Consider the following 110,316-nt stretch of genomic DNA (forward strand, 5'->3'; position numbering starts at 1 on the left):
CCCTCACCGCCGCGGAGAACCGGGCCAACCGCTCCAACGAGCGCGTCGACCTGGGCAACGTCCCGCCGGCCTCCTCGCTCGCCGCCGCCGCCCTCGCCGCGGCCAAGACCAGGCTCAACCTGCCGTACGTCTACGGCGCGTCCGGCCCGAGCTCCTTCGACTGTTCCGGCCTCACCTCCTGGGCCTACGCCCAGGCCGGCGCACACATACCGCGGCCTTCCCAGTTGCAGGCCAACGCGGGCACGCGCCTGTCGATGAGCCAGCTCGCGCCCGGCGACCTCGTCCTCTTCTACGGCGACCTGCACCACGTCGGCCTCTACGCGGGCAACGGCATGGTCCTGCACGCGCCGCGCACCGGCACGCTCGTGCGCTACGAGTCCATCAACAACATGCCGTTCCAGTTCGGTGTCCGCATCTGAGCGCCGTGCGCCGAGCGCTGAGGGCGCGGGCCGGGAAATCGGTCGCGTCCCGTGAGGTGAGCCGTTAGCTTCGCCTGTGCGCAACGACGGAACGCGACCGCGGAGGGAGCCGGACACATGGCGACAGAGGGCGCACGGACCGGCCGACTGGGCTTGCTGCTCGACCAGTTCGACCACGCCCGGGAGATGGCCCAGGTACGGCTCGAGGGGCTCGGTGACGAGGAGTACCTGTGGGAACCGGTGCCCGGTTGCTGGTCGATCCGTCGGCGGGAAGAGGCGACGACGCCCAGGGCGTTCGGTCCGGGGGAGTGGGTGCTCGACCTGGGCGCCCCGGACATCCCGGCGAGCGAGTACGCGGAGGTGGCCCGGCAGGCCGCGGGCGGTATGACCGTCGACAAGATCGCCGAGGACTGGAGCGTGAGCGTCGAACGGGTCGCGCAGGTCCTGGCCCACACCGGCCCGCCGGAACCCGACCGAGTACCGTTCACGACCATCGCGTGGCGCCTGGGGCACCTGCACTTCTGTTTCGCGGGCGGATGGGAGTGGACCTTCGGCGAACGGCGGCACGAGCCCAAGCTGCTCGTCGACTTCACGCCCTCCGCAGCCGTGGCGCTCCAGCGGTTCTGGGCGGTGATCGACCGCTGGCGCGAGAGCGTCGCCACCGTCACCGATGAGCAGCTCGACACGATCGGTTTCTCGCAGTACCCGTACGGCTCCGACCCCGACGAGCCGTTCGTCGCCGTGCTCGCGGGCGGCAATCTGGAACTCATCCACCACATGGCCGAGATCGCCCTGCTCCGCGACCTCTGGCAGGCGAAGGGTGCCTCCGGGGCCCTTACCAGTTGATCTTCGCCATCAGGAAGGGCTCGTTCTCCGGGGCTCCGGGACGTGGTCATCGCTCGCCCTCCCTGCGTCAGACGGCGGTCTTGTCGCCCACGAGGCTGCCCCGCATGAGCCACGTCGGGCCTTCGGCGTAGGCGCCGGCTTCGGCGAAGAACGCCGCGAAGTACGGACCGGTGGCGTGGGTGTTGAACGCGTCCACGTCCGCGTAGACCTCGTTGAGGTAGAAGACGTCCGGGTTCTCCTCGTCGGCGATGACCTCGAACCGGTGGGAGCCGGGCTCGTTCGCGAGGGAGTCCCGTGCGGTCCTCCGGGCCGCCCGCACGAAGTCGTCGCGGTGATCCGGCTGGACGGTGAAGGAGACGAGGAACTGGTACATGCGGCATGCTCCCGAGTTCAATGCGGTCAGTTCAGTGACTGAACTGCTCTCGGATCCACCGTAGCACCGATCAGTTCAGTGAGTGAACCGCTCCTGGTAGGATGGTGGGCATGACCCTGCCCAACACCTACGCCGACGGGAACTGCCCCCTCGCGCGGACGCTGGAAGTCGTCGGAGAGCGATGGACGCTCCTGATCGTCCGCGACGCGTTCTACGGGGTGCGGAGGTTCGGGGACTTCGCCACGCAGCTCGGGATCCCGCGGGCCGTTCTCACCGGCAGGCTGAAGACGCTGGTGCAGGAAGGCGTGCTCACGCGCGACGACGACGCGGCGGGCGGCGTCGAGTACGGGCTCACGGCCAAGGGCATCGCCTTGTGGCCGGCCGTGCACGCTCTGATGAACTGGGGGGAGTCCTTCTACTCCCCGAACGGAACCAAGCGCCTCATCCGCCATGACCTCGACGGGGGCCTCCTCGACCCCGACGGACGCTGCCAGGAATGCGGTGCGGCCGTCCCGGTCCCGGAAATCCGCATGGAACCCGGACCGGGCTTCCAGCCTCAGGGGACCGACGACGATCCCGTCTCCAGCGCGATCAACACCCCGCGGCGGCTGCTCGAGCCCATCGTGACGGCGCGCACCCCGGCGCGGGGGCGGGGGCGCGACCAGAGCGTGTGACGGCTGGGCCCCCGGGCGCCGTCGAATGGCCCGTGGCGGAGCACCCTCCGCCACGGGCCGTGGCACGTCCGACGATCAACTCACCTGTGGGCAGTACCCGTTGCCGCTGTGCGCGGCCCCGCAGCGTGGCGGGTCACTTGCCGCGCTCGCGCGCGGCGCGGCGCACGCTGTGGCGTTCGGCGGGGGGCTGCTCGGCGCGGATGTCGGCGAGGAGCGCGGTGATGGCGGTCATGATGTCCTCCGTGGCGTCCTTCAGAACGCCCGGCGTGAGCTCCTTGCCGTGGTGGCGGCTGAGGTCGACCGGGGGTCCGGCCACGACGTGCACGGTCTGGCGGGGCACCAGCCACACCCGGCGGTTGCCGCGTCCCCCGCGCGCGTAAGGCGGTGCGATCCGGTGCGCGCCCCACTGGGCGACCGGGATGACGGGCGCGCCGGTCGTCAGCGCGATGCGTGCCGCACCGGTCTTGGCGGCCATCGGCCACAGCTGCGGGTCGCGGGTGACGGTGCCCTCCGGGTAGACCGCGACGCACTCTCCCTTGTTGACGGCGGCGATCGCGTCCCGGAGCGCCAGCGCGGCGTCGGCCGTTCCGCGGTGGACGGGGATCTGGCCGGTCTTGCGCAGCACCGTGCCGACGAAGGGGATGGTGAAGAGGGACGCCTTGGCCAGAAGCCGGGGCGGCCGACCGCTGTTGTACTGGAAGTGCCCGTAGGTGAGCGGGTCGAAGTACGAGATGTGGTTGACGGCGGTGATGAAACCGCCCTCGGCGGGTATGTGTTCGTGCCCGCGCCACCGGTGCCTGACGAGGACGAACAGCACGGGTTTCGCGATGGCCGCGGCCAGCCGGTACCAGAAGCCGTAGGGGTTGTGTGATCTGCCGGACACCCCGGTTCCTCCCTCACATGCGCGGCGCTGACCGGCCGCTCGTTCCTGTTTTCCCCGGTGCGTGGCAGACCGGTGGCGTGTCAGGCGTCCTCGTCGGCTCACCGTTCGCCGGGAGCGCCTGCACGTCCGACAATTTACTTGATCAGGCAAGAGCCTAATGGGTGTGTGGTGCAACGATCAACTTGCCTCCCGGCCGCCGCTCCCGGCCGTGGGCCGCCGCCTGCCGCCTGGATCGCGGCGTCAGCCGCCCGGAAGGCCGACGGCGTCCGGTGTGCGGCCGGCGAGCCAGGCGGCGATCCGCTCCTTGAACTCGCGGATGACGTAGGGGCTGTCGTCGAGCACGATCCACTCCAGGTGCCGCAGGACGTTCTCCGAGCGGTCCGGGTGGCGCACCGTGAGCACGTCGACGGCGACCTCGCCCGTCGAGGCACGGAGGTACACGCTGCCGTCGAGCGCCATCATGGCGAAGCCGGGGTGGCCCGTGTGGACGCCGAGGAACGCCGATGCCGCGCCCCGTCCCATGACGTCCCAGCGTTCCAGGAGCCGGACCCGGGCCCAGACCGCCGGCGCGACGTGGCTGCCGCTGTGCCGGTTCCGCAGGGCGGCCTGGTGCGTTCGGGCGCCCTGCGGAAGCTGGACGAGGAATTCGCGGCGATGGTCGAAGAGTCCCGAGGCGACGGCGAGGTCGTACCAGTCCTCGTTGAGCCGCTCGACGAGCCGTGGGGTGTCGTACGGGTGGCGGAAGCTGCCGTCCACGTCCTCGGTCGCGTATCCGTGGACGAACGGCATCGTGCCGTCCGGCACGGCGTTCGGGATCACCTCGAGGCCGGCCCGCCGCAGCGGCCGGTACACCTTGCGGTCGCGCTCCCGGATGCCCATCGGCGCCTGTTCTACCAGGCCCGCGGCGCTCCGTCACCCGACTCACCGGAGCTGACGGGCGGAGGCGGCCGGCCGGGCGGCCGGTCCACGCACGCCGGCAACGGCCGCCTGATCTTCTGCCGTGACGAGGGCAGTGTGAACCGCTGGAACTACTGACTGCAGGGCCGGCGGCGAATGATGCGCGTCCGCCCACAGCAGGACCGCGTTCTCGGTGTCACGGCCCACCCGTGTGATGACATGCAGGCATGGCCTTCCTCGGTGTCGACGTCGGCACATCCAGCAGCAAGGGCGTCCTGGTCGACGCATCGGGCACGGTGATCGCGACCGCCGTGCGCACGCACACCGTCTCCCGCCCGAGACCAGGACACGTCGAGATGGACCCCGATGTGTGGTGGCGGGAGTTCTGCGACATCACCCGCGACCTCCTGTCCGGCGGTATGCGCGTGGATGCGGTCGGCGTCAGCGGCATGGGCCCGTGCGTCGCTCTGGCCGACGCCGCGAACCGGCCGCTGCGTCCGGCCGTCCTGTACGGCGTGGACACGCGGGCCGTCGCGCAGATCGCCCGGCTCGACGCCGAACTCGGCCGCGGGGCCGTCCTCGACCGGTGCGGCAGCGTGCTGTCCACACAGGCGGTGGGGCCGAAGGTGGCCTGGGTGGCCGAGCACGAGCCCGAGGTGTTCCGCGCGGCACGGCGGCTGTTCATGCCGGCCTCCTTCCTCGCCCACCGGCTCACCGACGCCTACGTGCTCGACCACCACTCGGCAAGCCAGTCGGTCCCCTTCTACGACACCCGGGCGCAGGAGTGGTACCGCCCCTGGGTGGACGCGGTGTGGCCGCACGCGGAACTGCCCGAGCTGCGCTGGCCCGGTGACCAGGCCGGCACGGTGACGGCCGGGGCGGCAGCGGCAACCGGGCTCCTGCCGGGGACACCCGTCCTGACCGGGACGATCGACGCCTGGGCCGAGGCCGTCAGCGTCGACGCGACCCGACCGGGCGACCTGATGCTCATGTACGGCACGACGATGTTCCTCATCGCCACCGTCACCGCGCAGCTGCGCGAGCCCGAACTGTGGAGCACCGTCGGCGCCTTCCCGGGCACGCGCTCACTCGCCGCCGGGATGGCCACCTCCGGTGCGGTCACCGAGTGGCTGCGCGGCCTGTTCGGCTCACCCGGCCGCGCGGACCTGCTGGCGGAGGCCGCGGCCAGCGGCGTCGGCGCGCGCGGGCTCGCGATACTCCCGTACTTCGCCGGTGAGCGGACGCCGATCGCCGACCCCGACGCTCGCGGGGTGATCGCCGGTCTGACCGTCGAGCACACCCGCGGCGACCTGTACCGGGCCGCGCTGGAGGCCACCGCTCACGGCGTGCGCCACAACGTCGAGGCCATGCGCCGGGCGGGCGCCGACATCGAGCGGGTCGTCGCGGTCGGCGGGGGCACGCAGGGCAGGCTCTGGACGCAGATCGTCTCCGACGTCACCGGGCTGCCCCAGGACATCCCCACCGTCACCGTCGGAGCCGCCTACGGGGCCGCCCGGCTCGCCGCCCGATGGGAGGGTGGAACGACGGCCACCGCGACGTGGAACCCCGTCCGCGAGCAGTGCGTACCGGATCCGGCCACCGAGGCCGCGTACGACAGGCTGCACGACCTCTACCGGGACCTGTACCCGGCGACCCGCGACACGGTCCACGCCCTCGCCCGCCTCCAGCGTGACGCCGCGGGAATCCCGGACGCCGGGCCCGACCCCTCGGCACCCTGACGAGCCCTCACGTCCCCCTGCGGTCAGCCACGGGCGTAGGGGTCGCCGCCGAGCCAGGTCGTGCCGTCGATCAGTTCGCGGGCGGCGTCCAAGTGACCGCTGTGGCAGGCGACCTCGGTGAGCACGTGGATCAGGATGTGGCGCACATCGGGCAGCCGCCAGTCGGGCCAGATCTCCTTGGGCCAGGCGGCGGGCGGCTGTTCGAGTGCCGTGGAGGCCAGGACGGCGTCCGCGCGCTCGACGGCCGCCCGGTAGTCGGCGAAGACCTCCTCGGCAGCCATCGTCCCGGGCACGGACCAGTGCGCCTGCGCCCCCGCCGTGAGCTGTGGGGCCACAGCCGGCTCGCCCCCGATGACGCCGGAGAACCAGAAACGTTCGACGTCCAGGGTCAGATGGCGCACCAGCGCCAGACAGCTCCAGCCGCTGGGCAGCACCGGCCGGCGCAGGTCGTCCTCACAGAGGCCGGCGAGGATCCCGAGGACATGCTCGCGCTGCCGGTCCAGGCCGCCTTTGAGGGCGTCGAATTCGGCTTGCCCCGTCGTGCTCGTCACCACGCGCCTCCGTCAGCCGCACACCGCAACCCCGACTCCAGGCGGATGCTACGCCGGGGGTACGACAACGCGGGCCCAGGACCTACGAGCGCCGCCCGGTCAGGTCAGCTCCTCGGGCACGGGGACGCCGAGATGACGCAGGAGGACTCCGACCTTGCGGTCCAGCTCGCGCCCCACGTCGGTGATCTCGGGCCGCCCGAGCGCGGCGACCGTGTCGCTGGGGCGATCGATCGCGAACAGCACCTCCCCGGAGGGGGATTCGTGGATCGTGGTGCGCAGGGGGGCGTACATGAGGGCTCCGGCATCGTGCCGGTACATGCGCTCGGCGATGATGTGATTGCCCATCAGGTACTCGGTGCAGCGTGCCTGGTTCCCGGCGACGCCGAACAGGGGCTGCGCGTCGAACTTCCAGTAGATCATGAACCCCAGTGGAGCGTTCCCGTCCACCAGATCGCGCACGGCGCTCCACGTCGCCCGGGCGGCGACCAGTTCGAAGGTGCGCTGGTAGTCGAGCGGCGGAACGGCCTGTTCGTAGCGGGCGCGGAAGTCCTCGTAATCCTCTCCGACCGGGATCTCCAGTCGCGTGACGGAGCGGGGGAGTGCGCGGGTCGCGGGGTGGCTCGTCGTGGCGTTGCCGGCCATGACCTGCTCCCTTCTGGCCTGCCCTACAACAGTCAGCCTAGGGCGGTGGAGCGGTTCCGGCAGGGTTGCCGCCAGGCGCGAAGCGGTTTAGCCTCTATGGTGCAAATTGCGACAATCAAGACTTATTACTTTCTGTTTCGAGTGGGAGTTCCACCTTCCGGCCCGACCGGCCAGGGGAGTGATCGTGTACGCACGTTTCGCGGAGAAGGTCATCCTGATCACCGGGGCCACCTCGGGCATGGGCTGGGCGACGGCGGAGCGTGTCGCGGGCGAGGGCGCGAAGCTCGTCCTCGCGGCACGCGGCCGGGAGGTCGGTGAGGCGCTGGCGGCCGACATCCGGGCCGCCGGAGGCGAGGCGACCTTCGTACCCACCGACGTGACCGTGGAGGACGATGTGGAGGAGGTGGTCGGGCAGGCGCTGAGCCGGTACGGCAGGCTCGACGGCGCGTTCAACAACGCGGGCGCCCCCACCGCCGACGGCAGGGTCACCGAGGTCGACAGCGGGGCCTGGCACGCGGACCTGGAGCTGAACCTCACCAGCGTCTTCTACGCCCTGAAGTACGAGATACCCGCGCTCCAGGCGAGCGGCGGGGGCGCGATCCTGAACAACGCCTCCGTCTGCGGCATCGCCGCGTACCCGCACATGGCCCCCTACAACGCGGCCAAGCACGGCGTCATCGGGCTCACCCAGTCGGCGGCGCTGGACGCGGCCGCGGCCGGCGTCCGGGTCAACGCCCTGGTCACCGGCGGTGTCGACACGCCCTTGTCGCGCGCTCTCGCGCGGGCAGACCCGGACCTGACGCCGGAGGACTCCTGGCGCTCGGCCGAAGCGATGCATCCGCTCGGGCGGATGGCCCGGGCGGAGGAGATCGCCGCGTTCGCGGCGTTCCTGCTGAGCGACGAGACCGGGTTCATCACCGGAGCCGCGCTCGCGATAGACGGCGGGATGACCGCCCGCCTGTAGACGGTCAGTCCCCGGCCGCCGGACGCCGCCGCCGGGGCGTCGTGGCCTCGTCGAAGCGCTCGGTCTGGAGTGCGGTGATCCGCCGGAACGCGTCCTTGAAGCGTGCGTACTCCTGCTTGCCGATTTCCTCGGCGTGGCGCTCCTCGATGGCGGCCATGATGGCGTCGGACTTGCGCATCTGGTCGCGTCCCAGGGCGGTGGGCACGATCAGTTTCGCGCGCCTGTCGCTGGGGTCCGGGCGGCGCTCCACGTAGTCCAGGGCTTCGAGTTCGTCGATCAGATTGCCGATCACCTGTTTGTGGGCCCCGGACAGCCGGGACAGTTCCGTCGCCCGGCTGCCCTCTTCGTCGATGTACCCCAGCACCGCGCCGTGCTGGGGGCGCAACTCGGGATGGCCCTGCTCGGCGAGCTTCTCGAAGAGTTCCTTCTGGACCGAGAAGAGCAGGCGTGCGGACATGATCCCGATGTCGGGATCCGTCACCTTCCGTTCACTGCGCCGCACGGCCGGCCACCCCTCTGCGTCTGGAGCCCCTCACTACGGTCGATCGTAGTGTGGCGGCCTCGCCGGGTGCCCGCCGTGCATCCGGGGCGCACCGCCCGTGTGTTCACCGCGGTGGATGCACATGACGCCCGGCCTCCGCTCTCGCTTGCAGCCGTCCCCGCGGACACCTAAGGTTAAATAGTCAAGATAAGTGACTATCAAGTTTGCTCACTAATTGTGTTCCGTGCATCACCCGTCAGGAGCTGAGGATGTCTGTGATCGAGCTGACGACGTTCGTCGTCGCACCGGACAGGACGTCGGACATGCTGTCGGCGCGCTCCGGCATGCTGTCGGCGTTCCGCAAGGACCGCAGGGGCTTCATCGGCGCACGCCTGGTGCGCGTCGCCGACGACACCTGGCTGGACGTCGTCGAATGGGCGGACGCGCTGGCCTTCGACGAGTCACGCGCGAAGGGGGGCAACCTCCCCGAGATCGCCGCGTTCTTCGCCACGATCGACCGGCTCGTCAGCGCCGACAGCGGGATGCGCTACGACGACGCGGCCGATGGCTCCCGCGCGGTACGGACCGTCGCCTACGGACCCGAGCCGTCCCAGGTCGGAGAGCTCTACCTCCCCGAGGGTGAGGGGCCCTTCCCGGTCGTGGTCCTGGTGCACGGCGGATGGTGGACGGCCATGTTCGACCGCCGGCAGGTCGTACCGCTGGCCGAGGACCTCGTGGCACGCGGCTACGCCGTCTGGAACGTGGAGTACCGCAGGATCGGCGAACCCGGCGGCGGGTGGCCGGGGACGTTCGACGACATGGCGGCGGCCGTGGACGCCGTCGCCCACCTCGATCCGGCGGCCGACGCGGGCCGCGTTCTGGTGGTCGGACACTCGGCGGGCGGGCACCTGGCCACATGGGTCGCGCACCGCTCCGCCCTGCCGGACGGCGTTCCCGGCGCGCATCCCCGGGTCAAGCCCGTCGCAGTGGTGTCGCTGGCCGGCGTGCTGGACCTGGTCCACGCCGACTCCGTGGCACTCGGCAACGGCATGACGGACTCCGATGCCGACGTCCCGCCCAACGCGCCGCCGCCGTCCCACGCCGACGTGTGGCCTGCGGTGGCCGCTCAGGCCGGGGACGGCATCGCCCGGCTGCTGCTCGGAGGGAGCGTTGCGGAACACGCCGACCGGTACGCGGTCGCTTCCCCCGTCGAACTCGCCGACGGCGGGGTCCCGGTCCTGGTCGTCCACGGCTCGGCCGACGAAGTGATCCCGCCGGCCTACGCGCAGACCTACGCGCAAGCCGCCACGGCCAAGGGAGCGGACGTCACGCTCGTGATCTCACCCGGAGCGGACCACTTCGACGTGATCGACCCGGACGGGCACGCCTGGGGCGTGGCCCGTACCTGGCTGGACGAGCGGCTGCGGCAGCAGACCGGCGAGTAGCCGAGGCGACATGCGTCATCCCGGAGCCGGGGCCGATGGCGGTCCCGGCACCGGGACAAGACGCGCGGCACTACGTGCCGTACGCGGCGAGGTGTCGTAGCCCTCTGAGGCGGCCGCGATGGCGGGCAGCGTCGCGCACACCTCCGATGAGATGCCCGAGAAGATGAGCTTGCCGCGTCTGGTGGACGTGATGCGCTCACCTGATTTCCCCCAGGATGCCCCGGCCATCAGGCCAGGGAGGAATGGGTCCTTGAGTCGGAGCCGCGAAGCGGCGGAGCTCTCTGCAGGTCTGCCCTGACCTGCACTCTCCTTCGTTGTCAGTGGGGGCTGTTAGGTTCCGGAGCGTGACGACGACAGCGTTGACCGAGCGGCGGTGCGGGCATGCCCGGTACACCTATCGGCTGCGGGTGTCGTCGGCGGCGGGTGCCGGTCTGGAGGCGGAGTGGGCGCGTTGCCGGTGGGTGTGGAACGAGTGTGTGGCGGTGTCCCGCAGGGTCCACGGCCTGAACAGGAGCGCCGGGCAGAAGGTCACGTGCGGCCCGGCGCAGCTCGACAGGATGCTGACCGAGGCGAGGCGGTCGATGGCATGGCTGCGGGAGGGCAGTTCGGTGCCGCAACAGCAGGTCATCCGGGATTTCGCCAAGTCCCGGACCAAGGCGTTGAAGGACATCGCGGCGCGGCTGCCGATGAGGCAGCGGGCCGGGATGCCCCGCATCAAGCGCAAGCGCGAGGCCGCCCCGTCGCTGAACTGCACCACCCGCGGTTTTAGGCTCAAGGACGGACGCCTGCACCTGGCCGGCGGCATCGTGCTCACGGTGGTGTGGTCCCGCGACCTGCCCGCAGTCCCCACATCGGTACGCGTGTAGCGGGACAGCCTCGGCCACTGGTACGCCTCGTTCGTCGTGGCCACCGCCCCGGAGCCGCTGCCCGCCACCGGCGCAGTGATTGGTATCGACTGGGGCGTCCGTGAGACCGCGACCACCACCAGTGACGCCCACGACCTGCCGCACGCCCAGCACGGGAGGAATGCTGCGGCGAAACTGGCCCGCTACCAGAAGATGATGGCCCGCCGTCGTACCCCGAAGAACAAGCCTCACACCGGCGGCTACCGCAAGGCCCGCCGGGCTGCCGCGAAGGTGTCCAAGAAGATCGCTCGCCGGCGGCAGGACACCGCCCGCAAGTGGGCCAAGCGCGTGGTGACCGACCACGACGTCGTCGCCGTCGAGGACTTCCGGCCGAAGTTCCTCAGCCGCACCACCATGGCGCGTAAGGCGGCGGACGCGGCGATCGGCGCCACGAAGACGGCTCTGATCGAGATGGGCCGCAAGCACGGGCGGGACGTCCGCCTGGTGCATCCCGCGCACACCACCATGGACTGCGCGTTGTGCGGAGCGAGAACCAAGCACGCACTGCCACTCTCGGAACGTACCTACACCTGCACCGCGTGCGGAGCCGTGTCCCCCAGGGACAAGAACTCCGCCCGCGTGATGCTGGTCCGGGCTGGTCTCAACCCGGCTGGTGCCGATCGTGTAAGCGCTGGCGGACCGCCGGTCCCCAGCCCACGTGAGCCAGGAATCCCCGCCCCCTACTAGGGCGGGGAGGATGTCAAGTACCCGGTCGTCGTGCCCCCCCCGTTGACCGTGCTGCGGTCGATGACCTTGGCCCCGGCGGGCAGCACTTCGGCCAGTTCGCCGATCAGCGGACCCCACAGGCTGTCCGCGGAGGTGGTGGTGACGACGGTCGGGACCCCGAGCACTTGCGCCGCCTTCGCCAAGGCCACCACGTTGTGCTTGAGCTCCAGCAGACCGGTGTCCCGCACGCCGCTGTAGAGGCCCACCTGGTGGTCGACCAGGACGAGGGCGCTGTTGTCGGGGGTCAGGAACTCGTGGAACTTGTTGTCCGGCATGGTGCACGCTCCTGCAGCCGGAGAGATGGACGAACCTCGATAGTCAACATAAGTGACTATATTCGACGCTAACTCGCGCCCCGGCCGTGTGCAAGCGGCCGGGCCACGGGCTCAGACGGCCGGGCCGCCCAGTGCCGCATCGCGCGTGTCGGCGCCGCCCAGCTCCTCGGTGATGGCGGCGGCCGTCCGCAGGAGCGCCGACTCCATCTCCGTCGCGTGCTCCGGCAACGAGGACGTGGTACCCACCAAGGCCACCGTGGCCGCGACGTCGTGTTCGTCGAAGACGGCCGCGGCCAGCACCACGCCGTCGATCGAGGGCACCCGGATCCGGCTGAGGCCGCGGGACCGGCACGGCTCCAGCGTGCCCTCGAGCGCCGTCCGCGCCTCGTCCGGAATCCGGGCCAGGTACCTCTTCACCCTCTCCTCGTCCTTGGACAGCGCGACGAAAAGCCGGGTCTGCGCCGAGTCGGGACCCAGGGTCGAGCCGATCCGCACGGTGATCAGGATCGGATGGGTGCCGGCCTCCGAGACGAGCGAGACCACGGGACCGGACGCGCCCCACAAGGACAGCACCACCGACCGGCCGGTCTCGACCGACAGTGCGTCCATGTGGCGAGGGGCGATGTCCAGCACCCGCCGCTGGCCCTGGGCGACGGCGCCGAGCTGCAGCAACAGGCGCCCGGGCATGTACGCCGACGCGTCGTCCGGCGCGCGTTCGAGGATCTCGTCGAGGACCATCGAGGTGAAGTAGCGGTGCACGGTGGTCCGGTTGAGGCCGATCTGTGCGGCGGCCTCGGCGACGGTGACCTTCGGCTTGTTGAGGGTGAACAGCCGCAGGATTTCCGCGACGCGGTGCACCGCCTGGATGTCGCCGGTGCCGCCCCCGCTGGTCAAGCCCGCTCCTCACGTCGCTCGCACGTCGTGCGGACTCTACCGAGCCACCGGCGCGGGGTTCAAATGGACAGCAGCTGAGCGGCGTTTCCTCCCGTCATCGACCTGATGTCGGCGGGTGCCACGCCCTGGTCCAGCAGCACCCGGACCATCCTGCGGTACGCGGTGACCGGCAGGGGATTGCCCTTCTGCCCGAGGTCGGAGGAGAGGATCGTCCGGCCGGGACCGGCCGCCCGGTAGAACTCGGCGATCCGGTCGAACGGCTCGGCCTTCGGCTCCCGGCCGACCAGCATCGCCAGGCAGTGCTCCACGAAGGCGCCCTTGCGGCACCAGTCGCCGATGCTCGAGGGTGAGGCGCCGAGGACGAAGTCGGGGTGGCTGACCACGATCCGCGTCACGCCTGCCTCGAGCGCGCCAGGGATCAGCACGTCGATCTCGTCGGCCGGCAGGTGCCCGCAGTTGAGGATGGCGGACTCGGCCGCGATCACGTCGAGGACGTCGCGGGTGGCGGCGTTGAGCCTGCCGGACCCGTCGAGCACGCTGATCGGCTCGTTCTCCCGCAGTGGTACGCCCGCGACCGGGAAGCCGCTGTGGTGGTGCGCGTGGAACTCCAGATGCGCCCGGGAGGCGATGGTCGGGAACCACACGACCTTTCCGCCCATGCGCAGGGCCAGTTCGACGGCGTAGGGGTTGAGCCCGCCGACCGTGTGGTTGAGCGCGACGCCCCCGTAGACCTTGACCGGGATGTCCTGCAGCCCGGCCTGTTCCAGCGCGAGGATGTCGGTCTGCATGCTGTGGTGGTGCGACTTGGCCACCAGGGCGCGGAACCCGAGGGAGGCGGCGTCGGTGGCCGCGTCGACGATGGACATCCGGCGGGGGAACGGGCTGGGGCCGGGGTGGGTGTGCAGGTCGACGGCGCCGGTGAGCAACTCGTCCACCTCGGGGTCGGCCCGCAGCCGGTCGGCGTCCAGCGCCGGGTCCCACAGTGCGTTCACGGTCTGCGTCATGCGTGCGTCCTTGTCTGTGTTCGGGTCAGGGCTACTTGACGGCCAGCGCGTTGGGCGGTGATCCGACCCCTCCCAGCAGGTTGAGCGGCTTGGCCGTCAGCAGGAACTCGTAGACCCCGTCCGCGGCGCAGTCCTCGGCCAGTTCGTCGAGCTTCCACAGCTCGCCGATGATCAGACCGAGCAGCGCGATCAGCGGGCGGTGCATCATGCCGTTGTGGGAGGGCCCGCGCAGGGGCGGCGGTTCGTCCGGGTCCACCCAGCCGGAGCCCGGATCGACCGGGAACGACTCCAGCCCGCCGTTGTCCGACGCTGCGACGGAGATCCGGTGGTCCCACAGCCACGCGAGCATCTCCTGCGACTGGTGCAGGCCCGGGCTGCCGGTGCGCGCCGCGCGCTCTTCCGGTGTGGAGTTCAGCCAGTGCCGGGCCCATCCGGTGTGGAGCAGCAGGATGTCGCCCGGGCGGAACTCGACCCCGAAGTGCAGGGCCATGGCGTCCAGGTCGGACGGTGTGATGCCCCGCGGTGCGTCGGGCGCGAGCGGTTCGCCGATGCTGTCGAACCAGCGCACGGCGTCGAGCAGGACGCCCCGGCCGACGATGCCCTTCTCGGCGAGGAGCTGGATGCCCAGCGAGGGGGTCCCCACGTCAATGTCGGAGTCCTCGACGCCCCCGTAGAAGCCGTGCCGGGGGTGGCGGATGTGCCGCAGCCCGTCCACCTGGGAGGTGGACTGCAGGTAGAACGAGTCCAGCCAGTCGTCCCGGTGGTGGGGGTTGTTGGCGAAGATGTGGTGCGCGGTCGGCGGCCGCGTGCCGGCCGGGCTCGGCACGAACGTGTTCAGCGGGTGGTCCAGGTTGAACACCCGGCCGCGCCGGACGAGCGCCGCGCCGTCGAGCGCCGTCTGCGGGGTGAGGAAGTTCAGCGTGCCGAGCTGGTCGCCCGGGCCGAACACGTGCCACGACGACCCCGGCGGGGCGTCGGTGCGGCGCAGCAGCTCCTCATAGCGCGGAACGGTCAGGGTGCCGGACTTCATCGGTTCTCCAGGGTCGGGGTCGGGGGGTGCGCATCCACGGCAGCAGGAACGGCACCGCCACCGCGTTGAGCACGAACAACGTGAGGTACGCGAGGACGTAGTCCTGCGTGGTCGAGTAGATCTGGCCGAGGACCAGGGGTCCGGCCGCGGAACCCAGGCTGGTCCACGTCTGGAACTGGGCGAACTTCCGGGCGAAGTCGTCGATCCCGAACAGCTCCACGATCACCTGCGACCGGATCAGGATGGTGATGCCCAGGCTCTGCCCGATCAGCAGGGCCCCGAGGAACAGGACCCACCCGTACGGCGCCACCCCGACCAGGGCGACCCCGACGGCCTGGGCGCAGAAGCTGCTCACCGTCCAGCGGTGCAGGCCCAGCCGCCGGATGCCGGCGCTGCCGATCCACCGCGAGGCGACGGCCGCCGCGGTCGCGACCGAGACCGCCAGGCGCGCGCCGGTGAAGTCCCGGGACAGCCCGGTCGCCACGATGTAGGAGGTCGCGCCCAGTTGCGAGGCGCTGACCAGGCTGAACGCCACGACCAACGGCCAGTGCCGGAGCAGCGGGACCGGACTGGCCGGGACGACGGGCGCACGCACCGGCGAAGGCCGTGCCGTCGCCCAGGAGCCGAGCGCCAGCGCGCCGCAGCTGATCACCAGGAATCCCGCCGCGATCGCCAGGAACGACCGGGTGAGGGCCGCCTGGGTGGTCAGCAGCAGTGCCAGCACCGGTGAGACCAGGATGCCGCCCGCCGAGGAGCCGGAGGTCGCCAGTGCCATCCCGGCCGTGGGTCTGCCGTCGAAGACCCGCACCAGCACGATCGTCCCCACCACGACGAGTCCGCCGCTGAAGATGGCGCCCAGCGTCGAGAACGCGGCGATGACGACGATCCCGGTGGGACGGACGGCCATCGCCGTGATGGCCGCCGTCCCGCCCAGTACCGCGCCCAGCATCACCAGGTTCGGCCTGCGCTGCCCGAGCCGCGCGAACAGCGGCCCGGTCAGCGCGCCCACCACGAAGAACCCGGTACTCGCCAGGGACAGCCCGGCCGCGCTCACCGTGCCCGAGCGGAGGAACGCCGCGATGTAGACCGGGATGCCGTACACCGCCACGCCGCTGCCCGCGGTCTGCAGGACGAAGACGGCTACGGCGACGGGCGTGGCTTTCCTGTCCGGGCGCATACCTGGCCTTCGTGGTGAGTGTCATGCCGTGGCGCCGGCTCGTTCGCCCACCGTGTTCAGGTCGACCCCGCGGGTCTCCGGCCCGGCCATGACGGCCGTCAGGATGATCAGTCCGCCGAACGCTGAGAGGATTCCCGCGGTGTAGTGGAAGGGCACGAGATGGGCCAGCCACAGCTGGTAGTAGGAGAAGAACGCGGGGATGACGACCGCGGTGCTGTACGCGACTCCCCAGCCCGACGACCGGACCGCGGTGGCGAAGCGCTCGTTGATGTAGGCCGGCAGCACGCCCAGCGAGCCGACGATGAACACGTTCGTCAGCGAGGCCAGGGCGGTCAGCCCGAGCCAGCCGTGCACGTTCCCGCTGCCCATCAGGGTGAGCGTGACCGGCGTCAGCAGGACCGTGGTCGTCGCGGCGATGTAGAGCGCCCGCTTGCGGCCGATCCGGTCGCTCAGCCAGCCGTAGAAGAGGTAGGTCGCCATGCCCGGCCACGCGTTGACCAGCTGGGTGTGCGCGAGGTCGGACGCGGTGTAGCCCTCGTTGGACAGCAGCAGCTGCGGCATGACGCTGCCGAGCATGTTCACCGCGAAGAAGACGCCCGTCATGATGAGGTAGGACTGCAGGAACGCCCGGCCGGACGAGCCCTTGAGCATGTCGCGCAAGGGCGACTTGGACCGTGCCGTCTCCTTGTAGACGTCCGAGTCCTCGACCCGCCGGCGCAGGAACCAGGCGACCCCCCAGGACAGCAGGGCGCCGATGAAGAACGGGATCCGCCAGCCCCACTGGACGTACGGCGAGTGCAACCCGGCGTTCGGCGCGAACAGCAGGACGATCGAGGTGAGCGTGGCCACGAAGAACGGGCCGCCGCTGGCCGAGCACTGGATCAGCGCGCCGGTGAATCCCCGGCGCCCCTGGGGCGCGTACTCCAGGGCCATCGGCGTGGCGGCGGTGTACTCCCCGCCGAGGAAGATGCCCTCGATGAAACGCAGCCCGATCAGCAGCGTCGTGGCCAGCGTGGGGCCGACCACCTCGGCGCCCGGCAGCAGCGCGATGAGCAGGGAGATCGTGCCGAACCCGTAGATGGTGATCGACCCGACCTTGCGCCGGCCGATCCGGTCCGCGAAGTGACCGAACAGCAGGGCGCCGATCGGCCGGCCGATCAGGGTCGCGGCGAAGGTCATGCCGACGAACACCGAGAGCTGGCTGGGGGAGAGGTTCGACTGGAAGTAGACCATGGCGGGCAGCAGGGCCGTGGACGCCACGTAGATGGAGTAGGAGTCGACGGCGAAGCCGGCCCAGGCGCTGGTGATCGCCCGCCGTCTGCGGGCCCGTAGGTCGGAGTCGGTCGATCTGGCCTTGACTTCGGTGGTGGAGGACATGGCAAGGGGTCCCTTCGGCGCTGAAGGCACGGTGTCTGGTGGGCTGATGTCAGGTGACCGTGGTCAGTTGACCGGGGCGGGGTACTCGTCGGCGTTGAGCACCCAGCCGGGCTGTGCGGAGAAGTCGTGGCGCGGGCCGGCGAAGATGTCGATCAGGTGGTTGACGCCGGAGCCGATGGCCTGTGAGGTGTGCACGGTGGGCGGCGGGATGATGGCGACCGAGGGGCTGCCGACGCGGGCGTGGTCCTCCGGCCGCCAGGCCGTGGCGTCGGGGCCCCACGGTGTCTGGATGTGGTGGACGTAGGTGCCGGCGACGACCAGGCTGCACTGTTCGAAGTCGTCGTGGGTGTGCGGCGAGAGCCGGTGCGGATCACGGGGACCGTTGCCCGGCTTGAAGAAGCCGACCATGAAGGCGCGGGTGCGGAAGAGCCGGCCGAATCGCTCGGGGTCCTCCGGCACGTCGGCCATCAGGTAGGTGCGCCAGCGGTAGCCGCCGACCGGCTCCGGCCACGGTTCCAGCGGCGCGACCCGCGGGTGCGGCTCGGCGTACCGGTCGGCGTTGGCCGCCCGTTTCGCCCACTCGGCCTCGTCGGACTGGATCAGTTGCACGATCGGCCCGGTGCCCGTGCTGACGATCTCACTGGAACCGGGCGGGACGACGACCAGGGCCGGACCGTCGACCGCGTGCTCCTCGCCCGATCCGGAGCCGCGCAGCGAGCTGTTCCCGTCGATCAGCAGCACGACCTGTTCCGACGCCAGCTCGGCCGAGAAGATCGTGTCGCCGGGCTCGGGCTGGGTGTGGATCAGTACGAAGTTCTGGCCCCGGACGATCCACTGCCGGCTGCCCGCCTCGGTGACGGTGTCGGGGGCGGTGACGGAGAAGTCGAGGAACTGCGGCGCGGCGATCGGCTCGCCGGACCTCTGGGGTGTCCTCGCGGACAGTGCGGAGCGCGGATCGTCCTTGGTGTAGGTCACGGGTTCTCCTCGAGGTGCAGGTGCTCGAAGCGCAGGTGCAGGCGTCCTTCCTGGTCGAGCCCCCGGCTGAGCCGCACGGGCGTGCCGACGCGCAGCGAGTCCGGGTCGGCGTCCAGGTGGGACAGGACACGAGGGCCTTCCGTCAGTTCGACGTAGGCGATGACGAAGGGGTCCTTTCCGGCGTGGTCGCCCTGACCGCGGTGGTTGACGGTGTAGGAGTGGACGGTGCCGGTGCCGGACAACGCCTCCCAGGCGAGGCCGTCCGACATGCAGTGCGGGCAGCGGGCGCGCGGGTACCAGACGAGCGTGCCGCAGTCGGTGCAGCGGGGGAGTTCCAGCCGGCCCTCGGCCAGCCCTTCCTCCAGGCGGGAGAGGACCGGGTCGTGCGGGGTCATGCGTCCTCCGATCCGAGCAACAGGGTGGCCGCCGCGGTGCGGAAGCCGAGATTGCCGCCGTGGCCCTGGACCAGGGCGATCCGGCAGTCCGGCACCTGGACCTCCGGTGCCGCCTCGCCGCGCAACTGGCGGACGGCCTCGATGGTGCGGATCATGCCGCCGCGGGAATCCGGATGGTTGTTGCACAGGCCGCCGCCGTCGGTGTTGAACGGCAGCCGGCCGTCGGCGCGCAGGGTGCCGCCGGTGACGAAGGCGCCCCCCTTGCCCTTCTCGCAGAAGCCGAGGTCCTCCAGGCTCATCAGCACGGTGATGGTGAAGGAGTCGTAGATCGAGACGTAGTCGACGTCCTGCGGCGTCAGCCGTGCCTCGGCGAAGGCGCGTGGCCCGGACACCGCGGCGCCGGTGTGGGTGAGGTCGATCCGGCCGATCGCGCTGTGCTTCACCGTCTCGCCGTGTCCCAGGACCTTCACCGTGCGGTGGGGGAGCGTGCGGGCGACCTCCTCGGACACGACGACCAGTGCGCCGCCGCCGTCGGTGGTCACGCAGCAGTCCAGCCGGCGCAACGGGTCCGAGATCATCGGGGAGTCGACCACCTCCTCGATCGTGACCGGCTTGCGCAGCAGCGCATGCGGGTTGTGCTGCGCGTGGTGCGCGGCCGCCACCTTGATCTCCGCGAGCTGTTCGGAGGTGGTGCCGTACTCGTGCATGTGCCGGCGTGCCGCCAGGGCGTACCCGGCAGGCACGGTGATGCCGTAACCCGCCTCATAGGGGTGCTCGGGACCGCGGGCACCGCCGGTGGTGCCGCCACCGCTCAGCGGGAGCCCGGCCATGGCGACCAGGGCCACATGGCACTTGCCGCTCGCCACGGCGGCCGCGGCGTGTCCGACGTGCATGGGGTAGGACGCGCCGCCGGCCTCGGTGACGTCCACATAGGACAGGTCCGTCAGTCCGAGGTGGTCGGCCATCGCGATCGAGCCGAGCCCGGGGACCTCCGAGCAGAAGAAGCCGTCGACGTCCGCCAGGCCGAGCCCGGCGTCGGCGAGCGCGCCGTAGGCGACCTCCGCGATCACCTGTGGCACGGTGCGGTCGGGGATCTTGCGCAGGGGATGCTCGAAGGCACCGGCTATGCGTGCGGACACCTGCCTGGTCATACGGGTTGGCCCCCTCGCAGATCGACGGTGTGGGTCGCCTCGGTGGTTGCGGCGACGTGGTCCGGGGTGATGCCGGGGGCGCACTCGCGCAGCGTCAGGATGCCGTCGACGAACTCGAACACGGCCAGGTCGGTGTAGACGCGGTCGACCACCCCCGGCCCGGTGAGCGGGAAGCTGCACCGCTTGCGCAGCTTGGGTTCTCCGTGCTTGTCGAGATGGGTCATCATCACCCAGACGCGACGGGCGCCGGCCACCAGATCCATTGCGCCGCCCACCCCGGGGTTGCCGCCGGGGACCAGCCAGTTCGCCAGGTCGCCGTTCTCACCGACCTGCAGCGCACCGAGCACGCACAGGTCCAGCCGGCCGCCTCTGGCGATGGCGAAGGACAGCGACGAGTCGAAGGAGGCCGCACCCTCGAGCAGCGTGACGGGGTTCTTGCCCGCGTCGGTGACATCGGGGTCCGGCGCGCCCTGCGGTGCCGGGCCGACGCCCAGTAGTCCGTGTTCGCTGTGGTAGACGATCTCCCTTCCGGGCGTCGCCTGTTCCGGCAGGAGCAGCGGCGCACCGATGCCCACGTTCACGCACCAGCCGTCCACCAGGTCGTCGGCCACGCGGCGGGCCAGTTCCGCCCTGGTCAGGCCCTGCTGAGTGGTGGTCATCGCACCGGCTCCCTTGTGCTTTCCACGACGTGGTCCACGAAGGGGCCCGGCAGGTGGATGTCGTCGGGCGGCAGGGATCCGCCGCGTTCGACGTGGTCGGCCTGCACGATCGTGGTGCGGGCGGCCATCGCGGCCAGCGGGTTGAAGTTCCGGGCACCGAGCCGGAACCGGAGGTTGCCGTACCGGTCCGCCACGTGCGCCTTCACCAGGGCGAAATCCGGGCGCAACGGCGACTCGAGCACGTAGGTGCGGCCGTCGATCACCCGGCTCTCCTTCTCCGTCAGCGTCTCCCGGGCCGTGCCGCCTTCGCCGTAACGGACCACGAAACCGCCCTCGGCGAGCATCGTCCCGGCCGCGGTCGGGGTGTAGAACCCGCCGAGGCCCGAACCTCCGGCACGCAGCCGTTCGGCGAGGGTGCCCTGCGGTACGAGTTCGATCTCGACGTCGCCGGCGAAGTACCGCCGGAAGAAGTCGGGGTTGACCGGGAAGGAGCAGGAGAGCCTGCGGACCCGGTTCTCCTTGAGCAGCCTGCCGATCCCGCGCTCGCCGGGCAGTCCCCGGCCGCCGTTGTTGGCGATGACGTGCAACTCGCGCACATCGCGGTCGCAGAGCGCGTCGATCAGGTCGACGGGCACGCCGGTCTGGCCGAACCCGCCGATGGCGACGGACGCTCCGCTGCGTATGCGGGTCAGGGAGTCCGCGGCACTGGGCCGGATCTTGTCGATCATCGGACGGCCACCGGCAGGGCGTCCCGCGCCTGTGACAGCGTCCGCCGGGCGGCTCCGGAGATCATCCCGGTGTCGTTGCCGACCAGGATGAACCGGCAGCCCTGTTCGGCCCGCAGGCGGATCTGCTCCTCGCCCTGGGCCACGGTGCCGACCGGGACGCCGGCGCGGACCGCGGCCTGGATCGACCTGGTGACGGCGTCGTGCACGGCCGGCGAGCCGCCGGGCACCCCCAGGCTGAGCGACAGGTCACCGGGCCCGATGAACACGGCGTCCACGCCGGGCGCGGTGAGGATCGCCTCGATGTCCTCGACCGCCTCCCGCTCCTCGACCATCGCGATCCGTGCCACGTCCTCTTGACCCGCGCGCACGTACTCGGCCGCCCCGCCGCTGATGCTGCCCCACAATCCGGCCCGGGCCGCCATTCCCATCCCCCGCGTACCGGCGGGAGGGAACAGGAACTGCTTCATCGTCGTCTCCGCCTGCGCGGCGTTGGAGACGTGGGGGACCAGGATCCCGGCCGCTCCCGCGTCGAGGTAGCGCTGGGCGTCGCCGTATCCGTGGTCGGTGATCCGGACCAGTGGCGCGACGTCCATCCGGGAGTAGAGCACCACCAGGGAGTACACGTCGCGGACCGAGAGCAGGGCGTGCTCCGTGTCGATCACGACGAAGTCGAACCCCGCCGCGCCGATGATCTCGGCGATCTCCAGTGAGGGGATCTTGACGAACGTGCCGACCACGGGCGGGCCGGCTGACTTCAACAGCTGCTGGAACATGATCACGATCTCCGTCGATGAGCGGTGCCAGAGCGAGTTCATATTGCGAACACCCTGTTCGCGATACGCAGCATGGCACCGATGGCCCGACCGGGCAAGGGAGAGGACGGGATCGAAGAATTGCCGGCGCGCGACGGCCGCATCCGGGTCAGGCCACGGCCGTCCACGGGCCGAACGGCACGTCAAGTCCGCTCGCGCCGCAGACGGCGAGCGGGACCCGGCCGTCGGCGGGAGCCGGCCCGGGCGTGGATGACAGCACGTCGGCAGAACCTCGCTCGCGGTGCGTGCCGGTGATGACGGCGGTCAGTGGTCGCGCCGGTCCGTCTGCGCGACCTGTCGCAGTCTGCGGTGCCGAGGTCAGCTACCCGACGGTGCGACAGACACGGACAGGCGCGGGCGCCGGACGTGTGGACTGCGGCCGCCGGGAAGCTGTGCCGCTACCGGGGCGGGCGTTCGTCGAGGAGCCGGGCGACGGACTCGGCGTCCTCGGCTTCGACCTTGGCCGCCTCCTGGAACACCCGCTCCAAGCTGGCCTGAGGGATGACCACGGCTCCCGCCGCGTCGGCGAAGACGTAGTCACCGGGAGTGATGCACACCCCCGCTACTTCGACGGCGACGCCGGCCGCGTACGGCATGACGACGTCGCCGCCCCAGCGCGTCGCCTCGCCCCGGCACCACGACGCGAAGCCGTGGTCGCGCAGTTGGGCGAAGTCCCGCAGCCTGCCGTCCGCCAGCACACCGGCGAGCTGGTGACGCTTGACCCGGGACAGTTTCGTACCGCCCCCGTGCGAGACGTCCGGGTACCCGCCGCTGGACAGCACGAGGACCTTCCCGGCCGGGTCGTCGCCGACCGCCTGGTCGAAGAGTTCACCGAAGCCGGTCTCGGCCTGCGGCAGATCGTCGCGGTAGGGCAGGTACGCGATGGTGACGGCCGGACCGAACAGCGTCCTGGAGGGAACGGGGCTCGACAGGGCGAGGATGTGCGCGCGATGGCTGTGGACGCGGCCCATCGCGTCCACTAGCGTGGCGCAGCCCAGCCGTGCCGCCCTGGCCGCGTAATCCGCGTCGTCATGGCTGCTCATGCTTCTCCTCCGAGCGTGCCGCGGCGGTGCCGACCGCAACCGACGTCCTAGCTCGACGGATCGTCGACCTTGATCGCATCCCCCGTGTTGCCGATGAAGACGACCAGCAACTGCGCGGGCTCCGTTCGGCTGGCGTTCTCCGAGAGCACGTGGTGGGCGCCCGGCGGCTCGACCCAGTGCTCACCCTTGCGGTAGGTGTGAACCGGCTCTCCGGCGAGCTGGCTGCGCACCGTGCCCTTGAGGACGTAGGCGTAGACGAAGGCATCCCCGTGCCGATGCGGGGGCGTGCTCCCATCGGGCGGGTAGTCGACGACCGCCGAGGTGAACGTCTTGCCCTTGACGTTCGGGAGTGCCTGCTCGAGCAGGACGGACAGCTTGTCGGTCGGCCGCATGGAGGTTGCCGGAGCGACGACGGCGGCCGGCGCCTCGCCGGTGCCGTCCTTCGCCGCGGGGGCGCATGCGGCGACAGCCGCCATGGTGAGGCCGAAAGCGAGAATGCCACGACGGAACGCCATCGGGGTCATGGCGGCTCTCCTATTCCTGTTCGAATTCTGCGATGTGCGGCGCGCAATACGAAGGGCTCCGGAATGCGAATCCACTGCGGCAGCCGGCCCATCGAGGATCCTAAAGCGGAATCGGCTCCTCCGCCTGGTCTGCTGTCGAATGACGATCGGGTGGAATCCGGCCCGCGCGAAATGGCTCAAGCCCCCGGGAGCGGCCCCGGGGGCTTGAGCGCGGTCATCCTCGCTGTCCGGCGTCAGACGGTGCTGACCACCTCGTCGTAGGCCAGTCGCGGGCTGCGCGCGAACCACGCGTCCGTGCCCGGGTTGCCGATGTTGACGACGGCGAGGACGGAGTGGTCGCCGTCGGGGAAGAACTCCTTGTTGATCGCGTCGGCGTCGAAACCGGTCATCGGGCCGGCGGCGAGACCGGCGGCGCGGACGCCGACGATGAAGTAGCCCACCTGCAGGGCGGCGTTCAGGGCGGCCGACCGCTCGCGGACCGCGCGCTCGGCGAAGAACACGTCCTTGGCCTGCGGGAAGTGCGGGAAGACGGCGGGCAGTTCCTGGTGGAACTCGTTGTCGGCGGCGAGCAGGGCGACCAGCGGCGCGGTCGCGGTCTTCTTCTTGTTGCCCTCGGCCAGGTGCTGCACAAGGCGTGCGCGGGCGTCCTCGGAGCGGACCAGGACCACCCGCAGCGGCTGCTGGTTCATGGAGGTCGGGCCGTACTTGACCAGGTCGTAGATGTCCTGGACCTGCTGGTCGGTGACCGGGGCGTCGGTGAAGGTGTTGGCGGTGCGGGCCTCACGGAAGAGCAGGTCCTGTGCGGCGGGGTCGAGTACGAGCGTCATGGCGGTTCCTCGGGTCGGTACGGTCGGTACGGTCGGTCCGGGTGACGGGGGTGAGGGGCGCCGTACGGTCCTGGCCCACCAGAACTGGGCGCCCGCGCCGAGCAGGTACACGCCGGTGGCGGTGGCCCCCACCAGGCCCCACAGCAGGGGGCCGGACAGGACGTGCGCCAGCAGTGCGCTGAGCACGGCGCCGAGGGCGACCGTGGGCAGGTGCAGTGCGGCCCAGACGGGGCCGGCCGGTGGTGCCGTGCGCGCCAGGGGACGCCCGGGGCCGCCGTGGGCGGCGGCCCCCACCGCGACGTAGGTGAGCGTGGCGCCGGTGAGCAGCGTCAGCACCTCCGCGGCGGAGGGTGCGTCCCGTGCGGACGCGGTCACGGCGGTGGCCGTCCACAGGGCCAGGGTGTAGCCGTGGGGTGCCGCGCCGGCCGCCACGATGCCCTGGAGAGAGCCGCGGTATCCGCGCGCGGTCGTCATGGTCCCTCACTCCCGGAACTGAGTGGGGCGGCCACCGGACCGGAGGCCTGCCCCGCCACCAGCATCGGGAGGAGGGCCATGGGCGGGCATCGCCCATTCAAGGGATCTTGTCGGCCCGCGCGGTGAGGCCGCGATCAGGCCGCGGTCAGGCGGCGGTCAGGTCCGGTCGGCGCCCGCGCCGGTCCGTTCCACCGCCAACCGGGTCAGTTCCACACGGGTGTTGATGCCGAGCTTGGTGAAGACGTGCTTCAGGTGGGTGTTGACCGTGTGGACGGACAGGTAGAGGCGGTCGGCGATGGCCCGGTTCGTGAGTCCCTCCGCGACGAGGGGCACCACCTTCAGCTCGGACTCGGTCAGGCTGTCCCAGCCGGAGGTGGCGGCCGCGCGACGGGACATACCGGAGGCGCGTACGCCGAGGTCCCGCAGGAGGCGGCGGACGCGCTCGCTGTCGTGGAGGGCCCCGGTCGCGGCGGCGAGCCGCGCGGCCTCCTCCAGCGACGCGACCGCCGCATCGGTACGGCCGTGCGCGGCCAGGAGGGTGCCCAGGTCCTCGTGGGCCGCGGCCAACGCCGGGAGGCGGCCCGCGAGACGGTCTTCTGCGACGGCTGCCTGCAGTGCCGCGGCGTCGTCGAGAAGGAGCCCGTCGATGTGGTCCCGTACGGCCAGGACGACGTCCTGACCGCCGTTCTCCTCGGCCACGGCGCGCACGACCGTGGCCACCGCCTCGGCCGTCGCCCGGTCGCCACCGCGCAGTGCCGTACGCGCCAGGGCCGGCCAGTGACCGGGGGGCAGACAGAGCAGCCAGGCCGTACGGTCACCCGCGTGGAAGAAGGCGCCGAGTGCCTCGGCCGCCGCCGTGCCATGGCCCTGGGCCTGCAGGAGGCGGGCGTGGGCGAGCGCCGTCCACGGGCCGTACGGGGTGCCGTCGGGCGCGGCCGCGGTCGCGGCCCGCAGATGCGCACCGGCCTGGGCGAGGTCACCGCGCGCGGTGTCGACCAGGGCCAGGACGGCGCGGACCAGGGGCACCGCGCGGGCCGTCTCCAGCTCCGCGGCTACGGTGAGGCAGGCTTCGGCCTCCACGGCCGCGTCGTCCAGGGCGCCGCCTTCCAGCAGGGCGATGGCCCGGCAGGCGTGCCAGTGGGGCAGTGACCAGCCCAGGCCGAGGGATTCGGCGGAGCGCTGGCCCTCGCGCAGTACCCGCGGGGCGTCCTCCAGCCGGTCGGTGGACAGCATGACGATGGCCAGCCACAGGGCCGGGATGCGGGGCGGCCGCAACCGCAGGCCGTCGGCGGTCGTGGCGGCCCGTCCGGAGGCGTTCTCGGCGAGTTCGAGGGCGCGGTCCAGGTGGCCGCGGTAGAAGGCGGTCTGCGACTGGAAGACCATGGCGCTGACGACGACGGCCGGGTCGGCGCTGCGGTACGCCGCCTCGACCAGCCCGGTGTCCGTCTCCTCCGCGGCCGCGATCTCGCGGCGGTGGATGTGGGCGGTCGCCTTGGCCTTGAGCAGCCGGACGCGCAGGTCCTGCGGGAGGTCGGGCAGCTCCAGGGCCCGCCGCAGATGGCTCATCGCGGCCGCGTCGTCGCCCGCCGCCTGGTGGATCTCGCCGCCGACCAGCCGGAGCGCGGCCTCCTGGGCGGGTTGCAGCCCGTCGGAGATGGTGGCGTCGACCAGTTCGAGGGCCTCGTTGACCCGCCGGGTCCAGCCGAGCAGTTCGGCCGCGTGGGTGAGCAGTTCGACGCGCCGCGGGTCGTGGGCCGGCAGCAGGTCCGCCGCCTGGCGTGCGAGGTCGGCGGCGGATCCGGGGACGGTCCGCGACAGCTCCCGGACGGCGGTGGTCAGGGTGTGCACGGACGCGTCGTCGATGGTGCCGCCGGCGAGGACGAGGTGCCAGGCGATCTCCGCCCGGTCGCCGCCGCCGTCGCGCAGGGCGTCGGCGGCCTCCCGGTGCAGGGCCACGCGCACGGGCAGCGGGAGGTCGTCGTGGACGGCCTGCCGGATCAGGTCGTGCCGGAAGGCGAACCGGCGGCCCGCGCTGACCAGCAGTTGTGCGCCCAGGACGCTGTCCACGGCGGACAGCAGCCCGCCGACGGGCCTGCCGAGCATCCGGGCGACGACGCCGAGGTCGAACGCGCGGCCCAGCACCGAGCCGATCTGCAGCAGATGCCGTGCGTCCTCGGGCAGCCGGTCCAGCCGCTCCCGGACGCTGCGCCGGAATCCGGCGGGCATCTCCTGGGTCAGGGGGGCCGCGGTGCCGCCGTGGATGCCGACGGCGTCGGCGTCGCGCAGCGAGCGCAGGAGTTCGATCGCCAGGAAGGGGTTGCCCGCGCTGCCGTCCAGCAGCCGGGACAGGGCGGGGGTGGGCGCCGCCCCGAGGACGTCCGCCGCCAGCTGCCGCAGCGCCGCGGGCGGGAGCGGCCCGAGGGCCAGCCCGCGCGCCCCCCGGTCGCGCAGCGTACGGCTCATCCGGGTGACGTCGGACCGCTCGGTGCCGGAACGTACGGCGATCACCCACAGGACCCGGGAGGCCGCCAGCCGCCCGGGCAGCGTCCGCAGGGCGAACAAGGTGGCCGGGTCCGCCCATTGCGCGTCGTCGACGAGGACCGCCACCGGGGCGCGCTGGGCGCGGTCCTCCAGGGCGTCGGTGATGCCGTCCAGCAGCCACAGCCGCCGGTCGCCGGTGGCCTCGGGGGCCCGGCCGGCGCCGGCGGCGGGGCCGTGCACCGCGGCGTGCAGCGCGGCCAGCGGGGCGTACTGGTCGAGCTCGTCGGCCCGTACCCACAGGACGTCGAACCCGGCCGCGCCCGCCAGCTCTCCCAGACGGGTCAGCAGTCCGCTCTTGCCGGTGCCGGACGCGCCCTCCACGAGGACGCACGCGCCCTCCCCGCGGAGCACCCCGTCAAGGGCCGCGCGCAGGGCGGCGATCTCGTCGTCGCGGCCCCTCAGGCGGGGGGAGTGCGTCGTCCGGGAGACCGCATCGTGCATGCCGCAATCGTGCCGCACGGCACCGGGCCTCCTCAATGCCGGAGGGCCTGTGACCGGCGGTTTCACCCGGGGTGATGTGCCGCGGCGGGGCGCGCTCTCACCCCGTTGGGGCGCAGGCTGCGTTCCGTCCAGATCCCGTGTCCCGGAAAGGAGCACGACGTGCGTACAGGCAAGGAATACCTGGCGGCACTCGACGACGGCCGGAAGGTGTGGGTGGGCGACGAGCTCGTCGACAACGTCGCCACGCACCCGAAGACCAGGGCGTACGCCCGGCGGATCGCCGAGTTCTACGACCTGCACCACCGCCCGGACTTCCAGGACGTCATGACGTTCGTGGACGAGGACGGGGTCCGCCGGTCCATGACGTGGTTCCAGCACCGCAGCAAGGACGACCTGAAGCGCAAGCGGCGCTACATCGAGACCGTGCTGCACGAGCTGGGCGGCGGCGCCACCCCGCGCACCCCCGACGTCAACAACTACGTCCTGCTGACCTACGTCGACGACCCCGAGCCCTGGAGCAGCCAGGCGGTGGGGACCGACGGCCGGGACCTCACCGCGGGGATCCTCGACTTCTGGCGGCAGGCGCGGGACGGCGACCTCAACACGACGCCGGCGTTCGTGGACCCGCAGACCGACCGTTCCCGGGAGTCCGCGCAGGCGGAATCGCCCGCGCTGAAGGTCGTGGCCACCTCCGACGAGGGCATCACCGTGCGGGGCGTCAAGGCCATCGGCACGGGCGCGGCCTTCGGCGACTGGATCCACATCGGCGTGTTCTACCGCCCGGGCATCCAGCCGGAGCAGGTCATCTTCGGCGCGGTCCCGCCCAACGCGCCCGGCGTCACCATCATCTGCCGGGAGAGCAACGTCCGCGACGGCGAGGACGTCGAGCACCCGCTCGCCTCGCAGGGCGACGAGCTCGACAGCGTCATCCTCTTCGAGGACGTGCTGATCCCCTGGGATCGGGTGTTCCACATCGGCAACCCCCAGCACGCCGCGCTGTACCCGCAGCGCGTCTTCGACTGGCTGCACTACCAGGCGCTCGTGCGGCAGATGGTGCGCGCCGAGCTGATGCTCGGACTGACCCTGCTGATCACCGAGCACATCGGCACCTACCAACTGCCCCCGGTGCAGGCGCGCATCTCGCAGTTCGCCGGGTTCCACCAGACGCTGAAGGCCCATGTGCTCGCCTGCGAGGACGAGGGCTTCACCACCCCGGGCGGCCTGTACAAGCCGAACGTCCTGATGTTCGACTACGGCAGGGCGTACTACCTGGAGAACATCGCCCGCATGGTCAACGAGGTGATCGACCTGGCCGGGCGCGCCTCGCTGATCTTCCCCACCGAGGGGCAGTGGCAGCGTCCGGAGCTGCGGCCCTGGCTGGAGGCACTGCAGACCGGCCCGGTCGGCAGGCCGCACGACCGGCTGAAGATCAGCCGGGTGATCCGCGACCTGTTCCTGTCCGACTGGGGCGACCGCATCAGCACCTTCGAGAACTTCAACGGCACGCCGCTGCTGGCGATCCGCACGCTCACCATGAAGCGCGCCGAGCTGTCCCCGAGCGGGCCCATCGCCGACCTCGCCCGGAAGGTGTGCGGCATCGACGGTCCCGCCGAGGAGAAGGACACCGCGTACACGGCCCAGGCGGACTACGCCCGCCGGCAGGACGCCTCGTAGGAGGTGCCGGGCCCGGGATGCAGCACGCCGCACTCCCGGGCCCGGGCCACCGCGCCGCTGCGGCTGTGCGCGTCGAGCTTCCGGAACAGGGAACTGACCTGGGTCTTCACGGTGTTGCGGGACACGTGCAGCTCGGCGGCGATCTCCCGCAGCGTCAGCGGACCGCACAAGGCGCGCAGGATCCGGCGTTCCCCGGGGGACAGGTCCTGCGCTCGCGGCACTGCACCTGCACCTGCTGCTGCGGGCCCGGGCCGTGCCGTGCCAAGGCGCGCGAGCAGACCGCCCAGCACCTCAGGAACGGCACCGCCCTCCTCGGGCACGGACACGGGGACGGCGCCGCGAACGCCGCGCGGCAGACCCGACGCGACGACACCGGCCAGCGCCCACAAGTGCGGCTCGCCGCCGTGGACGGTCGCCGTCATCGCCCGCGCCGCGCCGGACAGGGCCTCGGCGGCGTCGGTACGGGCGAGGTCCTCCACCAGCAGTCCCGCATGGCACAGATGGGCGGGCGCCGCGGCGAAGTGACCGGTCAGACCCTCGGCACGGGCCGTGTCCAGCGCCTGCTCCACCAAGGTGCGCGCCCGTTCCCGGTTCCCGTCCAGATACGCGCACAGGGCCCGCGAGCCCAGGGCGCGGACCAGGACCAGCGAGTGCCGGGCGCCGTGCGCGTCGCGGACCGCCTCGGCCAGGTGGGCGTCCGCCTCCTGCGTACGCCCCTGCCACAGCAGCGCGGTGCCCTGGGCGACGCAGGCCAGCGCCCGCCAGGCGGTCAGCGCGGCGGGACGGCGGACATCCGCCCCGTCGAGCCGGACCTGGGCGGCGCTCTCCCCCCGCAGACAGCGGACGAGAGCCCGGGCAACGGCCGCCGCCTGCGCCACCGTGCCCCCTTCCCCCACGGTGCCCGGCCCGCACGGCCGGGCCTTCGCCACGTCGAGCCACCGCTCCGCCGCCTCGGGATCGCCCTCGCACAGCGCCGTCATCGCCGCCACGACACACAGCCGGGCGTCGGCGCGGACCGCGCGGGCCGGCAGCATGCGCAGCCACCGTGCGACGTCCGCGGTCCGGCCCGCGGCCAGGGTCTCCTCCCAGGCCTGAAGGACGGCCGTCAGCGCGCCCGGGATGTCGCCGGCCTCCACGAAGTGCCGTACGGCGGGCGTCGTCCGACGCCGCTCGCCGTACCAGTGCCCGGCCGCGTGGTGCAGCGCCGCGGCCCCACCTGGCTGCTCGGTGGCCAGGACCGCGGCCAGCAGCGCGCGCAACGCCGGGTGGTGCCGGTAGGCCCCCGGAGCCGTACCTGAGGGCACGAGCAGTTGCACGGTCCGCGCGAGGTCGCGCAGCAGCACTCCGGCGCGGTCGCTGCCCGTGACGGCACGACAGGACTCCGGGCTCAGTTCGTCCAGGACGCTGGTGCGCAGCAGGAAGGCGCGCTGCTCGGTGGTGAGCCGGTCCAGGACCTCGGTGCCGAGGTAGTCGGCGACCGCGCGGGCGCCGTCGACGGCAGGCCCGCCGGGACGGGCACCGGCCGCGTCCCCGGCGCGCGTGCGCCCCAGCATGCACAGGCCCGCCGCCCATCCCTCGGTCAGGTGGTACAGCTCGCGCACCCTCCGCTCGTCCACCGGGCCGCCGGAGAGGCACGCCAGCAGGGCGGCCGCCTCGTCAGGGGTGAAACGCAGCTCGTCCGCCGCGAGGTCGGCGGCGAGCCCCCGGGCGCGCAGCGCCGGCACCGGCGCCCCGGGGAGGTGGCGGGTGGCCAGCACGGCCCGCATGCCCGCGGGAAGCGCGGTCAGGAAGTCCCCCAGGCAGCGCAGGGCCGCCTGGTCGGTGAGCCAATCCACCCCGTCCAGCACCAGGGTGAGCGGCGATCCGCCCGCCGGCGCCGCCAGGATGCGGGGCAGCAGGTCCTCGACCCAGGCCTCCAGCGTCCATGCCCCGGCGGGCGGGGGAGTGGGCAGCCCCGGCCGGAACGGGCGCAGCGCCGCGAGGACCCCGGCCCACAGCCGCGCCGGGGTGTTGTCGTACGCGTCCAGCTCCAGCCACGCCACCTGGCGGTCACGGGCCTCGAGGGTGCGGGCCCAGTCGGCGAGCAGCACGCTCTTCCCGGCGCCCGGCGGCGCCGAGACGACGACCACGGGCTCCACCGCGGCGTCCAGACGACGCAGCAGCCGCGGCCGCGGCACGAACTGCCGTGGCCGCGCGGGCGGGTGGAGCTTGTACTCGGCAATGGTGTTCACCAGGTTCCTCCGAGGATGCCCCGTCCTGCGGACCGGCGAGGCATCGGTCCCCTGCGGAGCAGGGCAGGAAACGAGGTTTCGCGCTCAGGGCGAAAGACCGGCGGGTAGTGCGTGTGTCGTGCTGAGCGAGAACCAAGCCAGCGCGACGGCGCGTTGCGAGAACCAAGCACGAGCCACCTCAGCTTTGGCATGCACAACCGGGCAGGTTCCGTCCCGGCTGGTGTTGAGGGAGTAAGACCTTGCGGGTCGCTGACCTGCGGGGCTTCCTGAGCCAGGAATCCGCTTGCCTCAGCACGGGGAGGGTTCAAGGAGCCTCCCACCGGGCCGTAGGGGCCCCGGTGCCCGGCGGGCACGACACGGCACCGGGCACCGGGGGGACTGTGACGACAGGGCCTTAGCTCAGGACGCCGAAGCCGCCCGCGAAGTACAGCAGCGGACGGGCCTGCGCCTTGTGCTCGAAGTGCCGGACGTCGCCGACGAAGATGGTGTGGTCGCCGCCGGGCAGCGCCTGGGAGACGTCGCAGACCATCGTGGCGATCGCGTCCTTGAGCACCGGCACACCGTGGTCCTCGTCGACGCTCACACCCGCGAAGCGGTCCTTCAACGGAGCGGAGAAGGTGCGGGCCAGGTGCTCGCATTCCTCGCCCAGGACGTTGACGGCGAAACGGCCGTGCTCGGCGATCGCGGTGCGGGTGAACAGGTGGTTGCCGATGCACACGATCAGCTGCAGCGGGTCCAGCGACAGTGCGGAGACCGCACTGGCCGTCATGCCCACGGGGGCGCTTGCGGTCCGGGTGGTGATGACGCTGACCCCGGTGGCCAGGCGTCCCATCGTGGCGCGGAAGGCGACGGTCATGTCGAGGGTTTCAGTCATGGGAGACCTCCGGGAAGGAGTGTGCCGAGCCCTGGTGGACGTGGTGAACTGTGCGCCGCCGCCTGTTAATAGGAGGGAAACCGCACTGTGGCCGGGGGTTCACGGCTCATCGGCGCAGCCGCTCGACCAGGCGTCTCATCTCTTCCGACGGGCGCACGCCGAGATCGGCCATGGCCCGCAGGTAACCCCGGTACAGCTCGATGAGTTCGTCGTCGTCCCCTGCCGCCTCGGCGCCGGCCAGCGCCAGCCGCCAGGCCTGCTCGCGGTACGGATCACGTTCCAGCGCCGCTCCCGCCAGCTCCCGTGTCTCACGGATCCGGCCCAGGCGCAGGGCGACGGCGCCGGCGTCGACCTGCGCCTGGATGAGCGCGGCCGCCAGTTCCTCGCGCCGGGCGTCCAGCCACGGCGTGGACACGCCCTCGAAGTACGGGCCGCGCCCCGCGGTCCGCAGTGCCTGCAGGAGGGTGTGGAGCCGGTGCTCGCCGTCCTGCCTGCCGGCCTCGGCCAGCAGCCGCCGGAAGGCTCCCGAGGAGCCCGTCGCGGACGCCTCGGGCGTCAGCCGGTAGACGTCGCCGTCCTGCAGGAGCGCCAGCCCTTCCGGCAGCACCTCCCGCAGCCGGTACACCGCCTGCCGCAGGTAACTGCGCCCCGCGGCGTCGCTCCGGCCGGGGAACAGGGCGCTCAGCAAGATAGGGCGCCGCGCGGTCGCGGCGGGCCTGGCCAGGAGGAACGCCAGCAGTTCGGTGCTCTTGGCCAGACGCGGCTGTACCTCCCGCCCGTCCGCGGACAGCCGGACCGCCCCGAACTCCTCGAGGACCAGACGCGGTGCGACGGGAGCACTGAGCGCCGGGCCGGAGGACCGCGCCGCCACCAACTCGTGCCAGGGCGAGGAGTGCGAGGGCTCGGCGTCGGCCCTGCGCACGGCGACCGCCGGCATGTCGTCCAGCGCCTGCAGCAGCAGATGACGGCCGCCCTGGGCGGCGGACACCCCCAGGGCCAGGTCGGCCGCGGCGTCCGCGGCCTCCACGTCGCCGGCGCGCCACATCGCCTCGCTCAAGTAGACGGCCGCGGTCGGCAGTTCCAGCAGCCGGTCGCCCGCGGTCATGGCGGCGACGGCGTCGGCCAGCGGGCGGACCGCCTCCTGGTCCCGGCCCGCCAGGAGCAGTTGCAGGCCGCGCCACGTGCCGGACAGTTCCCCGGTGAAGGCGTAGCGGGCGCTGCCCCGAAGTCCGGCCGCGGTCAGCGCCCGGGCGGCCCGTGCCAGGTCGCGGTCGAGCCGCAGCGCCAGTTTGGCCTCCAGCAGCAGGCTGAGGATCTCGTACACGCGTGAGCCGGTCGCGGCGATGGCCGGGCGTCCGGCCGCCAGCGCTGCCCAGGCCTCCTCGCGCCGTCCGAGGTCGGCCGTCAGCTCCACGTCGTCGATGGCGGTCAGCCACACCGGCCGGGGTCCGTCCCCGAGGGACGCGTACATCTCGCCGGCCTGGGAGATGCGGCCGGTCGCGCGGAGCGCGGCGACGGTCCACGGGGCGCCGGTCGCCCGGCGCCAGGCACCGGGCGGGGCGGGATCGTCCTGGAGCTCGGCGAGCCGTCCGCCCATGTAGGCGATCCGCATCAGCATGACCTCGACCGGGCCCGCGGCGTCGGCCCGCAGGTCCGGGAGCGGGGTGAGGGGGCCGCCGTCCGCCAGCGACATCAGCGCGGCGGCGATGTCGTGGTGGCGGCCGGGGGGCATCACCTGCAGCATCCTCCGGGCCTCGTCGAGCCTGCCCGCGTGCCAGAAGCACCACACCAGCAGCGCCAGGTCCTCGCTGCCGCCGGGCTGGTCGGGCAGTCGGCACCACCAGGACCGTCCGTGGTGGTCGGCCAGCCGCAGCCCGCGCCAGCACTGCTCACGGCCGAACGCGACGCGCAGCGCGGCGGACGCGATCCCCGGGGCGGGCGGCCCGGGCACCGGCCGCATCCGGTCGAGCCAGCTCTCCGCCGTGGCCAGGTCCAGCCGCTCCAGGATGCCGGGCAGGACCTGTTCTGCGGCGCGCCGGGCCGCCGCCGACTCCCCGGCCATCAGGAGCTCGGTGACGGCGTCCTCGTGACGGCCCGCCGTCTCCAGCAACGCGGCGTGCCGGCGTCTCAGCTCGCGCCGGGCGCCCTCCTCCATGGCGTCGGCGCGTTTGCGCAGGTACTGACGGAACCGTGGCAGCGCCCGCATGCAGGTGCCGTCGCGGGACCAGGTCAGCGGCAGCCGGCGGTGGCGCAGGGAGGCCATGACCCGGTCCGGCCCGTACAACCCCAGCGCGTTGGCGGACTCGGCGGTCACCTCGTCCAGCACGCTGGTGGCCACGAGCAGCGCCGTCTCGTCCTCGGTGAGTTGCCGCAGCAGGTCGGCGGAGAGCAGGTCGAGCCTGCCCGCCGCGGCCGCGGGGTCCGTGGCCCACCAGTCGTGCAGGACCCCGGTGACCCAGCCCCCGGTGGCCCGCACCCGCAATTGCGCCTGGCCGTCCTGCCCGGTGGGTCGCAGGGCGCGGGCCGCCTCGGAGACGTCGAAGGCGAGGTCGGTGTCGTCGAGGAACGCCACGCGATGGACGTCTGCGAGCCCTCCGATGCCCTGGGGCGGCTCCGTGCGCGTGACGAGCACCAGCCGCAGCCCCCGCGGCGGTTCCACGACGAGCGCGGTGAGCGCCTCCTCGGCCGTGGCCCGCCCTGCGACGTGCTCCAGCCCGTCGACCACGAGCAAGGGCGGCCCCGCGCCGCCGGCGGACACGGCCTCCGTCAGACGGCCGCGGAGGACCTCACCGGCGCCGTCCCCGGTGGGGAGGCCGCCCAGGGGTATCCAGGCGGCCGGGCCCGGCAGGGCCCGTGCCGCCTGGAGCACCGCGGTGGTCTTGCCCGACCCGGCGGAGGCCGCGACGACCAGCACCGGATGACCCGCCAGCGCTTGAAGGACACGGCGGGTCACCCGAGGCCGGGGCACGACGTGCGCCGGCAGGTCCGGCAGGGCCGGGCGCCGCCCGTCAGGAAGGCCGGGGGTCATGAGCCGACCGTCCCGGCTCGAGCACGAAGGTGTGACGGAGCAGGGTGTACGGCTGGTCGGTCCGCGTGCCGTACGGACCGGTGCCGGCCGGGTGGTTCGCGTACTGCGTCACCAGCGACTGCTTGACGCCGAAGACCGGGTCCTGGTCGAGGTACAGGTCGTCGGAGGGGAACAGCATCGTGGTCACGCGCTGGAACCCCTCGGCGGCGATCATGACGTGCAGATGCGCCGGCCGCATCACGGACCGGCCGGTGGCCCGCATCATCTCGCCCACCGGACCGTCGTCGGGGATGGGGTAGCTCGACGGGCGGATCGAGCGGAAGCGGAAGCGCCCCTCGCCGTCGGTGCGCAGCAGGGCCCGCAGGGCCGGGTCGGACAGGCCGGGGACGTCCACGTCGTAGTGGCCGTCCGCGTCGCTGTGCCAGACGTCGATCCCGGCGTTCGCGACCGGCGCGCCGTGGTCGTCGGTCACCACCCCCTCGAAGAACAAGGGCGTGCCCGGCAGCCCCTCGGAGATGTCGGCGCCGTCGGCCGCCTGAGGGCGGTCGTCGCGGAAGAAGGGACCGAGGACACTGTTCTGCGTCGATCCCTCCGCCCGCCGGTTGCCGAGCGCGTCGACCAGCATCGTGATCCCCAGCACGTCGGACAGCAGGATGAACTCCTGCCGCGTGGGGGTGCACTTCTGCCCCGTACGCGTGAGGAAGTCCACGCCGCGCGCCCACTCCTGTTCGGTCAGACCGGTCTCACGGACGAAGTCGTGCGCGTGCCTGACCAGGCACTCGAGGATCTCGGCGAGGCGGTCGTCCTTCGCGTCGCGGACCGTGGCGACGACGGCCTCGGTGATGGTGGAATCGGTGAGGTCACGCATGGCGGGCTCCCGTCGGGTCGGAGGAATGGTCGTCGGCGGCCCGGTGGGGCGGTTCGCCCGCCCAGGCCCGTTGCAGGAGGTCGCGTACGGCGTCCCGCCGTACCGGGCGCGGGTTCCAGTAGCCGTCCCGGACGATCAGGTCGGCGGCCTCTCCGATGCCCGACTCGGGCATGCCGAGGTCACGCAGCGCCCGGGGCGCGCCGATGCCGCCCGCGAAGTCGAAGACCGCCGTCGCGGGATCGAGGTCGGCGCCGGGAAGCGCCCGGCCGATCCGGGCCATGGCCGCCTCGGCCGCCGGGGCGTTGTACGCGATGACGTGGGGCAGCACGACGGCGTGGGTCTCCGCGTGCGGCAGACCGAAGGAGCCGCCCAGGACATGGCACACCTTGTGGTGCAGGGCCATCCCGACGGTGCCCAGACAGGTCCCTGCCAGCCACGCCCCGTACAGCGCGGCGGCGCGCGCATCGGTGTCCGCGGGATCCCGAAGGATCGCCGGCAGGGCTGTGGCCAGGGCGTCCAGGGCCTCACCGGCGGTGAGGAAGGCGAGCGGGTCGCCGTCCTGGGCGTACAGCGCCTCCACGGCGTGTGCCATGGCGTTGAGCCCGCTGACCGCGGCGACGTGCGGGGGCAGGGTCATGGTGAGGTCGACGTCGTACACGACCGTGTCGAGCAGGATCTCCGGCAGCCGCCGGGTGGTCTTCACACCGCCCTGGGTCTCGCCCAGGATCGGGGTCATCTCCGAACCCGCGTAGGTGGTGGGAAGGGCGAGCTGCGGCAGCCCGGTGCGCAGCGCGACGGCCTTGCCGAGGCCGATGGTCGAGCCGCCGCCCACGGCGAGCAGGCAGTCCGCGCCGGCCGCGCGGGCCGCGTCGACCGCCTTCTCGGTGACGGGCACGGGCGTGTGCGCGGCCGCCTGGTCGAACACCCCGGCGGCGAGCGGGCCGAGGAGCTCGCTCACCTCCCGGGCCTGGTCGGTCTGCCCGGGGGTGCACAGCACGAGGGCCCGGCCGCGCCCCAGCGCCCTGACCTCGTCGGCGAGCCCCTTGCGCGTTCCGCTGCCGAAGACCACTTTCGTGATCTGTCCTCTATGCACGAACGACTTCATAGTTGCCCCTTGCACATTCTTTACCGGAAATGGAGTCTCATCGGCCGCGCGGTGATGCGTCAATGAATGTTTCGCGCGATCGCGCGCGCACGGCGCCGATTACCCCATTCACGCGACGAACGGCCGGCTCCCTGGATCCGGGGACCGGAGCGGATATCACCCATACTGGTGATGCGCGCGGCGTGGGGGCCGCCCACGAAGGAGGGCAGCGGAAACACCACCGTGGGTACGGGCGACGGAAAGGCCCCGGCTCCGACGGCGGCCCCAACGGGCCCTCGTTCCCGCTCCCTTGCGCGCCTCGGCTGCGGACGGGGCGCCTACGGGGTGTGTGCCGTGTTCCGCATGCGGGCGGCGTCCCGGCTCGGGGGAGCGCCGAACTGGCGGCGGTACTCGCGGCTGAACTGCGAGAGGTTGTCGTATCCGACGCGTTGGCCGACTCCGGTGACGTCGCCCGGGTGTGTGGCGAGCAGCAACCGTGCCTCCTGCAGCCGGATCTGCTTCTGGAACTGGATCGGGCTCATCGCGGTCACCGCCTGGAAGTTGCGGTAGAAGGCCGAGACGCTCATCCCGGAGCGACGCGCCACGTCCTCGACCCGGAACGGCTCGGCATAGTGCTCGCGAATCCAGCGCACCGCCCGGGAGACGTGGCTGAGGCCGCTGTCGGCCAGGCCGAGTTGGCGCACCGTCGCACCTTGCTCGCCGGCGATCAGACGCCACAGGATCTCGCGCTTGACCAGCGGGGCCAGCACGGAGCGGTCACGGGGTTCGTCGAGCAGGCGCAACAGTCGCACCACCGCGTCCAGCAGCGCCGCCGGGGCGTCGCTGACGGCGATCCCCGACGGGGCGCCCCCGCCGGCCCGGGGGATGTCGCCCGGGCCGGCCTGCAACAGCAACTCCGCGATGGCCGACGGTTCCAGCGTGAGCCCGAAGCCCAACGCGGGCCGGTCGGGGACCGCCTGGGTGAACTGCCCGGTCACGGGCAGGTCGACGGATGCGACCAGGTACTGCCCGGGGCCGTACTCGTAGACCCGGTCGCCGAGCGCGAGGCGTTTGGCGCCCTGGGCGATGACCGCGAGCACCGTGCCGGACGTCGAGGGCGCCGGCGGATCCGGCCGGTCCACCCTCGAGACCAGGACGCCGTCGATGTCCGTGGTCGAGTCTGGGCGGGCGTGCCGGGCCAGCAGGGTGCGGAGCTCTTCGAAGGGCATGTGCCCATTGCAGCACCCTTGCGTGCGACAGCTCTCCCGCATGAGAGGAACGTGCAAGGACGAGCGAGCATCGTTCTAACGTTTCCGCAGGTCAGCTCGGTTGAATGGAGTCACCCCACTCCATCACCGGGAAGAAGGAATCGATGATTGCGCAGTACGGCTTCAACGCCACCCTCACCGCCAGGCCCGGAACGGGCGACCGGCTGGTGGACCTGCTGCTGACCGGGTTGAACGAGGGCAGCCCCGGCGCGAGCGAACACTGCCTGGTCTACCTCGTCTCCCGATCCGCGTCCGATCCCGACGTCGTCCACGTCACCGAGGGATGGACCAGCGAGGAGGACCACCACCGGATCTTCGCCGGCGAGGCCGCCCAGGCCATCGTGGCGCAGATCGACGGACTGCTGGCCGAAGAGCCCGCGTACACCGACTACGTCCCGGTCCGCGGTAAGGCCGCCTTCTGAACCGGGACGCCGCTGCCCGGGTGACCCCGTCCCCGACCTGCCGTCCGTCACCACCTCACGAAAGGCCCACGACCATGAGCGCGAGCATGCCCGCGACCCCGCCCACGACCACGCCGCGACCCGCCCTGGACCCCGAACTGCGTGATCTCCTGGCCGACATGCCGCTGATGTCCCGGCTCAGCGCGGAGGTGCTCGCGCAACTGCGCCGGATGCCGTCGCCGCCCGTCGACTCCCTCCTCGCCCACCGCCCGATCGACCGGCGCGAGTTCACCGTGCCGGCCGAGGACGGTACGCCCCTGCCCATGTCGGTGTTCAGCCCCGCGGGCGCAGATCGCAGCACGGCCGCACCCTGCATCTACTGGATGCACGGCGGTGGGATGGTCATGGGCGACCGGTTCGCACAGATCGACATCCCGCTGGAGTGGCTCGACACCTTCGGCGCGGTCGTCGCCTCCGTGGACTACCGGCTCGCCCCGGAGGCCACCGGCACCACCCTCGTCGAGGACTGCTACCAGGGCCTGCTCTGGATCTGCGCACACGCAGAGGAACTGGGCATCGACCCCGCCCGGATCGTCGTCGCCGGCGCCAGCGCGGGCGGCGGACTCGCGGCCGGAGTCACCCTGCTGACCCGTGACCTGGGCACCCCCGCCATCGCCGCCCAGATGCTGATCTGCCCCATGCTCGACCACCGCAACACCACCGCCTCCAGCCGCCAGTACTCCGGAGGCCCCGGCGTCTGGACCCGGGAGATGAACGCGTTCGGATGGCGCGCGGTCCTCGGTGACCGCACCGGCGACGAGGTGTCCCCGTACGTCTCGCCCGCGCTGGCCGACGACCTCCGGGGCCTGCCGGCCACCTACGTCGACACCGGCTCCGCCGAAGTCTTCCGCGACGAGGACACCGACTACGCCACCCGCATCTGGGCGGCCGGCGGCCAAGCCGAACTCCACGTCTGGGCAGGCGGTTTCCACGGCTTCGACGCCCTGTACCCGCAGGCGCGCATCTCGGCCACGGCCCGCCGGACCCGCACCGACTGGCTCGCCCGGCTCCTGACCCCGCACGGCGCCGCGTGACGCCGAGATGCGTGAGGGGGTGCGCCGGAATCCCGGCGCACCCCCTCTCCGTCACGGCAGGATCTCGACGTACCCGTCGGTTCCGTGCACGCGGATCCGCTGCCCGTCCCGGATCAGCCGGGTGGCCTGCTCCACGCCCACGACGGCCGGCAAGCCGTACTCCCGGGCGATCACCGCGCCGTGGGTCATCAGACCGCCCACCTCCGTCACCAGGCCTGCGATGCCGACGAACAACGGCGACCAGCTGGGGTCGGTGAAGGTCGTGACCAGGATGTCGCCCGCCTCGAGTTCGGCCTCCGCGATGTCGAGGATGACGCGGGCCCTCCCCTCGATGGTCCCGGCGGAGACCGGTACGCCGACCAGGGCGCCGGGCGGCACGTCGTCGCGCCGGTACGCCCCGGTGAGGGCCTCGCCGTCCGACGTGAGGACCCGGGGCGGTGTGAGCGCGTGGTAAGACCGGAACGCGTCCTTGCGCTGCCGGATGAGCCGGGCGTCCACCTGGTGCGAGCGCACGACGTCGTGGAGTTCCTGGAAGGTGAGGAAGAAGACGTCCTCCTTCTCGGGAAGCACCTCGGCCTGCACGAGGCGTTCGGCCTCCTCCAGCAGGGCCCGCTTGTAGACGAAGTAGCGGCTGACGATGCCGTACTTCGGGTACTCCCGGTACCCGATGAAGGTCCGGACCCGGTCGATCATCCGCTTGGTCTCGTCGGCCTTCCGGTCCCCGTCCGGCAGGGCCCGCAGGCGCGACAGCACGTCCCGTTCCTTCTCCTGCGCCTTCCTCCGGCCGTCCTCGAAGCGCCGCTGGGCGGCGCCCGGCTCGAAGTTCCTGACGTTGTCGAGGATCACGGGCACGAGCGTGGTGGGGCGCTCCCGCCAACGCGGCCTCGTGATGTCGATCTCGGCGACGCAGCGCATGCCATACCGGTCGAGGTAGCCCTCGATGGCGTCGCGTGCCTCGGTGCCCCCGGCGAGCTTCGGCAGCTCGTCCAGGAAGTCCTCGTCCTGGACGTCCTGGAGGAACGCCACCACCTCGGGGTGCGGGCGGATCACGTCCGCGACGTCGAGCAGCGCCAGTCCCATCTCCGACGTGATGTTGTCGGGGGCGGACAGCGTGAGCGTGTCAGCCGCGTTCTTCTCGCCCAGCCACTCCTGCAGCTTGTCGTTGAGCCACCAGGTGGCCTCCATCCCCGCCATGATCGCCTGCATGTTCAGCGGATCACCGAGGACCCGCTTGTGCTCCTCGAAGGCCTCCAGCAGGAAGGCGAACAGCGCCGGCCCGGTCTTCGCCTGGATGTCGCGCTCCAGGGCGGCGATGGACACCTGGCTGCGCTCGATCAGCTCGGTGACGATGGCCGGATCGGTCTCGATCGTGGCGGGCGCAGCGCCGAACGGGGGCTTGCCGGGAGGTGCGTCCGGGAGCGACGGGACGAAGTCGTCGCGGTCGAGGACGGTCTCCAGGGCGTCCCTGACCAGCGGATCGCCCTTCCCCATGACGTCCAGGAGGGCGGCGCGGCTCGCGGGCGAGGCCAGGCGCCGGGTGGCGTCGACGAACAGCCTCCCGCCGGCCGCGTGCATCGGCGCCATGGCCGTCAGCTGCCACATGGACAGCCCCAGGGGCTTCATGGGGTCGGTCATCATCTGCTGATGGCCGACGGAGACGTAGACGTGGTTCTCCTCGTCCCCGGCCTCGGGGATGGGGAACAGCGTCGTGATCGGCCGGCTCTGGACGATCTGGAAGGCGTCGTCGACCAGGCACCATTCGATGTCCTGCGGGCGGCCGAAGTGCGCTTCGATCCGCCGCCCGAGCTGCACGAGCCGCACGACCTGCGCATCCGTCAGCGCCGGCTCCTCCTGCCGCTGCGCGTCGATCGCCACCTCCTGCGTGCCGCCGGCCCGCAGGGCGTGAACGGCACGCTGTTTGGCGGCGATCGCCTTGGTGACGACTTCGCCGTCCCGCACCGTGTAGACGTCCGGGTTCACCAGGCCGGAGACCAGGGCCTCGCCGAGGCCGAAGCCGGCGTCCACGGTGGCGACCTTCCGGTTGCCCGTGACGGGGTCGGCCGTGAACAGGATGCCGGCCGCGTGCGGGAAGACCATCTGCTGCACGACCACGGCCATGTGGACCGTACGGTGGTCGATGCCGTTGCGCTGGCGGTAGGTCACGGCCCGCTCGGTGAACAGCGAGGCCCAGCACCGGCTGACGTGCCGGAGGATCGCCGTCGGCCCCACGACGTTCAGGTAGGTGTCCTGCTGACCGGCGAAGGAGGCCGTCGGCAGGTCCTCCGCCGTCGCGCTGGACCGGACGGCGTACGCGGCCTGCTCGCCGAGCTGGGTGAGCGGGCGGGTGATCGCTGCCGCGAGATCGCCAGGGATGACGATCCCTTCGATGGTCCGGCGGATCTGTGCGCTGAGCGTGCGGATCGCCTCGCGGTCATCCTGGTCCAGGCGCGACAGCTCATCGAGCCGCTCACCGATCGACGGCGCCTGCGCCATGATCCGCCGGAAGGCGTCCGTCGTCACGCAGAAGCCGGCCGGCACGCGGATGCCTTCGATCCGCGACAGCCCGCCCAGGTGCGCGCCCTTGCCGCCGACAACCGTGACCTGCGTTTCGTCGACCTCTGGCAGATCGATCACGTACTGCACGTCGTGCCCTCATTTCCGCAGGTTGTGGCCTCGGCCGACGATTGTGCGCCACCCCCGGGGCCTTGCCGCAAGCCCCCCGGTGCGCTATACCTTGAGAGTGGCAAGGAGAGACATCTCCTTGCCTTTGCCATTTCACCGTCCGCGGGAACCGGCGAGTGGACGTCCCACAGGTCTGCGGATGCGGCCGCGGAACCAGGAATGCGAAACGGCCCGCCGGAGGAACCGGCGGGCCGTCACGAAGACCGTGGCTAGGGGATGCGTATCGTCACGGACTTGCCGGGCTCGAGGGTGAGCTGCTTGCGGAAGTCGCCGGCGCGCAGCTCGGTGGCGGTCCCGCCGGTGCTGCGGACGGTCGCCTCGGTCACCTTGCCGTAGCGCCAGGACAGGTCCACCTCGAAGCCGCCGCGGGCGCCCACTCCGGTCACGGAACCCTTGGCCGCCCAGGCCTGGGGGAGTGCGGGCAGCAGCTCGATGATGCCCGGCCGGGAGTAGAGGATCATCTCCAGCGCGGCGGTGGCACCGCCCAGGTTCGCGTCGATCTGGAAGATCGTGTAGCTGCCCTGGCTGTACATGTCGAACCAGTTGGCCGAGGTGCCGTTGCCGTTGGTGATGGACGGCCGCAGCACCGTCAGGTACAGCTGGTAGGCCTTCTCCGCGTCCTTCAGCCGGGACCAGCACAACGACCGCCACGCGCACCCCCAGCCGAAACTGTCCATGCCGCGGGCGGTGAGCAGCGCACGGACCCCTTCGAGCAGCTCCGCCGGGCTGGTGTCGGCGGCGATCCGGTCGCCCGGGTAGAAGCCGATCAGCGGCGACAGGTGCCGGTGCGTGACCTCGCCGAGGTTGTCGGGGGTCATCCATTCCTCCAGCCAGCCGGTCTTCGGGCTGACCCGGGGCAGGTAGAGCTTGGCCTGCATCGCGCTGAGCTCGGCAGCCAGTTCGGTGTCCCGGTGGAGCACGCGGGAGGCGGTCTTGAACTCCTCGAAGAGCTCCCACGCCAGTTCCTGCCCGTAGGTGTTGCCCTTCCCGTCCGGACCGTGCTCCGGCGACCAGGAGGTGTCGTCGATCAGGACCTGTTGGGACGTGCCGTCCGTCCCGGTGACCGTGGTGCTGATCAGGCGCGCCTGCCAGAACTCCGCCGCCCCCTTCAGGACGGGGTAGATCAGCCCCAGGTAGGCGCGGTCCTGGCTGTACTCGTAGTGCCGCCACAGGGAGTTGCACAGCCAGGCGTTGCCGGAGGGGTGCCAGGCCCAGCCGCTGCCGCCGTGGATGTTGGTGGAGAACGCGACCGCCCACCCGGCGATCTTCCCCGTGCTGTTGCGGAACCGGTTGCGTCCGTCGTTGAACAGCCGCTTGGTGACGTCGGTCCAGACCGGCAGCTGGGACACGCAGTACCGGGCGAGGGCGTACGCGTTCTCGCCCAGGCCGGCCGGGTCGGCCAGCCAGTAGTTCATCTGGACGTTGATGTCGGTGTGGTAATCGGCGTACCAGTCCGGGTTGTTGTTGTGCACCCAGATGCCCTGCAGGTTCATCGGCAGCCAGTCGCGGGAGCCGGTGATGGTGAGGTAGCGGCCGTACTGGACGTAGGCGGCCTCCAGTTCCGGGTCCGGCGTGGTCGCGTCGGTGTACCTCACGGCGATGCGGGACCAGGAGTCCAGGGACCGCTGCAGCGCCGAGGACTCGCCCAGGTCGATGCTGAACCGGTTGTAGAGCCGGTGGTAGTCGGACACATGGGTCTTGAGCAGCTCGTTGCCGGACACCTTCGCCGCGGCGGCGATCTTGGCGCGGGCCACCGCGAGGGGGTCGGTGCCCGGCTCGCGGAACTTCTTCGCGGCGTCGGGGGAGTAGTCGGTGCCGCCGCACACCACGATCAGCAGCTCCCGGCACCCGGCGAAGGACAGCTTGTCGCCCTCCACACTGACCCGGCCCGACGCACTGACCGCGGTCACCGCCGCCGCGTAGCGCAGACCGTTCTTCAGCGTCCCGGCGAACGACACGTGCCCGGTGCCGCCCGCGGTGGTCTCGCCGTGCGTGCCGGCCAGCGAGACCGTACCGGTGTGCGGCCCGCCGCTGAGCCGGACGACGACCACGTCGTCCGGATGGCTGGCGTACACCTCGCGGCGGTGGAGGTTGCCCTCGTGCAGGTACTCCGCGCAGACCACGCCGTTGCTCAGGTCGAGCCGGCGACGGTACTTGCTCACCGCCTTGCCGGAGTGGCCGGGCAGTGCGATCCGGAGCTTGGCCAGGAGGCCGAAGCTGCCGAAGTCGTCCGGACCGTACGGCAACTGGCCGTCGTCGGTCAGGGTGTCGTTGGTGCCGCCGGTCCAGAACGCGCCGTCGGTCAGGTAGAGGAAGTCGTCCGCCGGATCACCACCGACCAGCGCGCCCAGCCGGCCGTTGCCGACCGGCAGTGCCTCCTGGATGATGCGCGCCTCGTTGGCGGGCGTGCGGTACCAAAGCGACGTGGCCTTCCCCTCCGGGACGATGTCCACGCTGGTCGGACGGGCGGGAGCGGCATGTGCGGCGAACGGGTAGAGGCCGCTCGACAGGGCGAGGGCACCACTGGTGGCGCCGGCCAGGCGGAGGAAGTCACGTCGGGAAGAAGCGGACACGGCAAGGGTTCCCTTCCAGGGTCACAGCAGCCCACGAAAAGTATTCATAAATAATCAACTTGTTTCGCCCATGTCAACGGCCGATGCCAAATTAACCCGACCTTTTCCCTTGCCGCTGTTGATCTTATGGAGTTTTAGTCCGTGATTTCCCCATCTTCGGCTCGAACTCCACGGTCCATGATGAGAGGAGGTCGGATGTCTGTGCGGCGGCGGCGAAGATGTTCTGACGGATCGTCGGGTGTCAGTGCACGCACGCGCATCGACGGCGACGCGTGATGTGGTGTCGAACGGCCGTCAGGGGGCAGGCGCGGCCGCACCGTGGGTAGGGACAGCACTGTGGACCCTGCCGAAGTGACGAACGCCGACGCCTGGACCGCCTACGGAGCCCACCACGGGGCCAGGGGCACCGACGTTCCCGACGCGGACGACATCTCCTGGGGCTTCTGGCCGGACGAACACGGCGTGGAGGCCCTGGGCGACGTGCGAGGCCGGCGGGTCGCGGACCTCGGATCGGGCCTGGGCAGGCATGCCGCCCACCTGGTCCGTGCGCACGGTGCCGACGTCGACGCCGTCGAAGCCTCGCCCACCCAGTACGAGCGCGCCGCCGCGCGCTACTCGGCCGTGCCGGGGCTGCGCCTGATCCTGGCCGACGCGGTCGAGCATCTGCGGCGGGCGGATCCGTACGAGGTGATCTACTCCGTCCACGGTTTCGCGTACGTCGACCCGCGACGGCTGCTGCCCGCCGTCGCGGACGCGCTGGCACCGGGCGGCAGGCTGGTGTTCTCGGTCCTGCACACCGACTCCGACGGCCAGGGCCCCTCGGTCACCGTCACGGCCCGCCCGCAGATCCTGCCCCTGGCGGGCGGCGGGCAGCTGACCGTGCAGATGTGGGTCCTGGCACCGCAGTTGTGGCGGGACCTGCTGGAGGAACACGGCTTCGTCGTCGAGGGGATCGAGGTCCTGGACGCGCCGGAAGAGGGTGTCCCGACATCCTGCCGGCTGTTCCGCGTACGTCGGCGCACCCGGGTCACCAGCCGCCCCCGCACCACCAGCCCGCCGCCGCCGAACACCGCCCTCGGCGTCGGGGCGATCCTGCACGGCCCCCGCGGTCTTCTGCTGGGCCGGCATCGCCGGGGTACGTGGGAGCTGCCCGGGGGTTCGGTGGAAAGAGGGGAGTCCCTGGCCGGTACCGCCGCCCGTGAGGTGAAGGAGGAAACCGGCTGCACCGTACGCGAGGAGGACGTCGAGCTGCTCGGCCTGCTCCTGGACGAGGCCCAGGGCATGCTGCGGGCGACCGTGGCCGCGGTGATCACCGCATGGGACGGCGAACCGGCCGACCAACCCGGCGAGCGCGTGGGCGACTGGCGGTGGTGGCCGCTCGACCGGCTCCCGAACGGCCTGTTCGTCCCCAGCGCTCAGTGCCTGACCACCTGGCGCCCCGACCTGCCGATCGAGCACCCGCCCGCCCGGCTCCATCCCCTGCAGGCCCGCAGCGAACATGCGTGAGTCCAGGGAGCTCCTGGTCGTGTGAGGCGGCGAGCGGGGAGTGGACGCGGGTGCCCGTCGGGGTGTCAGGTCGGCTGCGGGCGGAGTCAGAAGGGAGGTGTGTCGTCCGCCGCGAGGGTCCATGACGGTCCGGCCGGGCGCGGGACGGGTTGTTGCAGGCGCGCTATGGCGTCCTTGACGCGGCCGAGGTCCATGAGGTGCCGGGCCACGATGGCGCGGTCCTCGGGAGCATGCTGTTCGAGGAAGGCGAGGGTTTCCTGGATACGTCCGGCGTCGGCGAGCAGGCCGGCGGTGGTCCGGGCAGGGAACCTGTTGCGGCTCTCGGGGTGTGCCAGGGCCTGTTCGAGGGCTTGCTCATGCCGGCCTTGTGCGGCCATGAGCGTCAGCCGGCATCGGAAGACCTCCCATTCCTCCGTGCCGCCGTGGCGTTCCTTGAGGGTGTCGAGGTAGGCCAGGCCGTCCTCGGGGCGGCCCAGATCGGCGTACTGGGTGGACAGCATGTCGATGATCCAGTCCTCCGGGCCGAGCGTGTCGGCAAGGGTGCGGAGCACCTCGAGCGCCTCGTGGCCCCGCCCGTGCCGTGACAGGAGCCCCGCCAGGTGCACGGGCCGGTGCACCTGGTGGCCCGGGGAGTCGCCCGGCTGCCGGTACACCGCGATCGCGCCCTCCAGGTCGCCCCGCTCCTGGAGCAGTTCCGCCAGCCGCTTGGCGGCGTGCCCGTGGGGTTCGGTCGCCGCGTAGGTGCGCAGTTCCTCCATGCGGGCGTGCCGGGCCGCAGGTCGGCCAGTTGGTCGCGGTTGTTGACCGAGGTGATGTCACGGGTGTGCAGGAGTGCCACGGCCTCGTCGACGCGGCCCTGGCGTTCGCGGATCGCGGCGAGGAGGCCGACGGCGTTGGAAGGCCTGAGGGCGCGGTCGGGGCACGTCGGGTCGCCGCAGTGGTGTCCGGCCTCGATGCGGGCGGTCAGCAGTGCGGCGGCGTCCTCGTCCCGGCCGGCGCCTTCGGCGACGTCGACCAGGACGTCGGCGAGGAACCAGTCCGTGATGTGCGGGAGCAGCAGGGCGAACGCCTCACCGGCCCGGCCGTGCCGCGCGAGCAGGCGCGCGAAGAACGCCAGCGCCAGTCGGTCTCCGCGCTCGGCATGCGGCCGGGCCAGGGCGATCGCCTCTTCGGTCCTGCCCCACCCTTCCAGGAGCCCGGCGGCGGTTTCGGCGGCGTTCCACCAGCCGGTCGCGACGTAGGGCGCGAGGACCTCCCGTGCTCGTGCCTGCTGTCCTTGCTCGGCGAGCAGCCGGGCCTGCTCGCGGGCGCAGAACCACTCGCCTCGGCCGGCCTGGAACGCCACCTCGTCGGCATGGCCGAGCTCGAAGAGGCGGGTGACCAGGTGCGGGGGGATGCACCCGGTCCGCGTCCGCGTACGGTGGTCAAGATCAGCCGCGTCCATGGATAACGCGTGCCGCCGACAGCCGTGCCCATCAAGCGCCCGGTGGCTCCCTCGTCAGGCCGCGTCGGCTGCCTCGGCCAGGATCCGGGCCAGTTCGGCGGGCTGGGTGATCATGGGCCAGTGGCCCGAGTCGATGTCGGCGAAGTCGACGTGCTTGGCCCGGGCGAGCTCCGGGACGTCGCCGGCGTTGATCCACTCCTGCGCCTGCGTGGGCGTGAACTCGGGGCATACGACCACGACCGGGACGTCGAACCTCCGTTCGTCCGTCAGTCGCACCACCGCCTTGGACACGCCTGCGGGTACCGGGATCGCGGCGGCCGCCAGCTCCCGCCTGGCGCCGTCGTCGAGGTCGGCGGCGTCCGGTCCCTCGAAGGGGCCCCAGCCGGGGAAGGGCATGACGCCGCCCGTCACCTCGAAGAAGTCGGCGTACGGCTGACCGCCGGCGGTCGGGAAACCACCGATGAGGGCGACCTTGGCGACCCGCCCCGGCCGCCGGTCGGCAGCCAGCCAGGCCAGCGTGGAGGCGGCGGAATGCCCCACCACCAGGGGCTTGCCGGGTGCGGCGTCCACCGCGGCGAGCACCGTCGCCAACTGGTCGTCGAGCGTGGCGGACACGGAGCCGTCCCCCTGGCCCGGCAGGGTGAGCGGCACGGGGCGGTGGCCGAGCGATTCCAGCGCGGACGCGACGCGGCCCCACACGGATCCGTTCAGCCACAGGCCGCCGATGAGCAGGATGTCCATGGTCGGTTTCCCTTCTCCAACTTCGTGGACGCCACCGTAGGAGGAGATCCGGACGATCCACTGCCGGTTCATCCGGATTAACCTGCTCCCGTGCCGAACGACCTCAGCCCCACCGCGCGGGCGCTGCGCGCCCTGGAGATCCTCCAGACCCGCCCCGGTACGACGGCCGGCGAACTCGCCGTGCGGCTGGGCGTCACCGAGCGCGCCGCGCGCCGGTACGTCGGGATCCTCCGGGAGGCCGGCATCCCCGTGGAGTCGGCCCGGGGGCCGTATGGCGGGTACCGGCTGGGGCGCGGGACGAGGCTGCCCCCGGTGCACTTCACGCAGTCCGAGGCCCTCGGCCTGGTGATGGCGGTGCTCAGCGCCCAGCCGGCAGCGGCCGGCACCGACGACCTGGTCGGCGCAGCCCTGGGCAAGGTCGTCAAGGCGCTTCCGGAGAGCGTCGGCCAACAGGCCGCGCTGCTGCGGGAGTACGCGTCGGCCGCGGCGGACCCGTACGCGGCGCGCCCCGATCCGGCCATCACCAGCGAAATCGTCGACGCCGTCGCGGCCCGGCGGCGCGTGTCGGTCACGTACCGCAGCGAGGCCGGCAACGAGTGGGAGGCGGAGGTGGACCCCTGGTCCGTCGTCGTCCGCTACGGGCGCTGGTACGTGCTGTGCCACTCCCATCGTGCGGACGCGATCCGCACCTACCGGCTCGACCGGATCCGTGCGGTCCGGCCGACCGGGCACGGCTTCGAGCCGCCCGAGGGCCTCGACCCGGTGGCGGCGCTCGAGGAGAACCTCGGCCTGGGGTGGGAGTTCTCCACCCGCGTGGTGTTCGACGCGCCCCTGGTCGAGGTGGCCCCGTGGATCCGGCCGCCCATGGGGCGGCTGGAGCCCTCGGGGGAGGGATGCGTGCTGGTCGGCAGTACCCGCAATCCGGACATGTACGTGCAGGAATGGCTGGCGAGGGTGCCGTTCGCCTTCCGCGTCGAGGGCGGGGAGGAGCTGCGTGCCGCGGTTGCGGCGCTCGTGGCGCGTTTCACCGCCGCCGTGGCGGACCGGTCCTGACCACGGCCTCGACGCGGAAGGCGTGCGGGGTCGGCGTGGCGTCGCTGCTTGAGCCGGTCATCGGCAAGGATGTCCCGTCAATGCGGTGATCTCCCGTGGGGGCGGGAAAGGGGATGGCGCATTTGGGGCATGTGTGCGGTCATGGGAACTTTCATGGGTCCTGGCGGAGTGTCACGGCGCAGGCTGCTCGGTGCCGTGGCCGCCCTGACGCCCGTCGTTGCCGTTCCGGCCGTGCCCTCGGCCGGTGCGGCCGCCGTGGCGCCCGAGCCGTATGCGGACCTGGGGGAGGAGGCCGTCGCCTCGTTCCGCAGGGCGTGGGACGCCTACCGGCGGCTGGCCTGGGGCCGTGACGAGCTGCGGCCGCTGCGTGGCTGCGGTGCGGACTTCTTCGTCCGGGGTCACACGTTCGGCCTGACGATCGTCGAGGCGCTCGACACGCTGTACCTGATGGAGCTGGACGAGGACCTGGCCGCGGCCGTCCATTGGGTGCGCGACGAACTCGTCCTCGACCAGGACGTGTCGGTCCAGGTCTTCGAGTCGATCATCCGGCTGGTCGGCGGGCTGCTGTCGGGGTACCTGGCGACCAGGGAACCCGTGCTGCTGGATCTGGCCCGCGACCTCGCGGACCGGCTGATGCCCGCCTTCGTCAAGTCACCCACGGGCGCCCCCTACCGCTACGTCAACCTCTCCACGGGCGCGGTGGGCGGCCGGGTCAACTACCTCGCCGAGATCGGCACCTGCATCACCGAGTTCGGGGAGCTGTCCCGGCTCACCGGCGACCGCTCCTACTACGGTGCGGCCAAGCGGGCGCTGCGCGCGGTCTGCGAACGTCGCTCGCGGCTGGACCTGGTGGGCACCAGCATGAACGTCGAGACCGGGGAGTGGACCGGCACTACCGCCACCCTCGATCCGCCCGTCGACTCCTTCTACGAGAGCCTGTGGCACGGCTGGGCGCTGTACGGCGACGAGGAGCTGCACACCTGGTACACCACCCTGACCGCCGGGATCTTCCGGTACCTCGCCGACCGGGACACCGGGCGGCTGTGGTTCCGGCAGGCGCGGATGACCACGGGCCGCGCTGCCGGCCACGTCGAGTCCGGGCTGACCGCCTTCTACGCCGGCCTGCTCGCCCAGAGCGGCCGCCTCGCCGGCGGTGAGAGCTACCTCGACAGCTGGACGGCCGTGCTCGACACCTTCCGCCTGCCGCCGGACCTCTTCGACTACCGGACCCTGCGCGCGATCGACCCGTCCTACCCGCTGCGCCCGGAGTACGCCAATTCCTGCCTGCTCCTGTGGCTCACCACCGGGAAGGAGCTGTACCGCGCCCGCGCCCGCGAGATGTTCGGCCGTCAGGAGCGCTACTGCAAGGTCCGCAACGGCTACACGGTCGTCCGGGACGTGACGGCGTCCCCGGTGGAGCTGGGGGACCTGACCCCGGCGTACTGGTTCAGCGAGAACGCCAAGTACTACTTCCTGCTGTTCGCCCGGGCGCGCCGCTTCGACTACCGCTCCAGCTATCTGACGACGGAGGGCAACGTCCTGCGCGGGCTGCTGGAGCCTGGTGCCGCGTCCGGCACCGTCGGCCCTGCCGGGAAGTGACGCCGGGCCGCCCGGCCGCCCCCGTGGTCACCCGTCATCGCCCGCGTGGGCGAGCAGTTCCTCGGGCGACCAGGCCAGGCGCCCGTCCGCGAAATCGGTCAGCACGCCCCGGACCCACGCCAGCTCCGCCGCCGTCATCGTGCGCACGTAACCGAGCTCCAGCGTCGCGATCCGCGGCAGCCCGCTGTCCGCCTCCCGGGCGAGGTCCGCGTCGTGCTTCGCGAGGGCCGTCTCCAGGGCCTCGGCGCGGCGGCCGAGCGCATCCCGCAGTGCCTCCGGCGTCAGCATCATGATGAGCGACAGCGCGGCGGGAAACTCGGGGAACTCCTGCTTCGGCGTGGAGAGCATCTCGTCGAGCCAGCGGTGCGCCGCCTCGCTGCCCGCCTCGGTGACCTCGTACACGGTGCGCTCTGGGTACTGCGCGTCCCGGCCCGTCTCGCGGACGGCGATCAGCCCGGCGGCGAGCAGGCGCTCCATGGTCCGGTACAGGCCGGCCCGCTGACCGACGTTGACGACCTGGTCCTTGCCCCATTCCTTGAGCAGCCGCTGGATGCCGTAGGGATGCAGAGGCTTGTAGTGCAGCAGGGCCAGGACGGTCAGGGCGAGGGGGGAACTCCGGGGCGCAGTGCTCATGACCCGATGCTACCCACGGTCAAACTAGTTGACTAGAGACTAGTTGCAGTGCAACTATCACGTCATGACGAACTCGACTGGCACCACGAACGGCAAGGTCCGCTCCGCACTGGTCATCGGCGGCGGCATCGCCGGTCCCGTCACCGCGATGGCGCTCCGGCAAGCGGGCATCGAGGCGACGGTCTTCGAGGCGTACGACGGCCCGGCCGACGAGGTCGGCGGCGGCATGGGACTGGCGCCGAACGGATTCCAGGCGTTCGACGCGATCGGCGTGGGCGACGCGGTCCGCGCGGTCAGCGCCGAGATGAACGGCATGGTGCTGCAGAGCTGGAACGGCAAGAAGCTGGCCGAGTTCGGCACGCTGCCCGGTATCGATCCGACGCGCTTCGTGTTCCGCGCGGAGCTGTTCCGGACCTTGCGCGAGGCCGCCGAGGAGCGGGGCGTGGCCACCGTCTACGGCAGACGCATCGTCGACGCGAGCGAGGACGCCGAGGGTGTCACCGCGCGCTTCGAGAACGGCAGCACGGCGACGGCGGACGTGCTCATCGGCGCGGACGGACTGCGCTCCACGGTCCGCGGCCTGATCGAACCGACCGCCTCCGCACCGCAGTTCGCGGGCACGGCCGGGTTCGGCGCCATGGTCGCCGACTCCGGCGTCGCGCCCACCGACGGCATGATGCACATGACCTTCGGCAAGCGCTGCTTCTTCGCCTGGCAGGTCTTCGCGGACGGCACGGGCCTGTGGTTCGTCAACCTGCCCGTGGCGCAGCCGCTCTCGGTCAACGAGCAGCGCGAGCGCGGCGGCGCCTATTGGCTGGAACACCTGGCGGAGGTCTGTGAAGGCGACGCCACCCCGGCCGGGCGGATGCTGGCGGCCACCGACCCGAAGACCATGCTCTTCGCCGGCAGCACCGAGAGCATGCCGCAGCCGGTGCGCTGGAGCCGCGGCCGGATGGTCCTCACCGGGGACGCCGCCCATGCGCCCTCCTCCAGTTCCGGCCAGGGCGCCTCGCTCGCCGCGGAGAGCTCCGTCGAACTCGCCCGCTGTCTGCGCGACCTGCCCCTGCCTCAGGCGCTGGCCCGCTACGAGGAACTGCGCCGGCCCCGGGTGGAGCGGATCATCAAGGAGACCGCCCGCACCAACGCCCGCAAGGCCGCGGGCCCGGTCGCGCGGGTGATCCGCGACGCGCTGCTGCCGACGATGTTCAAGCTGATGAAGCCCGAGAAGAACGCCTGGCAGTTCCGGTACCCGATCGACTTCGACGCCCCGGTGGCGTGACGACCGGAACCGGCTGAGCTGCGAGGAGTCACCCGGTCGGCTACTGAATGTGCACGTCTTGCAACGCAAGGTGATCCTTGCTGTGGGCTCGCTGCTGTCCATGCCAGCTTCCTCTCCGGGCGGCGTCTGCCGCGCGCTGTGAGCCCCTTCCTGGAGGTGACGTGTTGTCCCGAATAGCCCTGCCTCAGGCGTCCGTAAGGCGACGCCGAGGTGGTCTGCGGATGTGGACGATGGCCGCGACCGTGGCCCTGGCGTCCAGTGCTCTGACAGGTGCCGCGCACGCGGAGAGCGCCGGCGGCGGTCGGGCTGACGCCGTGAAACCCGGCGCCACGACCGCTCTCGCCGACCCGTGCTTCCTCTTCCCCTACTTCCCCGGGTACTGCCCGAGCCGCCCCGGCTACCACGGCTACCCCGGATACCCGGGCCGTCCGTGGCATCCCGGCCGACCGGGCATCCCCGGGCCTCCTGGCCCGCAGGGCCCGCCCGGACCGCCTGGAACTCCCGGAGCGCAGGGTCCGGCCGGTCCGGCCGGCCCGCAGGGTGACCCCGGGGCCCAGGGTCCGCCCGGAACGCAGGGACCGGCCGGGCCCGCCGGCCCGCAGGGTGACCCCGGAACGCAGGGTCCGCAGGGCCCGGCAGGACCGCCCGGACCCGCCGCCGCCCCCCACGACCTGGTGGACTTCAGGGTCGGCGCCGGAACGTTCACCCCGCCCGACGGGGTCACCAAGGTCTTCGTCCAGGTGTGGGGTGCCGGCGGGGGTGGCGGTGGAGTAGGGCTCCTCCCCGCTCTCCCTCTCGGCGGCGGCGGTGGGGCCGGCGGCTTCGCCTGGTGCCCCGTAGTTGTGGCACCCGGGACGACCTACAACGTGACCGTCGGTCAAGGAGGGAGCGGTGCCAACCTCGTCGGCGCCAGCGGTGCCAATGGCGGGGACACCATCCTGTCCGGCCCTGGCGGCATTCTTGCGAGGGGCTTTGGTGGCACCGGAGGAACCGCCGGCCTGCTGACTCCCAGTCCCGGCGGAGGCGGCTCCTGCGCGGTCGGCGGTACGACCCGTCAGGGTGCCGCGGGCCAGCCTCCCGTCGTGGCCCAAGGGTTGGCAGGCGACGGCGGCCAGCCGGCGGTGAGCGGCATCGTCGAGCCTGCCCCGCAGGGTGCGGGCACGGGCGGCGACGGTACCGTGGCCGGCGCGGTACCCGCCTCCAACGGTGGTGACGGATACGCCGTCATCTGGTGGTAGCCGAGGACACGCATCAGGCCCGGCGCACCTTCCGGTGCGCCGGGACCTGAGGTCTTCGCGCCATGACCGGCCCGGTTCTGTTTGACGCAGCAGACGGCAGGCTCAGGTGCAGCGTCCGCAGCCGATCCGGTACCTTCGGTGCATGCCGGATGTGAGCGTGGACTACACCGAAGCCGAGCTGCGGCAGTTGCAAGTCGCCGCCGCAGCCGCGGGGATGTCCGTCGAGGACTACATCCACGCCACGACCGTCCTCGAAGGGCGCCGTCGGGTCTTCGTCTCCACGGCGCTCGACTTCCACGACGCCCATGCGGCCGCCTTCGACGAGGCCTTCCCCGACGACGCACCCCGCCGTGGAGCGGGTGCCGCCGCCTGATGGAAGTCTTCGTCGACGTCCGCTGGCTCCTGGAGATCCAAGAGGCCCGCATGACGGACCTGGCGGTGCGCGACTACTCCGCACTGGTCGCAGCTGTCGCGCGGCATCGCGTGAACACCCCCGCCTTCGGCGCCGAGTACGACGAGGCCTGGCGGGCAGCCGCCCTGATGCACACCATCATCCAGCTCCGCCCCCTCCCGGCGCGCAACGCCTTGTTCGGCGCGATGGCCGCGGTGGCCTACATGACGGCCAGCGGCCACACCCTCAACGCGCCCTACGCCCCGGTGGAGCTCGCCCGCGACATCGTCAGCGGCAAGGCCGACGTGTACACCGCCGCCGAACGCATCCGCTCCTGGCGAGCGTGAAACGCAGGGCTGGCCGGGAACTCTGTTGCCGTTGATGTCTGAGGGCCCGCGGAGCACAGTGTGCCGGTTGCAGCCGCGAGTGGGCACAGATTGACGCTCACCGCTGCGGTAGCCAAGCTGGTGAGGGGGCTGGTGGAAGGGACCGCGGCCGTGAGTGCTGGAAAGAGTGGACTTCCCCGGCTGCTGACGGCCGCAGAGACAGCGGCGCCGGCAGATGCCGTCGACGTGGTCGCGGAGGATCTGCGGCGGCGTTTTCAGGCTACGAAGGTCTCTTTCCTCATCGTGGACCTGACGGGGAAGGCGGTGGCGCGGCTGTCCACCGCCGGGGCAGTGGGGGGCGAGCGGGAAACGGAACGGATCCCCCTGTTCGGCAGCGTATACGAGCAGGTGATCCGTACCCAGCGGCTGTATCAGGCGGCGACGAGCCGCGGACAGCGAATGATCGTACCGGTCACCAACCGGGGGGACGCCATTGGACTGCTGGAGCTGCTCCTGCCGACCGAATGCGGCGAAGACGTCCTTGATGCCGTCGGGGAAGCCGCCCATGCGCTGGCCTATGTCGTGATCGCCAACGGGCGCTTCACCGACTTCTACACCTGGGGCAAACGCTCCAGGCCCCCCACCCTGGCAGCGGAGATCCAGTACCAGCTGCTGCCCGCGTCGCTGTCCTGCGAGGCCGCGCAGTTCACCCTGTGCGGGAGCCTGGAGCCCTCCGAAGACCTCAGTGGCGACACCTTCGACTACACCGTGGACCGGGACACCCTGCACCTCTCGGTGACCGACCCCATGGGGCACGACATCGACGCCGCCCTGGCCGCCACGGTCCTGGTGGGCGCTCTGCGCGGCGCGCGCCGTGTGGGAGCCGGCCTGGCCGAGCAGGCCCGCCGGGCCGACCAGGCCCTGGCCGAGCACGGGCAAGGTCACGCCACCGGGCAGCTCCTGCGCATCAACCTCCACACCGGGCAGGCCCAGCTCGTCAACGCCGGTCACCCCTGGCCACTGCGCGTACGCAAGGGGGTCGCGGAGGTGATCACCTGCGAGGTGGACCATCCCTTCGGGCTCTCCGCGTACGCGCCGCACCCTCACCGGGTCCAGGACATCGATCTGCGCCCCGGCGACCGTCTGCTCATGCTGACCGACGGCATGCTCGAGCGCCATGGGCAGCAGGTCGACCTGCTCGACATGCTGGAGCACACCCGGGACCTGCATCCGCGCGAGACCGCGCTGACCCTGACGTCCGCAGTCCGTGACGCCGCCGGCGGCCGGCTCGAAGACGACGCCACCGTGATGTGCCTGGACTGGCACGGCCCCCAGGAGACCCAGCGGCACGTCAGCTCCGGCGCGGACATCGAGCAAGCCTCAGCCGGCCGCGGGAAGCAGCAGCCGTGATCAGTGAGGTCTCCTGGACGGTGCCGGCGCCGGGGCTCTGACGACGGGGACTGGTCGGTCACCAGGGTGCACCGGCAGGGACGGCGGCTCGACGTCCCGGCATTGTCGTGCGGTCCGCCGAGCGCATGTGGGTGGCGCAGGTACATGGGCCAACAGCGGGGCCGGCCGAACGGTCTGACGACCGAGAGAAAGGGTCTGGGCCGGGGATGGCGGTGTCGGTAGTGTGCCGAGCGGGGTGCCGTCGCAACCGGCGACCGGAGGTTGTACTCAGGTCAGGGGAGGGGAGACCTATGGTCCGCTGGTGGAGGAAGGTTCGGAAGCCGACGACAGCCGAATCGGCCGCCGAGCGAGAGAGCCTTTCCACGGGGCCGGTGCACGGGACGTTACCGGGGCAGCTCGAGGGCGCTGACGGACTGAGGGTGGTGACACTGTCCGTTCTCGATGGTGGTCTCGCGCTGGCCGAGGGTGACGGCGACACGGGGCACGGTGCCGCTGCCCAACGGGTGTATCCCTGGGGTGAGGTCGCCCACCTCTGGTCCGCCAACGACCTGGAGGTGGATCCCGCTGAGGACGACACAGTGGTCACCCGGTGGGTTTGGGTGCAGCGGCTGGCGTTCACCGACGGCACCGTCGTGGCCTTGCGGCTGGCAGACCCGCCGGTCGTCACACCGAAGGCCGTCTTCGTCACGGGCGCGATCGCCGACCATCCCGATTCCTCCATCTGGCCGCTTCTGGCGCGCATACGCGACCATGTCACCGAACTGCATTTGGCCGCGGCCAAAGCCACCCTGGCGGCAGGCGGCCGTGTGGACTTCGGTCCTCTGACCGCCACCTCGGACGGCCTGCTCCACGACGGCACGCACGTGCCCTGGGAGGACATCACCTCGCTGCGATACAGCTATGTCCCCGTCAGCATGTTCGAAGACGATCTCGGCGCGCGTCTGCGCATGGAATTCCGCGACAGAAACGCGGGCCGTTATGGATTCCCTTTCCAGTAGCTGCGGATACCGGCTCTTGAGGTACCGGACATGGAAGTGTTGGTGCGGCTCGCCGCAGAAGGACGTATCTGACCCACCGCCCATGGGGTGTACGGGGCCGCGCGCCGGCTTCGCACCGGCCACGGTCACTCATTCCGGACGATCCACTCCCGGGCGAGTTCCGCGACCCAGGCGGCCGCCGCGTCGGCAGCGGGCGGGGGTGCGCCGACGACGACGAGTTCCGAGACGCCCGCAGTGGCGAGGGCCGGCAGGTGCTCGGGCGTACCGTCGCTCAACGCGACGGCGACCGTGAGCCCGTCGAAGGCGCGACCTTGGCGGGCGCACTCGTCGGCGAGGACGGCGACGTGCGAGCCGACGTCGGCCACCGGGACGTTGAAGCCGTACCAGCCGTCGGCGTGTCTGACCGCGCGGCGCAGGGCGGCGTCGCTGTGGCCGCCGACCACGATCGGGAGCCGGCCACCGCGCAGTGGCTTCGGGTTGACCCGGATTCCGTCGAAGCGGGTGAACTCGCCCGCGAAGGAGGCCGGATCCTCGGCCCAGAGGACGCGCATCGCGGAGAGGTACTCTTCGGCGCGCCGCCCACGCCCGGCGAAGGGGACCCCGAGCGCGGCGAACTCCTCGGCCGACCAGCCGACCCCGACCCCGAGGCAGAAGCGCCCGGCTGAGAGCACGTCGAGTGTGGCGGCCTGTTTGGCGACCAGGACCGGGTGGTGCTCGGGCAGCAGGAGCACCCCGGTGGCGAGTTCGATCCGGCTGGTGACGGCTGCCGCGTAGCTGAGCGCGAGCAGCGGGTCCAGCCAGTCCGCGTCCGCGGGTACGGCGATCCGGCCGTCCGCGGAGTAGGGGTAACGGGAGGCGGGCGCGTCCACGAGCACCACGTGCTCGCCGCACCAGAGCCGGGCGAAGCCGTGCGTCTCCGCGGCTGTGGCCACCGCCCCGATGACCTCCGGACGGGCACCGTCACCGATGCCGAGCGCGTGCAACCCCACTCGCATCCGCCACCTCCTGGCGTCACCCTAAGCGCGAAGTGCGGACGCCTTCGGCGTGACGTGGCACGCCGCGCGTGGAGGCGGCGCGGCGCGTCACCCGGACGGACGGGGCACCGCGGGTGTCCGCCGTGTCATCGCGACGCCGGACCGGGGAGTGCCTTGGGGCGTGACGGCGGGGGGCCTGCGGGGCCGGCTGAGGAAGCCCTGCGATTCGCGCGTCGCGACTCGCCCCTGAGGGCGACGCACGGATGGAACGTGGACCCCTACGCCTCACGGGACGCCCGGAAGCCGCTTGCCGGATGGGGTGCCGGGGAACCGGCGGTACGGCACGACGCCGGCAGCCCGGGCGGGTTCTTCGCGCACCCGGTTCAAATGAAGTTCCCCCGCAGCCGGTGTCCCGGGTGTTTCGGCGGTGGTTTCGTGGTGGTGAACCCTCTCCGGAGGGTGATGTCACACGGCTCACGGAAGCGGTCCGGCGGCGCAGGAGCACACTGTCGGCCACCCCCGCCCCCAACAGCAGGTTTACCACCCCCGGAGCGCTGATCCGCCCCGTTCACGCCGTACCCCGCGCCCGGACCGTCCTGATTGAGTGGATCACAGGGTCGCCGCCGTCACGTCGTCACCGACCGCTGCGGTCACCTCTGTTCGTTCACCAGCCCTGCTGGAGGGAATGTGTCCACACTGGACAGCGCCACCGGTCCCGCCGTCGAAGAACCCGCCGCTGATCCCGCGGCCGAGCAGCTCACCAGTCTGAGCACCCGCGCGGCGCGCCAGCTCGCCACGACCACCAAGTCCGAACCGCAGATGCAGGCCATCACCTCGCGATGGCTGCTGAAGGCCCTGCCGTGGGTGGACGTCAAGGGCGGCACGTACCGGGTCAACCGGCGCCTCCAACTGCGCACCAACCGTGGCCGTGTGCACTTCGAGCACAACGGGAGCGACGACATCCGCGTCATCCCGCAGTCGCTCACGGAGCTGCCGATCCTGCGCGGCTACGCCGACACGGACGTCCTGCGGGAGATCGCCGGCCACTTCCGGCCCCAGGAGGTACGCGCCGGACAGGTGCTCTTCGAGGCCGGCCAGCCCGTGACGGAGGTGTACCTGGTCGTCCGCGGCCGGTTCACCCGCTACACCTGCGGCAAGTACGGCGACGAGGGGATCATCGGGGTCGTCACCGACGGCGACCAGCTGGGCGACGAGGCCGTGGGGCAGCCCGACCCGCTGTGGTCGGCCTCGGTGCGGGCCGAGACGGCCGGGGTGGTCCTGGCGATGCCCTGGGCCGCCGTGGAGGACCTCACCGAACGGGCGCCCTCCCTCGGCGCGCATCTGCGCTCCTACGTCGACCGGCAGCACCGGCCGATGAACCGCAAGGGCGAGGCCGACGTCCCGGTGCAGGCCGGCCACGTGGGCGAGCCGACGCTGACGGGCGGCTTCGTGGACTACGACCTCGCCCCGCGCGAGTACCAGCTGTCCCTCACCCAGACCGTCCTGCGGCTCCACAGCCGCGTCGCCGACCTCTACAACGACCCGATGGACCAGACCGAGCAGCAACTGCGCCTGACCGTCGAGGAGATCCGCGAACGCCAGGAGTGGGAGCTGGTCAACAACCGGGAGTTCGGCCTCCTGCACAACGTCGACTACGGCCAGCGGGTCAGCACCTTCGCCGGCCCGCCGGCCCCGGACGACATGGACGAGCTGCTGTCGATGCGCCGCAAGACGAAGGTCTTCCTCGCCCACCCCAAGGCGATCGCCGCCTTCTTCCGGCAGTGCAACCGGCGCGGCCTGATGCCCGGCACCGCGAGCCTGGACGGCCACGATGTGCCGGCGTGGCGCGGGGTCCCGATCCTGCCCTGCGGCAAGATCCCGATCAGTGACGACCAGACCACCAGCATCATCGCGTTGCGCACCGGCGAGGCGGACCAGGGCGTCGTCGGCCTGCACCAGACCGGCATCCCGGAGGAGTACCAGCCGGGCCTGAACGTCCGGTTCATGGGCATCGACTCCGCCGCGATCATCAGCTACCTCGTCACCGCCTACTACTCGCTGGCCATCCTCGTGCCCGACGCGGCAGGGATCCTGGAGAACGTCCAGGTCGGCCGGCTCCCCGAATGACGGCCTGGAGCACCCCGTGACCACACACCCCACCGCCTTCACCCTGCCCGGACCCCCCAGCCCCGCCCGGAGCGCGAGAGCGCGGCGCCACGGCGCCATCCCCGGGCTGCTGTACCGGCCCGCGGTGCCCGCCGACCCGGAGAAGGTGCAGGAGGTCGACCTGCGCGTGGAGGCCTGGGCCCGCGCCAACGAGCTGTTCCCGGCGGCCTGGCAGGGCGACTTCGCCGGTTTCCAGTTCGGCCGTGCCGTCGTGCTCCAGCACCCGGGGGCCGCCGACCTGGAGCGCCTCACCGCCGCAGGCAAGCTGCTGCTCGCCGAGAACATCGTCGACTCCTGCTACTGCGAGGAGGACGAGGGCCGCGGGGGAGCGCGCAAGGGCCTCGGCGGACGGCTGGTCATCGCCCAGTCGGCACTCGACCCCTACCACGGCACCCCCGCGCTGGAGGAGGAGTGGCGGCGCGGTGTCCGGGCGGACGGCCCGCTGCGCTCCTACCACCTCGCGCTGCGGGACTTCGCCGTCCTGGCCACACCGAGCCAGACCGACCGGTTCGTGCACGACGTCGCCCGGCTGCACCTGGGCTACCTGGCCGAGGCCGCCTGGGCGGAGACCCGGTACGTGCCGCAGGTCTGGGAGTACCTCGTGATGCGGCAGTTCAACAACTTCCGCCCCTGCCTGTCCATCGTGGACGCCGTGGACGGCTACGAACTGCCCGAGCAGGCCTACGCCCGCCCCGAGATCCAGCGGATCACCGCGCTGGCCTGCAACGCCACGACGATCGTCAACGACCTGTACTCCTTCACCAAGGAACTGGCCAGCGACCCGTCACACCTCAACCTGCCCCAGGTCGTCGCCGCGAACGAGCGGCGCGGGCTGAAGGCCGCCTACCTGCGATCCGTCGAGATCCACAACACGATCATGGCGGCCTTCGAAGAGGAATCGGCGCTGCTCTCCGCCACATCGCCCCTCGTGGAGCGCTACGCCCGGGGGCTCGCCGCCTGGGTGTCCGGCAACCACGAGTGGCACGCCACCAACAGCCACCGCTACCACCTGCCCGACTACTGGTAACCGCCGCCTGTGACCCACCGGCACATGGCACCTGCACCACGAGGAGCAACAGTTGACCCACGCCCCTGCCGCCCGGCCCGCGGTCCTTCCGGTCCCGGCCCAGTCCACCTACCAGAGCCGGATCGCGGACTACTGGAACGCCGAGGAGAACCCGGTCAACCTCGAACTCGGAAAGATCGACGACCTGTACCACCACCACTACGGCATCGGTGAGGCCGACACCTCGGTCCTCGACGAACCCGACCCCGGCCGGCGGCGCAAGCGCATCACCGCCGAACTGCACCGCCTGGAGCACGCCCAGGCCGAACTGCTCGCCTCCAACCTGGGGAACCTCTCCGCGGACGACCGCGTCTTCGACGCCGGCTGCGGCCGGGGCGGCGGCAGCGTCGTGGCGCACCTGCGCTACGGCTGCCACGCCGACGGGGTCACCCTCTCCACCAAACAGGCCGACTTCGCCAACGACCAGGCGCGTGCCCGGGGCATCGACGACAAGGTCCGCTACCACCACCGCAACATGCTCGACACGGGCTTCGAGACCGGCGGGTACGCGGCGTCCTGGAACAACGAGTCCACCATGTACGTCGAGCTGGACCTGCTGTTCGCCGAGCACGCCCGCCTGCTGCGCCGCGGCGGACGGTACGTGACGGTCACCGGCTGCTACAACGACACCTATGGTCAGGCCTCGCGCGAGGTGTCCCTGATCAACGCGCACTACATCTGCGACATCCACCCGCGCTCCGCGTACTTCCGGGCGATGGCGCGCCACCGTCTGGTACCGGTCCACGTGCAGGACCTGACCGAGGCCGCGATCCCCTACTGGGAGCTGCGCAAGCAGGCGGACCACCTGGTCACCGGCATCGAGGACACGTTCCTGACCGCCTACCGCAACGGCAGCTTCCAGTACCTGCTCATCGCGGCCGACCGGGTCTGACCCTCCTGCACGGCGACGCCCACGGGCAACCGCCCCTCACCGGCGCGTGGCAATCGCGCCGGTGAGGGGCAGCCGTGTCGGCAGCGCGGCCCACGCTCCGCCCCGGTGCCTCTGTCGCGGGTCAGGTAGGCGATGGTTGCGCGTCCCGGTCCGTGTCGGTGCCGGGAGCTACCGGATGGCCGGAGGCCAGGGAACGGATGCGTGGTACCGGCGAGGGCAGCAGCCAGAGCAGCGACAGCGCTCCGCCGACGGCGGCGACGAGGAGCGTCACCCGGAGGCCGATGAGGGTGGCGAGGAGGCCGCCGAGCACGGCGCCCACGGGGCGTACACCGTAGTTGATCGTGCTGTACGCGCCGGCGACCCGACTGCGCATGCCATCGGGGATCACCGCCGCCTGAAGGGAGTTGAGGTTGACGTCGAAGAGCATGACGCCGACACCGGAGAGGAACTGGGCCAGGGCCAAGGCTCCGGCACGAGCCCACAGGGGGCCGCCCGCGGCGGCGGTGATGGCGATCGGTGCCGGGAACAGCACCGCGCCCACGGCGATGCTTCGGCCGACGCCGAGCCTTCGTGAGACCTTCGGCGCGATCACCGCGCCAAGGAGCGAGCCGGTGGCGCCGATCCCGAAGGCCATGCCGAGGACTCCGGCGGTCAGTCCGAGGTCCCGGTTGGCGAACAGCACGATCAGCCCGCTGCCCGCGACGAAGGTGAAGAAGTTGATGGTCGCCACGCACCCGAGGCTCGGCCGCAGCACCGGGTGACGGATGACGAACGCCAGTCCCTCCCTGGCCCGCCGCAGCAGCGGGGGTGTCGCCCGGTCAGGGACGGCCGGCGGTTCGTCCATCGAGACCCGACCGACCAGAAGCGCGGACGCCAGGAACGTCAGGGCGTCGACGACGACGGCTACGGGAGCGGTCAACGCCTGGACGAGAGCACCACCGATCGCCGGGCCGGCGACGTATGACGCCGACCGGCTGGTACTGAGCTTGCTGTTCGCGTCCACGTAGGAGGACCGGGGCACCAGGTGGGCGAAGAACGGGGGATAGGCGGTGTTGAACAGCACCGCTGCGGCGCCGGTCAGTAACGCCACGGCGTACAACTGCCCCAGCGTCACCGCCTCCAGCAGATAGGCGGCGGGGAGGGAGAGCAGCACTGCGGCGCGCGCCAGGTCGGCGAGGACCATCAGGCGCCGCTTGTGGATGCGGTGGTCGACCCAGGCACCGAGGACGATCCCGAGCAGGTTCGGGGCCCAGATGAGCGCGGTCAGCCACGCCACCTGATGGGCTGAAGCGTGCAGCGCCCCCACCGCGATCAGCGGCAGGGCCAGTTCGGTGATCCGGTCGCCGAACTGCGAGACCGACTGGCCGGCCCAGAAACGACGGAACCGCTGGTCACGCCAGAGCGATATGCGTACGGCCTGGTCTGCGGCGCTCATGACGTCCCGCCGGTCCGCTGCTCGGCGCCCTCGGGCAGGGCGTAACGCAGCAGCCGGACGCCACGGGCGTCGGCCGGACGCGCGGCCTCGTCACGCATCACGTAGGGCGCCAGGACGCGTTCGATCGCGTCCTCGATGGCGGCGAGTTCGTCGGCCGAGACGACGACACGGGTGTTGGCCAGACCCGCACGCCGCAGCCACGCCGGTTCGAGCTCGGGCTCGACCTCGGCGGCCCACCGGCTCGCCAGGTCCGCGGAGCGCACGAACATCTCCCGGGACAGGACCCGCGCGGCCGTCCTGCCCTCCTCGTCCTCCGGGTCCTCCGGCGCCTCGAACCGGAAGCCGCGCGCCACCGCCTCCCACCGCCGCTGGCGACGGTCCGGGCCGGGCTCGGCATCGCGGACCAGCCCGAAGCCCGCCAGATGCCGCAGATGCCAGCTGGTCACCGACGGGGTCGCCCCCACATCGGGCGCGAGTTGTGTCGCCGTCGCCGGCCCGTGCCGCTGGAGGCGTTCGAGGATCGCCAGCCGCACCGGGTGCGCCAGCGCCCGCATCGCCCGCGGATCAGTGATCTCGACATCGCCCAGACGGTTACCGGTATCCATGACGTGAGAGTCTCCTCTCACATATTGTGAGAGTCAAGTCTCACATCTCCGTTCCGGGCCCCTGCCGGTGCGCGGGAGATCCAGGTACGGGTGCCGGAGGACAGGTCGCGCATGGGCGATGACTTTGCGCCGGAGCCGGGGTCTCCTTCGTGAATGCCGTTGCCGCAGAGCGCGAGCCGTGACAGGAGACCTGGCCTTATGACCGATCCGGAAGTGACAGCAGACCGCAGCCGCGGGACCGGGGTCTGGCCCTTGATCCACGCCGAGCGAGCGGCGCTGGTGGCCGATCTCGCGGATCTGACGGACGAGCGCTGGGCAACGCCGTCGTTGTGCTCGGGCTTGACGGTACGTGAGGTGCTGGCGCACGTGACCGCGGGCGCGAGCCTCAATGCCGTGCGCTGGATGGCGGGAGTGATCCGCTGCAGGTTCGACTTCGACAAGCAGGTGGCCATGCGGCTGGCCGAGCAGTTGGGCACGACTCCGGCCGAGACCCTCGAACGATTCCGGCAGGTCATCCGGAGCACCACCAAGCCTCCCTTGCCTGCCATGGCGATGCTGGGCGAAACCATCGTGCACGGAGAGGACATCCGGCGCCCGTTGGGCATCCGGCACGACCACCCGATCCAGGTCGTCACGCAGGTCGCCGAGTACTACCAGGGTTCGGACCTCGTGGTCCTTGCCAAGGGCCGCATCGGCGGACTGCGACTTGTCGCGGACGACGGCCCGTTCGCCACCGGTTCCGGGCCGCTCGTGTCCGGCCCCACCGTGGCCCTGATCATGGCCACGACCGGGCGTGCGACCTACTGCGACGACCTCGAAGGCCCCGGAGTGGAACTCCTCCGCAGTCGCTGCGGGACAGCGTGACCCGATGCCCCGACTCTCCCACGTGAAGAGTGCTTCCAGCTCCGCACGTGGGCGCTGCGGGGGCTTCACGAGCCCCCGCAGCGCCACCGGCCGCCGGGAGGGGAGGATCGCTCCTCACCCGCACACGACCGGGTCAGCCGGCGGGGGCCAGGACCGCCCCGCATGCCGGCCGGAGCATGCTCAGCCGCGGTAGGTCTCCAGCAGCCGCAGCCAGACTTCGCCGAGGGTCGGGAAGGCGGGGACGGCGTGCCAGAGCCGGTGGAGGGGCACCTCGCCCGCGACGGCGATGGTGGCCGAGTGCACCAGTTCCCCGACGCCGGGGCCGGCGAAGGTGACGCCCACCACGGTGTTGCGGTCGGTGTCGACGAGCATGCGGGCCTTGCCGCGGTAGTCCTCGCCGTACTGGTGGGCGCCGGCGACGTGGGCGAGGTCGTAGTCGACGACCTTGATGCGGCGCCCGCTCTGCTCGGCCTCGCGGCTGGTCAGGCCGACGGAGGCGACCTCGGGGGTGGTGAAGACGACCTGGGGGACGGCCGCGTGGTCGGCGGTGGCGACATGCGCGCCCCAGGGTGCCTCGTCGACGGGCTCGCCGTTGGCACGGGCGCCGATGACGGTGCCGGCGATCCGGGCCTGGTACTTGCCCTGATGCGTCATGAGCGCACGGCGGTTGACGTCGCCGACGGCGTAGAGCCAGCCGCCGTCGACGCCGGTGACACGGAAGGTGTCGTCGACGGTCAGCCAGTCGCCGGGGGTGAGACCGACGGTCTCCAGACCGAGGTCGCGGGTCTGCGGGGCGCGGCCGGTCGCCAGCAGGATCTCGTCCGCGGCCAGTTGCCCGCCGTCGGAGAGCGTGATCCGCACCTCGCCGTCTGCGCCGCCCTCGCGGGCCAGCGAGGTGACGGAGGTGTTGAAGCGGATGTCGACGCCCGCTTCGCGCAGTCCGTCGGTGACCAGTTCGCCGGCGAACGGCTCCATCCGCTCGAGGAGTCCGTCGTCGAGGACGAGCATGGTGACCTGGGAACCGAGCGCCTGCCAGACGGTGGCCATCTCGACGGCGACCACACCGCCTCCGACGACGGCGAGGCGGCCGGGCACCTTGTCGGCGCTGGTGGCCTCGCGGCTGGTCCAGGGGCGGACGGTGTCGAGTCCGGGGATCGGGGGCAGGGCGGCGCGGGTGCCGGTGGAGACGGCGACGGCGTGCCGGGCGGTCAGGGCGACGGTGTCGCCCTCAGGGGTCCGCACGGCCACCTGCTTGGGGCCGGTGAGGCGGCCGTGGCCGCGTACGAGGTCGACGGAGACCGAGTTCAGCCAGTCGACCTGGTCCTCGTCCTTCCAGTACGAGGACATCTTGTCGCGGTGTGCGAGGACCGCCTCGACGTCCAGCGGGCCGGCCACCGCCGGGTCGATTCCGGGTACGCGGCTCGCGTCGGCCCGCACCACCACCGGGCGGAGCAGCGCCTTGCTCGGGTCGCAGGCCCAGAACGAGCACTCGCCGCCGAGGAGTTCGCGTTCCACGATCACGGCGCTGAGCCCTGCGGCGCGGGCGCGTTCGGCCACGTTCTCGCCGACCGGCCCCCCACCGATGACGATCACGTCGTAGGTGCGGGTCGTCTCGTTCATTTCTGCTGCGTTCCTCACTGTTTCGTTCCTCATTGCTTCGGTGACTCGGGCGGACACTCCGGAAGGGCGTCGGGGCCTCCGCCCCGCACGGGGTCGACGGGGGCGGTCCCGGGATGGGACGACCGTGGCGGCAAAGCCGTCTCACGGCGCCCGCGGCACCGGACCGCCGGGCGGCGGAGGGTGACCATCGCGCTCGCCCGGCGGTCCGGTGCCGGCCTGCGGCGGCTTTGTGGGCTGATCAGCGGCCGGGGAGGCGCTGCGAGACCTCCTGGAGCACCCATCCGTTGCCGTCCGGGTCGCTGAAGGTGAGGAAGGAGCCGTAGGAGGCGCGCTCGGGATGCAGGCCGGCCAGCTGCTTCTGGCCGGCACGGTCGTAGGTGACGTCCCCGCCCTCGTGGCCGTGGTACAGCAGCCCGCCGGCGTCGTGGAAGATCTCGCTGACCTCGATGCCGCGGCCGACGAGCTCCGCGTGGGCCTCCTCGATGTCGGAGACGATGAGATACAGGCCTTGGAACGAGCCGGGTGCGATAGGAGTCATTCCCTCGCCGAAAATGATCGAGCACTCGGAGCCGGGCGGCGTGAAGTGCACGACCCGGAATTCCTCGTTGGCCGTGTAGTCGACGTCCAGGCGGAATCCGACCTTCTCGTAGAAGGCCTTGGCCCGGTCGGTGTCGGAGACGGGCAGCACGATCATTTCGAGCTTCAGGTTCATGGGGAGGTCCTTGGTTCTTGACGACTGCGTGCATCCCAGAGAACCAGCCGAAAAGGTGCCTCGGAGCGGTCCAGCAGGCCTGCCTTGGCCCTGGCCTGCTGGTCCAGGTACTGCCAGGTCCCCCCAGCGTCATCGCCGGGTAATGAGCGGCGGCGGGTGCAGGTGCTGCGCGGGCGGAACCGGCGAAGAGGCTGCCGAAGCGGCCCCGGGAGGGCGCCCGGACGACGGGGGAGGCATGCGGCTCCTTGATCGGAGGCGCCTGCGGGCCGGACGGCGATGGCCGGTACGGGCAGCTCGAGGCGGCGACCGGCAACCCAGCTTCGGCTCGCAAATCCGTCAGCCCGAGTGAGGTGGAACACGAACGGAACTTCCTCGATGGCCTTCTTTCGTGGCAATCCGGGGAGGCGAACTTCGAATTCATGACCTTTTGGGAGCCAGGATTATCGAAAAGCGTTTCGGCGACCGGCATCACTACGACGAGAGGCCGCGGCCGGCCCGCACGGGCGAACCCGAACGGACCGGAGCGCAGCGAAACAGCTCGTTCCTAAGCGACCGTGAGCACGATCTTCCCCTGGATGTGCCCTCGGGCGGCGCGTTCGTGCGCGGCTCGGGCATCCGTGAGCGCAAAGGTGCTGTCGATCGCGACGCGGACCGTGCCCGCGTCGAGCAGGCGTGCCAGCTCGGCGAGTTGCGCGCCGTTCGAGCGGACCTGGGTGCCCGTGACGGTGACGCCCAGCTTCGCGGTCTCCTCTTCGTCGAATTCGCCGAAGAACACGGGGAACTGGGAGCCGCCGCGCTTGAGCGTGCGCAGGAAGCGCTTGCTGTGGGGGCCGCCGACGGCGTCGAGAACGAGGTCGACGTCGTGCACGAGTTCCTCGGGACGGCTTTTGGTGTAGTCGATGAACTGGTCGGCGCCGAGTTCGCGCAGGAAGGATTCGTGTGCGCCCGACGCCACCGCGATGACCCGTGCACCCTTCCATTTCGCCAGCTGAAGCGCGAAGTGTCCCACGCCGCCCGCGGCGCCGTTGACGAGCACCGTCGTGTCGGCGTCGAGTGGCACCGGACGGTGCTGCGCCGCCTGGAAGGGCGACGGGTGATCGTGTCCGAGCTCGATCAGGAACTGCCACGCCGTGAGCCCGGCCATGGGTGCCCCGGCGGCGTGCACGTGATCGATGCCGGCCGGCTTGAGCGCGAGGTCCGACGCGGGCGCGGCCACGTACTCGGCGTAGGTGCTGCCGTCGAAGCTGGGGAAGCGAAGGAGACCGAAGACCTCGTCCCCGACGGAGAAGCCGTCCACGTCCGCGGCGACGGCCTCGACGACGCCCGACAGGTCCGTCCCCGGAATCACGGGCAGGCTGAACTTCGGCCGCACCTCCGGAGGCAGGTTGGACATCCCGTCGCGCAGGTACCAGTCGGGGGGATTGACGCCGACCGCGTGCACGCGAACGAGCGCCTCACCCGGCCCCGGCTTGGGCGTCGGCACCTCGTCGTACCGCAGAACCTCCGGACCGCCGTGCTCATGGAGCCGGACCGCCCTCATCGTGTGTGTCGGCATCGTTTTCTCCTGCCCGCACTGCGGGATAGACTCATTCGGATCAGCGATCCACATAAACGGACCACTGATCCGAATATATGGACCACTGATCCGGATAGTCAAGGGGGGCAGATGCGGGCCGACGCCAGGAAGAACCGCGACCACCTGCTCGCAGTAGCGGGCACCGCCATCACCGAGCAAGGCGTCGAGGTGTCACTGCGCGACATCGCGCGCAGGGCCGATGTGGGACTCGCGACGCTGCTGCGACACTTCCCGACGCGCGAGGCGCTGCTCGACGCCCTGCTCCGCACGAGCTTCGACGAGCTGACCGCCAAGGCAGGCGCTCTCGAAACTTCCAACTCGCCCGACGACGCTCTCGTTTCGTGGCTGCGCGACTGCGTCGCCTGGACAACCGAGTACCGGGGCGCCGTGGTGCTGATGGCAGCCGCCATCGAGGACACCGAGTCCGCACTCCACGCTTCGTGCGTCACTCTGCGCGCGGCCGGCGCGCGGCTCCTGACCCGTGCCCAGGCCGCGGGCACCGCGCGGACCGACATGGACGGCGCCGATGTGTTCGCCCTGGTAGCGGCGCTCGCCTGGCTCGGCGATCAACCCTCGCTCGCGCCACGCGCCGAGCACCTCTTCGACGTTGTCGCAAGCGCGATCCTCACCCGCACCGCGAGCAGCGATGCGGAGGAGGAACCCCGGCCGTAGCTGATCGTCGCGTACGCGAGCCAGTGAGGCGGACCGCGACCGCTCACACGCCTACGTCGCACGGTTGGCAGGCGAGCAGGGCGGAAGGCACGGTCCTGCCCCGGCCTGTTCCTACAGGTCGGCTACGAGAAGTCGGTAGCCGACGTCGAGCGTTTCGCGGTCGAGCAGGTCGGCGTGGCGCTCGTGCCACAGACCGGAAGACAGGTCGCCGGACAGCCGCGCCAGGCCCGGGCGGAGGACTTCCTCACCGGTCTGGGCGAGCATCGATATGCCGGCTCGCACTTTCGGGTCGAGGTACGCCTCAGGCCGGCGCCAGAAGGCCGCGCCGAATCCGTCGGTGCAGTCGTGCGGGACCGGGACCGTCTCGACGCGCGCGCCTCCGAGCAGCGCAACCAGCCGGTCGATCGGGACGGCCCTTGTGCCGTCGAACGCGGCCACCTCCGGCAGGTATTCGTCCAGCAGCCAGAACCTGCGGAAGACGGCCTGGTCCCACGTGAGGATGACGACGCGCTGCCGGGCGATCCGGAGGAGTTCCCCGACGCCGGCTTCCAGGTCGGTCCAGTGGTGCACGGTCAGCAGCGCCATCGCCGCGTCGGCCGAGCCGTCGGCGATGGGAATCGACTCCGCCGATGCCTGCAGGGCCCGCGCAGATCCGGTCGGACGTTGGGCGATCATCACCGAACTGGGCTCAACCGCCAGGACCGTTGCCGGTGGTTCGTAGGAACCGGCGCCGGCACCCACGTTGATGACGGTGGTGGCATCGCCGAGCGCCCCGTGGATCCGGGCGGCGATCCGGGGATCCGGTCGTCGCGTGTGACTGTAGGTCGCACCGATGCGGTCATACGTCGTCACGACGGACAGTATGCCCCGTCGCGATGTTCGCGGCGAAGCCGGAACGCATCGCCGTGCACAGAGCGTCCACCGACGCCCCGCTCGCCCGTGCGGCTGCGAGCGCCGTCCCTGATGCCCGGCGCCGCGGCGTCGCCTTCCTGCTCGACGGCCTCCGTACCGAGGCCGCCCGCCGGGCGCCCGCCTCCGGACGGCCACGCCACATCGCGGCGACCTCGGGGGGTGGGCCGGCGCAGCAAGCGTGGGGTCAGTTGCCCCGGCGGATGCGGGCGGCCTCACGGGCCGCGGCCATCTGGCGGGCCTCGGCCGTCTTGCGTGACTCCCGGCCGGGGCGCGTGCCCAGGCCGCGGAACGGGGCGCCACCGCGTGCCGGCGCCTGCGCGGCCGGTGCGCCGGCGACGGGAACGCCGGACGGGGCCTTGGCCCCGGTGATCCGGCTCAGCGCCGCATCGCCGGATCGTACCTGGGTGATCGTCGGCCGGATGCCCGCGTCGGACATGAGCCGGGTCATGTCGGGGCGCTGGTGCGTGGTCACGAGGGTCACCACCCGGCCGGACCGGCCGGCCCGCGCGGTCCGTCCGCCGCGGTGGAGGTAGTCCTTGGCGTCACCGGGGGGATCGACGTTGACCACGAGGTTCAGGTCGTCGATGTGGATGCCGCGGGCGGCGACGTTGGTGGCCACCAGGGTCGTCACCTCGCCGGTCTTGAACCGTGCGAGGGCCCGGGTGCGCTGCGGCTGGGACTTCCCGCTGTGCAGGCCCGCCGCCGCGACACCGGAACCCTCGAGGTGCCTGGTGAACTGGTCGACCGCGTGCTTGGTGTCCAGGAACATGATCACCCGGCCGTCACGGGCGGCGATCTCGGTGGCGGTGGCGTACTTGTCGGCGGCGTGGACGTACAGCACGTGGTGCTCCATGGCGACGACGGTCGCGGCCGAGGGATCGACCGAGTGGACCACCGGATCGGTCAGGTAGCGACGGACCAGGAGGTCGATGTTGTTGTCGAGGGTGGCCGAGAACAGCATCCGCTGGCCGCCGGCCCGCACCAGGTCCAGCAGCTCGGTGACCTGCGGCATGAACCCCAGGTCGGCCATCTGGTCCGCCTCGTCCAGGACCGTGATCCGCACGTGGTCCAGGTGGCAGTCACGGCGCGCGACGAGGTCGCTCAGACGTCCGGGCGTGGCCACGACGACCTCGGCCCCCGCCCGGATCGCTCCGACCTGCCGGCCGATCGAGAGGCCGCCGACCACGGTGGCGAGCCTGAGGTCCAGCGCCCGGGCGTAGGGGGTGAGCGCTTCCGTGACCTGCTGCGCCAGTTCACGGGTGGGCACCAGGACCAGTGCGCGGGGCCGCTTGGGCTCGGCACGCTGCCCGGCTGTACGGGTCAGCAGCGGCAGGCCGAAGGCCAGGGTCTTGCCCGAACCGGTGCGTCCCCGGCCGAGCACGTCCCGGCCGGCCAGCGCGTCCGGCAGCGTGGCGGCCTGGATGGGGAACGGTTCGTCCACGCCGAGGTCGGTCAGCGTCTTCAGCAGGGCCGGCGGGAGCCGCAGCTCGGTGAACGCCGTCATCGGCGGCAGGGCCGGGGTCGTCGTCACGGGTGCCGCGAACTCGCCCTGCGGGGTCGTGGGACGTCCCTTGCCGCCGGAGCGGCCGGGAATCTGCGGACGGGAACGGCCGGACTGGCCGGAGCGCTGGTCGTTCCGGGGCGAACGGTTCATGGGCGAACCTTCCTCGACGGGCACGCATCGAGGGAATTCCCGGTGGATGCGCGGCCGGGGAGTCGCCAGAACGAGCCGAAGACAAGACGGTGACCGACAGCGGGTGGTCCCGTCCGTACGGCGTGGGGTCGAGCTGCGTCGTGCGCGCCGGCGCCGGGTACCGACGTGCGGATCACACTTCCCCACGAGTTTACCCGCCCGGTCCGATTTCCCCGGCGGGTCCGCGGTCCCGCACGGGGCGGCGCCCTTCCGGATCGGCCGGGACGACGGCGTACCCAGGACCCGGTGGTGCCCGCGCAACGCGGGGTCGCCCCCTTCGGTGCTCGTCAACCCGTACCTGCGGGGGCCTGAGAAAACCGGTTGCGCGGTCTGCGGGGCTGGCTAGGATCGTGCCGATCTGAAGTGCCGGGCGTGAACAACGGCCCGGCGTAGTGGGAGAGGAGGTGCGTCTTCGTGGACGCCGCCGTGACGCGGCGCGCTCGTGTGTGCGCGCCAGACGCCTTTTCCCGCTACCTTCCCACCGGCTGATGACGCGCGTTCGCTGACGCTCCGTCCGGTGGGTCCTTCCACTGGAGATCATCACCATGCGTGAGCGCTTTGCCGACGGCGAGTCCTTCACCCGCATCCGCCCCAAGGGCACCAGACGACGCAGTCACCGCGACGCTGACGAGGCCTTCGAGGAGGCCTTCCCCGAGTACGCGGCACGCCGGGCCTCGGCGGTCGGGGATGCCCGCAGCACCCAGGACCTCCGTTCCACCGTCTTCGACTCCGGAGCCGAAGACGACGAGGACACCCTCGAGGAACCAACGCCCGGCCAGTCGACCGACGGCCCTGCCGAGGGTGACCGCTGGTCCACCTGGGACCGGTCGACCCCGACCGAGAAGGGCCCCGAGCCGCGCCCCGCATGGGTGGTGACGGACCTGGCCGCGGTCGACTTCGAACTCGGGATCGTCAAGACCGGCAAAGAGGCCGACGTCTTCCTGATCGAACGGGCGGTGCCCGGAACCGACCGCCGCACTCTGATGGCCGCCAAACGCTACCGCGACGGACAGCACCGCATGTTCCACCGCGACTCCGGATACCTGGAGGGGCGTGCCCACAAGGAGTCCCGGATCAGCCGGGCCATGGCCAAGCGCACGGCCTTCGGCAAAGAGGCCATCGCCGGCCAGTGGGCCGGCGCCGAGTTCGCGGCGTTGTCGCGGCTGTGGTCGGCGGGGGTGGCCGTGCCGTACCCCGTGCAGATCCTCGGGACCGAGATCCTCATGGAGTTCATCGGTGACCGGTCGGGGACGGCCGCGCCACGTCTCGCCCAGCTCCGCTCGGAAGAGGTCGATCTGGAGGACCTGTGGGAGCAACTGGGCCGCAGCTTGTCGCTGCTCGCGCGTGACGGCTACGCGCACGGCGACCTGTCGGCCTACAACATCCTCGTCCACGAGGGCCGCCTGGTCGTCATCGACGTGCCTCAGATCGTCGACGTCGTCGCGAACCCGCGGGGTCTGTCCTTCCTGGAGCGCGATGTCCGCAACGTCGGTGCCTGGTTCGTCTCCAGGGGCCTCGCCGAGCGACGTGTCGAGGAGCTGGCGCAGGCATTGGCCTTTGACGCACGGCTGGGCTGAACGTCGCCTGTGAATCGGCGTGTCCCCAGTCGCCGGGCACGCACGCCGACGCGCGACGCGGGCCCGGGAGCCGCTCCCGGGCCCGCGCGGGCGGGGATGGCGCGCCTTGCCGGGACGGAAGGGCGCACCTGACGGTACGTGGGGGCCCTATGCCTGCGGTCAATGGAAAAGGGGCTGCGTTGGGTTGGCGAGCCGGGCAGCATGGCGGGGTGGCTGATCTGCTGTGGGATGACGTGAGCAGTTTCTTCGACCCGGACTCCATGGGGTCGTTGCCGGACGTGCGTGTCCCGGACGTCTCGGTGGAGGGCTGGCAGGCCGTCCTCGATCTCATCGCGGAGAAGGGTTGGGAGTGCCAGTACTCGGAGGGCGAGGCCGTGCTTCCGGTACCCCGGGCGGAGGCCGTGCTGTCCCGCCCCGCGGATGCGGAGTGTCCGAACTTGCGGGTCTGGCCGTCTGCCGATGTGCTGGCGATCTTCCGTTTCCTTGACGACGAGGTCGTCGACTTCGACGTCGATCTGCGGGAGTTGCAGGGGCAGGAACGACTCGATGTGTTGTGCGGCTTCTTCCGGGAGATCGGGCGGCGGTTGGGCAAGCCGGTGCTGATGGACGGGGAGGGCGCCGTTGGCCATCCGATCCTCGGCTTCGATGTCGAGGCTGATCGAGTCGTCCTGCTCATGGAGCCGTAGGCCGGCGGCTGAGACCGACGACTGAGGTTGGTGGAAGGTTTCGTCGCGGAGCATGGGGAAGAGGACATCGGCCCGGCCCCCGGTCGAGAGGTCCCGCCGCGACCCTGTCGCTCGCGGTGGGAGCCGGTAGCTCAGCTGTGCGAGACCGTGAGGCCGTAGAAGGCGACGCGCGCGCCCCTGGTGGTGCTGTCGGACGAGGACTGGTTGTACGAGCCCGCCTTGAAGTACTGCTTGTAGGCGTTGAACGACGACGGGATCGCGTAGTGCGTGGTGCTGCCGTTCACCGTCAGGTCGATGGTGTGGCCGCCGGAAACGCCGATGGTGTACGTCCACGTCTTGCCGACGGACACGTGGCCGACGGTGTGGAGCGTCTGGCCGCCGGAGGGCGAGTTCTCGGTGCCGAGGACGATGTCGCCGCTGGAGCGGTAGTACAGCTCCAGCAGCGGCTTGGTGGACGAGCCGCCGGAGCCGAGGTGGATCTGCCCGACACAGACGTTGGAGGTCACCGAGAACGCGCAGCGTCGCGCTCATGCGGTGGGTACCACTGAGCGGCCAGTCCGCGGCGCTGCCGCTGCGGTTCATCTCGCGCAGTTCGGAGCGGGCGTAGTTGGAGTTGGGCGTGGTGACGCCCTTCTCCGGCGCCCAGAAGGTCATCGCGCCGTCGCGGGTGTCGGTGTAGAAGTACGAGTCCTGGTAGCCGTTCGCCCCTTGGAGGCGGGACGAGGAGATGGTGGTCGGTGAGCCCGGGGAGCCGACCGGCTCCTGGAGCTGCCACACCGAGAGGTCGAAGTTGCCGCCGGGGGCGACCTTGGGGTCGGCGGCGAAAGCGGGGCCGCTGCCGATGACGCGGTCGCGACGGCCAGGGAGGGTGGGGGGACCTCCTGTCAGATCGGGGTTCACTTACCTGAACGCGGTGTGTGGATGTGAACACCGGTCAGCTCGAGACCGTAGGACCGTGGCGTGGCCGCGTCAAGGTCTGCACCAATCGCCGCGCTGTCCGGGCGTGAGCCCGTCGCAGGACGGAGAAATCAGGTCCGCTGTGGACGTTGCCCACAGCGGTGGCAACCACAAGAAGCACCCGGCGATGCCGGGCCGCGCCCAGCGCCTGGTGACCGGTGCGGCTTCCCCGTCGCCGTCATCGACGGGCCCGGTCGCGGTGACCGGCCGCGCACGGCGTACGACGAAGCGGAGATCGCGGATTCTGTTCGGAGCGAGCGCGGCCGACGAGCCGGAAGGCCCGATCGTCGTCCACGGGGAGCACCCGTGCCGGGGTGGGTCTTCGTACCGCCCGGACCGTCGGCGGGGCCGTGGTCCACGTGGACGCTCGCAGGGCGGTGGCGCCGGTTCAGGCCTGGAACTCGGTGAGGTCGATGGTGTGCACACGCAGGGGGAAGCCGTACTTGGGGTGTGTGGTCTCGCGCTGCGGCGTCATGCCCAGCTTGCGCATCACGTTCTCCGAGGCGGTGTCGCCGATCCTCGCGATGCCGACCAGCCGTTCCAGGCCGCGGTCCTGGAGCGCGAACTCCATCGCGGCGTGGGCGGCCTCCGAGGCGTAGCCCTGACCCCAGAACTGTCGGCCCAGCCGCCAGCACACGGACACCTCGGGCATCACATCGGGCAGGAACTCCGGCAGGGACAGGCCGGTGAAACCGGCCAGTTCACCCGAGGCCAGCAACTCGACGGCGAAGAGGCCGAAGCCCTCCTCGTCCCACTCCTCCTCCCACCGTTCGATGGCCTCCGCCGTGTGTTCCAGGTCGCGTACGGAGCCGTCGCCGACCCAGCGCATCACCTGCGGGTCGCCGTTGATCTCGGCCATGGGCACCAGGTCGTCGTCCTGCCAGCGGCGCAGGAGCAGGCGGGGGGTCTGGATCTCGGTCATGGGTTCATCCTGTCGAAGGCGAAGCCGCGACGGTAATCGGCGTGGCGGCCGCTGCCGTCCGCCGGCGGGCATCCGCCGCCGTGCCTGCGCCGTCTTTGGGGCGTGTGCAGGAGCAGGCCCTCGCCCATGGCCCCAGGGCGGACCGGCGCGCGGAGCGTCGTCGCGGGGGCGTCGACCGCGACCCGGGCGATCAACGCGGTCAGGAGCAGGACGCCACGTGGAGGGACGGGGTCGGATCCGGAGGTGTGCTGCAGTAGGAGCGCCGAACCACTCGCGCCCTGGTTGTACTGGCGGTACCGTCAGTACATGCCGACTCCCAAGGGTATGAACGTCCCGTTCGCGGACGACGACGAACTGGACCAGGTGCGCCGCGCGGCCACGGCCGCGGGCCTGTCCACCCGCGAGTACATCCGCCGGGCCGCGCTCAGCTTCGCCAACGCCGTCCCGAACGAATTCCTGCAGGCCGCGGTGGAGGCGCACGCCCACGTCAAGGACGCGTTCGCCGAGATCCTGCCGGAGGACGGACGTCCGAACGAGGAGCGCCGCTCCGCGGAGGCGGAGGCCGGCCGCCGCCTGGCCGAGCTCGACGGCGACCAGGCACACGGGAGCGCCGCGTGAGCGCACCCCGCCCCGACGGGGTGATCTACGCGGAAGTGCCGATGCTGCTGCAGGTCGCCGAGCACATTCTCGGGGACCCGCAGGCCGACGACCTGGGGGTACTTCCCGCCGCGGTCGCCCGTCACCGCGCGGAGGCCATGGGCCAGGATGTCTACGGCTCGATCTGGCTCAAGGCTGCCGCGCTGCTCCACACCCTGGTGAGGCTCCCGGCCCTCGAGCACTCCAACGGCCAGTTCGGATGGCTCGCCGCAGTCGCGTTCCTCCGCGTGAACGGCCACACCCTGACCTACCCGCCGAAGGACGCCGCTGTCCTGGTCCGCGACGCCATAGCCGGCGAGAAGTCCGTCAAGGAGATCGCCCTGCAACTTCGCCAATGGGGTACCGCCTGAAAGAACTCCCCGGCGTGAGGGAACACGGCACGCCCGTAGGGCGCGGCATCAAACCCCTGATCGTGCGACGCGGCGTCGCGCCCGAATCCGGCGCGGGCGAGATCCGCTGGTCGTGGAGCGAGCCCTTGCCCGGCTCCACAAGTCCAAGCGTCTTTGGGCCCGTGGCGGCGCCGCGCTGACCTCCACCACGCCCTGCTGGGACTCGCCCGCGGCATCATCTGCCTGCGACGACTCCCGTACGTCATTCCGAAACGATCAGTTAAACTTCAGGGCGGCCGCGGGGGCTGCGGCTCGTCGCCGTGTGGCGACCGCGGAACGGCCAGGTCGGCCGGTCGAGGAGAGCGGCCGGTGTCAGGGCCTGGGTCTGGACGGGGACGACACGACGCTGATCATGAAGATCCCGCGAAATCGCGTGACCGCCGACGCGCGTCCGAGTGGTCTGGGGCGCCTTGCCCACCCGCCCGTGAACAGAAGACCCGCCACGGAGATGTGAGGTATGTCAGTGATCTGCGTCGGAGGCATGATCGGAATCGGCAAGACGAGTGTGGCCGAACTGCTCGCCAAGGAACTGGGCAGCGAAGTCTTCTACGAGAGCGTGGAAGACAATCCGATCCTTCCGCTCTTCTACACGGCGAGCCCCGAGGAGATCCAGGCCAAGCGGTACCCCTTCCTGCTCCAGCTCCACTTCCTGCAGACGCGGTTCGCCTCGATCAAGAAGGCGTACAAGCAGGGCGACAACGTCCTCGACCGGTCCATCTACGAGGACTGGTACTTCGCGAAGGTCAACCACGACCTGGGCCGGATCAGCTCCCTCGAGATGCGGGTGTACGAGGGGCTGCTCGACGAGATGATGCGCGAGATCGACGGCCTGCCGTACCGCAAGGCACCCGATCTCATGGTCTACCTCAAGGCGGACTTCGAGACGGTCCTGCACCGCATCGGGTTGCGGGGCCGGGACTTCGAACAGGACGAGAGCCTCGTCGAGTACTACCGGACGCTGTGGTCCGGCTACGACGACTGGGTGCACAAGCACTATTCGGCCAGCGAGGTCCTCGTCGTCGACATGAATCACACCGATGTGGTGAACAACCCCGAGGACGCGGCCCGCGTGGCGCGCGAGGTCAAGGACGCCCTGGCGGCGGTCGGCCGCCGGGCGAACGCCACCGGCGAGACCGCCGAACGCGAGACGCCCACGGCGGTCTCCGCCTGAGCGGCGGACCCCCTCCATGCGCCCGACGTACCGAAAGGCCACGGATCCACCCCTGTGAGCAGGGGTGGATCCGTGGCCTTGTTCCGAGAGGGGGCTGCGTCAGTCCGCGGCGCGACCCCATTGAGCCTGGTGCAGCGTGAAGTTGCAGATCCCGGGTCGGGTGTGAGTAGCGGTGGGAATGGTCGTGCCGGCCGGCCGGCGGTGTGCTGCGGTGGATGTGGCGGGGCCCTCCGGCATGGAGGGGCGTGGTGCCGGTGGCGTGCCGGGTGGCGTGTTGCAGCGCGGGAGCCGGGCCGCCTGCCGGGACGGGCATCAGCCACTCGCCAGGCGAAATGGACCAGCCAAGACCATTGCATACAGTATTCCGGCCGGTTAGGGTCGTTCCATGCTGCAGATGAAGCCCAAGGACCTGGCGCTCCCGGTGATCATGAGCTCGGCGGCACGTGGCGCGCAGCTCACCCGCGCACGGCGGTGCGGGGCATGACGACGTACGGCGACGACGCGACGATACGGCAGATACTCACCGCTGCCGGCGACACTTGGGCCGTTGTGGGCCTGTCCGACAACCCCGAACGGGCCGCTTACCGTGTGGCGGGGAAGCTGCAGCGCCTGGGCAAGAGGGTGGTACCCGTCCACCCGAAGGCCGAGACGGTGCACGGCGAGCCGGGCTACGCGTCCTTGACCGAGATCCCCTTTGCGGTGGATGTGGTGGACGTGTTCGTCAACTCCGCCCTCGCCGGGGGTATCGCCGACCAGGCCGTGGCGATCGGCGCGAAGGCGGTCTGGTTCCAGCTGGACGTCATTGACGAGGCCGCCTACGCAAGGACACGCGATGCGGGCCTGCTGATGGTGATGGACCGCTCCCCGGGACGGGAGATACCCCGGCTGGGGCTGGGCTGACGCTTACCGGCCGGCCACTGCGCGATGGTGTCGGCAGGTTGTGCCGTGGCCCCGTGGTCGAGGGGCCAGAGCGTGTGTGCATTGACCGTGACGCCACCCTCGTGCGGAAACTCAGCTCGGGTTGGGAGGAGATTCGTTGCGCAGCCTCCAGATGTCCTTCCACTGCCGGGCGTGAGCGGCGGCCAGCAGCGGGTCGGGCTCGTCGGCCCGCTGCACCGCGAGGCTGACCCCGCATTCCCTGCACAACTGATGGATCCGGTAGAGGCCGTCGTGCCAAACGCTGGTGTTGTCCCGGTTTCCGCATACCCGGCACGTCAGCCCAGGAGCTTCATCGAGCGGGACCGACGAACGGAGCACCCGCTCGACGACCACCGGCAGCGACTCGCCGGGATGGACCGTCGGCTCGGGGCAGTAGGCGATGTTCCCCCATCCACGCTGCCAGCCTCGCCATGAGTCGTCTGCTTTCGCCTGCCGAAAGCCGCGTGCTTTGTCCGCTCGGCGGCTATGGGTATGAGCACGTTCGTCAGCGAGCCAGAGCTGTCGGGCGTGGTGCAGCTCTGCGACGGCGCGTATCAGCGAGCTCGGATCCTTCTCCAGATCCTTGGGAATTCCCGCGCTGAGGCAGAGGTGGTGATAAGTGGCTCGGAAGCCGTAAGGCGCGAAGTGCACAAGGCACGACCGCAGATTCGTATGCCGGACACGCGCGGGCAGGTCCTCGTCGTAGACCCGTCTCTGGTGCGTGTTGAAGCTGCTCATCCCAGGACGCTACGGCCTGCCGAGCCGGATCGCACGTCACTTTGGTGGCCCAAGGTCTCGCCCGGGGCAGGGTCCTTTCACCAACTACTGCCAGAACCAAGTCAACGTGCCCTGTCAGCAGACCCGTCCCGGACGCGTTTTTCGGTCCAGGCTCTGATGCGGCAGCACGTCGCTTGCCCGGTTGCCGAAGCTCGTGTTGCCGTTCTGGGTGCTGCCGGGCGGGGAGTGGCGGGTTGGTTTACCTGTTGCTGCGAGTGCTGTGGGCCGCAAGGTTCCGGCCAGTTGTGTGTCCAAGTCGGTGGAGTTGTCCAGATGATGCGGCAGTTTGAGTTGTGCCGTGCGGCGTGTGGATACATTGGGGTTCTGCTGTTGGGGCGGGCCGGATGCGGGATCCGGCGAGGTTGAGGAGTTCTTGGTCATGGGGGAGTCCGGGTTCACGGAGCGCTGGTTGGAGACCGGCTCGGGGCCCGGTGCTGTGGTTCGGGCGCGTGTGGCGCAGGTGAACCAGGCGGTCCAGGCGGCGTACCGGGCGTGGCTGGACCATGCCACCTCATGCCCCACGTGCCGGGATGGAGCTGCCCGCCAGTGCACGGTCGTGCAGCCGCTGTGGGACGCCTACCAAGCGGCGCAGCAGGCGGCCCAGTGACCGGATGCAGGGCAGAACGGGCATCCGGCTCGGTCGGCTGGCCGGTCGGCCGGTACCGGGGCGTCACGCCGGAATGCTGCTGACCCCCGGTGGGCGGGCGACCCTCCAGTGCCGCGTGGAGAACGTGGCGAGACCGTGTTGAGTGTCCTGCTTGCGGGACGCTGTCAGGGCGGTGTACAGCCGGTACTGGGGTCGCGATTGGTCCATTGGTGGAAGACATGCCACGGGAGAATCACCGCCATGTCCAACTCGTATGCGCAGCCCATTCTAAGAACGCCGGACCTTTCGGAGGGATTGCGTCTTGTTGAGCGGTTGCTTGCGATCGCTGACCTCAGGGGCCTGGAAGTCGATCTCGGGGCGCGGGTGTCCCAGGCGCAGACCCTTTCACCGCTCATGGATTTGCTGCCGGATCCCGAATGGGGGGCGGAGGGCGGCGGCTCCGGTGCGTCGCTGAAGGGGGACGACCCGTCGGAGTACCTGCCCATCTGGGTGCGGGGCTGGGCCATGCCGCCAGAGTCGGTCGGGCCGTTCCTCATGGCGGTGGGCGGTAGCCCGGCCTCGGTGCGGTGGGACTTCAATGGGTGGCCCGAGGCCCCGGAGATCGGTCTGGGGATCGGAGGCACCAGGGGTGCGTTCGTGACGCTGTGCGTCAATGCGCGCGACCTCGAACTGGAGGAGCCCGCGACGGATCACACGCGTTTCGTCCACGTCAAGCAGATCGAGGCCGGGCGCGCGCCGTGGCTCGCGGCTCAGGTTGGGCTGCGGGTGATCGGTGAGCTGGTGATGGCGCCCTGCTGAGGACACCTCGCACACAGGCGGCGGGCCACCGCGGAATCGCCCGGCGGTGGCCCGCTGTGGAACTCGCATCTCCCAGGCGCAGTTCCCCGCATTCGGGTCGCAGATGCCACCCGTGTCCTTGGGGCTCCACCAGTTCATGAAATCCGAAGGGGTCGATCGCGTCCTGGCTGATCTCCCACAGGCCGCGCCAGAGGCCGAAACTCTGGACGTACTGTTGGTCTGGGGGCGGAAGGGCATCAGGTGTTCGGCCATGCCGAAGACGCGGCCACGGATCCTCGGGCCCAGCAGCCCGTCCGGTTACGTGGTGAGGACCGGGCGGGTGCTCCGCGCGACCTCGTCGGCGTTCACCGCCCTGTCCACGGCGGGGTCGCCCCACAGTTGGGCGATTCGGGCGGGGCACTTCGTCGCCGAGTGGCTGTCACTGAAGGGGTGCCCCTCCGGCTCCGCTCGCTCAACCCACTGACCGCCATTAGATTTGTCATGTGGGTGACCTGCCTCCTGATCTGGATGCCTTGCACGTGATCCGCCTCTACCTGCAGCTACAGATTGACGCGGTCGACGCCAAGATCCGCGAGACCGAAGAGTCAGGTGAGCCCTCCGCGCCTACGTCAGCAGAACGCGAGGGCTCCTTTGCAGTCGGCTTTCGCCTCCAGCACGTACCCAGGGGCGGGACGCTCCGTGGTGTGGTCCACCGCGGTGACTGCCCGGACGCAGCCGGCGATTGGCTCACCCCGCGTGAGGTTGAGATTGCGTTCCGTATGCCCGACGTGACGCCCTGCCCACGCTGTCACGCGAGCTTGAACGACTCGTAGCCGGTGCGTCCAGTGCGGGTCAGTACCCGCGGGCGCCTCCCGTGGTCCCGCAGGATGGACGCGCAGGCCTACTTCGGCTTCGCCGTCGACGGCGTCCTCCCCGCGGTCCGGCCCGGCGCCGACGTCAGGATCGCGGCGATTCTTGGGCGCATCTATCGCCACTGATCAAGAGGTGACTACTTTCTGTAGTTCTTTGACTGCTCAGCGATGCTGTGGTCGCGTGTGGGCACCAGGGTGCCGTCCACGATGAGGACCGTGCCCTTGCGGAATCGCTGTCGCTGCTTGAGGGCGAGCAACGGGCCGGTGTGGTCGATGATCCGGTCGGCGGCGGACTTGGAGACGCCGAACAGCGGGGCCGGCTGGCGCAGAGTGAGGTTGGTCCGCCAGTACGCGGCCACCAGCAGTACACGCTGTGGTCAGCCGGTCGGTACGGTGCGGCGGGAGCGGATCAGCGCCCGGCGGCCGAGGAGGATGGCGATCAGTCCCAATGGGATGGCCGCGATGGCTCCGACGAGGCCGTTGCCGGTGCCGGGACCGCCGCTGGAAGTGGCCAGGTGCAGCACTGCCAGGATCGTGCCGGCCAGCCCCGTCGCCATGGCGGACATGGCGCCGGTGCGCGCGTTGCCGGGGCTGATCCGTGCGGCGGCACGGGAGAGGGCCAGCCAACCGATGGCCACGCCGACCAGCCCCACCCCGAGAGCCAGGTTGGCCCCCGTCCGCCCATCGCCGATGACTCCGCCCTCGGCGGCCGCCATCAAGACGTCTGATGCGCTCATGTCTCTCCCCTTCCGCACGGCAATGTCAAGGTGTCTCTGTGCCTTGAGCATGTCTGCCGACCGCACCGCCGGTCGTCCCGCATGCGCAGTTACTTTGCGATGCCGCCCATGCCGCAGACGCCTGCTGCGGATGTGGTAGAAACCGTGCGGATACTGCAGGCGCGGTAGCGTCCCGCTCGTCCACGAGCGGGACTTGCCCGCAGCGACACCCGGTTAAGGTGCGCGCATGACCAAAGGACGGTTCGGCGTCCCGGCCGGTGTCGGAGACTGGGCGATCGCCCTCGGTGTGGCGGCCCTGCTGCTGAGCACCGGGCTGCCCGAGGCGCACCCCGGTATGAATCCCGACGTGATCGGCTACGCGCTGCTGCCGGCCGGCGGCCTCGCGCTGGCCGCGCGTCGCCGCGCTCCGCTGACCGTCTTGGTCATTACCGGGCTGTGTGCGGTGGGGTATCAGGCGGCAGGCTTTGACGCGCTCTCCGTCCCGTACCTGGTCGCGGTGTACGGCGCGGTGCGGGCCGGGCACCGCGCCGTCACGGTGGCGGCGTCCGTGACCGTGCTGGTCGCTCTTCAGCTGACTGCCCTGGTCTTCCATGATGGGCCTGCGGGCGAGGCGTTGGCACAGGCCCGCCACGTCCTCGAGGTTGCCTGGTTGATCGCCGCGTTCGCCGCGGGGGAGGCGCTGCGGCAGGCCGAGCGACGGGCGGACGAAGCCGAGCGCACCCGGGAGGAGACCGCGCGGCGCCGTGCGGATGAGGAGCGCCTGCACATCGCGCGGGAGCTGCATGATTCGCTCACCCACCAGATCTCGATCATCAAGGTGCAGGCGGAAGTCGCCGTTCACGTCGCCCGTAGGCGAGGTGAACAGGTATCCGAGGCCCTGCTGGCCATCCAGGAAGCCGGACGTGAGGCCACCCGGGAACTGCGCGCCACCTTGGAGGCGCTGCGCGATGACGACACCACCCCGCCCCGCGGGCTCGACCACATCCCGGAGCTGGTGGAGCAGGCAAACAGGGCGGGCCTTGAGACGACGCTGACGATCGAGGGACGGCGGACCGACCTGCCGGCCGCGGTGGGCCGGACCGCCTACCGGATCGTTCAGGAGGCGCTGACCAACATCGCCCGGCACGCCTCCGCCGCGACCGCGTCGGTCCGCATCGACTACCGGGCCGACTCGCTCGCCATCCAGGTCGATGACGACGGCGAGGCCACGCCGGACACAGTACCGAAGCACGGCCTGGGTCTGCTCGGCATGCGTGAACGCGTCACCGCCCTCGGCGGCCGGCTCCTCGCGCAGCCGCGCAGCGAGCGCGGCTTCTCAGTCCAAGCCGAACTCCCCCTGGACCACACCTCATGATCCGTGTCCTGCTGGTCGACGACCAGCCGCTCATTCGCAGCGGATTCCGCGCACTCCTCGACCTCGAAGACGACATCGAGGTGGTGGCCGAGGCCGCCGACGGCGCGGAAGGCCTGGCACTGACCAAGCAGCACCTGCCCGACGTCGTGCTGATTGATATCCAGATGCCGGTCGTCGACGGCATCGAGGCCACCCGGCGCATCGCCTCGGACCCGGCCCTGGCTCAGGTGCACGTGGTCATCCTCACCAACTACGGGATGGACGAGTACATCCTGGACGCGCTGCGTGCCGGCGCCACCGGATTCCTCGTGAAGGACATCGTGCCGGACGACTTCGTGCACGCTGTGCGTGTCGCCGCCCGCGGTGACGCGCTGCTCGCGCCGTCCATCACCCGCAAACTGATCAACCGTTACGTTACCCAGCCGACCCCCGCCGTCGCCGACACCGGCTTGGCCGAATTGACCGGCCGCGAACGCGAGGCCGTCGTCCTGGTCGCGCAAGGGCTGTCCAACGATCAGATCGCCGACCGAATGGTGATCAGCCCGCTGACGGCAAAGACCCACATCAACCGGGCCATGACCAAGCTCCACGCCCGCGACCGCGCCCAACTCGTGGTACTGGCCTACGAATCCGGCCTCATTGCTCCGCGCAACTCCTGACGTGGAGGAGAGCATCCGGGCGGCGGCCAAACGCTAACGGGCCGAACCACCAGACGGGTTACCAGCCGGGACGGGTGTCCCAGGGCGGTCCGCCGTGCTCGTAGCTCTGGCTTCCCGCCGGAGTCTGCCCGTTGTGGAGGTACGGAACGTCGGCCGTGCCTCCGGGGGAGCGGGCCTCGCGGATCCAGGAGTCGGCCAAGCTGGTGGCGGTGGAGACCGTCTGTGCCGATCCAGGCTCCGGCGTCGGCGTGTGGACGGGTACTGAGAGACTGCCGTAGCGCTCCATGCGCTGCCAGCGCAGCCGCGATCCCGCGGTCGCGGTCACGACCGATTGGATGACCACGAGGTACATCAGTTGGCGGTAGACGAACTGCTGCAGGGGCAGGCTCCACAGCGGACGGGAGCTTTCGCCATCGAGGCGGAAGGCGTAGAAGCCCATCGCGGCCTGTAGGGCCAGGAACGCCAGCCACAGTCCGAGGATGCGGAACGGGTCGAGGAAGATCAGCCCGTATACGGCGAAGATGTCGACGACCGGTGCCAGCAGCGGTAGCAGGACCTGGAAGAGCAGCAGATACACCAGGCCGCGCCGGCCCAGTTTGCCTGCCGCGCCGGACTGGACGAGGGCGCCACGGTGCTTCCACATCGCCTGCAAGGTTCCGTAGCACCAGCGGTAACGCTGCCGCCACAGCGCCCCGAGGGATGCGGGCGCCTCGGTCCAGGCGATCGCGTTCTCCTCATAGACCACCCGCCAGCCGTCCCGGCACAGTGCCATGGTCAGGTCGGTGTCCTCGGCGAGCGTGGCGTCACTGACGCCGCCGACCCGGAGCAGTGCTTCACGCCGGAACGCCCCGACGGCGCCGGGGACGGTGGGCATGCACTCGGCGAGATCGAACAGCCGACGGTCGAGGTTGAAGCCGACGACGTACTCGATGTGCTGCCAACGGCCCAGCAGTCCCCCGCGGTTGATGACCTTGGCGTTGCCGGAGACAGCGCCCACCCGCGGGTCGGCGAGGGGTTGCACCAGCATGCGGACCGCATCGGGCTCGAAGACCGTGTCGCCGTCGACCATGACGAGCAGGTCGTGCGAGGCGGCGGCGATCCCGGTGTTCAGAGCTGCGGGTTTGCCGGCATTCGCCTGGCGGATGACGCGGACGTAGGGGAGACGCAGGGATTCCACGAGGTCGGCCGTGCCGTCCGTGGAGCCGTCGTCCACCACGATGACCTCGACGGGGTGGTCGGAGGCGAGCAGCGAGCGGACCGCGGCCTCGATGCCTGCGCTCTCGTTGTAGGCGGGCACGATCACGCTGACGGGCGCGGTGACCGGGTGCCCCCACGCGGTGCCGCGCCGGCGGACGTGACGCCGGGCGGCGAACAGCACCGCACCGGCGCGCAACAGCGCGAGCGCTCCGGCCGCGTACAGCAGCCAGCCGAGAATGCGCAGCGCCCACGCACTGCCGTCGAGTGCCGCGATGAGCCCGAGGCCCAGCCAGTGGTCCTTGGCCGCGACCGGCTTGACGGCCGTCGGGACGTTCGCGGCCGCACCGACGGTCGTCACGGTGAAACCGCGGGCAGCGAGCTTCGGCAACAGCCGGTCGAGGGCGGCGACGGTCTGGGCTCGGTCGCCGCCGCCGTCGTGCATGAGCAGGACCTGGCCGGCGGTCCCGTGAGGCAGGGAGTTGGACACGATCCGGTCCGCGCCCGGTCGCTGCCAGTCCTGGCTGTCGAGCGTGCTCAGTACGGTCAGGTAGCCGTCCGCTCCGGCCGCCCGGATCGCCTCCCAATCCTGGTTGGCCAGGGCTTTGTTGGTGGAGGAGTACGGCGGGCGCAGGAGCGAGCTGGAGTTTCCGGTGGCCCCGGCCAGCATCAGCTGGGCCTCACGCAGCTCGAGCGAGCGCTGCCAGCGGGGGATGCCTGCGAGATCGGCGTGCGTGAAGGTGTGGACGCCGAGCTGATGCCCCTCGGAGAGGATGCGTCGGACCACTTCCGGGTGCGCTGCGACCTGGGTGCCGACGACGAAGAAGGTGGCGTGGACGTGGTGGCGTCGCAACACGTCCAGGATCCTCGGCGTCCACGTCGGGTCAGGGCCGTCGTCGAAGGTGAGGGCGATGGTGTGCGGCCGGGGGCGGGCGGTGCGGGCCGGGGTTGCCGCGCTGTCGATCACCGGACCGCCGTGGGTGACGACGGCGGGCACGTGGTCGGAAGGGCCACCGGCCGATGCGGAGTCATCGCTGATTCCGAACATGTGCTGCGTGTAGCCCTGGATGAGCAGGGCCGCGCTGAGCGTCAGGACGAGCACCGTCAGCAGCAGCCAGTGGGTGCGCAGGGGCGTGTTGCGTGCGACTCCCCGACGGTCACCCCGCCCGCGGGAACGGGAGGTGGCGGCGCGGGTGTGGGCGTGCGACATCGGGGGACTCTCTTCGACGGCGGATCAGCTGCCCGGGTCAGGGGCGGCCGCCACCAGTGCTGTGGGCCGGGGCGGGGTGAGTGGCTGTGCTCTTGCCGTGGGTCGCCTGGGCAGCCGGTGGCGTCGTCGCGGCGGAGGGCTTGACGCTGGGCGCAGCGGCGGCCGGACGCGTGGTGACCGCCACGGTCGCCGTGGCGCTGGGCGCCGGACGGGCATCGGTTCCGGTCGTGCTGGTCCCCGCACGGCTGGGTCGCGCGCTGCCCTGGCTGCTCACCGGGGCTGGTGACCCCCGGCCGGGCCCGGAGACGCCGGGTTCCGAGACACCCGGGCGGTGGTCGGATTCGGGGAGCGGAAGATACGGCGCGGAGACCGTCGGACCCCCGAGTGCGGCGCTCAGCAGCAGGGCGACGTACGCGCCGGCGGGTGCAGCCAGCAGCCAGCCGAGTCGGCGCACCCGCCGCTGCCGCCGACCGGAGGGGTCGACGAAGACAGGCCGCGTGGCGGCGGTCTTGCGGGGCGCGCCGTGACGCGCCCGGGTTCGGGACGCCGCATCGGAACGGGGGCTGGTCTGCACGAACGCGGAGGATACAGCTAGGCCGACCGCACAGCGACCGTCCTATTATTTCCGGAAAGTCATACCTGAATGGAGAGAGTCTCTGCGTTGCCGAGTTGCCGGTCGTGCAGCCTCCCCGGGCCATCTCCCGTCTGCTGTAACGCCCGACGCCTGCTACGGCGGCACCTGGACGCTGGTGCATCGTCTGGGCGCGGAGCCCTCATATCCCCAACGGCCGCAAAAGTCGCGCTACCGCTGAATGACGATCCCTCCCGGGAACTCCGGGGGCGTTGCCACCGTCCTTGCCGCAGTGACACGGTTGCGAGCGGAGCTGTGGAGAGAACGACGGCGGCTTCACCGTACGTCGGCACCCCACCGTGCCCACAGCAGTGGGCCTGGACAGAGCACAGACCAGGATCGTCGTGATCGTGCTCAACGCGACGTCCGACACCGCGGGCCCGCGCCATCTGGAGACCGCCAACGTCTGGCCGGTACGGCACCACCCGCAACCGCCCGAAGCCCGCTCGGACTGGTTCGCCATCTTCCACACCGCATCCCGGTCCTGGAAGGGCATCTTCCGCTCCGGTGGTCAGGGGCACGCGACCCAGATGCTCGACGCTGGTGCAGTGCGGATGACCGACCGGATGTGGGACGTGCTGCAAAGCACCCGGACGATAGTCCTCTGCGGAGGCCTGGGCGGTGACCCGTCAGGGCCCGAAATCGTGACCGCCATCGGGCAGCGACGCATGCGCGCCGTCCTGAGCCAGGCACTGTTCGAGTAAGCGCCAGGCTGGACCGGCCAAAGAAGCCAGGCAAACAGCCTTGCATCAGCACTCAGTCGGCGGTTGCTTCTCGCACTCGGCCACGATCAATAAACAATGGTAGGCATTTCGTCACTCTTATGGGGGTATCGAATGGCGGTTCCCTCCCGCCCCGCTCAGTCTGGTGGTCGTGCGTTCGATTCGTCGCGAATGCGCGAGCCACTCAAGGAGGTCGAACCATGACCCGTACGAAGCTCCTCGCTCTGGTCGCCGCCCCCGCGCTGGCTCTCAGCCTGGCGTCCCCTGCGCTGGCTGTGGAAGTGACCGCCTCGTCCCCCGACACCGTGAACAGTCCGGTCGGGTCGATTGCGGCCAACCAAAGCAAGACCGTCACTGTCACCTGCCCTGCGGGCACCAATGCCGTCAGCGGTGGCTGGAAGGTGTCCTCCGCCAGCATCGACGTGACGGACAACCGTGCGATGAGCGCCACACAGTGGCAGATCACATTCCAAAACGAGGCGAAGACCTCAGGCACCGTGCAGGTCTTCGCCCGTTGCGTGGCCTGATCGCGAGCTCGCCAGGGCAGGCTGGTCCGTTCACCGCACCGCCAGGCGCGGTGAACGGGAAGGCCGAGCAGCCCCAAGCGCCGTAACCGGCTGACAGCGAAGGACGACAAGGACGCTGCGGACGGATATGGACGGCTGTATTGCTCTGGACGGCACAAGGCCCAGGCCGGGAGGCCATCCTCCGGCCTGGGCCTTTCCTTCTGGAGCGCGTGACGAGAATCGTTGCGAGCGTGAGGACAGCAAGGTTCCGCAGTCGGAGGTCGCGCGGGGCTGGGAGGGACAGACGGATCGGCCAGGCGCCGATCGGCTGACCGAGCTGGGCGACCAGGTCCGCTGTCGTGCTTCCGGCCGCGGCGATCGCCGCGGGAACCGCCGCTGCCCGGCTGCCAGACCCATCGCCTCAGGCCGTGTTTGGTGCCCGGCCTTCCTGTCAGGCGGCGACCAGCTCGCCGTCTCCCGCGCGGGCGGGTCTGGCCTCCGCTCCCGGTTTCCGGACGCGGAGCGTCATGCGGCAGCCGCCCCTGCGTTCCGGTTCCGCCGCACCCCGGGCCGTAGTGAGTGGTGCCCGGAGGTCACCGGGTGAGGTGGACGGTCAGCCTGGCATGTGAGGAGTCGATGTTGACGCCGTCCATATAGCCACGGGCGTCGCGGTAGGCGCCGGTACCGCCGGTGATCGCGAGCGTGAACCTGGTCGGGAAGCTGACGATGAAAGGCGCGAAGCCTTGCAGGGTGATGTCGCCCTGGGCCAACCGGAGGGTGGATTCGCACTGCCGCAGGCTCTTCTGGAGGCTGACGACGGTGCAGACGAAGCCGCCGGTGCCCACCTTGCGACCGTTCTGGAAGAAGTCCGAAAAGCCGATGGCCTCGTCACCGAGGCTCATGCCCGGGCCACCCACGTCGATGGCGGCGAATTCCCTCACGGAGTCGTCCAATTTGATGACCTTCTCGCCGTCACCATGCGGGCCGGGGTCGCGGTCCGGGGAGGTGGCCTGCGCGAGCGGTCCGTAGGCGAGGACCGCGGCGAGCGCCGTGGCCGCGACCGGCGCCATTGCCGTGAAACGACGCATCGTGCGTCTCCTTCGAGCTCGATGGAGTGACAAGCGGCAATTAATCCCACTTATCGCTTCATTCATGGCTCAATCGGAAGCCCGGTACATCAGGCGCGCATGGGCTGAGCAGAAAGACGACCCGATCGGACGCGGGGCCGATCCGCATCGGATCCTGACATACCCGTCTGTAGTACGGTATGTCGTCCGTCGAAGATCTCGGTGCGCACCAGGTACGGGTCGAGGGTGTCGCGGTCCAGGGCCGTACGGCTACGGAATGAAGATCATCGCGGCGGCGATGAGCAGGTCGACGACGAAGCACCACTCTGCCCACGCCCGGGGGACAACCGCCTTGGTGCGGTGGTGGAGCAGATCCCAGGCGGCGTGCCCGAGCCAGCCGGTTGCCAGGACGTACCAGCCGAGGCCGTGATCCATCGCCAGCGCCACCATGGCCAGGGCACCGAAGCCGAGCAGCCCTGCCGTCTGGAGCACCAGCGCGCCTGCCGTGCGGAGCTCCCCGCGCAGCGCACCGAAGATCAGGTAGCAGACCGGCATGACGACGAGGAGCCACGCCAGGAACTCCAGAGCCGGGAGGCCATCGGCGAATGTGGCGACCGCCAACACGAGGGCGAGCCATGTGGGCCATCGGTGCTTGAGCATGGACACGACGCTGGCGGTGGCGGTCTTCGAACCGTCCCGTCCGCAGGTGGAAGGTGCTGTGTCGTCCTGAGCGGAGCCGATCGGCAAGGGGTCACGCGAAGCGGTGGCGTCGGTCATGGCTCCACTGTTGGTCAGGCCCGTCCCACGAGCAGGCGGCGGCTCATGAGATGTCCGGAATCTTGGGGTGCCTGTCGCTTCGCTGTAGGGTCGCCGCGTGGACGAACGTCTGATCGTCATCGTCGGGTACGACTCGGCCGAGTTGCTGGACATCGCCTGCGTCACCACGAGCCTGGGCATGGCGAATCACATCGGAACTCCCACCCGCCCCTATCGCGTCAGTGTGGCAGGTCCGGGCGGCAGACCGATCACCTGTGGCTCGGGCCTGACGTTGCAAAGTCAGCAATCCCTTGAACGACTCACCGGTCCGCTCGATACCTTGATCGTATCGGGCGGCCTGGGACATGAGCGGGCCGCCGCCGACCAGCGGCTCGTTGGCCACGTCCGCCGCCTGGCCGGCGAAAGCCGACGCGTTGCCTCGGTGTGTACCGGGGCCGGCATCCTGGCCGCCACCGGACTGCTGGACGGGCGCCGCGCCACCACGCACTGGCGCTTCGCATCCCAGCTTGCCGCACGACACCCGAAGATCACCGTGGATTCCGACCCCATCTACATCCGCGACGGGAACGTCTATACGGCGGCGGGCATCACCAGTGCCCTGGATCTCACGCTTGCCTTTATCGAGGAGGATCACGGCGCCGAGCTGGCTCGCCGAGTGGCGCGGGATCTGGTCACCTACCTGCAGCGGCCGGGAAACCAGGCGCAGATGAGCCTGTTCACCGCCTCCCCGCCGCCCAGGGACGACGTGGTCCGACAGCTCGTCGAGCACATAACGAGCCATCCGGACCACGACCTGAACGTGACCGCCTTGGCGGCCCGCGCAGGTGTGACCACGCGCCACCTCACCCGGTTGTTCGTGGAACACCTCGATCAGTCGCCGGCCCGGTTCGTACGCAAGGCCCGCACCGAGGCGGCCGCTCACCTGCTCTCGTCCACCGTGCTTCCGCTGGCAGGCGTGGCCACGCGGTGCGGGTTCGGTTCCACCGAGACGCTGCGCCAGGCCTTCACCAGCCGATACGGAATCTCGCCATCGCGCTACCGGGCGACGCAGACCAGGCTCTCCGAAAAGTAGTCCGAGTCACCTCATCGTTCACAGCTCCTCTCCGCCGCCGGCCCGCCCGCCGGGTGGATCCGGAACTGGACCGACCAGCTCGGCGGCACCGTCACCTCGGACCCGACGACCGACGGGGGCTACGAGCGCGATCGCCGGACATCCACAGGCGGCCGCTGACCGAGGGGGCGGCTTCCGCGGGTGCCGGTTGGGGACAACTGGATGAGAAGCGGTGCGGGGACGGAAGCCGTCCGGGACGCCGTCCAGATGCGTACACGCTGCCATCTGAGGCCGATTCTGGAACTGCCGGCGAGTTCTTCGCGGAGGGCCGCCGGTGTCACGCCCTGCCGCCGGGCTCGGGTACCGGGGTGCCCGGCGGTGTGAAGGCGGCGAGCACCGTGGCCGTGATGTGGCCGGCCGCACGGTCGGGGTTCAGACGGCCGGCGCGGATCTCTTCCGTCGCGCTGTGCATGACCGCCTGCAGGACATTGACCAGCCATGCGATGGGCAGGTCCGTACGGAAGGCCCCCTCGGCCCGTCCACGGGCGACCAGCGCCTCGACCCGGGCGGCGGGCCCGGCGTGCAACTCCCGGATACGTCCCGCGGGAAGCTCCCGCTGGGCGGCGGCGAGCAGCGCCTGGGCCTGGTCCACCAGGTGCCAGCCGGCCTCGATGTAGCGCTCCAGGGCGAGCAGCGGATCACCGGTCAGGTCGACCGCGTCCAGCACCTCGTTGCCCCGGTCGAGGGCGCGGCTCATCGCCGCATCGACGACCTCCGCCCGGGAGGCGAAGTGCGCGTACAGCGTCACCCGGCCCACACCCGCGGCCCGCGCGATCTCGCTCAGGCTCGCGTCCGGGTTTCGCCCGAGGCATTCGGCCGCGGCTTGCACGATCGCCTCGATGCTGCGCAGAGCGTCGGCGCGCTTGGTGGTGCTCTTGCTGCTCATGCGCCCACCGTACCCCAGAACTCGAACAACCCTGTTTGGCTTGGACCCCTCACGTGTATAACCTGAACATCGCTGTACGGCTTAATGATGAGGGGTTGAGCGTCATGAGCGACACGGAAACCACCACCAACGCACCGCAGACACCGCACCCGATGCGATGGCCGGCCCTGGGCCTGCTGGGACTGGCCCAGTTGATGCTGATCCTCGACATCACCGTCGTCGCGATCGCACTTCCACACATGGGCGCCGAACTCGGCCTGGACCGCACGGCGCTGACCTGGGTGGTCAGCGGATACGCCCTCACCTTCGGCAGCCTGATGCTGCTCGGCGGCCGGGCCGCCGACCTGTTCGGCCCCAAGCGGGTCGTCCTGGCCGGCCTTGCCATCTTCACCGCCGCATCCCTGGCCGCCGGACTCGCCACCGGCGCCCCGCTGCTGCTCACCGCCCGGATCGCCCAGGGGGCGGGCGCCGCGATGCTGTCGCCTGCCGCTCTGTCCGTGGTGGTACGGCTGTTCGACGGCGACGAACGCAACCGCGCACTGGGCATCTGGTCGGCACTCGGTGGCGGGGGAGCCGCCCTCGGCGTGCTGATGGGCGGACTGATCACCGCAGGCCCTGGCTGGGCCTGGGTCTTCTTCGTCAACGTCCCCGTCGGCCTGATCGTCTTCGTCTTGCTCGCCCGGCTCCTGCCCCACCTGCCCCGCGCGGCCACCGGCCCGCTCGACATACCTGGCGCCGCCCTGGTGGCCGCCGCGACCGGCGCCCTCATCTACGCCCTCATTCGTGCCGGCGACCACGGCTGGGTCAACGCCGCCACCGTCCTCCTCATCGCCGCCGCAGCAGCCGTCTACGCCGCCTTCGCCACCTGGCAACGCCGGGCAGGCGCACCGCTGATGGACCTGCGCCTGCTCGGCCGGCGCCCGGTCGTGGCGGGCACCTTCGTGATCGCCGTCGCCACCGCGCTGATGGTGGGGGTCTTCTTCCTCGGCTCCTTCTACCTCCAGGACCGCCAAGGCCACGGCGCCCTGATGACCGGCGTGCTGTTCCTGCCGGTGGCACTGCTGACCGTGGCCGCCGCCACCGTCGCCGGCACCCTGATCGGCCGGATGGGAGCACGACTGCTGGCTGTGGCCGCCCTGGCCGTGGCAGCGGCCGGGTTCCTCGTACCGGTGCTCTGGTCCGGGACCACCGCGATGGTCACCGGCGTGAGCGTGGCCGCGGCGGGTCTGGGTGCGCTGTTCGTCGTCGCCTCCTCCACCGCGCTCGCCAGCGTCGCACCCCACGAGGCCGGGGTCACGTCGGGCATCGTCAGCACCTTCCACGAGTTCGGCGCCTCGGTCGGAGCCGCGGCCGCCTCCACCGCCGCCGCCACGAGCATCGCCGTCCGCACCGGCGTGCAAGCCGCCTCCGGCTTCGACAACGCGTTCCTCGCCGCCACCGGCCTGGCCGCAGCCTCCGCCGTCATCGCCCTGTGGCTGATCCCAGCCAAGAACCAGTAGGCCAAAGCCGACACCTGCCCGCACCAGAAAGGAGACCAGCGTGTACGACCCTTACGAGCTGAGCCCGGGTGTGCCCTCCGTCGAGGTCTTCCGCCGGCTGCGCACCGAGGCCGGCCTCTCGGACAAAGCCCCCGAGGCGGTTGAGCTTGCCCTGCCCAACACCTGGTACGGCGTACGCGTCCACCACGAGGGGCAGCCCATCGGCATGGGCCGCATCATCGGTGACGGCGGCACCGCGTTCCAGATCGTCGACGTATGCGTTCACCCCGAACACCAAAGACGCGGCCTCGGCAGGCGCATCATGGCCGCTCTCACCGACGAACTGGATCGCCGGGCCCCCGCCACCGCCTACGTCTCGCTGATCGCGGACGGCCCCGCCCGCCACCTCTACGAAAAGTTCGGCTTCGCCGCCACCACCACGCACGACTCCATCGGCATGTACCGGGTGATGGGCAATGCCGCTGCGCCCAGAAGAGCACAACCGAAACCGTAGCCGCGCAGGTGCAAGGCACGTCGCCGAGAGCCTCCACTTCCTTCGCGAACCCCGCGGTCACCATCGGCCACGCGTTCTCCGACCTACGCGGGCATCGCTCCCGGCTCGGTGCTTCATCGCCATGCAGATCGTCGTCGGCCTGGCCCTGCTCGCGCTGATCTCCGCCCGACCTGAGCAATCTCGCCGGCGCACGCGGTGGTCAGCGGCGCGGATGCGCTGTGGGGCCCGAATGTCCCGGGCCCCACAACGCTTCGTACGACCGATCAGCAAAGCCGATACGCGCTACGTCGTGGGCGCGCCTGTCACCTACGCCGTGTGCTCACCATCACCGATGCCGGCGGTGGCAAACGAGCCTCGGCCGCCTTACCGGTGGCCGGCACTCCTCCGTTGGCCGTCGGTGCAGACGTGATCAGCGGGTTGTGCGCGCCCGTGCCAGTTGCGGTGACGTCATCGTCGACGGCGGCAACGCCCACCTTGCCGACACCGCCGTCGCGAGGCCGCCTGAACCGTTTCGCCTGGCCCGGCGTTTGGTCCGCGGTCCACAGACTCGCCCGAGGCCCGGGGTACCTGCCGGGGCGGCCGGAACGGCCTCTCCACCTGTGACGGAGCGGCACCTCGCGATGTGGCTGACCAAGCTATCGCCATCAGCCGCGGCCCGATCAACTACAGCGTGCCGGGACGGGCTACTGCGCGGAGCCCTGCGACATGTATGGCCAGGCGGCATGCCCGACGCCGCCCCAGTTGTGTACGAGAAGAACCGTCTCCTTGTACACCGCGGGCATGTGCCGGGGGGCATCCTGCCCCACGCCCTCTGCCCCACGCCCTCTGCCCCACGCCCCCTGCTCGGCACCACCATGGCGGGTGGTCGGCGCTACCGTATGGCTCACCGGCGCTTACGACGGCCTGCACGAACCGCTGTCACGGCCGTTGCGCCCGCACCCCCATTGCCTCCGGCGGCGGGACTGCGGGCGTGGTTCACGTTGGCTGTCAGCGGGATCCCATACCACGGCTCCGCACTGAGTTCCCTTGTACGAGGTGTCCCAGAGGCCAGGTTGACAAGCGCCTTGTCCCGGGCCGGCATGACGCCGTGGCGCGCGGACCGCGCGCCACGGCGTCATGGTGTTGTGTGGCTGTTTGGCGTTCAGCAGGTGGCGTTCAGGCCGGCCCAGTTGGCACGGTCGTTGTAGCCACCGTCGCCGGCGTCGCCGACCACGAGGTCGAGGACCCGGACGCCGGTCAGGTCGACGTCGGCCTGGCGGGTGTCGTCGCGGGTCAGGACACCGCTGTCGAACAGCACCTTGCCGTCACCGATGACCTGGAAGGTCGACGTACCGCCTTCCGGGCCGACGTTGCGCACCGCGTCGTCGATGCCGACGGTGGTGGTGAGCCGGCTGCACTGGTCGCCGAGGTAGTAGCGGATGGTGGAGGGCGAGGCGACCCCGATACCGGTCGGGTGGACCTGGCCGAGCATGCTGATCGGGGACCAGCCGCCGACGCTCAGGTCGACGGTGGGGCTCATCCATCCGCTGGTGGCGCTGATCCACTGGTGGTGGGACAGCACGACGTCGCCGTCCGGTGCGGCCGGTGCCACCACGACGGGCGCGGTCGTCTCCTGCCGCAGCCGCTTGCCGCCGATCACCTCGTACGACGTGGTGGCGGTCAGCGCGGTGCTGCCCGGTGCGGCGGTGGCCGGCAGGGTCACGGTGAAGGCGAAGGTCACCGAACGGTTGGAGTCCAGCAGCTTCGGCGCCGTGCCGAGCGGACGGGCCGTCCAGCCGGCGGGCACCGTCAGCTCGGTCCGCGGGGTGAAGACCGGCTGCGCGCCGTCGTTGCGGACGGTGACCTCGACCCGGGCCTGGTCGCCGCCGGCGACCATCGGGGCGGTCCCGGCCGGCACGGTGTCGCCGTCGACCTGGGTGACCTGCGGCAGACCGGCCACCACATGCGGGACACCAGGCTTGCCCGTGGCCCGGCTGACCCGGAACAGGGCCGCGCCGTGGGCGGGGACGGCGGCACTGATGGTGCCGGCGCTCTCGGTGACCTGGTCGGTCCAGGCGTTCTTCAGGGTGAACCGGTCCCCGGACAGCCCGACCGACGACGCCTTCGTGGTCAGCGTCGCCGGGCTGTCGCCCCGGTTCAGCAGCACCACGGCACGGTCACCGTTGGCCAGTCGCTTCACCCAGGTCTCGGTCGTGCCGGCGGGGCCGACGCGGACGGCCTGGACGACGGCGGGGTCTTGGTTGATCGCGAGCACATCGGGGTCGGAGAGGGTGCTGAGCGAGGTCTTGCCCAGCTTGGTGACATCGCTGCCGATCACCAGGGGGGCAGCCGCCACCGACCAGAGCGTCATCTGGGTACGGAACTCCTCGTCGGACATTCCGTGTTCGGGCCCGAGGTAGTCCGGGTCGTTGAAGTGCCCGGGACCCGCGGCCTCGGGGTGCCGCGCGTTCGCGTCGTAGTTGCGCAGCACGTCCTTGAACTTGATCTCGTCGACGAAGCCTACGTCGGTGTAGGTCCGCCAGGACTGTGCGATCTTCGGCGCGTAGCTCCAGGAGTACGTCGACTGCTGCTCTTCGGGGTAGTTGCCCCAGTCCGGGGAGGTCACCGGGTTGCAGAGGTTGAAGATCATGGGGCGCTTGCTGGCGTTGTTCCGCAGCGCCTGCGCGAACTCGGTGTAGACGGTCTTCGGGTCGAGGTCCGCCGCGATCCCGCAGAGGTAGTCCACCTTGACCGCGTCGAACTTCCAGGCCGCGAACTGGTCCGCGTCACGCTGGTAGTAGCCGTGGCTGCCCAGTCCGCACTTGCCGGGGATGTACGGGCCGGCGTCGGTGTAGATGCCGGCCTTCAGGCCCTTGGAGTGGATGTAGTCGACCAGTGGCGCCAGCCCGTTCGGGAACTGGGCGGGGTTGGGCGTCAGGTCGCCGGCTGCGCTGCGCGGGGTCGGCGCCGCCCAGTTGCCGTCGATCCACACGTACTCGTAGCCGGCCTTGCGCAGGCCGCTGCTGACCAGGAAGTCGGCTGTCGACTTGATCTCGGCCTCGGTGGGATCGCCACCGAACGCGTAGTAGGTGTTCCAGCCCATGTACGGCGTCGGGCTCAGCACCTGCGCGGATGCCGGCGCCGTGACGGCTGCCCCGGCGGCGGCCGGGGCCGCCTGGGCGGACGCCGGCACGGCCGCGGCCAGCGCGCCGGTCACCAGGGCGAGGAGGGCGGTGAGATGTCGTTTCACATCGGATCCTTCGCTGTCCGATCGATCAGGCGTGCCGACCCGTCCTGGCCGTGAGCCCGGGGCGCCGCCCCTCTCGTCGAGGGTGCGGCGGCCGGTTCCCGGACCGCTCCATGCCCGCGCGCCTGTTGCGATCTTGTTTCCAGGGATCCTGCAGCGGTTACCGGCGCGCGTCAATAATAATTCCTAAATTAAGAGTTACTGATTGGACTCGGCCGGGGCACCCCCAACAGCGTCCCGTCGGGTCGTGCCTGATCTGGTGCCAGATGTGGCGTATGGCGGGATGGTGGGGCGGTGTACCCGCTTGTGGGTGTTCGCGGCCGGGGCGTCCAGGCGCCGGCTGCCCACGGCTGCAACCGTGGCGAACCCCGTACCGCCGGTGCTGTCCGTCGCAGAGCACGCGAACCTGGTGGCATGCGCCGCATCGCAGGGGGATGCGTCCTGACGCAGCCCCCGAAAAAGGTTGCGGGCTGCTGTCGATCCGGCCGTTTCCTGTTCGACGTCTTCGTGTGTGGCGGCCTGCCGCACGATGACGACGAACAGGACCTGGCGAGGAAGATCGTGGATCAGCTGCTGAGAGTGATGAACTTCAATGTCTCCAGTGACGGGATCGGTGCCGGTGAGCACCAGAGCCTGGAGCGGCCGTTCGGCTGTGACCGTCCCGAGAGGCTGTTCGGCTGGGCCGGCGCGACGGCGAGCTGGCCGATGCGCACCGACCCTGGTGGCAGCCGGGGCCTGGACGACTACTTCACCCGGGACTTCGCACGCAACATCGGCGCCGAGATCATGGGCCGCAACAAGTTCGGGCCCCAGCGCGGGCCCTGGAGCGACCATGAGTGGCGCGGCTGGTGGGGGCAGGAGCCCCCGTTCCGTACGCCGGTGTTCGTCATGACCCACCACCAGCGCCCTTCGTTCACACTGTCCGACACCACGTTCCACTTCGTCGACGGCGAGCCGGCCACGGTCCTGGAACGGGCGCGGGAAGCGGCGCAGGGCAAGGACGTGCGCCTTGGCGGCGGGGTCACCACCATCCGGGCGTTCCTTGACGCCGGCCTCGTCGACACCCTGCATGTGGCGGTCGCGCCGGTGAAGCTCGGGGTGGGGCTGCGCCTGTGGGAGTCTCCCGAGGAACTGCTCGACCGGTTCCACCTGGAGGTCGTGCCCAGCCCGAGCGGCGTGACGCACCACCTGTTCTGGCGGCGGTGACACCTGGGCCCACTGGAATTCAGGCTGCGACTGCGAGAGGGCGTCCGCCCCGGCCGATGCCCTCCTCGCGGCGGATGCGGGCACGTTGGCCCCCGCCCGGCGGCGAGTAAGTCGTGATGACGGCGGCCGGCGCCGGTGCAGGGGGCGGTGCAGGGCCTGGGTCTGCCCAAGATCGCTGCGGCGGTGGGAGCTGGCCGGGCCCGTGGGATGGACCGGTCGCTGAGCTCAGTGATGACCTCAAGAGGTTGTTGTCTTTCCGGGCTTGAGGACTGCGTTCTCGCTGGTCAGGCATAGGGTCGGCGGTCTCGTGGCAGTGGTTTCGTGTCGTGTCGTTGCTGTGGTGGAGGTCGAGGATGCCGACGGTCGTGGGGCTGCTGGCACAGCGTGAGCTCACCGCTCGCCGTCGTGTCGACGATCTGCGGGAGAAGGCCGACCGCCTCCAGGCGGAGCTGGCCGTGGCTGAGCGGGAGTGGAACGAGTGGGTCATCGCCCGCTCACGCGTTGGCGAGGTACTGGCCCCGGGGCAACGACGCCGTCGTCGGCCCCGCCGCCTCCGAGGGTCTGCCGGCTCCCGGTGTGCAACCGGCGCGGCCCGAACCCGCGGAGGCGGCGAAGCCGAAAACAGTGGTGCCGGCGCGGCGCGCGGGGGCTGGCCTGGTCGGCGCTGTCGATGGACCATCAGCGCATCCTGCAGGCCCTCAGCGACCGTAACCGACTCGGTCAAGGAGCGTTGAGGTGCCAGGAGATGGCCGCCTGCTTCGGCCTGGACCCCGTACCGGGAAAGGTGGAGGCACCGCGATCGAAGGCCAAGCGGCTGACGGCGCGCGGCTGGCTGATCGAGCCGGCACCTGGCCGATTCACGCTCGCGAAGGACGTGGCCGGGCAACGCGGCGCGTCATGAGCATCGTCATCGACCAGTAGACCATTGCCTCCGCGCTGGCGATGGAACGTTCGAAGTCGCGCACGAGACGGCGACTTCGCAGCAGGTGGGCGAAGAACCGCTCGACGATCCACCGCTTGGGCAGCACGACGAAGCCGCGCATGTCGTTGCTGCGTTTGACGATGGCGAGGACCAGGGTGAGGGCCGCGAGGCAGTACTCGACGAGGCTGCCGGTGTATCCGCCGTCGGCCCAGACCAGGGCCAGCAGGTGGTGCGCGGCAGTGACCTGGGTGAGCAGGACCTGGGCCGCGGCGCGGTCGCCCACATCCGCTGCGGTGACCATCACCGCGAGCAGCAGGCCAAGGGTGTCGACCACGACGTGCCGCTTGCGCCCGTTGATCAGCTTGCCGCCGTCGAAGCCGCGGCTGTCAGAGCCGACGACCGCGTCCGCTTTGACCGACTGCGAGTCGATCACGCCCGCGCCCGGCTCCGAGTCCCGCCCGGCCCGCTCGCGGACCAGGCGGCGGAGCCGGTCGTGGAACTCGCGGACCAGATCGTGGTTGCGCCAGCGCCGGAAGAACGTATAGGCCCGGTCCCACAGTGGGAAGTCGGCAGGCATGGCCCGCCACTTCGTGCGTTGTCGACCAGGTAGCGGATCGCGTCCAGCATCGCGCGGTGGCAATAAGCCTCCGGTTGCCCGCCCCGCCCCCGCAGCCAGCCCGGCACCGGCAGCAGTGGCCGGACCACCGCCCACTCGGCGTCCGACATGTCGGTGGGATACCGACGCTCGCGCGCCCTGTGGTCTCTGGCGTTCCCGAACCTGTGAGCCAGACAGTCACACGCGAGAGCGGCTGAAGTGGACCCCACTCCCGCGTTGCCGTAGAAATGCGACAACAGGGCCTCCTGGACCGCACGTTGGCTTCGACACCCTTCGAGCTCCAAGTGGCCCTGCTCTCATGCACGGCAGCCGCCGCAGTCACCCGACCGACTGACTTCTCGACGAGATCGGGACGACGGCAGTCGCGTCGCTTCTCGTGATCGCTGGGACGGACAAATTCGCACTGCCATCCAGGTAGACGCTCGGCTTGGTGACGCCCCGAGGCCGCCTCGCGGGTTTGAGCCCGGTGCCGCGGCTGACGAACCTGGCGAAGAGTCGTGTCCTAGCGGCTCGAGGCGCGGCCAACCGCCCCCGCTACGTCCTACTTCTCCTCCGGCTCCCAGGCGCGGAGCAGGTCGAGCAGCCCTGCGTCTCCGTCAACGTGCAAGGAGTCGGCCTGGATCCGGTCGTACAGGTAGAGGACCAGCTCACTGGCCGTGCCGTGGACGGAGGCGTCGGCTGCGTCCGAGTCTTCGCCGGTCGCGGCGGTGGGCGCGGGGATGCGGGTGGTGCGGGCGCCGTCGCCGTCGACAGCGAGGCGCCAGGAGCGGCCCTCGGCGGCGTGGAAGTCGAAGGCCGTGGGCTTGTGCGGCCAGGCACTCGGCGTTGCGCAGACGGTGAACAGGAACTCCTCCACACCGTCGAGTGCCAGCTCGACCGGCAGCGGCTGCGGGGCGCCCCCGGCGAGCTGGGCGTCGTAGGTGTGCACCGCGGTCTCCTGGACCCGGTGCCGGGCGGTGCCGCCGGCGGTCTGCGGTGACTGCGACGCGGGCCACCACGTCCAGCAACCGCTCTCCGGTCCCGCCGCGCGCAGGGCGCCCAGCAGAAGCTGCGTCGACGCGTCCAGCCAGGCCAGCAGGGCCTCACGCTCCTGCGGCAGTTCCAGCGCGGCGCGCGCGGCGACGGCCTCGGCCGGGGGAGCGTCGGCAGCCCCCGCGCCGACGATGGCGGCCCAGAAACGGTCCCCGCCACCCAGGTGCTTCACCAGATCGAACAGCGTCCACCCGGGGCAGGTCGGCACCTGCGCGTCGAGACCGGGCGCGGCGGCGACCACGGCGCGGAAGGCGGTCGACCGTTCATCGATCAGTCGCAACAGGTCAGGGAACTCAAGATTCTTCTCCACGCCGGGTGTCTATCACCGTGCTCCGGTGATCGGACAGCGATTTTCACAGTCGCCGCCGGTTGGCCATGACGGACGTCCTCGCCGCCCACCGCTCGGGTGACAAGCTGCGCACTGCTGCGAGGGCGCTGGTGGTGGCGGTACGCCAGGCGTCGTGCCTGTGGGTGCTCTGGCCTCGCCGTGAGGCCGGGCACCTCGACGACGTGCCGTCCACCCGGTGCGCGCCGTCATGCTGCCGCTCGATGTGATGGACGCGGAGGTCACGACGGCGGGGGAGGACCGGTCGGGTCGGGAGTTCAGCTGACTCCCGTTCGACCAGCACTCCTCAAGTCGGAACAACAACAGCCACTCAGTCGCACGCCGCAAGAGCCCGGGTCGGGCCGCTTGCGGCGTGCGGCGCGGCCGGTAGGGTGGCGGGTTCGGCCCGCGGGCGGCGGCTGTGCCTGCGAAGGCACATCGACAGACGCCGCAGGATGCATCTGCGACGGGTGCCGGATGCATGGCGACCCGATCCGGCAGCGGCGGTATCCGGCCAGAGCCAGGGTGGTGCCGCAGGACCATACGCCGGCCGCAGATCCTTCGCCGCGCGGCAGGTCCTCCTGGCGCCGAGGTTCTATACACCCGGAGCCCTGTGCGATCAGGCTTTCCTCGCCGGCCGCAGAGGCCGGGTGTTCCACCAGCGATCGAGGACCCGTGAACCCGAGCACCGACGAACCCATGGCCGATGTGCGAGACATGTACATGGCCCACACCATGATCCGGCGTGAATTCGGCCTGCTCCCGCAACTCGTGCGGGACGTCGAGCCGTACGACATCCGGCGCTCGGAGGTCGTCGGCGCCCACGCCGAACTCGTCTGCGGCTTCCTGCACTTCCACCACGAGGGCGAGGACGTGATCCTTTGGCCGCTGCTGCAGCGGCGGGGCGGGGCCGAGGCCGAGGCCATCGTGCCGCTGATGGAGGAGCAGCACCACACCATCGAAGCCGCCAACAGCCAGGCGCTGCGCCTGCTGCCGCAGTGGCGGTCCACCGCACACGGCGGGCACGAGCTCGCGGAGGCGCTCGACCGGCTGCTGGCCGCGCTGCTGGAGCACATGACGATGGAGGAGCAGCGGATCCTCCCCCTGGCCGAGAAGTACGTCACTGCGGCCGAGTGGAAGCAGCTCGGCGAGCACAGCATGAGCGAAGTGCCGAAGAAGGCCCTGCCGCTCGCCTTCGGCATGGCGATGTACGAGGGCGACCCCGAGGTGATCAAAGCGGTCCTCGCCGAAGCTCCGCCGCCCGCGCGGCTGATCCTGCCGTTCCTTGCGCCGCGCCTGTACGCCAGGCACGCCAAGCGGGTGCATGGCACCGCGACCCCGCCGCGCGTCACCCGCTGACCACACCTGCCCGGGCCGGTCCCGCCCGCGAGGGCCGCGGGCGAACGGCCGGCGGCCCCCGGAATCGGCCGTCATCTGCTCAGGTGGCGGCGCACCCCCTCGCCCGTGACGACCGGGCGCGTGCGGGGCGCGGTGGGCGGTGATGCCCTGGAACGGCCGGTGGGCGCCAACCCGGTCCTCCGGCGCCACGCCGCCACCTGCACCGCCGCCGCCAAGGCCACGGGGCAAAACCGGTGGCGCCGCGCCCGGGCGGCTGCGCCGGCAGCCGCCGTGAGGCCCCTGGCCGTGTCCTGATGACGGCAGGGACCCGCGCCCGTCATGTCCGGGCCGCCTGCCGGCAGCAGCGTGACGGGCACCCGCTCCTACCGGGCCCGCGGCCGGCCACCGCCCGGTGCCGGCCGGCGGCCCTTGGTCGTGCACGGGTTCGAAGGACGCGGACTCTTGCGCACCCGCACCCTCGGTGGCGTCCCCAAAGGGCACCGCCATGCGGCTTGACCTGCGGCGACGGCCTTCCGGGCCCCGAGCGGTGACTGCCCTGGGGTGCGTCCGTCCCGCGGCCGGGGTGCGCATATGAGCGCAATCCGTTCATACTTACGCATAACCCTCAGTCGGGTCACGATTACCCTACGTAACCGAGGCGTGATCTCGTATGAACGCCAAGACGAAATACACACTCGCCGCCGCTGCCGTCGGCTGGACGTTCCTTGCGTCCCAGTGGTCCGGCAAGGGCTGCGACTTCGTCCCGCAGTCCTACGCCCTCGTGGTCTCCCACGGCATGCCCACCAACAGTGAGGGATGCAAGGCTGAGACGGACGGGCCGCAGTACACCGACAAGTACGACCGGTGACGCACGCGTGAGGTTCGGCGTGTCTGTCACTGCGGTGTCCGGCTTGGGTGCCCACGGGAGCTTGTCGTCGAACGATCTTGCCTGGCCGCTCGCCGGTGCTAGGTCGCGATGAACTGTCGGATGCCGAGTGGGAGTTCGCGCGGCCGTTGCTGTCGCATGCCGCGTGGGGGCGCAAGCGGCTGGACGGGCGGACGGTCCTGAACCGGGCCCCTGCGCAATCCGTACCGGGCTCAGCCACTGCTCGCCTTCATCGCTGCGGGCCTTCAGTGCTCGGCCGCGGCCGCAGGCCGGCTTGTCACCACGACGCGGGTCGGTAACGCGGCCGGCACCTCGCCGATGGGGAGAGCCGGGGGCGGGTGGGGGCATCGTCGTCTTCGGCTGCCGATGTCAAGCATGACGATCGTCGGGGGTCGAAGGGGGCCGTCCGGCCCGGGTGTTCGCGGAGTTGCGTGCCTAGCGTCGGGCCCCATGGAATCGAGATCGCGGTACGGCTCCGGCCGTCGTGTGGTGGGTTCGGTGGCGGTACTGGCCGCCGGTGTAGTGGTCGTCGGCCTGTTGTACCCGGGCGGGCTGGGCGATGCGGGACCCGTCGAGGTGACCGACGGTGCGTCGGTGTCGCTGTACCGGGCGGTGAACGACGCCGTCGGGAAGGCTCCGGCGTGGATGGGCTCGACGGTGGTCCCGGTCGCCGGCGCCGTGCTGATCGTCCTGGGGCTGCTTCTCGTCAGGGTCTGGTGGGTCGCCGTGCGACGTCGCGACGTCCGGACCGCTGCCGGGGCGGTGCTGGTCGGGGCCGGCACCGTCCTCGCCTATGCCGTCAGCGAGGCACTGAAATTGGTGGTGGACGAGGAGCGGCCATGTCGTGCCGTGACCGGAATCCGGGCGGTGACCGACTGCCCCGGAGCGGGTGACTGGTCCTTCCCCAGCAATCACGTCACATTGGCCGCCGGGCTGGCTGTCGGCCTGGCCTTGCTCCGTCCCCGACGGGCGGCTGTCGTCCTTCCGCTCGCGGGCGTGGTTGCGGTGGCTCGCGTGGCGGCGGGCGTGCACTATCCGCACGACGCTGCGGCCGGTGCCGTGGTCGGTGCCGCCGTGGTCGGCGCGGCGGTGCTCCTGGCGACGCCGCTCGGGGTCCGGGCAGCGGCCGCGCTACGGGATCGCCTCGGCCGCCGCAACGATGCCGGCCTGGTGGGCGACCACGGCCGCGGCTGCCCGGTTGTCCACGCACAGGCGGGCCAGGATGGAACTGACGTGAGCCTTGACCGTTCCCTCGGCCAGGCCCAGGCGGCGCGCGATCTGGCCGTTGGACAGCCCGGTGCCGAGGAAGGCCAGTACCTGGCGTTCCCGGGGGGTGAGCGCCTCGACACGGCGGCGGGCCGTGGCACGCCGTTCGCAGCGCGTGCCGGCGTCCTGCGTGGTGAGGTGGGCGATCACCCGGGCCGCGACCTTGGGTGACAGGTAGGCCGCGCCGTCCGCCACGGCGCGGACACCGGCAATCAGTTCCTCGGGCTCGCCCGACTTGATCAGGAAGCCGGCGGCTCCGTCGGTGAGGGACTTGAGGATGTACTCGTCCTGTCCGAACGTGGTCAGCACGACGACCCCGGTCGTGGGGACGGTGCGGTGGATCTCCGCCGTGGCACGCAGTCCGTCCACGCCCGGCATGCGGATGTCCATGACCACCACATCCGGGCGGTGGAGTTGGGCCAGCTCCACCGCCTGGTGGCCGTCGCAGGCCTCGGCGACCACAACGAGGTCGGGCGCGGTGGACAGCACGGCCCGCACTCCCTGGCGGATCAACGGCTCGTCGTCGGCGATCAGGACCCGGATCACTGGGTGACCACCTGCTTCGAGACGAGCCGGTCCCCGCGGAAGCACAGCCGGTACAAGTCGCCCGAATCGTCGTCGAAGGGGTTCGCCGTCATCGCGTAATACTCGCATCCTGTACCGGGGCCCGGCGACGCGCCGTCAGCCGCATGATGCGGGGCCTGCTCTTCGGGGAGCAGGCCCGCCAGTTCAGCGCGGCTCTGCCCTAGGTGGATGCGGGCGTAGGTCTTCGGCGCCACCACCGATGCACGGACCAGGATCAGGTCCCAGCCCCGCAGGCCGACACCGAGCAGGGCGACGGCGGTCACGGGCACCAGCACGGCGGCACGCGCGGTGCGGCGCACACGCCTGCGCGCGCGCCGCTGTTCCTGTGGCACCCCTGTGCGGCCGCTTGTCGCGGTGGCCGCCGCCGGAACACCACCCGGGCCATGAGGGATGCGGGCGACGACCGTGAATCCCCCCTCACGGGGGCCGTAGGTGATCGACCCGCCTGCCAGCCGGACCCGTTCGTCCAGGCCGATCAGTCCGCGCCCACCGCCGGGGGTGCCGGTGGTGGCACTCGGAGCGCGATCGTTGTCCACGCGGACCTCCGTTCCCGCACTCGAGTGCCGGATCACCACGGTCACGGCCGCTTTGGGCGCGTGCTTGGCGGCATTGGTGAGTGCCTCCTGCACCACCCGGTGCACGGCCCGCTCGGCCACAGGAAACGGCTGCGCGCACTCGCCCTCGGTGAGCAACGTGACCGCCAGCCCCGCAGCGGCCGCACCGTCGACCAGGTCCGCCACGCCGACGTGGGAAGAGGGCGTTTCGATCTGCCGGAGGATGCCGATGACCTCGCCCAGGCGATCCACCGCAGCACCGGCCCTGGTCCGGATCTCCCCGGCAGTGTCCCGGTGCTCCGCCGACAGGCCGGGCGCCAGCTTCAGGGCGCCGGCCGACAGGGCGATCAGGCTGAGGTCGTGTCCGAGGAGGTCGTGCATGTCCTGTGCGATCCGGGCGCGCTCCTGCAACCGAGCCTGCTCGGCGATGAGTTCCTGCTCCCGCTCCAACTGCTCCGCGCGTTCCCAACCGTTGCGCACCAGCGCGCGGTACTGATGCCGGAAACGGCCCGCGAACCACGGCAGCACCGCCGCGCCCACGAGCACCAGGACGAAGCGATCGCCGAGCGTGATCCACGACGGCACCGCCCAGACGGCCACCGCTCCGGTCGCGATCGCCGCGGTCAGCACGCCCGCCGCCGTGCGGACCGACCGCGGCAGACATCCTGCCGCCCACGACAGCACGACCGTGACCGGCACCCACCACGGACTCACCACGCTCAGACCCGAGGTGCCCGCCGCAGCGGCGAGCAGCGCAAGCTCCATCCCGCGAACAACCGTCATGATCCGTCGCCTCACGGATGCGACGATACGAAGAATCGGAGCCAGCCGACACTGCCGAAAGTCGCATTGCCTGCCGCGGCCCGACGGGCCTCACCTGTGCACGCGCGGCGTTCCGGGCCCGATCCAGGAGATGATCTCGCGCTGGATCGCGTTGTTGCCGCCGCCCCTGCGTGCCCTGGCGCCGGCGTCACGCGCCCTGGAAGACGGACGCCGCACCTCCCATCCCGAGTTGGTGCTGTTCACCTCCTGGCGCCGGGTGCAGGGAACACATCGAGCGCGCCCCCGCCGGCGGTGACCCGGAGCCCCTGGCTGGCCTTGTCGATCACCACGGCACGGATGCCGTCCTGGCCGCGGTCAACCGCCTGGTTGGTGAGCAGGAAGCGCAGGTGACGATGGCCCCCGCGCGCACATCCAAGGGCCGCGGATGGCCCCAGGGCCGAGATCGCCGACGACTTCTGCCCGTCCAGGGACAGCGACGAAAGGACGAGCACGCAAACCTCTTGCCCGGCCTGATCGGCGACGGCGACGCCCGCCTCGACTGCGTCGCCGTCACCCGCGCACGCACCTCGACCTCGGCGGCCTGGAATGGATCGACGAACCCCCCGGCGGACCCCCCGGCGTCACCTCTGTGGCCAACCGGCGACCCGGTCGCCGTTGCAGGCTGAGCCGGGCCGGACGGCCCTCGCGCCGGTTGCCGCCCCGTCCTGCACAGGCGCCGCCTCCTGGTGCACCTCCGCTGCCTCCTGCGCCAACCCCGCGGCGGATCAGGTCGGGTGAGGACGGGCTGGGCACCACGGGTGACCGCGGGTTTGTCACTCGTCGGATTGAGGGGCTGGTTGGCCGGTTGTCTGCTGGGGTACGGCCTGCGGGATGCCGGCCTGCCGCCACTCCGCCGGGGAGAGACCGTAGACCGCCCGGAAGGTGCGGCTGAAGTGCGCGTGGCTGGCGAAGCCCCACCGGTGTGCGA

98 protein-coding genes and 5 pseudogenes are annotated in these 110,316 nt (G+C 71.1%); 45 read left to right on the top strand and 58 right to left on the bottom strand.

Annotation, left to right across the window (positions count from 1 at the left end; translation table 11 throughout):
• Both ACFYYN_RS35410 and ACFYYN_RS35415 read left to right on the top strand, forming a co-directional pair.
• The coding region (locus ACFYYN_RS35410; protein WP_500548975.1) for a C40 family peptidase at nt 1-419 on the top strand (419 nt) is incomplete at its 5' end.
• A 117-nt stretch (nt 420-536) separates the two neighbouring features.
• Nucleotides 537-1,265 carry a DinB family protein gene (locus ACFYYN_RS35415; RefSeq protein ID WP_500548976.1) on the top strand — a complete coding sequence of 243 codons (729 nt, stop codon included), beginning with the start codon at nt 537-539 and terminating at the stop codon, nt 1,263-1,265.
• A 67-nt stretch (nt 1,266-1,332) separates the two neighbouring features.
• Here the strand turns inward: ACFYYN_RS35415 and ACFYYN_RS35420 are convergent, their stop codons facing one another.
• The gene (locus tag ACFYYN_RS35420; protein WP_500548977.1) at nt 1,333-1,638 is read right to left on the bottom strand and encodes a putative quinol monooxygenase; all 306 of its coding nucleotides are present in this window, start codon (nt 1,636-1,638) and stop codon (nt 1,333-1,335) included.
• Between the two features lie 110 nt (nt 1,639-1,748).
• Here ACFYYN_RS35420 and ACFYYN_RS35425 point away from each other — a divergent pair, with 110 nt between their 5' ends.
• Complete coding sequence (locus tag ACFYYN_RS35425; protein WP_500548978.1) at nt 1,749-2,312, top strand: winged helix-turn-helix transcriptional regulator; 564 nt, start codon at nt 1,749-1,751, stop codon at nt 2,310-2,312.
• Nucleotides 2,313-2,445: 133 nt separating this feature from the next.
• Here ACFYYN_RS35425 and ACFYYN_RS35430 read toward each other — a convergent pair whose 3' ends face one another.
• The gene (locus ACFYYN_RS35430; RefSeq protein WP_500328357.1) at nt 2,446-3,195 is read right to left on the bottom strand and encodes a lysophospholipid acyltransferase family protein; all 750 of its coding nucleotides are present in this window, start codon (nt 3,193-3,195) and stop codon (nt 2,446-2,448) included.
• A gap of 240 nt (nt 3,196-3,435) precedes the next feature.
• Nucleotides 3,436-4,074 (bottom strand): hypothetical protein, encoded by a 639-nt coding sequence (locus ACFYYN_RS35435; protein ID WP_500548979.1) that lies wholly within the window; start codon nt 4,072-4,074, stop codon nt 3,436-3,438.
• A 245-nt stretch (nt 4,075-4,319) separates the two neighbouring features.
• Between ACFYYN_RS35435 and ACFYYN_RS35440 the strand changes: the two genes are divergently transcribed.
• Nucleotides 4,320-5,831: an FGGY-family carbohydrate kinase gene (locus ACFYYN_RS35440; protein ID WP_500548980.1), complete on the top strand. Its 1,512-nt coding sequence runs from the start codon at nt 4,320-4,322 to the stop codon at nt 5,829-5,831.
• 23 nt (nt 5,832-5,854) lie between these two features.
• Here ACFYYN_RS35440 and ACFYYN_RS35445 read toward each other — a convergent pair whose 3' ends face one another.
• Together ACFYYN_RS35445 and ACFYYN_RS35450 are read right to left on the bottom strand one after the other, a co-directional pair.
• Complete coding sequence (locus tag ACFYYN_RS35445; RefSeq protein WP_500548981.1) at nt 5,855-6,382, bottom strand: DinB family protein; 528 nt, start codon at nt 6,380-6,382, stop codon at nt 5,855-5,857.
• A 99-nt stretch (nt 6,383-6,481) separates the two neighbouring features.
• On the bottom strand, nt 6,482-7,024 hold the full coding sequence (locus ACFYYN_RS35450) for a DUF302 domain-containing protein (RefSeq protein WP_500548982.1): 543 nt from the start codon (nt 7,022-7,024) through the stop codon (nt 6,482-6,484).
• Between the two features lie 184 nt (nt 7,025-7,208).
• Here ACFYYN_RS35450 and ACFYYN_RS35455 point away from each other — a divergent pair, with 184 nt between their 5' ends.
• The gene (locus ACFYYN_RS35455; RefSeq protein WP_500548983.1) at nt 7,209-7,988 is read left to right on the top strand and encodes an SDR family NAD(P)-dependent oxidoreductase; all 780 of its coding nucleotides are present in this window, start codon (nt 7,209-7,211) and stop codon (nt 7,986-7,988) included.
• 4 nt (nt 7,989-7,992) lie between these two features.
• Here ACFYYN_RS35455 and ACFYYN_RS35460 read toward each other — a convergent pair whose 3' ends face one another.
• Nucleotides 7,993-8,469 carry a MarR family winged helix-turn-helix transcriptional regulator gene (locus ACFYYN_RS35460; protein WP_500328348.1) on the bottom strand — a complete coding sequence of 159 codons (477 nt, stop codon included), beginning with the start codon at nt 8,467-8,469 and terminating at the stop codon, nt 7,993-7,995.
• Between the two features lie 269 nt (nt 8,470-8,738).
• On the opposite strand from ACFYYN_RS35460, the gene ACFYYN_RS35465 reads away from it, so the two are divergent.
• Nucleotides 8,739-9,914, top strand: coding sequence for an alpha/beta hydrolase family protein (locus ACFYYN_RS35465; protein WP_500548984.1), 1,176 nt, complete (start codon nt 8,739-8,741; stop codon nt 9,912-9,914).
• A gap of 344 nt (nt 9,915-10,258) precedes the next feature.
• Nucleotides 10,259-11,506: pseudogene (locus ACFYYN_RS35470) on the top strand (RNA-guided endonuclease InsQ/TnpB family protein).
• On the opposite strand, the gene ACFYYN_RS35475 reads toward ACFYYN_RS35470, so the two are convergent.
• From ACFYYN_RS35475 to ACFYYN_RS35550, 16 genes are all read right to left on the bottom strand, one after another.
• Nucleotides 11,503-11,820 carry a cysteine hydrolase family protein gene (locus ACFYYN_RS35475; protein ID WP_500548985.1) on the bottom strand — a complete coding sequence of 106 codons (318 nt, stop codon included), beginning with the start codon at nt 11,818-11,820 and terminating at the stop codon, nt 11,503-11,505. The pseudogene ACFYYN_RS35470 and the gene ACFYYN_RS35475 sit on opposite strands and share 4 nt — an antisense overlap.
• A 111-nt stretch (nt 11,821-11,931) precedes the next feature.
• Complete coding sequence (locus ACFYYN_RS35480; protein WP_500548986.1) at nt 11,932-12,714, bottom strand: IclR family transcriptional regulator; 783 nt, start codon at nt 12,712-12,714, stop codon at nt 11,932-11,934.
• A 59-nt stretch (nt 12,715-12,773) separates the two neighbouring features.
• Nucleotides 12,774-13,718 carry a DUF6282 family protein gene (locus tag ACFYYN_RS35485; RefSeq protein ID WP_500548987.1) on the bottom strand — a complete coding sequence of 315 codons (945 nt, stop codon included), beginning with the start codon at nt 13,716-13,718 and terminating at the stop codon, nt 12,774-12,776.
• Between the two features lie 31 nt (nt 13,719-13,749).
• Complete coding sequence (locus tag ACFYYN_RS35490) at nt 13,750-14,748, bottom strand: cyclase family protein (RefSeq protein ID WP_500548988.1); 999 nt, start codon at nt 14,746-14,748, stop codon at nt 13,750-13,752.
• Nucleotides 14,714-15,925: an MFS transporter gene (locus tag ACFYYN_RS35495; protein ID WP_500548989.1), complete on the bottom strand. Its 1,212-nt coding sequence runs from the start codon at nt 15,923-15,925 to the stop codon at nt 14,714-14,716. The genes ACFYYN_RS35490 and ACFYYN_RS35495 overlap by 35 nt, the downstream gene beginning before the upstream one ends.
• Nucleotides 15,926-15,946: 21 nt before the next feature.
• The gene (locus tag ACFYYN_RS35500; protein ID WP_500548990.1) at nt 15,947-17,302 is read right to left on the bottom strand and encodes an MFS transporter; all 1,356 of its coding nucleotides are present in this window, start codon (nt 17,300-17,302) and stop codon (nt 15,947-15,949) included.
• A gap of 63 nt (nt 17,303-17,365) precedes the next feature.
• Nucleotides 17,366-18,277 carry a cupin domain-containing protein gene (locus ACFYYN_RS35505; RefSeq protein WP_500548991.1) on the bottom strand — a complete coding sequence of 304 codons (912 nt, stop codon included), beginning with the start codon at nt 18,275-18,277 and terminating at the stop codon, nt 17,366-17,368.
• Nucleotides 18,274-18,672, bottom strand: coding sequence for a Zn-ribbon domain-containing OB-fold protein (locus tag ACFYYN_RS35510; RefSeq protein ID WP_500548992.1), 399 nt, complete (start codon nt 18,670-18,672; stop codon nt 18,274-18,276). The genes ACFYYN_RS35505 and ACFYYN_RS35510 overlap by 4 nt, the downstream gene beginning before the upstream one ends.
• Nucleotides 18,669-19,811, bottom strand: a complete 1,143-nt coding sequence (locus ACFYYN_RS35515; RefSeq protein ID WP_500548993.1) for a thiolase domain-containing protein — start codon at nt 19,809-19,811, stop codon at nt 18,669-18,671. Before ACFYYN_RS35515 ends, ACFYYN_RS35510 begins: the two co-directional genes overlap by 4 nt.
• A gap of 8 nt (nt 19,812-19,819) precedes the next feature.
• On the bottom strand, nt 19,820-20,482 hold the full coding sequence (locus ACFYYN_RS35520; protein ID WP_500548994.1) for a 3-oxoacid CoA-transferase subunit B: 663 nt from the start codon (nt 20,480-20,482) through the stop codon (nt 19,820-19,822).
• Nucleotides 20,479-21,210 carry a CoA transferase subunit A gene (locus ACFYYN_RS35525; protein ID WP_500548995.1) on the bottom strand — a complete coding sequence of 244 codons (732 nt, stop codon included), beginning with the start codon at nt 21,208-21,210 and terminating at the stop codon, nt 20,479-20,481. Before ACFYYN_RS35525 ends, ACFYYN_RS35520 begins: the two co-directional genes overlap by 4 nt.
• Nucleotides 21,207-22,025, bottom strand: coding sequence for an HpcH/HpaI aldolase family protein (locus ACFYYN_RS35530; RefSeq protein WP_500548996.1), 819 nt, complete (start codon nt 22,023-22,025; stop codon nt 21,207-21,209). Before ACFYYN_RS35530 ends, ACFYYN_RS35525 begins: the two co-directional genes overlap by 4 nt.
• A gap of 395 nt (nt 22,026-22,420) precedes the next feature.
• Nucleotides 22,421-23,065 carry an RraA family protein gene (locus ACFYYN_RS35535; protein WP_500548997.1) on the bottom strand — a complete coding sequence of 215 codons (645 nt, stop codon included), beginning with the start codon at nt 23,063-23,065 and terminating at the stop codon, nt 22,421-22,423.
• Between the two features lie 47 nt (nt 23,066-23,112).
• Nucleotides 23,113-23,589, bottom strand: coding sequence for a cupin domain-containing protein (locus ACFYYN_RS35540; RefSeq protein ID WP_500548998.1), 477 nt, complete (start codon nt 23,587-23,589; stop codon nt 23,113-23,115).
• Between the two features lie 233 nt (nt 23,590-23,822).
• Entirely contained in the window at nt 23,823-24,416 is a 594-nt protein-coding gene (locus ACFYYN_RS35545) for a malonic semialdehyde reductase (protein ID WP_500549058.1), read from the bottom strand.
• A gap of 630 nt (nt 24,417-25,046) precedes the next feature.
• A complete protein-coding gene (locus ACFYYN_RS35550; RefSeq protein WP_500548999.1) occupies nt 25,047-27,872 on the bottom strand; it encodes a helix-turn-helix transcriptional regulator in 2,826 nt (941 codons plus the stop codon).
• Nucleotides 27,873-28,031: 159 nt separating this feature from the next.
• Between ACFYYN_RS35550 and ACFYYN_RS35555 the strand changes: the two genes are divergently transcribed.
• Nucleotides 28,032-29,546 carry a 4-hydroxyphenylacetate 3-hydroxylase family protein gene (locus tag ACFYYN_RS35555; RefSeq protein ID WP_500549000.1) on the top strand — a complete coding sequence of 505 codons (1,515 nt, stop codon included), beginning with the start codon at nt 28,032-28,034 and terminating at the stop codon, nt 29,544-29,546.
• Here the strand turns inward: ACFYYN_RS35555 and ACFYYN_RS35560 are convergent.
• The 6 genes from ACFYYN_RS35560 to ACFYYN_RS35585 form a co-directional block, all read right to left on the bottom strand.
• Complete coding sequence (locus ACFYYN_RS35560; RefSeq protein WP_500549001.1) at nt 29,519-31,777, bottom strand: winged helix-turn-helix domain-containing protein; 2,259 nt, start codon at nt 31,775-31,777, stop codon at nt 29,519-29,521. The two genes, ACFYYN_RS35555 and ACFYYN_RS35560, sit on opposite strands and share 28 nt — an antisense overlap.
• Before the next feature lie 394 nt (nt 31,778-32,171).
• On the bottom strand, nt 32,172-32,651 hold the full coding sequence (locus ACFYYN_RS35565; protein ID WP_500549002.1) for a flavin reductase family protein: 480 nt from the start codon (nt 32,649-32,651) through the stop codon (nt 32,172-32,174).
• 106 nt (nt 32,652-32,757) lie between these two features.
• Nucleotides 32,758-35,679 carry an AfsR/SARP family transcriptional regulator gene (locus tag ACFYYN_RS35570; protein ID WP_500549003.1) on the bottom strand — a complete coding sequence of 974 codons (2,922 nt, stop codon included), beginning with the start codon at nt 35,677-35,679 and terminating at the stop codon, nt 32,758-32,760.
• The gene (locus tag ACFYYN_RS35575; RefSeq protein WP_500549004.1) at nt 35,660-36,547 is read right to left on the bottom strand and encodes a dioxygenase family protein; all 888 of its coding nucleotides are present in this window, start codon (nt 36,545-36,547) and stop codon (nt 35,660-35,662) included. Before ACFYYN_RS35575 ends, ACFYYN_RS35570 begins: the two co-directional genes overlap by 20 nt.
• Complete coding sequence (locus tag ACFYYN_RS35580) at nt 36,540-37,652, bottom strand: maleylacetate reductase (protein ID WP_500549005.1); 1,113 nt, start codon at nt 37,650-37,652, stop codon at nt 36,540-36,542. The genes ACFYYN_RS35575 and ACFYYN_RS35580 overlap by 8 nt, the downstream gene beginning before the upstream one ends.
• A 317-nt stretch (nt 37,653-37,969) precedes the next feature.
• The gene (locus tag ACFYYN_RS35585) at nt 37,970-38,860 is read right to left on the bottom strand and encodes an AraC family transcriptional regulator (RefSeq protein WP_500549006.1); all 891 of its coding nucleotides are present in this window, start codon (nt 38,858-38,860) and stop codon (nt 37,970-37,972) included.
• A gap of 143 nt (nt 38,861-39,003) precedes the next feature.
• On the opposite strand from ACFYYN_RS35585, the gene ACFYYN_RS35590 reads away from it, so the two are divergent.
• Complete coding sequence (locus ACFYYN_RS35590; protein ID WP_500549007.1) at nt 39,004-39,321, top strand: putative quinol monooxygenase; 318 nt, start codon at nt 39,004-39,006, stop codon at nt 39,319-39,321.
• Nucleotides 39,322-39,395: 74 nt separating this feature from the next.
• On the top strand, nt 39,396-40,394 hold the full coding sequence (locus ACFYYN_RS35595) for an alpha/beta hydrolase (RefSeq protein ID WP_500549008.1): 999 nt from the start codon (nt 39,396-39,398) through the stop codon (nt 40,392-40,394).
• Nucleotides 40,395-40,445: 51 nt separating this feature from the next.
• Here ACFYYN_RS35595 and rph read toward each other — a convergent pair whose 3' ends face one another.
• Together rph and ACFYYN_RS35605 are read right to left on the bottom strand one after the other, a co-directional pair.
• Nucleotides 40,446-43,037, bottom strand: coding sequence for a rifamycin-inactivating phosphotransferase (gene rph / locus ACFYYN_RS35600; RefSeq protein WP_500549009.1), 2,592 nt, complete (start codon nt 43,035-43,037; stop codon nt 40,446-40,448).
• 248 nt (nt 43,038-43,285) lie between these two features.
• Complete coding sequence (locus ACFYYN_RS35605; RefSeq protein WP_500549010.1) at nt 43,286-45,649, bottom strand: glycosyl hydrolase family 95 catalytic domain-containing protein; 2,364 nt, start codon at nt 45,647-45,649, stop codon at nt 43,286-43,288.
• A gap of 351 nt (nt 45,650-46,000) precedes the next feature.
• Here ACFYYN_RS35605 and ACFYYN_RS35610 point away from each other — a divergent pair, with 351 nt between their 5' ends.
• The gene (locus ACFYYN_RS35610) at nt 46,001-47,155 is read left to right on the top strand and encodes a bifunctional class I SAM-dependent methyltransferase/NUDIX hydrolase (RefSeq protein WP_500549011.1); all 1,155 of its coding nucleotides are present in this window, start codon (nt 46,001-46,003) and stop codon (nt 47,153-47,155) included.
• A gap of 86 nt (nt 47,156-47,241) precedes the next feature.
• Here ACFYYN_RS35610 and ACFYYN_RS35615 read toward each other — a convergent pair whose 3' ends face one another.
• Nucleotides 47,242-47,913 (bottom strand): hypothetical protein, encoded by a 672-nt coding sequence (locus ACFYYN_RS35615; RefSeq protein ID WP_500549012.1) that lies wholly within the window; start codon nt 47,911-47,913, stop codon nt 47,242-47,244.
• A gap of 65 nt (nt 47,914-47,978) precedes the next feature.
• Between ACFYYN_RS35615 and ACFYYN_RS35620 the strand changes: the two genes are divergently transcribed.
• Nucleotides 47,979-48,605 (top strand): hypothetical protein, encoded by a 627-nt coding sequence (locus ACFYYN_RS35620; protein WP_500549013.1) that lies wholly within the window; start codon nt 47,979-47,981, stop codon nt 48,603-48,605.
• Between the two features lie 48 nt (nt 48,606-48,653).
• On the opposite strand, the gene ACFYYN_RS35625 is transcribed toward ACFYYN_RS35620, so the two are convergent.
• A complete protein-coding gene (locus ACFYYN_RS35625; RefSeq protein ID WP_500549014.1) occupies nt 48,654-49,340 on the bottom strand; it encodes an alpha/beta fold hydrolase in 687 nt (228 codons plus the stop codon).
• Nucleotides 49,341-49,430: 90 nt separating this feature from the next.
• Between ACFYYN_RS35625 and ACFYYN_RS35630 the strand changes: the two genes are divergently transcribed.
• Complete coding sequence (locus tag ACFYYN_RS35630) at nt 49,431-50,393, top strand: helix-turn-helix transcriptional regulator (protein ID WP_500549015.1); 963 nt, start codon at nt 49,431-49,433, stop codon at nt 50,391-50,393.
• A gap of 153 nt (nt 50,394-50,546) precedes the next feature.
• Nucleotides 50,547-51,992: a glycoside hydrolase family 47 protein gene (locus tag ACFYYN_RS35635; protein WP_500549016.1), complete on the top strand. Its 1,446-nt coding sequence runs from the start codon at nt 50,547-50,549 to the stop codon at nt 51,990-51,992.
• 27 nt (nt 51,993-52,019) lie between these two features.
• On the opposite strand, the gene ACFYYN_RS35640 is transcribed toward ACFYYN_RS35635, so the two are convergent.
• Entirely contained in the window at nt 52,020-52,625 is a 606-nt protein-coding gene (locus ACFYYN_RS35640) for a PadR family transcriptional regulator (RefSeq protein ID WP_500549017.1), read from the bottom strand.
• Between the two features lie 64 nt (nt 52,626-52,689).
• On the opposite strand from ACFYYN_RS35640, the gene ACFYYN_RS35645 reads away from it, so the two are divergent.
• The 6 genes from ACFYYN_RS35645 (at nt 52,690) to ACFYYN_RS35670 (ending at nt 58,267) form a co-directional block, all read left to right on the top strand.
• On the top strand, nt 52,690-53,904 hold the full coding sequence (locus tag ACFYYN_RS35645; RefSeq protein ID WP_500549018.1) for an FAD-dependent oxidoreductase: 1,215 nt from the start codon (nt 52,690-52,692) through the stop codon (nt 53,902-53,904).
• Nucleotides 53,905-54,134: 230 nt separating this feature from the next.
• Nucleotides 54,135-55,142, top strand: coding sequence for a glycine-rich domain-containing protein (locus ACFYYN_RS35650; protein WP_500549019.1), 1,008 nt, complete (start codon nt 54,135-54,137; stop codon nt 55,140-55,142).
• Nucleotides 55,143-55,284: 142 nt separating this feature from the next.
• Complete coding sequence (locus tag ACFYYN_RS35655) at nt 55,285-55,515, top strand: hypothetical protein (RefSeq protein WP_500549020.1); 231 nt, start codon at nt 55,285-55,287, stop codon at nt 55,513-55,515.
• A complete protein-coding gene (locus tag ACFYYN_RS35660; RefSeq protein WP_500549021.1) occupies nt 55,515-55,880 on the top strand; it encodes a toxin Doc in 366 nt (121 codons plus the stop codon). The genes ACFYYN_RS35655 and ACFYYN_RS35660 overlap by 1 nt, the downstream gene beginning before the upstream one ends.
• A 180-nt stretch (nt 55,881-56,060) precedes the next feature.
• Nucleotides 56,061-57,269 carry a SpoIIE family protein phosphatase gene (locus tag ACFYYN_RS35665; RefSeq protein ID WP_500549059.1) on the top strand — a complete coding sequence of 403 codons (1,209 nt, stop codon included), beginning with the start codon at nt 56,061-56,063 and terminating at the stop codon, nt 57,267-57,269.
• 419 nt (nt 57,270-57,688) lie between these two features.
• Entirely contained in the window at nt 57,689-58,267 is a 579-nt protein-coding gene (locus ACFYYN_RS35670) for a hypothetical protein (RefSeq protein ID WP_500549022.1), read from the top strand.
• Between the two features lie 125 nt (nt 58,268-58,392).
• On the opposite strand, the gene ACFYYN_RS35675 is transcribed toward ACFYYN_RS35670, so the two are convergent.
• Nucleotides 58,393-59,262: an LLM class F420-dependent oxidoreductase gene (locus tag ACFYYN_RS35675; protein WP_500549023.1), complete on the bottom strand. Its 870-nt coding sequence runs from the start codon at nt 59,260-59,262 to the stop codon at nt 58,393-58,395.
• Between the two features lie 666 nt (nt 59,263-59,928).
• On the opposite strand from ACFYYN_RS35675, the gene ACFYYN_RS35680 reads away from it, so the two are divergent.
• The 3 genes from ACFYYN_RS35680 to ACFYYN_RS35690 are packed head-to-tail and all read left to right on the top strand — an operon-like array spanning nt 59,929 to nt 63,365.
• Nucleotides 59,929-61,368 (top strand): family 2B encapsulin nanocompartment shell protein, encoded by a 1,440-nt coding sequence (locus ACFYYN_RS35680; RefSeq protein WP_500549024.1) that lies wholly within the window; start codon nt 59,929-59,931, stop codon nt 61,366-61,368.
• 16 nt (nt 61,369-61,384) lie between these two features.
• The gene (locus tag ACFYYN_RS35685; RefSeq protein ID WP_499508902.1) at nt 61,385-62,434 is read left to right on the top strand and encodes a family 2 encapsulin nanocompartment cargo protein terpene cyclase; all 1,050 of its coding nucleotides are present in this window, start codon (nt 61,385-61,387) and stop codon (nt 62,432-62,434) included.
• A gap of 52 nt (nt 62,435-62,486) precedes the next feature.
• The gene (locus ACFYYN_RS35690; protein ID WP_500328310.1) at nt 62,487-63,365 is read left to right on the top strand and encodes a geranyl diphosphate 2-C-methyltransferase; all 879 of its coding nucleotides are present in this window, start codon (nt 62,487-62,489) and stop codon (nt 63,363-63,365) included.
• 121 nt (nt 63,366-63,486) lie between these two features.
• On the opposite strand, the gene ACFYYN_RS35695 is transcribed toward ACFYYN_RS35690, so the two are convergent.
• Nucleotides 63,487-64,800 (bottom strand): MFS transporter, encoded by a 1,314-nt coding sequence (locus ACFYYN_RS35695; protein WP_500549025.1) that lies wholly within the window; start codon nt 64,798-64,800, stop codon nt 63,487-63,489.
• Nucleotides 64,797-65,405, bottom strand: coding sequence for an ArsR/SmtB family transcription factor (locus tag ACFYYN_RS35700; protein WP_500549026.1), 609 nt, complete (start codon nt 65,403-65,405; stop codon nt 64,797-64,799). The genes ACFYYN_RS35695 and ACFYYN_RS35700 overlap by 4 nt, the downstream gene beginning before the upstream one ends.
• A gap of 198 nt (nt 65,406-65,603) precedes the next feature.
• On the opposite strand from ACFYYN_RS35700, the gene ACFYYN_RS35705 reads away from it, so the two are divergent.
• The gene (locus ACFYYN_RS35705; RefSeq protein ID WP_500549027.1) at nt 65,604-66,269 is read left to right on the top strand and encodes a maleylpyruvate isomerase family mycothiol-dependent enzyme; all 666 of its coding nucleotides are present in this window, start codon (nt 65,604-65,606) and stop codon (nt 66,267-66,269) included.
• A 180-nt stretch (nt 66,270-66,449) separates the two neighbouring features.
• On the opposite strand, the gene ACFYYN_RS35710 is transcribed toward ACFYYN_RS35705, so the two are convergent.
• The 3 genes from ACFYYN_RS35710 to ACFYYN_RS35720 all read right to left on the bottom strand — a co-directional run bounded on the left by ACFYYN_RS35710 (nt 66,450) and on the right by ACFYYN_RS35720 (nt 70,156).
• On the bottom strand, nt 66,450-67,889 hold the full coding sequence (locus tag ACFYYN_RS35710) for a dihydrolipoyl dehydrogenase family protein (RefSeq protein WP_500549028.1): 1,440 nt from the start codon (nt 67,887-67,889) through the stop codon (nt 66,450-66,452).
• A 238-nt stretch (nt 67,890-68,127) separates the two neighbouring features.
• On the bottom strand, nt 68,128-68,601 hold the full coding sequence (locus tag ACFYYN_RS35715) for a VOC family protein (protein WP_500549029.1): 474 nt from the start codon (nt 68,599-68,601) through the stop codon (nt 68,128-68,130).
• 544 nt (nt 68,602-69,145) lie between these two features.
• A complete protein-coding gene (locus ACFYYN_RS35720; protein WP_500549060.1) occupies nt 69,146-70,156 on the bottom strand; it encodes an NADP-dependent oxidoreductase in 1,011 nt (336 codons plus the stop codon).
• A 111-nt stretch (nt 70,157-70,267) separates the two neighbouring features.
• On the opposite strand from ACFYYN_RS35720, the gene ACFYYN_RS35725 reads away from it, so the two are divergent.
• On the top strand, nt 70,268-70,849 hold the full coding sequence (locus ACFYYN_RS35725) for a TetR/AcrR family transcriptional regulator (RefSeq protein ID WP_500549030.1): 582 nt from the start codon (nt 70,268-70,270) through the stop codon (nt 70,847-70,849).
• Nucleotides 70,850-70,960: 111 nt separating this feature from the next.
• Here ACFYYN_RS35725 and ACFYYN_RS35730 read toward each other — a convergent pair whose 3' ends face one another.
• Together ACFYYN_RS35730 and ACFYYN_RS35735 are read right to left on the bottom strand one after the other, a co-directional pair.
• Nucleotides 70,961-71,701 carry a class I SAM-dependent methyltransferase gene (locus tag ACFYYN_RS35730; protein ID WP_500549031.1) on the bottom strand — a complete coding sequence of 247 codons (741 nt, stop codon included), beginning with the start codon at nt 71,699-71,701 and terminating at the stop codon, nt 70,961-70,963.
• 244 nt (nt 71,702-71,945) lie between these two features.
• Nucleotides 71,946-73,415 carry a DEAD/DEAH box helicase gene (locus ACFYYN_RS35735; protein ID WP_500549032.1) on the bottom strand — a complete coding sequence of 490 codons (1,470 nt, stop codon included), beginning with the start codon at nt 73,413-73,415 and terminating at the stop codon, nt 71,946-71,948.
• Between the two features lie 584 nt (nt 73,416-73,999).
• Between ACFYYN_RS35735 and ACFYYN_RS35740 the strand changes: the two genes are divergently transcribed.
• A complete protein-coding gene (locus tag ACFYYN_RS35740) occupies nt 74,000-75,031 on the top strand; it encodes a serine protein kinase RIO (RefSeq protein WP_500549033.1) in 1,032 nt (343 codons plus the stop codon).
• Nucleotides 75,032-75,240: 209 nt separating this feature from the next.
• Nucleotides 75,241-75,717 carry a hypothetical protein gene (locus ACFYYN_RS35745; RefSeq protein WP_500549034.1) on the top strand — a complete coding sequence of 159 codons (477 nt, stop codon included), beginning with the start codon at nt 75,241-75,243 and terminating at the stop codon, nt 75,715-75,717.
• Between the two features lie 131 nt (nt 75,718-75,848).
• Here ACFYYN_RS35745 and ACFYYN_RS35750 read toward each other — a convergent pair.
• Together ACFYYN_RS35750 and ACFYYN_RS35755 are read right to left on the bottom strand one after the other, a co-directional pair.
• A pseudogene (locus ACFYYN_RS35750) lies at nt 75,849-76,560 on the bottom strand (polysaccharide lyase family 7 protein).
• Between the two features lie 502 nt (nt 76,561-77,062).
• Complete coding sequence (locus ACFYYN_RS35755; protein WP_500549035.1) at nt 77,063-77,596, bottom strand: GNAT family N-acetyltransferase; 534 nt, start codon at nt 77,594-77,596, stop codon at nt 77,063-77,065.
• A gap of 306 nt (nt 77,597-77,902) precedes the next feature.
• Here ACFYYN_RS35755 and ACFYYN_RS35760 point away from each other — a divergent pair, with 306 nt between their 5' ends.
• The 4 genes from ACFYYN_RS35760 (at nt 77,903) to ACFYYN_RS35775 (ending at nt 80,713) form a co-directional block, all read left to right on the top strand.
• Nucleotides 77,903-78,214, top strand: coding sequence for a hypothetical protein (locus ACFYYN_RS35760; protein WP_500439575.1), 312 nt, complete (start codon nt 77,903-77,905; stop codon nt 78,212-78,214).
• Complete coding sequence (locus tag ACFYYN_RS35765; protein ID WP_500328290.1) at nt 78,211-78,603, top strand: type II toxin-antitoxin system death-on-curing family toxin; 393 nt, start codon at nt 78,211-78,213, stop codon at nt 78,601-78,603. Before ACFYYN_RS35760 ends, ACFYYN_RS35765 begins: the two co-directional genes overlap by 4 nt.
• Nucleotides 78,604-79,099: 496 nt before the next feature.
• Nucleotides 79,100-79,813: a deoxynucleoside kinase gene (locus tag ACFYYN_RS35770; protein WP_500549036.1), complete on the top strand. Its 714-nt coding sequence runs from the start codon at nt 79,100-79,102 to the stop codon at nt 79,811-79,813.
• Nucleotides 79,814-80,293: 480 nt separating this feature from the next.
• A complete protein-coding gene (locus ACFYYN_RS35775; protein ID WP_500328287.1) occupies nt 80,294-80,713 on the top strand; it encodes a CoA-binding protein in 420 nt (139 codons plus the stop codon).
• A 111-nt stretch (nt 80,714-80,824) separates the two neighbouring features.
• On the opposite strand, the gene ACFYYN_RS35780 is transcribed toward ACFYYN_RS35775, so the two are convergent.
• A complete protein-coding gene (locus ACFYYN_RS35780; RefSeq protein ID WP_500549037.1) occupies nt 80,825-81,469 on the bottom strand; it encodes a hypothetical protein in 645 nt (214 codons plus the stop codon).
• Nucleotides 81,470-81,583: 114 nt separating this feature from the next.
• The gene (locus tag ACFYYN_RS35785) at nt 81,584-81,889 is read right to left on the bottom strand and encodes a hypothetical protein (protein ID WP_500549038.1); all 306 of its coding nucleotides are present in this window, start codon (nt 81,887-81,889) and stop codon (nt 81,584-81,586) included.
• 466 nt (nt 81,890-82,355) lie between these two features.
• Between ACFYYN_RS35785 and ACFYYN_RS35790 the strand changes: the two genes are divergently transcribed.
• Nucleotides 82,356-82,913 (top strand): hypothetical protein, encoded by a 558-nt coding sequence (locus ACFYYN_RS35790; protein WP_500549039.1) that lies wholly within the window; start codon nt 82,356-82,358, stop codon nt 82,911-82,913.
• Between the two features lie 994 nt (nt 82,914-83,907).
• Here the strand turns inward: ACFYYN_RS35790 and ACFYYN_RS35795 are convergent.
• Both ACFYYN_RS35795 and ACFYYN_RS35800 read right to left on the bottom strand, forming a co-directional pair.
• Nucleotides 83,908-84,135 (bottom strand): annotated as a pseudogene (locus tag ACFYYN_RS35795) (helix-turn-helix domain-containing protein); the annotation flags it as partial.
• Between the two features lie 6 nt (nt 84,136-84,141).
• The gene (locus ACFYYN_RS35800; RefSeq protein ID WP_500328281.1) at nt 84,142-84,501 is read right to left on the bottom strand and encodes a DUF6223 family protein; all 360 of its coding nucleotides are present in this window, start codon (nt 84,499-84,501) and stop codon (nt 84,142-84,144) included.
• A gap of 226 nt (nt 84,502-84,727) precedes the next feature.
• Between ACFYYN_RS35800 and ACFYYN_RS35805 the strand changes: the two genes are divergently transcribed.
• Both ACFYYN_RS35805 and ACFYYN_RS35810 read left to right on the top strand, forming a co-directional pair.
• On the top strand, nt 84,728-85,855 hold the full coding sequence (locus ACFYYN_RS35805; RefSeq protein WP_500549040.1) for a sensor histidine kinase: 1,128 nt from the start codon (nt 84,728-84,730) through the stop codon (nt 85,853-85,855).
• On the top strand, nt 85,852-86,514 hold the full coding sequence (locus tag ACFYYN_RS35810; RefSeq protein WP_500549041.1) for a response regulator: 663 nt from the start codon (nt 85,852-85,854) through the stop codon (nt 86,512-86,514). Before ACFYYN_RS35805 ends, ACFYYN_RS35810 begins: the two co-directional genes overlap by 4 nt.
• A 58-nt stretch (nt 86,515-86,572) precedes the next feature.
• Here the strand turns inward: ACFYYN_RS35810 and ACFYYN_RS35815 are convergent, their stop codons facing one another.
• Complete coding sequence (locus tag ACFYYN_RS35815) at nt 86,573-88,918, bottom strand: bifunctional polysaccharide deacetylase/glycosyltransferase family 2 protein (RefSeq protein WP_500549042.1); 2,346 nt, start codon at nt 88,916-88,918, stop codon at nt 86,573-86,575.
• 930 nt (nt 88,919-89,848) lie between these two features.
• Here ACFYYN_RS35815 and ACFYYN_RS35820 point away from each other — a divergent pair.
• Together ACFYYN_RS35820 and ACFYYN_RS35825 are read left to right on the top strand one after the other, a co-directional pair.
• Complete coding sequence (locus ACFYYN_RS35820; RefSeq protein WP_500549043.1) at nt 89,849-90,253, top strand: hypothetical protein; 405 nt, start codon at nt 89,849-89,851, stop codon at nt 90,251-90,253.
• Between the two features lie 218 nt (nt 90,254-90,471).
• Entirely contained in the window at nt 90,472-90,798 is a 327-nt protein-coding gene (locus ACFYYN_RS35825) for a hypothetical protein (protein ID WP_500549044.1), read from the top strand.
• A 572-nt stretch (nt 90,799-91,370) separates the two neighbouring features.
• Here the strand turns inward: ACFYYN_RS35825 and ACFYYN_RS35830 are convergent.
• A complete protein-coding gene (locus tag ACFYYN_RS35830) occupies nt 91,371-91,865 on the bottom strand; it encodes an allene oxide cyclase barrel-like domain-containing protein (protein WP_500328272.1) in 495 nt (164 codons plus the stop codon).
• Between the two features lie 249 nt (nt 91,866-92,114).
• The gene (locus ACFYYN_RS35835; protein WP_500549045.1) at nt 92,115-92,621 is read right to left on the bottom strand and encodes a hypothetical protein; all 507 of its coding nucleotides are present in this window, start codon (nt 92,619-92,621) and stop codon (nt 92,115-92,117) included.
• Nucleotides 92,622-92,718: 97 nt separating this feature from the next.
• Here ACFYYN_RS35835 and ACFYYN_RS35840 point away from each other — a divergent pair, with 97 nt between their 5' ends.
• Nucleotides 92,719-93,693, top strand: coding sequence for a GlxA family transcriptional regulator (locus tag ACFYYN_RS35840; RefSeq protein WP_500549046.1), 975 nt, complete (start codon nt 92,719-92,721; stop codon nt 93,691-93,693).
• A gap of 316 nt (nt 93,694-94,009) precedes the next feature.
• Here ACFYYN_RS35840 and ACFYYN_RS35845 read toward each other — a convergent pair whose 3' ends face one another.
• The gene (locus tag ACFYYN_RS35845) at nt 94,010-94,618 is read right to left on the bottom strand and encodes a TetR/AcrR family transcriptional regulator (protein ID WP_500549047.1); all 609 of its coding nucleotides are present in this window, start codon (nt 94,616-94,618) and stop codon (nt 94,010-94,012) included.
• Between the two features lie 104 nt (nt 94,619-94,722).
• On the opposite strand from ACFYYN_RS35845, the gene ACFYYN_RS35850 reads away from it, so the two are divergent.
• Together ACFYYN_RS35850 and ACFYYN_RS35855 are read left to right on the top strand one after the other, a co-directional pair.
• Nucleotides 94,723-96,117 (top strand): MFS transporter, encoded by a 1,395-nt coding sequence (locus ACFYYN_RS35850; RefSeq protein WP_500549048.1) that lies wholly within the window; start codon nt 94,723-94,725, stop codon nt 96,115-96,117.
• Between the two features lie 40 nt (nt 96,118-96,157).
• Nucleotides 96,158-96,610: a GNAT family N-acetyltransferase gene (locus tag ACFYYN_RS35855; RefSeq protein ID WP_500549049.1), complete on the top strand. Its 453-nt coding sequence runs from the start codon at nt 96,158-96,160 to the stop codon at nt 96,608-96,610.
• A gap of 1,141 nt (nt 96,611-97,751) precedes the next feature.
• Here ACFYYN_RS35855 and ACFYYN_RS35860 read toward each other — a convergent pair.
• Entirely contained in the window at nt 97,752-99,839 is a 2,088-nt protein-coding gene (locus tag ACFYYN_RS35860; RefSeq protein WP_500549050.1) for an NPCBM/NEW2 domain-containing protein, read from the bottom strand.
• A 558-nt stretch (nt 99,840-100,397) separates the two neighbouring features.
• Here ACFYYN_RS35860 and ACFYYN_RS35865 point away from each other — a divergent pair.
• Both ACFYYN_RS35865 and ACFYYN_RS35870 read left to right on the top strand, forming a co-directional pair.
• The gene (locus ACFYYN_RS35865; protein ID WP_500549061.1) at nt 100,398-101,042 is read left to right on the top strand and encodes a dihydrofolate reductase family protein; all 645 of its coding nucleotides are present in this window, start codon (nt 100,398-100,400) and stop codon (nt 101,040-101,042) included.
• Between the two features lie 353 nt (nt 101,043-101,395).
• Nucleotides 101,396-101,943, top strand: a pseudogene (locus tag ACFYYN_RS35870) (hypothetical protein).
• Here the strand turns inward: ACFYYN_RS35870 and ACFYYN_RS35875 are convergent.
• On the bottom strand, nt 101,900-102,541 hold the full coding sequence (locus ACFYYN_RS35875) for an IS5 family transposase (RefSeq protein ID WP_500549051.1): 642 nt from the start codon (nt 102,539-102,541) through the stop codon (nt 101,900-101,902). The pseudogene ACFYYN_RS35870 and the gene ACFYYN_RS35875 sit on opposite strands and share 44 nt — an antisense overlap.
• A gap of 580 nt (nt 102,542-103,121) precedes the next feature.
• On the bottom strand, nt 103,122-103,922 hold the full coding sequence (locus ACFYYN_RS35880) for a maleylpyruvate isomerase family mycothiol-dependent enzyme (RefSeq protein ID WP_500549052.1): 801 nt from the start codon (nt 103,920-103,922) through the stop codon (nt 103,122-103,124).
• Between the two features lie 59 nt (nt 103,923-103,981).
• Here ACFYYN_RS35880 and ACFYYN_RS35885 point away from each other — a divergent pair, with 59 nt between their 5' ends.
• The 4 genes and pseudogenes from ACFYYN_RS35885 to ACFYYN_RS35900 all read left to right on the top strand — a co-directional run.
• Nucleotides 103,982-104,167 (top strand): hypothetical protein, encoded by a 186-nt coding sequence (locus ACFYYN_RS35885; RefSeq protein ID WP_500549053.1) that lies wholly within the window; start codon nt 103,982-103,984, stop codon nt 104,165-104,167.
• Between the two features lie 469 nt (nt 104,168-104,636).
• Complete coding sequence (locus ACFYYN_RS35890; RefSeq protein WP_500549054.1) at nt 104,637-105,296, top strand: hemerythrin domain-containing protein; 660 nt, start codon at nt 104,637-104,639, stop codon at nt 105,294-105,296.
• Nucleotides 105,297-105,945: 649 nt separating this feature from the next.
• Nucleotides 105,946-106,143 carry a hypothetical protein gene (locus ACFYYN_RS35895; protein WP_499508878.1) on the top strand — a complete coding sequence of 66 codons (198 nt, stop codon included), beginning with the start codon at nt 105,946-105,948 and terminating at the stop codon, nt 106,141-106,143.
• 663 nt (nt 106,144-106,806) lie between these two features.
• Nucleotides 106,807-107,196 (top strand): annotated as a pseudogene (locus tag ACFYYN_RS35900) (phosphatase PAP2 family protein); the annotation flags it as partial.
• 96 nt (nt 107,197-107,292) lie between these two features.
• On the opposite strand, the gene ACFYYN_RS35905 reads toward ACFYYN_RS35900, so the two are convergent.
• The 4 genes from ACFYYN_RS35905 to ACFYYN_RS35920 form a co-directional block, all read right to left on the bottom strand.
• Nucleotides 107,293-107,973 (bottom strand): response regulator, encoded by a 681-nt coding sequence (locus ACFYYN_RS35905; RefSeq protein ID WP_500549055.1) that lies wholly within the window; start codon nt 107,971-107,973, stop codon nt 107,293-107,295.
• Nucleotides 107,970-109,364 carry a sensor histidine kinase gene (locus tag ACFYYN_RS35910; protein ID WP_500549056.1) on the bottom strand — a complete coding sequence of 465 codons (1,395 nt, stop codon included), beginning with the start codon at nt 109,362-109,364 and terminating at the stop codon, nt 107,970-107,972. Before ACFYYN_RS35910 ends, ACFYYN_RS35905 begins: the two co-directional genes overlap by 4 nt.
• Before the next feature lie 224 nt (nt 109,365-109,588).
• Nucleotides 109,589-109,840 (bottom strand): hypothetical protein, encoded by a 252-nt coding sequence (locus ACFYYN_RS35915; protein ID WP_500549057.1) that lies wholly within the window; start codon nt 109,838-109,840, stop codon nt 109,589-109,591.
• Nucleotides 109,841-110,161: 321 nt separating this feature from the next.
• Nucleotides 110,162-110,316 (bottom strand): helix-turn-helix domain-containing protein (locus ACFYYN_RS35920; RefSeq protein WP_500549062.1); only part of this gene is annotated, 155 nt, incomplete at its 5' end.

This window comes from Streptomyces sp. NPDC001902 (genome assembly GCF_042891295.1).
GTDB lineage: Bacteria > Actinomycetota > Actinomycetes > Streptomycetales > Streptomycetaceae > Actinacidiphila.

Coding starts and splice junctions, on each gene's coding strand:
- ACFYYN_RS35415 (WP_500548976.1), top strand. CDS start 537: ATGGCGACAGAGGGCGCACGGACCGGCCGACTGGGCTTGCTGCTCGAC.
- ACFYYN_RS35420 (WP_500548977.1), bottom strand. CDS start 1,638: ATGTACCAGTTCCTCGTCTCCTTCACCGTCCAGCCGGATCACCGCGAC.
- ACFYYN_RS35425 (WP_500548978.1), top strand. CDS start 1,749: ATGACCCTGCCCAACACCTACGCCGACGGGAACTGCCCCCTCGCGCGG.
- ACFYYN_RS35435 (WP_500548979.1), bottom strand. CDS start 4,074: ATGGGCATCCGGGAGCGCGACCGCAAGGTGTACCGGCCGCTGCGGCGG.
- ACFYYN_RS35440 (WP_500548980.1), top strand. CDS start 4,320: ATGGCCTTCCTCGGTGTCGACGTCGGCACATCCAGCAGCAAGGGCGTC.
- ACFYYN_RS35450 (WP_500548982.1), bottom strand. CDS start 7,024: ATGGCCGGCAACGCCACGACGAGCCACCCCGCGACCCGCGCACTCCCC.
- ACFYYN_RS35465 (WP_500548984.1), top strand. CDS start 8,739: ATGTCTGTGATCGAGCTGACGACGTTCGTCGTCGCACCGGACAGGACG.
- ACFYYN_RS35475 (WP_500548985.1), bottom strand. CDS start 11,820: ATGCCGGACAACAAGTTCCACGAGTTCCTGACCCCCGACAACAGCGCC.
- ACFYYN_RS35485 (WP_500548987.1), bottom strand. CDS start 13,718: ATGACGCAGACCGTGAACGCACTGTGGGACCCGGCGCTGGACGCCGAC.
- ACFYYN_RS35490 (WP_500548988.1), bottom strand. CDS start 14,748: ATGAAGTCCGGCACCCTGACCGTTCCGCGCTATGAGGAGCTGCTGCGC.
- ACFYYN_RS35495 (WP_500548989.1), bottom strand. CDS start 15,925: ATGCGCCCGGACAGGAAAGCCACGCCCGTCGCCGTAGCCGTCTTCGTC.
- ACFYYN_RS35500 (WP_500548990.1), bottom strand. CDS start 17,302: ATGTCCTCCACCACCGAAGTCAAGGCCAGATCGACCGACTCCGACCTA.
- ACFYYN_RS35510 (WP_500548992.1), bottom strand. CDS start 18,672: ATGACCCCGCACGACCCGGTCCTCTCCCGCCTGGAGGAAGGGCTGGCC.
- ACFYYN_RS35520 (WP_500548994.1), bottom strand. CDS start 20,482: ATGACCACCACTCAGCAGGGCCTGACCAGGGCGGAACTGGCCCGCCGC.
- ACFYYN_RS35525 (WP_500548995.1), bottom strand. CDS start 21,210: ATGATCGACAAGATCCGGCCCAGTGCCGCGGACTCCCTGACCCGCATA.
- ACFYYN_RS35530 (WP_500548996.1), bottom strand. CDS start 22,025: ATGAACTCGCTCTGGCACCGCTCATCGACGGAGATCGTGATCATGTTC.
- ACFYYN_RS35535 (WP_500548997.1), bottom strand. CDS start 23,065: ATGAGCAGCCATGACGACGCGGATTACGCGGCCAGGGCGGCACGGCTG.
- ACFYYN_RS35540 (WP_500548998.1), bottom strand. CDS start 23,589: ATGACCCCGATGGCGTTCCGTCGTGGCATTCTCGCTTTCGGCCTCACC.
- ACFYYN_RS35545 (WP_500549058.1), bottom strand. CDS start 24,416: ATGACGCTCGTACTCGACCCCGCCGCACAGGACCTGCTCTTCCGTGAG.
- ACFYYN_RS35550 (WP_500548999.1), bottom strand. CDS start 27,872: ATGCACGATGCGGTCTCCCGGACGACGCACTCCCCCCGCCTGAGGGGC.
- ACFYYN_RS35565 (WP_500549002.1), bottom strand. CDS start 32,651: ATGACTGAAACCCTCGACATGACCGTCGCCTTCCGCGCCACGATGGGA.
- ACFYYN_RS35570 (WP_500549003.1), bottom strand. CDS start 35,679: ATGACCCCCGGCCTTCCTGACGGGCGGCGCCCGGCCCTGCCGGACCTG.
- ACFYYN_RS35575 (WP_500549004.1), bottom strand. CDS start 36,547: ATGCGTGACCTCACCGATTCCACCATCACCGAGGCCGTCGTCGCCACG.
- ACFYYN_RS35580 (WP_500549005.1), bottom strand. CDS start 37,652: ATGAAGTCGTTCGTGCATAGAGGACAGATCACGAAAGTGGTCTTCGGC.
- ACFYYN_RS35585 (WP_500549006.1), bottom strand. CDS start 38,860: ATGCCCTTCGAAGAGCTCCGCACCCTGCTGGCCCGGCACGCCCGCCCA.
- ACFYYN_RS35590 (WP_500549007.1), top strand. CDS start 39,004: ATGATTGCGCAGTACGGCTTCAACGCCACCCTCACCGCCAGGCCCGGA.
- ACFYYN_RS35595 (WP_500549008.1), top strand. CDS start 39,396: ATGAGCGCGAGCATGCCCGCGACCCCGCCCACGACCACGCCGCGACCC.
- ACFYYN_RS35615 (WP_500549012.1), bottom strand. CDS start 47,913: ATGGAGGAACTGCGCACCTACGCGGCGACCGAACCCCACGGGCACGCC.
- ACFYYN_RS35625 (WP_500549014.1), bottom strand. CDS start 49,340: ATGGACATCCTGCTCATCGGCGGCCTGTGGCTGAACGGATCCGTGTGG.
- ACFYYN_RS35635 (WP_500549016.1), top strand. CDS start 50,547: ATGGGTCCTGGCGGAGTGTCACGGCGCAGGCTGCTCGGTGCCGTGGCC.
- ACFYYN_RS35640 (WP_500549017.1), bottom strand. CDS start 52,625: ATGAGCACTGCGCCCCGGAGTTCCCCCCTCGCCCTGACCGTCCTGGCC.
- ACFYYN_RS35645 (WP_500549018.1), top strand. CDS start 52,690: ATGACGAACTCGACTGGCACCACGAACGGCAAGGTCCGCTCCGCACTG.
- ACFYYN_RS35650 (WP_500549019.1), top strand. CDS start 54,135: ATGGCCGCGACCGTGGCCCTGGCGTCCAGTGCTCTGACAGGTGCCGCG.
- ACFYYN_RS35655 (WP_500549020.1), top strand. CDS start 55,285: ATGCCGGATGTGAGCGTGGACTACACCGAAGCCGAGCTGCGGCAGTTG.
- ACFYYN_RS35660 (WP_500549021.1), top strand. CDS start 55,515: ATGGAAGTCTTCGTCGACGTCCGCTGGCTCCTGGAGATCCAAGAGGCC.
- ACFYYN_RS35675 (WP_500549023.1), bottom strand. CDS start 59,262: ATGCGAGTGGGGTTGCACGCGCTCGGCATCGGTGACGGTGCCCGTCCG.
- ACFYYN_RS35695 (WP_500549025.1), bottom strand. CDS start 64,800: ATGAGCGCCGCAGACCAGGCCGTACGCATATCGCTCTGGCGTGACCAG.
- ACFYYN_RS35700 (WP_500549026.1), bottom strand. CDS start 65,405: ATGGATACCGGTAACCGTCTGGGCGATGTCGAGATCACTGATCCGCGG.
- ACFYYN_RS35705 (WP_500549027.1), top strand. CDS start 65,604: ATGACCGATCCGGAAGTGACAGCAGACCGCAGCCGCGGGACCGGGGTC.
- ACFYYN_RS35710 (WP_500549028.1), bottom strand. CDS start 67,889: ATGAACGAGACGACCCGCACCTACGACGTGATCGTCATCGGTGGGGGG.
- ACFYYN_RS35715 (WP_500549029.1), bottom strand. CDS start 68,601: ATGAACCTGAAGCTCGAAATGATCGTGCTGCCCGTCTCCGACACCGAC.
- ACFYYN_RS35720 (WP_500549060.1), bottom strand. CDS start 70,156: ATGCCGACACACACGATGAGGGCGGTCCGGCTCCATGAGCACGGCGGT.
- ACFYYN_RS35725 (WP_500549030.1), top strand. CDS start 70,268: ATGCGGGCCGACGCCAGGAAGAACCGCGACCACCTGCTCGCAGTAGCG.
- ACFYYN_RS35735 (WP_500549032.1), bottom strand. CDS start 73,415: ATGAACCGTTCGCCCCGGAACGACCAGCGCTCCGGCCAGTCCGGCCGT.
- ACFYYN_RS35740 (WP_500549033.1), top strand. CDS start 74,000: ATGCGTGAGCGCTTTGCCGACGGCGAGTCCTTCACCCGCATCCGCCCC.
- ACFYYN_RS35755 (WP_500549035.1), bottom strand. CDS start 77,596: ATGACCGAGATCCAGACCCCCCGCCTGCTCCTGCGCCGCTGGCAGGAC.
- ACFYYN_RS35760 (WP_500439575.1), top strand. CDS start 77,903: ATGCCGACTCCCAAGGGTATGAACGTCCCGTTCGCGGACGACGACGAA.
- ACFYYN_RS35770 (WP_500549036.1), top strand. CDS start 79,100: ATGTCAGTGATCTGCGTCGGAGGCATGATCGGAATCGGCAAGACGAGT.
- ACFYYN_RS35775 (WP_500328287.1), top strand. CDS start 80,294: ATGACGACGTACGGCGACGACGCGACGATACGGCAGATACTCACCGCT.
- ACFYYN_RS35780 (WP_500549037.1), bottom strand. CDS start 81,469: ATGAGCAGCTTCAACACGCACCAGAGACGGGTCTACGACGAGGACCTG.
- ACFYYN_RS35785 (WP_500549038.1), bottom strand. CDS start 81,889: ATGACCAAGAACTCCTCAACCTCGCCGGATCCCGCATCCGGCCCGCCC.
- ACFYYN_RS35790 (WP_500549039.1), top strand. CDS start 82,356: ATGTCCAACTCGTATGCGCAGCCCATTCTAAGAACGCCGGACCTTTCG.
- ACFYYN_RS35800 (WP_500328281.1), bottom strand. CDS start 84,501: ATGAGCGCATCAGACGTCTTGATGGCGGCCGCCGAGGGCGGAGTCATC.
- ACFYYN_RS35805 (WP_500549040.1), top strand. CDS start 84,728: ATGACCAAAGGACGGTTCGGCGTCCCGGCCGGTGTCGGAGACTGGGCG.
- ACFYYN_RS35810 (WP_500549041.1), top strand. CDS start 85,852: ATGATCCGTGTCCTGCTGGTCGACGACCAGCCGCTCATTCGCAGCGGA.
- ACFYYN_RS35815 (WP_500549042.1), bottom strand. CDS start 88,918: ATGTCGCACGCCCACACCCGCGCCGCCACCTCCCGTTCCCGCGGGCGG.
- ACFYYN_RS35825 (WP_500549044.1), top strand. CDS start 90,472: ATGACCCGTACGAAGCTCCTCGCTCTGGTCGCCGCCCCCGCGCTGGCT.
- ACFYYN_RS35830 (WP_500328272.1), bottom strand. CDS start 91,865: ATGCGTCGTTTCACGGCAATGGCGCCGGTCGCGGCCACGGCGCTCGCC.
- ACFYYN_RS35835 (WP_500549045.1), bottom strand. CDS start 92,621: ATGACCGACGCCACCGCTTCGCGTGACCCCTTGCCGATCGGCTCCGCT.
- ACFYYN_RS35845 (WP_500549047.1), bottom strand. CDS start 94,618: ATGAGCAGCAAGAGCACCACCAAGCGCGCCGACGCTCTGCGCAGCATC.
- ACFYYN_RS35850 (WP_500549048.1), top strand. CDS start 94,723: ATGAGCGACACGGAAACCACCACCAACGCACCGCAGACACCGCACCCG.
- ACFYYN_RS35875 (WP_500549051.1), bottom strand. CDS start 102,541: ATGCCTGCCGACTTCCCACTGTGGGACCGGGCCTATACGTTCTTCCGG.
- ACFYYN_RS35890 (WP_500549054.1), top strand. CDS start 104,637: ATGGCCGATGTGCGAGACATGTACATGGCCCACACCATGATCCGGCGT.
- ACFYYN_RS35895 (WP_499508878.1), top strand. CDS start 105,946: ATGAACGCCAAGACGAAATACACACTCGCCGCCGCTGCCGTCGGCTGG.